The organism is Winogradskyella sediminis (assembly GCF_003387355.1).
Lineage (GTDB): Bacteria > Bacteroidota > Bacteroidia > Flavobacteriales > Flavobacteriaceae > Winogradskyella > Winogradskyella sediminis.
Genome location: NZ_QUNH01000001.1, coordinates 1353782 through 1469124, shown reverse-complemented (window position 1 = coordinate 1469124; position 115343 = coordinate 1353782). Strand labels below are relative to the sequence as shown.

Here is a 115343-nt window from a genome sequence, read left to right as displayed (position 1 = left end):
TAGAGAACTTAGAGCAGAAGGAAAAGACATTATTGGGTTAAGTTTGGGCGAACCAGATTTTAATACACCAGATTTTATTAAAGAGGCCGCAATCGAAGCCATCAATCAAAACTACAATAGCTATACTCCTGTAGATGGTTATGTAGAGCTGAAAGAGGCTATTATAAAAAAGTTTAAACGCGATAATAATCTCAATTACACCTTACCTCAAATAGTTGTTTCTACCGGAGCAAAACAATCATTAGCTAATATAGCTGCTGTAATGCTTAATCCTGGAGATGAAGTTATATTACCTTGTCCATATTGGGTAAGTTACAGCGATATTGTAAAATTGAGCGATGGAGTACCTATAGAAGTAGAAACCTCTATAGAAAATGATTTTAAAATGACAGCCGAGCAATTAGAAGCTGCCATTACTCCAAAGACCAAAATGATTTGGTATAGCTCCCCTTGTAACCCAAGTGGCTCTGTATACAGTAAAGCCGAATTAAGAGCATTGGCCGATGTACTAAAAAAGCATCCTAATATTTATGTGGTTTCTGATGAAATATATGAACATATTAATTTTAAAGGAGGTCATTTTAGTATGGCTGAGTTTGAAGATATGAAAGATAGAACCGTCACCGTAAACGGAGTTTCAAAAGCCTTTGCTATGACAGGGTGGAGAATCGGTTATATCGGAGCCCCAGACTGGATCGCTAGAGCTTGTAATAAAATGCAAGGCCAAATGACTAGTGGAGCCAACTGTATTGCACAACGTGCTGTTATAACCGCTTTAGAAGCTGATCCTTCTCGTATTAAATATATGGTAGATGAGTTTAAAGAAAGACGTAAGCTTATCTTAAACTTATTGAGTGAAATCGAAGGTTTTAAAACCAATGAGCCTGAAGGAGCATTTTATGTATTTCCTAATGTGTCATCTTACTTCGGAAAAACAATTAAAGGAAAAACCATAAACAATGCTACAGATTTCTCCTTGTTTCTACTTGAGGAAGCCTTAGTTGCAACAGTTACAGGTGAAGCCTTTGGAAATAAAGATTGTATCCGAATTTCTTATGCAGCATCACAAAATGAAATTATTGAAGCAATAAAGCGCATTAAAACGGCTTTAAGTTAAAACCTTAAAACTTATTTCTAATTTATAAAAAAGTTGCAACAGTATTCGTCGCAACTTTTTTTTATTCTTTATAATATTTATATTTAAACACATGCCACAAGAGCAACACCAGCAAAAACTGAAACTTTTAATAACATTGAAGTCGCGTGGGTTGTTTGACACATTTTTGGCGATTTAGCACGTTGCTTAATTCCAAATATAGATTTCTTTCCAGCCTTTCTAAAATTGCGCTTTACCATCCGTTTGTAACCCGAGTTTAAAAGTCCTTTGTATGTAAAGTGCGACTTTTTAGCTGTTATTGTTTTGTGTTCCTTTTCTTCATTTATACTCGCTTTCATAATTAACAGTCGTTTGGATTGTGAATAATTTCATTTTTGATAAAATACAAAATATTTACCGAATCCGCAATAAATCAACTAAATATTAGCATTTTAACACAAAAACAACACCGTAACTGACATTAATCAATAAAAATCGAATTTTTAATTGTTTAAATATAAATTCATCTTTACCATATTATTAAAAGAAGCAACACGCCTATAAATAGTACCAATGCTCCAGCAACTTTACACCATAGTCTCTGATTCTCCTTTTTTAATTTTTGTTTAATCAATTGTAAATCCTTTGATGTAGCATTCGGAAAATTAACTACCTTTTTCTTTCCCTTATTATAACCACCAAGTGTCTTTCTAAATCTCCTAGATTTATCAATCATAATAGCCTTATTACTTTTTAAGGTACTCCTCATAGACTCTCCTAGTGGCATATTAATTATATTTAATAGGTAAATAATTCAACAATACCATCTGTGGAATACAAGATTGCACTAAATAGTAGTATTATTAAAATAATACTCAACGCTACCACTTTTAGCATTCTAATTTGTCTTTCTTCTTTTAACCTTTTTCTTAGTGCCTTCAATTGACTTGTTGTCGCTTTAGGAAAAGTGTATTCCGTTTTACGTTTTTTTGTATAACCACCCAACACGTGTTTAAATCTATCGCGTTGCGTCAGTTGACCTCTATTAAAATTGATTACATTCATTGAGTTAGAAGGCATAATTCATAGTGTTTTAAGTTAAAAAATAAGGATATAAAAATCCACATCAGCACCTATAATAATAGGAGATATAGTACATTAAAGACACTTTTACAGCATCAGTTGATAAAATCAATGGGGAGTGTTCGCTTAATTAAAACAAAGCGATAAGGGTAAGCGCAAATACGGATAACTTTAAAATAACACCGATATGATTTACCGTATTAAATTGAATTGTTCTTGAGCGTTGTCTAATCCCAAACACCGATTCTGAAGCTAACGTTTTATAGTTTTGTTTCACTATCGATTTATAGTTTGAATTTAACAATCCTTGAGTTGTAAAATGAGATACCTCAATGGGTTCTGGTACAATTTCTAATGCTGAGTGTAATGATAATTCCATGATGGATGATTTAATTGGTTATACCGATAAGACGCACAACCATTACAAATGTTACAACCTGTTTTTCAGACCCTAACAAAAACAAAGTTCCAAAAATCTAAAAATTATCAGTGAGAATATAGGCTAGCTATATTTTATAATATTTAAAAAAAAGTTGAAAATTTATCTATTCCTCCAGAAAAAAGGTGTCAATAATATCAGAACCGTAAACAATTCCAATCGTCCAATAAGCATTAAAAAAGAAGCCCACCATTTTCCTAAAGGCGGTAATGCAGCATAATTATTTACAGGTCCAAAATCACCCAAAGCTGGACCGACGTTTCCTAAACTAGAAGCAGATAAACCGATGGCAGAGGTAAAGTCTAATTCGAACATAGAAAAAACCAACGCTCCAACTATAAACGAAAGCATATACAAAATAAAGAACCCTAAAACATTAAAAACAATATCTTTAGAAACCGACTTACCGTTATAACGCACAGGAACAATAGCATTTGGATGTAAGGCGCGTTTAAATTCTAAAAAACTATTTTTAATTAAAATTAATTGACGCATCACTTTAACACCACCAGAGGTACTTCCTGCCGAACCACCTAAAAACATCATTCCAAAAAAGAAAACAGTTAAAAAAGGAGTCCACATGGTGTAATCGGCACTTACAAACCCTGTAGTTGTCACTACCGTTAACACTTGAAACAAGGCATGTCTTAAGGCGCTCTCGGCTTCTCCTAAAACCATTGGGTGCAGAATTGAAGACTGAGAAACATCTGCTCTAAAATAGATTAAAACTGCTGCTATGAGCGTAAAAATGATTACAAATTTAAAGTAAAGCGTAAATTCTTCATCTTTTAAAATTTTGGAAACCTTACCTTTAAATAAGTAGTAACTCAATACAAAATTAGTCCCAGCCAAAAACATAAAGAATATAATAATATATTGAATTAATGGATTATCATTCCAATACGCCACACTAGCATTTTTTGTTGAAAATCCACCTGTAGACAATGTACTTAAAGCATGATTAATGGCATCAAAGAAAGACATGCCTGCTAATTGTAACAGTAACGTTTCTGCTACGGTATAGCCGACGTAAATAAGCCATAAGCGTTTTGCCGTATCTGTTATTCTAGGGTGTAACTTATCTGCACTTGGCCCAGGTGCTTCTGCAGTAAATAACTGCATTCCTCCAACTCCCAGTAATGGCAAAATTGCAATTGCTAAAACGATAATTCCCATACCGCCAATCCAATGCGTCATACTTCTCCAAAACAGCACACCTTCTGGAACAATTTCAATATCGTTTAATATACTGGCACCTGTTGTGGTATACCCAGAAATCGTTTCAAAAAAAGCATCCGTAAATGAAGGAATAGCTCCAGTCGTCATGTAAGGCAATGTTCCTGTGAGTGACATAACAATCCAACCAAAAGCGACAACAATATAACCTTCGCGCTTATTCATTTCCTTGCGATGGTCTTTGGTTCTATACATGGCAAAAACCCCAATTAATAAGGTTACCAACCCTGCTAAAGACAACTCAAAAGTAACACCATCTTTATAAATGAGACTTATAATCGTTGCGATGAGCATAAAGCCACCATTAAATAGCAACAGTAAGCCAAAGAAGTGAAAAATAATTTTATAATTGAGTTTTATACGAGACATAACGATATTAAGAGAAAAAACGTTCTACTTCAGAAATAGAGCGCGGCAAACAACATACCACCACACGATCTCCAGGTTGAATCTTAAAACTACCTAACGGTATAGAGCCCTTTCCATCTCTAATAACACCTCCAATAATAGCCGATTTTGGAAATTTCACATCTTTAATAACCTTATTCGTTATTTTAGATTTAGGTTTCACTACAAACTCTAGCAATTCAGCATTCATATTGGTTAACTTGGTCATTGCAACCACTTCTCCCTTTCTAATATATCTAAAAATGTTATTAGCAGCTAGTAGTTTTTTATTTATTAAAGTATCAATTCCAATCGATTGGGATAGTTGATAATAATCCATATTTTCCACCAAGGCAATAGTTTTCTTAACACCTTTAGATTTTGCTAAGAGACAAGACATAATATTGGTTTCCGAATTCCCAGTCACTGCAATAAACGCATCCATATCTGAAATATTCTCTTCGTCTAAAATATCAACATTTCTACCGTCTCCACAAATGACTAAAGCGTTAGGAACATCTTCGGCTAATTCTTCGGCTTTACCCCTTCTGCTTTCTACAAGCTTAACATTAAACTTACTGGAGCACAAATCTTTGGCGGTTTTAAATCCGATTTGACTTCCGCCAAGAATCATTACATTTTTTATCGCAACTTTAACTTTTCCTGAAAGCTTAAATAATTCTTCATCACCACTTTTAGAAGTAATAAAAACTACTTTGTCACCTTCCTTAAAAATGGTATCACCACGAGGTATTATGGTGTATTGTGTTCCTAAACGTTGTATGGCAATAGGAATAAAATTTAATTCGGGATAAATTTCCGCTGCCTCCTTCACCGTTTTATCTACAAATGTTGCGGTACGAGACAAGCGCAAACCTAGCATGGTAAGCGCACCATCTTCAAATACGTATGTATCGTTAAAACCATATTGGTTTAGTAGAAGTTCTATTTCTGACGCAGCCAGTGATTCTGGAGAAATTAATTCATCAATTCCAAATTTAGAAAACCCAACGGTTTCTTTATTATCTATAAACTCAGTATTTGAGATACGTGCAATAGTACGCTTGGCTCCCAACTGCTTTGCTAATACACAAGCCGTAATATTAGTAGTCTCCGAAGATGTCACAGCAATAAATAACGCTGCAGTTTCAATACGCGCATCTCTAAGAATAGAAATTGAAGTCGCATCTCCTTTAATGGTTCTAATATCTAGGTGTTCTCCAGCATAAGCCAAACTGTCTTTCTTGGTATCAATTAATGTAATTTCTTGAGATTCGTAAGATAAAAGTTTCGCCAAATGAAATCCTACTTCACCTGCACCTGCGATAATAATTTTCATTGTATGTCTTTGAAATAAACGTACAAATATACTTATAAGTTATAAGTTATAAAGAGCCTGTAGTATTTAAAGTTAATTACATCGACAAAACACATGCATTAGTAGTCTTCACACAAAATGAAATATGCCTTCTAACCGTTAACTTTATAAATTGATTGCTTTTAAGGGAAATATTTATTTTAACTTTAAATAGTTCCCACTTTAAGTACTTGTAACTTATCCATATATTTGCCAAAAATTTTTATGGCCGAAAAAGTAAACCCATATAAGGACAGTGACCAATCTAAGAAAGATCAGGTTACTAAAATGTTCGATACGATTTCTAAAGAGTATGACGGTTTAAATCGCGTAATTTCCTTTGGAATAGACGTAAAGTGGAGAGATAAGGTTGTGAAACTTGTTTCAAAAAACAATCCCAAAAACATTTTAGACATTGCCACCGGAACTGGTGATTTAGCAATTAATTTAGCACGCACTAATGCCAAAGAAATTATTGGATTAGATATTAGTGATGGCATGCTAGAGGTTGGGCGCCAAAAAATAAAAGCCAAACAATTAGACGCTGTTATCTCTATGGTTATTGGCGACTCTGAAGATTTACCTTTTGAGGATAATACGTTTGATGCTATCACAGTAGCCTTTGGTGTTCGAAATTTTGAACATTTAGAAAAAGGACTTGCAGAAATCTTAAGAGTACTTAAGCCAAATGGTATTTTTGTTATTTTAGAAACTTCGGTGCCTACAAACCCTATTTATAAAGCCGGATACAATGTACATTGCAAACTGATTATGCCTACAATAGGAAAGCTGTTTTCTAAGGATAAAGTAGCTTATCGTTATTTAAGCGAATCGGCATCTGTTTTTCCATATGGTGAAGCCTTAAACAATATTTTAAGAAAAATTGGGTTTATTAATGTCAAAGACTTGCCACAAACCATGGGAGTCGCAACAATTTATACAGCATCTAAAGCATAATATGAAACATCTTTTTTTTCTTTTCGTATTTTTAGTAACCTTTCAACAATCTTCTGCACAGCTTTTTACAAAAGAAAAAGTGACGAACCCTGTGGATAATATTGATCAAAAGTTTTTAACTTGGGGTTATTTCTTAGGCTTCAATCAGTATGATTTTAATTTTGATTACAACGAAAATTTAGAAGATATCCTTGTCGATAACACCTTTGGTTTTCATTTAGGTCTTATTGGCGACATGCGAATTAATAATTTTATAAACTTAAGATTAGAACCAGGCGTATTCTTTACCACCAGAAATATAGTTTATGACGAAAGCTATTTTCAAGGCACTGATTTCAATGATTCTGATTTGCTAAGAGAGGTGAAATCGACGTATGTTCATATTCCTCTTTTAGTAAAATTTTCTACCAAACGCATTAATAATTTTAAACCTTTTATTGTTGGTGGTGTGTCTACAGCTATAAACTTATCTAGTAATGAAGATAATCCAGATGATAATAGTTCAGGAGAATTTAGAATGATCAAAAACACATATTTCTACGAGATAGGTTTTGGTATAGACTTCTATTTACTTCACTTTAAGTTCACCCCTTCTATACGCGGTGTTTTTTCAATGAATAATGAAATCGTGAAAGATGTTGATCCTAATAGTCCATGGACTGGCAACATTTCAAAAATGCAAACTAGAGGTGTATTTATTAATTTTACATTTCAATAGTTCTCCTTTTAAACTCGCTTAATAATATTGCTGTAGCGTTTGCGACGTTTAAACTTTCCGTCTCTTTGATAGTTCCAAATTGAGGAATTGTGACTTTTCTATTTACTTTAGCTTCAATGCGTTCTGAAATTCCATTAGCTTCATTTCCGAGAATGATAATACCTTGTCTTGGTAGCGTTGTGGTATAGATATTTTCACCCTCTAAAAAAGTTCCGAATATATCAGTATTATGAGCTTCCACATAACTTTCTAGATCTACATATTGCACATTAACACGCGTTAAAGACCCCATTGTAGCTTGTACAACCTTAGTGTTAAAACAATCTACAGTATTGTAACTACATACTAAATCTTTAATACCATACCAATCACAGAGTCTTATTATGGTTCCTAGATTCCCAGGATCTCTTACATCATCTAATGCGACAATTAACCCAGTATTTTGAGAAGGTTTTACTGTCGGAATTTCAAAAATGGCCAATGCAGTGTTCGGATTTTTGAGTGCTGATATTTTCTTTAAGTCTAATTCTGAAATCTCCGAAATAAGACCTTGAGGAGCATCGAATATAAGTTTCGTGGTGTAGAGATGTTTTAAAACATACTCTGATTTTAAGAATTCTGTTATACCTTTTATGCCTTCAACTATAAACAAGCCTTGTTGTTGGCGCGCTTTCTTTTGCCCTAAACTTTTAATTAACTTTATTTGATTCTTTGATATCATTTAGCTCATTTTAATCGTTACCTATATATTGCAACATCTTATTTTAGTCAGCAAATCTTTCAGCTCTAATACTTAAAAACAGAATAAAAAAGATACTTATATGTACAAAAGCATCAATTTAGGTTTAAAAATAAAAGGTAATTTGAGTTCTTTAAAATGTATTTACATTTGTTGTATGGAACGCTTTATAATACAAAGTAAACGTTTTTTGATTTAATGTTGTTCCGAAATTAAAGTAACGATGCTATTTCTAACGAAGAAATGGTATTATTTTTGTTTTTTATAAAAAGTAAAAAAATAATTTACCAAATTCAACTTTGCGACACACCTCTTTAACATTGTTTACTAAACACAAATCTTGGCATCGCTATACATTGCTTGCACTCAGCTTTATGATGTTATGGTCTTGTAATGTGGTAAAACGCGTTAAAGATGGAGATCATCTTATTATTAGAAATACCATTCTTGAAGACAGTGTTCAAGTTACTAACGAGCGTATTAATAATATCATTTCTCAAAAGGTAAATTCTGGAATGAGAAAATATTTTAGCACCCCTTTAAAACTTCATATTTATAATTTAGCCAGACCAAATATAGATTCTATTTTAAATGCTAATATTTTAAGTGATTCTACTAAGGTTAAACGAAGAATCGCACTTCTGTCTAAAAAACAATTTGACAAACAAATAGAAATGCGACGCAATTTTAACGCTTGGTTAAAACGCACTGGTGAAGCTCCTGTTATCTATGATGAAGACCAAACCATTAAAACCGCAAAAAACTTAAGAAAATACTACTATAGTAAAGGCTGGTTTAACAACCAAGTTACTTACGATGTAGAAAAGGATAGTAATAAATATGCTAAAGTTACTTACAAGGTTACCAAAAACAAACCCTACATTTTAGATTCCTTAAGACCTGTTATTAGTAGTAGTGCCATAGATTCTGTTTATCCTAAATTTATAAAATCGACCTTACTTAAAAAAGGAGAACAATTTGATGAACAGAACTATGAAAATGAGCGCGAACGTATCAATACCTATTTACGGAATACTGGTTTTTATCATTTTGGACAAGATTATATCCGTTTTGAAATGGATACCATAGGCACTAATCATAAGGTGCATACCGATTTAATTATAGCCAATAGAACTATTAGAGGTGATGATTCTACAACCACAACTCCCTTTAAAATCTATAAGATAAAGGAAGTTAATATTTATACAGACGATAATTTTAACAATCGGTTTAAAGCCATCTCAGACACCACCACTTACAAGGGCATCAATCTTTACAGTAAAGAAAAGCTAAAATTTAGACCAAAAGCACTCACTGATGCTGTTTTTATAAATGAAGGAGACCATTATAGCGATCTCGCAAGAAGCAGAACATCGCGTTACCTCAATGATTTACAAATGTTTCGCTATCCCAACATCGATTTTATTGAAAATGAAGCAGACACCTCATTAATTGCTAATATTTTCTTAGAACCTAAAAAGAAATATAGCCTTAGTTTTGATCCTGAAATTAATACTAGTAATATCCAAACTATAGGATTTTCATTTAGTACAGGTTTAAAAATTAGAAACGTGTTTAGAGGTGCTGAAACTTTAGAAATATCTGGAATTGCTGCGATAGGAGCATCTAAAACCCGAAATGACTTAGAGGATTCCTTTTTTGATATTAATGAATTTGGTGGAAATGTACGTTTAACCATTCCTAGATTATTTAGTCCTTTTAATACAGATAAGATTATACCTAAGTACATGTCGCCAAGCACAGTACTTAACCTTTCTGCGACAAGCCAACAAAACATTGGGTTAGATAAACAAGCCATTTCAGGTGTGTACAGCTACAATTGGTACCCTTCTAAAACAGTGACCAATACTTTAGAACTACTTAATATTAACTTTGTAAAAAATCTAAATACCAGTAATTATTTTGGGGTCTATACCAATTCATTTTCAAGTCTTAATACTATAGCTCAAGACATTAATTATATTGGAGATGATGAAAGTTTATTCGATTCTAGTTTATCCAATTCTTATGCACCTGCAGATATTTTTATAAACAATGTTTTAGAAGGTAACACAAGTTTAACGTCTAATGATGATGATTATGTTACAGTTAATAATATTGAAGAGCGAAAAGAGCGATTAACGGAAAACAACCTCATTGTGTCGTCTAGTTTTGATTACATAAAAGACAAGAGAAAAAATATTTTTGACAACGACTTCTCCGTCTTTAAAATGAGGCTTGAATTAGCAGGAAATCTCCTCTCTAGTATATCTAGCGTTGCAGGTGCTACAAAAAATGATGCAGGTAATTATGAAGTTTTTGGAGTGGCATTTTCACAATATATTAAAACAGAAATCGATTATGTAAAGTATGTTGATTTAGGAAGGCAAAATGTACTAGCGTTTCGCAGTTATGCAGGTATTGCCATTCCGTTTGGCAACTCTAATAGTATTCCTTTTGCAGAAAGTTTCTTTGCAGGTGGACCAAATGATAACAGAGCTTGGACGGCTTATAATTTAGGACCAGGAAGCTCTCAATCTACCAACGAGTTTAATGAAGCTAACTTTAAAATTCACCTTAGTGCAGAACAGCGTTTTAGCTTATTTGGAGCATTTCAAGGAGCTATTTTTGTCGATGCTGGTAATATCTGGAATGTATTAGACAACGTCACTGATGAGGGAGCCACGTTTACCGATTTTAATTCATTAAAAGATATAGCTGTAGGATCTGGTTTTGGTATCCGTTACGACTTCGACTTTTTTGTACTTCGGTTTGATATAGGATTTAAAACCTACGATCCTTCATTAGACGAAAATAAACGATGGTTTAAAGAATATAACTTTAAAAATGCGGTTTATAACATTGGAATTAACTATCCGTTTTAATTTTCAATATTTATGCTAACGTATTCCATAATTTAGCATTTACCGCTTCTAAAAAACTACAACGTTTTCGATATATTATAACGAATTAGGCATTATAAATACTGAAATTTTACGTATTTTTGATAACTAAATTTTCAATCCAAAAAATTATGAGTCATAATATTAAACCTGGCGTTGCCACAGGAAAAGAAGTTCAGAATATTTTTAATCATGCTAAAGAAAATGGCTATGCTTTACCAGCTGTAAATGTCATTGGTTCTAACACAATCAATGCTGTTTTAGAAACTGCAAAAGCATTAAATGCACCAGTAATTATTCAATTCTCTAATGGTGGAGCGCAATTTAATGCCGGTAAAAGCTTAAGCAATGAAGATCAGAAAGCAGCTATTGCAGGTGCTATTGCAGGTGCTAAACATGTTCATCTTATGGCAGAAGCTTACGGTGTTCCTGTAATTTTACATACAGACCACTGTGCAAAGAAATTATTGCCTTGGATTGATGGTTTATTAGATGCTAGTGAACAGCATTTTAAAGACACCGGAAAACCACTTTATAGTTCTCACATGATTGATTTATCTGAAGAACCAATTGAAGAAAACATAGAAATCTGTAAAACATATCTAGAGCGTATGAGCAAAATGGGTATGACTTTAGAGATTGAATTAGGTATTACAGGTGGTGAAGAAGATGGTGTAGATAATACTGATGTAGACGATTCTAAATTATACACTCAACCTGAAGAAGTTGCTTATGCATACGAAGAGTTAAGCAAAGTAAGTGATCAATTTACTATTGCTGCTGCTTTTGGAAACGTTCATGGTGTTTATAAGCCAGGTAATGTTAAGTTAACTCCAAAAATCTTAAAAAACTCTCAAGAGCATATTACGTCTAAATACGGAGTTGAGCACAATCATATCGATTTTGTATTCCATGGTGGATCTGGTTCTACAGTAGAAGAAATTAGAGAAGCAATTGGTTACGGAGTTATTAAAATGAATATTGATACCGATATGCAATATGCATTTTTAAGTGGTGTAAGAGATTATATTCAGGATAAAAAAGACTTTTTACAAACTCAAATAGGAAATCCTGATGGAGACGATGTACCAAACAAAAAGTACTACGATCCTCGCGTTTGGTTACGTAAAGGTGAAGATGCTTTTGTTGAAAGACTTAAAAAAGCGTTCGAAGATTTAAATAATGTAGATACTTTATAAGGATATTTTATTAAATATTTATTGACCCATTAGAACTTGTAATCAGAGTTTTAATGGGTTTTTATTTGCATAACAAAACTCGAAATTTGAGATACTTTTCTCTATTTTTGAGTTATATTTAATAAAATAGTAAGTTTGTACGCTTTATAATAGTAAAACATAACTAACTAAAAAACGATTAGAGATCACATCAATAATCACAAAACTTTCCTGAAGATCACCTTACATAGTGCTTAAGCTAAATACAGCAAAAGTATCTTAGTAAAACCATCTCAGGACTAAAATCGTAACCTCATATGGCTTGGTTTAAAAGAAAAGACAAAGGTATTCATACCTCAACCGAAGAAAAAAAAGACACACCTAAAGGACTTTGGTACAAATCTCCAACGGGTAAGATAATAGATACCAAAGAACTCGAGCAAAATTTTTATGTAAGTCCTGAAGATGGCTATCACGTAAGAATTGGTAGTAATGAATATTTTCAAATTTTATTTGACGATAATAAGTTTAAGGAATTAGATCCGAGCTTAACCTCTAAAGATCCATTAAAATTTGAAGACACTAAAAAATATCCAGACCGTTTAAAAGCGGCTCAGGCTAAAACAAAACTTAACGATGCCGTGCGTACTGCTGTTGGGAAATCTAAAGGTCAAGATTTAGTTATTGCCTGTATGGATTTTAGTTTTATTGGAGGATCTATGGGAAGTGTGGTAGGAGAAAAAATAGCAAGAGCTGCTGATTATGCCATAAAAAAGAAAACCCCTTTAATGATTATTAGTAAATCTGGAGGTGCACGTATGATGGAAGCCGCTTTATCTCTAATGCAATTAGCCAAAACCTCTGTAAAGTTAGCACAGATGGCAGATGCTGGTATTCCTTATATTTCTTTGTGTACAGATCCTACTACAGGAGGTACAACAGCTTCTTTTGCAATGCTTGGAGATATTAATATCGCAGAACCAGGAGCACTTATTGGTTTTGCAGGTCCTAGAATTGTAAGAGACACTACAGGAAAAGAGCTACCAGAAGGCTTTCAAACTTCAGAATTTTTATTAGAGCATGGTTTCTTAGATTTTATTACACATCGAAAAGATCTTAAGAATCGTGTTAACTTGTACATCGATTTAATTAAAAATCAACCTGTACGCGCATAAATCAATAAATAAAAAAGAGGTATATAAACCTCTTTTTTTTTTGCTTTATTTTTATAACTGACACTCTCATTAGGCCGTTTGTAGACCGCTTAAAAAGTAAACGGAAAAACACGTCCCAACGTTAACTTTACTTTCTACCTCAATTCTTCCGCCAATACTTTCAATATGGTTTTTGGTGATATATAAACCAACTCCTCGAGAATCTGGATGATTGTGAAACGTCCCATTTAACGTAAACAACTTATCATTATTGGATTTTAAATCTATTCCCAATCCGTTATCTTTGATTTTAAGTACTACAAATTCGTCTTTTAAACTACTAGAGAGTTCAATAGTTGCTAATCTGTCGTTGGATTTATATTTAATTGAATTAGTTAGAAAGTTAAGAATAATACTATCTATATAGGCTTCTATACCCATAATATAGCATTCTCTATCTACCTTATTTATTATTTTACAGTTTTCCTTCTTTGCTATAGCACTTACATTATAGATTGAATTTTCAATATAATTATGTAAGGGTAATCTGTTTAAAATATTGAATTTTTTAGGTTTATTTAATCGCATTAGGTTAAGATGATTTATAGTGTCATCAAGATTTCCTAAAGCGTCCTTTAACATCTTATAATTCTCGTTAGATTTTAAAGTCCCTTCTAATTCTTCTTCGAGAAATTCAGTTATAGAACACAAATTTCCGACGTGTGTTCGTATATCGTGGGTTGCAATATGTGCAAAATCTTTTAGTTTCTTATTTTGATCTTTAATAACATTCATTAAAACCTCTAAATGCCATTCTGCTGATTTCTGATCAGAAATATCGGTTAATTGCGCTATAAAATAAATAGGCTCATCATTTTCGTCCCTTACTAAAGATACGGATAGTAGTGTCCATACCACATAACCTTCTTTATGAAAATACCGTTTTTCTATCTGATAATTATCAATCTCACCATCTATTAATTGCTGCATATGTGTAAGATCAGACTCAAGATCATCACGATGGGTAATATCTCTAAAATTTAGCTTATACAGTTCGGCTTCTTCATATCCTAATAAATTGATGATGCTTTGGTTGACCTTTATCCAAACACCATCAAGACTTACTATAGAGATTCCTCCGTTAGCATTCTCAAAAATATTTTGAAAAACTTTGTTTTTTAATCGATTGAGATTTTTAGGCATGGGCTAACATTAAGAATTGGAAAACAAAATTAAATTATACCCTTAATTGGTTTAACTCAATAGATTATTTAGTTATCATAATTACTAAAAAGATAAGCATAAATATTTGAAAATACTAGCTAATACAGCATTTAGGCTTTCTTAAAAAAGACAGAGAACTCCGTCCCTACACCCACTTCACTTTTCACCTCTACTTTTCCTCCTAAAGATTCAATTTGATTTTTAGTGATAAAAAGACCAATACCCACAGCATCTTCATTATAATGAAAGGTATTATACATTTGAAATAATTGGTCCCCAAACCGTTCTAGGTCAATGCCGAGACCATTGTCTTTTATATGGAGTACTACAAAGTCATCTACAACTTCAGACGACAGTTCTATGATTGGCTTTCTGTTTTCCGATTTATATTTAATAGCATTGGTAAGAAAATTTAGAATAATACTATCTAAATAAGCAGGAATTCCCTTTATTAAAATATCTTCACTAATAAGATTGTAAATCACAGCCTCGGCATTCTGTGCAAGTGCAATAATATTATAGGTCGCTTTCTCGGTATAATCATACAGGTTTAGGATTTCCATTTTAGAATCTTCGATTTCTCTAATTTTAGCCACTTCTGTGAGGTGAGATACCGTTTCTTGAAGATTGTATATAGCTCTCTTTAATAATTGATAGTTTTCATTTTCTCTTAAGTTAGAAAAATCCTCCTCCAAAAAACCCGTTAGAGATTCTAAGTTTCCTGAATGTGACCTTAAGTTATGAGTTACAATATTAGCAAACGAAGTGAGCCTTTCATTTTGTTCTCTTGCCACATTGAGCATTGTTTTAAGCTTATCTTGGTTTTTTTGCCGATTTGTAATATCGGTAAATTGCCAAATCATGTGAGGTCTTCCAGCTTTAAAATAAACCAAAGACACCGAAATTAGTAGCCACAGAATGGATCCATCCTTATGAAAATAGCGTTGTTTTACACGATATTTACTAATATTTCCATTAATAAGATTATCAAATTTTTCTTCGTGAACACCAAGATCTTGGGCATAGACAATATTGTGTATATCCATATTAAAGAGTTCCCATCTGGTATAACCAAAAATATCGCAGACACTCTGGTTCACTTTTAACCAATTCCCATCTAAATTTACAATTGCAATACCATTATAAGTATTGTTAAATGTGCGTTCTAAAACGTCGTAAGCGTTAGAGAAATTCCGTAAATGATTTGAAACTTTCATACATATCGTTTAATAAGGATTAATCTATTGAACGCTATTTTATTACTAGGGAAAATCGTAATTAGGGCATAAATCTATTCTTTAGGATATCAAAAAGTTACGAAAAAAATTTCAAATCACAAAAAAGTAGTATATTTGCCGCTCGAAAGAGAGGCTTTCGTGTACATAAAAATCATTTACAATAATATTAGCATGTATTTAGATCAAAAAGCTAAAGAGGAAATCTTTAAAAAACATGGTGGTGATGCAAAAAACACTGGTTCTGCAGAAGGACAGATTGCATTATTTACGGCAAGAATTAATCACTTAACAGAACACTTAAAACAAAATCGTAAAGATTTTAACACAGAGCGTTCGTTAGTAAAATTAGTAGGTAAGCGTCGTGCTTTACTAGACTACTTAACTAAGAAAGATGTCTTAAGATATCGTGCGATAGTTAAAGAATTAGGATTAAGAAAATAATCTCAATATAAAGGCCACGCATTTAGCGTGGCTTTTTGTTTTTATATAACTCAAACGGAAGAGTAAAACAATCGTAAAAAAAATAGCAGAAAAATCCTAAAGTGATTTTAGGATTCGCGGTTTTTCATTGGTCACAAACAACAACTACACAACAACACAACGACCATTGTTTAATTAGAATTAAAAAATTTATGATTCCAAAAGTTTTTAGAGAGGTCATAGACCTTGGTGACGGTAGAGAAATTTCTATCGAAACCGGAAAATTGGCAAAGCAGGCACATGGTTCTGTTGTTGTTCAGTCTGGAAAATGTATGTTATTATGTACAGTTGTTTCCAATTACAAACAAGCAGATGTTGACTTTTTACCTTTAACGGTAGATTACAGAGAAAAATTTGCTGCTGCAGGGCGTTACCCTGGAGGTTTCTTTAAAAGAGAAGCGAGACCAAGTGACGGAGAAGTTTTAACGATGCGTTTAGTAGACCGTGTTTTACGTCCGTTATTCCCAAAAGATTATCATTCTGAAACTCAGGTGATGATTCAATTAATGTCTCATGATGATGACGTTATGCCAGATGCTATGGCAGGTTTAGCAGCTTCAGCAGCTATTCAATTATCAGATTTCCCATTTGAATGTCCAATTTCTGAAGCCAGAGTTGGTCGTGTTAATGGTGAATTTGTAATCAACCCAACAAGAGCTCAATTAGCAGAGTCTGATATCGATATGATGATTGGAGCTTCTGCAGATTCTGTTATGATGGTTGAAGGTGAAATGGATGAGATTTCTGAAGAAGAAATGACTGAAGCCATTAAGTTTGCACACGAAGCGATTAAAGTACAATGTGAAGCTCAAGTAAAATTAGCTGAAGCTTTTGGTAAAAAAGAAGTACGTGAGTATGAGCCAGAACGCGAAGACGCTGATCTAGCAAAGAAAATTCACGATATGGCTTACGATAAAGTATATGCTGTAGCAAGAGCTGCATCTGCAAAACACGAACGTAGCGCTGCTTTCAATGAAATTAAAGAAGAAATAAAAGCGTCTTTTACAGAAGAAGAACAAGAAGATTTTGGCGGCTTAATTTCTAAATATTATAGCAAAGCAGAAAAAGCTGCTGTTAGAGATTTAACTTTAAATGAAGGGTTACGTTTAGATGGACGTAAAACGGATGAAATTAGACCAATTTGGTGTGAGGTAGATTACTTACCATCTACACATGGATCGTCTATTTTTACCCGTGGAGAAACTCAAGCTTTAGCCACAGTAACTTTAGGTACAAGTAGAGAAGCTAACCAAATAGACATGCCGTCTTACGAAGGTGAAGAGCGTTTTTATTTACATTATAACTTCCCACCTTTTTCTACAGGTGAAGCAAGACCTATCCGTGGAACATCTCGTAGAGAGGTTGGTCATGGTAACTTAGCACAACGTGCTTTAAAAGGTATGGTTCCTGAAGATTGTCCTTATACAGTACGTGTGGTGTCTGAGATTTTAGAATCTAACGGTTCTTCTTCTATGGCAACCGTATGTGCAGGTACAATGGCTATGATGGATGCTGGTGTACAACTAAAGAAGCCTGTTTCTGGTATTGCCATGGGATTAATTTCTGATGCAGATTCTGGAAAATACGCTGTATTATCTGATATTTTAGGTGATGAAGATCACTTAGGAGATATGGATTTTAAAGTTACTGGTACCGCAGATGGTATTACGGCTTGTCAAATGGATATCAAAGTTAAAGGATTAAGTTACGAGATTCTTGTAAATGCATTAAAACAAGCACGCGAAGGTCGTTTACATATTTTAGGTAAAATTACCGAAACTATTGAAACACCAAATACAGATGTTAAAGATCATGCACCTACAATGGTATCTAGACGTATTCCAAACGAATTTATTGGAGCGTTAATTGGTCCTGGTGGAAAAGTGATTCAAGAAATGCAAAAAGAAACTGAAACCACTATCGTTATCAACGAAGACCCTGTTACAGAAGAAGGTATTGTTGAAATTTTAGGTGTTGGTAGCAAAGGGATTGATGCTGTTATGGCAAAAATTGATGCCCTTTTGTTTAAACCAACCGTGGGTAGTGTTTACGAAGTTAAGGTGATTAAAATGTTAGATTTTGGTGCTGTAGTAGAATATACAGAAGCACCAGGAAACGAAGTATTATTACACGTCTCTGAGTTAGCTTGGGAACGTACCGAAAATGTATCTGATGTGGTAAACATGGGTGACGTTTTTGATGTAAAATATTTTGGTATCGATTCTAGAACTCGTAAAGAAAAAGTATCTCGTAAAGCATTGTTACCAAAACCAGAAGGTTATGTAGCAAGACCACCAAGAGATGATAAACGTTCTGGTGGACGTGATAATAACAGAGGAAGAGATAATCGCGGACGTGATAACAGACGTGATGATCGTAAGCCTAGAGAAGATAAAAAGTAAGATTAACGTCTTCTTATTATATTAGTAAAAGCCTATCAAATTTCGATAGGCTTTTTTTTATGATTATATTTTACCAACTTCACTATAATAAAAAAGACTCTAGGGTGTTCTTTAAAATATCGTAGTCAAGACTTTCAAATAAACTCACACTTTCTTCACAAAACAGCATAGTCTGTTTAACACTTACTAGTAAAAAAATCTCATATTTTCATTTTAAGATGAGCTAGACCTGTACTGCCTAAATATAGAAATATTCTTACAACCTAATTTTTCAAACAAAACAACACTTCGTAACACACTAAATATCAACATACCACAACAAAACTTTAATCTTTTAAAATCTCTTAAAAGGCCATCAGAATCTGTTAAAAAAAAATTAAATAAAATCTAAAACCTAAAAGCCATCGTACATCTACTTTAATCAATCACATCATAAACAAAATTTATGGCTTCGAAAACAACACCCTCAAATAGTAATCTTTCAGACTCAAAAAATATAACTCATAAACTATCAAATCAGTTTAATTTACTGCTCAATAGTAAATCTAAAGCCGAAAATCCATATAATAAAATTGTCCTATTCAGTACGTTTTTACTATTGGTTTTAGGGGTTTATTTTTTATCGGTTTTTTATGGTGACTTTGAACAGCTAAATGCAGATAAAATGAGTACTTCCATTGGATATAGTTTTATTGCTATAGCCACTACCCTCTTAGGTTTTAAAGTACTGTTCTTTTTATATAAAGCCTATAATTATTTTAAATACAAACCCATTGCTTCAGTATCAGATAATGAGCTACCTACTTGTACCGTCATTGTACCAGCATACAATGAAGGAAAGCAAGTTTGGGAAACATTAAAGAGTTTAGCCAATAGTAATTATCCAAAGGATAAACTTCAAATTATATCTATTGACGATGGTAGTAAAGACGATACATGGACATGGATGCAAGATGCAAAAAAGAGTCTAGGAGATCGTTTAGAGATTTACCAACAACCAGAAAACCAAGGAAAACGACATGCACTTTATCGTGGATTTAATTTAGGGACTGGAGAGATTTATGTCACAGTAGATAGTGACTCTATTGTTACAGAAGACACCCTCAGAAATTTAGTAAGTCCATTTGTTAAAGATGAAAATTGTGGTGCCGTAGCCGGTAATATTAGAGTGTTAAATAACAAAAAGGAGATGCTTCCTAAAATGCTAGACGTAAGTTTTGTATTGAGTTTTGAGTTTGTCCGTTCTGCAGAAAGTAATTTAAATTCAGTATTGTGTACTCCTGGTGCGCTAGCAGCATACCGTAGTACAGCTGTCCACGAATGTTTACCCGAATGGATAAATCAAACATTTATGGGAAAACCATCTGATATTGGTGAAGATAGAGCCATGACCAATATGATTTTAAAACAAGGAAAGCATGTTTTATTTCAAAAAAATGCTGTTGCGTATACAAATGTCCCTGAACAATATATGGGCTTATATAAAATGTTTATACGATGGGGACGCAGTAACGTACGAGAGAATTTAGAAATGGCAAAGTATGTTTTTTCAAATTTTAGAGCTAAAGGCAAAACGGGAACGCGTATTCTATTTATTAGTCAATTCGTTAAAATATTAATGAGCTATCCATTATTACTATCTATGCTATTCTTTGTTTTAGTACACCCCTTATTATTCTTAGGATCTACATTAGTAACTATTTTAGTAGTTTCAACATTCTCAGTCATCTTTTTTACGAGTCAGTATAAAACCACTCAAGGTTTTTGGGCATATTCGTATAGCATTCTGTTTACATTTGCGTTGTTCTGGATTACACCTTATGCCATTGCAACAGCGAGCAGAAGAGGTTGGTTAACACGAGACATTGTTGAAGTGCCATAAAAATCACTACATACAAAAATTTAAAAAGCCTATAATACTCTTAATGTTTATAGGCTTTTTCTATGAAATTCCACAATTTGTCACCGACAGTTTGTCATAATTTTGAAACTTCATTTTTTTTCAAATTATGATATCATAAGTATTTCTACAACAAACTTTTCAATATCACAACTAATTACATAAAAGTCTTAGGATTTCAAAAATCTTTAAATCATAATTTCAATTTGGCACTATCGCATAGTAGTTGTGGTTATAAAGGCAACTGACAGTTAACATATTAACTAAATTAAATTATGAAAGTATTAGTGATTGGAGCCGGAAACATGGGCTTAACCTATGCTGAGGGTATGGCAGAATCGCCTCTTCTCAGTAAACATAAATTAAAAATTTATGATACGGATCCAAAAAAAATTGAAAGCCTTAGTAAAGATTCTAGATTTATTGTTTACAAGAATTTAGACGAGTGTTTACCCAACGCAGATATTGTATTTATTGCTGTAAAGCCCTATCACAGTGATAGCTTATTCGAGAACATGAGTGCAATGCTCAACGATCATCAAATTTTTGTATCCCTTATGGCTGGTGTAACTATAGACACCATTCAAGACAAATTAAACATTAAAAAGGTGGTACGAACAATGCCAAATTTACCTGCGCAAGTTGGTAAAGGCGTAACATCTTATACAGCATCGGAATCTGTTTCTAGAGTAGAACTTATTATGGTTCGCAATTTATTGGATACCACGGGAACGTCCATTTATGTAAAAACAGAAAAGTTTATTGATGCTTCCACAGGTATTTCAGGAAGTGGACCAGCTTACGTCTTCTATTTTATGCAATCCATGTTAGAAGCAGCTTTAAAAATGGGGTTTTCAAGTTACGACTCAAAAGTATTAGTTAGTAGCACGTTTGAAGGCGCTATTGAACTCTTCAACCAAAATAATATATCACCAAAATCTTGGATTGATAAAGTAGCATCAAAAGGAGGTACCACCCAAGCCGCCATTGATTCTATGGAAGATAATAATGTAAAACAGTTGATACAAGATGCCGCATACGCTGCTTTTGATCGTGCTGTAGAATTGGGAAAAGACAAATAAAATTATGAATAAAGAAGTCAAACGTGTGGTCGTAAAAGTAGGTACCAACGTATTAACAAATAAAGATAATAGAATTTTAGGACCCGTATTGCGTGAACTTGTAAGACAAATCTCTGTGCTATACGAAAAGAACATTATGGTTATACTTGTATCTTCAGGTTCTGCAATGGCAGGCATGGAAATATTAGGAGAAACCACTATAAAAGATAAGTCTATTAGACGGCAGGTTTACTCCTCTGTTGGACAACCACGAATGATGAGACATTACTACAGTCTTTTTCACGATTACGGCATGCGATGTGCACAAGTCTTAGCGACGAAACGAGATTTTGACACCGGGAAACACCGTGAAAATATGATTAATTGCTATGAAGGTTTACTCTCAGAAGGAGTTATTCCTATTGCCAATGAAGATGATGCCGTTTCACTAACCATGTCCATGTTTTCAGATAATGATGAATTGGCTAGTTTGGTTGCAGAACTTATAGATGCCGACAGGTTAATTATATTATCAGATACCGACGGATTGTATAATGGCCATCCGGACGATGATGATTCAAAACTATTAAACACTGTAGTTACCAATCAGAATGTTGAAAAATACGTTCAAGATTCCAATAAAAAAGAAGGAGAAGGCCGTGGAGGCATGGCGTCGAAACTAAAAATAGCAAAGGGTACAGCGAATAAAAATATCCCAACATATATCGCTAATGGTAAAAAAGAAAATGTCATCGTAGACATTATTAATAATAAAGAAATAGGTACAAAATTTATTAGTGCCTAAACAATTTCAAGTTAAAATAAGACCTATGAAACTTTTAAATACAGAAATAAAAAATAACGTCTTAAAATCAATGCTTCAGATTTTAGACCGAGAACGACATACAATTATAGAAGCAAATAAAAAAGACCTCGATGCCTTTCAGAAAGAGGATCAAGCTTTATACGATCGTCTTATAGTCAATGATAAAAAGGTAGATGAAATGTTAGCTGCTGTAGAAGCGGTAATGCTTCAGGACGATCCCGTAGGCAAAGAAATCTCTAATACGACCTTAAAAAACAAACTCAATATAGTAAATACAACCGCTCCTTTTGGCACCATTCTTATCATTTACGAATCGCGACCAGATGTTACCATCGAAGCCGCTGTTTTAGCATTTAAAGCAAATAATAAGATTTTATTAAAAGGTGGAAAAGAAGCACTTCACAGTAACCTTGTATTAGAACAGTGTTGGCACGAAGCCTTAGAAGCCAATGGATTATCTAAAGACTGGATTAAATTACTTCATTTAAAACGTGAAGAAACTCAAGAATTTCTTAAAAATCCAACAGAACCATTAGATCTGATAGTGCCTAGAGGAGGTGAGCGTTTAATTAACTTTGTAAAAACACATGCTACTTGTGCCGTGTTGGTCAGCGGACGTGGCAATAACTTTTTGTATGTCTCTGAACATGCAGATTGGAGCAAAGCTGTAAACGTAATTATCAATGCAAAAACAGATAAAATATCTGGATGTAATGCCTTAGACAAGGTCCTTATAAATAAAAATTTACCACAGTACGCCACTAAAATAAAAATGCTTAAACAAAAACTAGAACAACATCATGTTGAAATTCTAGTCGACCATAAAATCTCTGATATTTTACCAGAGCATAACACCATTGCTGATCACCATATATGGTATGAAGAGTTTTTAGCACTAAAATTACTTATAGGAGAAGTGTCATCGTTAGAGGATGCCATTGCAACTATAAATAAATACTCTGGTAAACATTCGGCATCCATTATTACGGAAGAAAAAGCAGAAGCTATGACCTTTATGCACAATGTAGATAGTGCTGCGGTTTATCATAATGCATCGACCCGATTTACGGATGGTGGCCAAATGGGAGTAGGTGCTGAATTAGCCATCAGTACAGACAAACTTCATCATCGCGGACCTTTAGGATTAAACCAATTAGTAACCAACAAATATTACGTTTATGGTGATGGCCAAGTGCGTGTTTAAAACCATGTATAAGGTCTTCACTGTACTAACTCATAAATTTAACATCTGAAAATTAGGATTTTACACAAAAAAACCTTATAATAAAGGTTATGATTACACAAGACAAAATTAAATACGCCGAAGAATTAAGTAACTCCATATCTTACCTTGAAAATTTAGGGTACTCAAATATTAAAGCCGATTTAAAAGGTTATGAGACCCCAAAATCCTATCATAAAAAAGGAAGTGACGTTGACGTTACACCAGATATTGTGGCAGAAAAAGAAGGACGTAAACATATTTTTGATCTCAGTCTCAAGTCTGAAAAACCCAGATTATTAAAATCTAAATGGCTGTTTCTAAAAACTTTGAGCCAGTTAAAATCATATCGTTTTCGATTAATAACCATGAGAGGTCACTATAAATTTACCAACGAAACGGTAGATGCTATCAACCTTGAAACCGTTAAACTACTAAAGATTTAAAAAAAAATCATTAGTATTGTGTAACATTTTATAACACTGTTGCGTATAATAAAAGCAACATGTTGTTGTTAAATTGCACAAATCTTAAATAGAAATGAGACAGCTTAAAATTACCAAGCAGGTTACTAACAGGGAAACTGCATCCTTAGATAAATACTTACAAGAAATTGGTAAGGTCGATCTTATTACAGCAGACGAAGAGGTAGAATTAGCTCAACGCATTAAAGCTGGAGATCAAATTGCTTTAGAAAAATTGACTAAAGCTAACTTACGATTTGTGGTTTCTGTGGCTAAACAATATCAAAATCAAGGTTTAACTTTACCAGATTTAATTAATGAAGGTAACTTAGGTTTAATTAAAGCGGCACAACGTTTTGATGAAACACGTGGTTTTAAATTCATTTCTTATGCTGTTTGGTGGATTCGTCAATCGATTCTTCAAGCTTTAGCAGAACAATCTCGAATTGTACGTTTGCCATTAAATAAAATTGGTTCTATTAACAAGATTAATAAGACCTTTGCCTTTTTAGAACAAAGCCATGAGCGTCCACCATCTGCTGAAGAAATTGCCAAGGAATTAGACATGACTATTAACGATGTTAAAGAGTCTATGAAAAACTCTGGTCGTCACGTCAGTATGGATGCTCCTTTAGTTGAAGGTGAAGATTCAAATTTATACGATGTTTTACGTAGTGGTGAATCACCAAATCCAGACAGAGATTTATTACACGAATCTTTAAGAACGGAGATTGAACGTGCATTAGAGACTTTAACACCTCGTGAAGCTGATGTCATCCGTTTGTATTTTGGTTTGGCTAGTCAGCACCCAATGACCCTAGAAGAAATTGGTGAAACTTTCGATTTAACACGTGAACGTGTAAGACAAATAAAAGAAAAAGCGATTAGACGTTTAAAACATACGTCTCGAAGTAAAATATTAAAGACATATTTAGGTTAGTTATTAGTATATTTAACGACTAACCTAATAATGGTAACAACAGTTACAAACATAACTGTTCGTTTTTTGATTGATGAAAGAACCCACGGCTGATTACCGTGGGTTCACTTTTTTAAAGCGGTCTTAGATGCTATAATAGTAGACCTGTTTCGACAGTTCTATATTGTACCATCTATTAAAATGTGCACGTTTCTTCCCTATTTCTTTTACTATTAAAATCAAGACTTAATTATGACATTTTAAGTACATTTGCAGCAACTTAAAAACACAACACAAAATGGCTTCTAAATTAATTGCTCCATCAATGCTTGCTGCAGATTTTGGCAACCTTCAACGCGATACTGAAATGGTAAATAATAGCGATGCAGATTGGTTTCATATCGATGTTATGGACGGACATTTTGTTCCTAATATTTCTTATGGAATGCCAGTAATTGCTGCCATAAAAAAACACGCTACAAAACCATTGGATGTTCATTTAATGATAGAACAGCCCGAACGCTATATCGAGGAATTCGCTAAAGTTGGAGCTGATATCATCACGGTACATTATGAATCTACCGTGCATTTACACCGTACATTACGCCAAATTAAGGATGCAGGTTGCAAAGCTGGTGTTGTCCTTAATATTACCACTCCGTTAAATGTTTTAGAAGATATTCTTCCGGAATGTTATATGATATTATTAATGTCTATAAATCCTGGCTTTGGAGGTCAAAAATTTGAAGACATCACTTACAAACGTGTAAAAAGCCTTCGAAAAATGATTGACGAGCAAGGTTTAGATACGCGTATCGAAATTGATGGAGGTGTCACTGACAAAAACATCGAACAACTCGTAGCAGCAGGAGCTGACACTTTTGTTGCAGGCAGCCATGTTTTTAAAAGTGATAACCCAACGGCAACTATTAAAACCTTGAAAGCGTTGGCTAATTCCTAAATTAAAATTATTTTATTGGTACAGCTAATTCGTCCTATTGGTAATGTCTGTAGCCTTTTTTAATAAGGCTTAAGCAGCTTACACATAAACCTCCTCTTTCACTTAATTGTGGTTGTTTTAATTTATTACTCTATTTACTCGTAGTTGTCTATTTATCATAAATATGGTGCATAGATTAACTACGGAGTATGTAGGGAGTATGTACGGAGTTAGTACGGAGTAGCTAAAGGCTTTATAAACAAAGTATTTTCTTACATGTTTTTAGCTTAAAACATAACGCGCCGACTTATTTTAAGCCCATCACATCATCACTTTAAAATTGCTTCAACATATAATTGATTAAATCCGTAGTGGTTACTATGCCTACTAAATGATCCTCATCAACGACCGGAATGGCATGAAATTCTTTTTCGGATAAGATTTTAGCAACCTCTTTAATACTGGTATTAGAAGAAACAGTAGTGACATTATTGGCCATAACTTGCTCAATAGTAAACATATTGTAAACTAAGGTTTCGATTTCCGTTTCCGATTCGTCAATAGCATCGGCAAAGCTAATACGTAATAAATCCGTATAACTAAGAATCCCCATAATGCGATCGGCTTCTACGACAGGTATATGTCTAATTTTATGTTTTTTAAATAGGTGTTCTGCCGTTTCAAGTTCATCGGTTTTATTAAGCGTAATAATGTTAGTAGACATTATTGAAGCTACTGGCTCTCTAGTATTCATGACCTCTTAGTTTTATAATTCACTATTAAAAGTAGTTTATAAAACACGGATAAAACATGACAAATATCACGTCTCCAGAAATAGCAGAGGCATTATAAGTTACTTTTTGATCCCATAGCCATAGTTATAGCCATAGTTATAACCGTATCCATAAGATTTACTCGCCCCAACACTATTAATAACGTAAGCAACATTTTTTAATTTGCCTGTTTCAGCAAGATCTTTAGAGTAATTTAAAAGATTCTTTTCTGTATAATTCGCCCTAGCTAAATATACTGTAGCATCAGCAAGTTGTGATATTAACATGGTATCCGTAACCAAAATTGTTGGTGCTGTATCTACAATAATATAGTCGTACTCTTCTTTAGCCTCTTCTATCAGCTTTGTAAAACGGCCATTAGTAAGAAGCTGTGCAGGATTTGGAGGAATATCACCAGATAATAAAATACTGTGGTTGGGGTGCTTTTCGAAGCCTTTGATTAAAGATTCTTTCCAATCATAGCTGTCATCATGAAGATAGTTTGATAAGCCTGGTTTGTGCTTATCCTCGTGAATATGATTATGAATTTGAGGATTTCTTAAATCGGCACCAATTAATAAGACTTTTTTGTTAATACTAGATAAGGCTAAAGATAAATTAAGACTTACAAACGTTTTCCCTTCTCCTTTAATGGTAGAGGTACAATAAACCACCTTTGCTTTTCCATCATTCTTAGCAGGCAATATAAAATCTACATTAGAGCTTAAAATTCTAAAAGATTCAGCTAAAGCAGTTCTTGCATTAGGGTCATCAAAGACATTCTCTTCTTTTTGCTTTACATCAGGAATCTCACCAATAAGCGGTGTTTTTGAATTTATTTTAGTAATATCCTCTTTACTGTGAAGCTTAGAATCTAACATAAAAATAAGATACAAAATCCCAAACGGTAATAACAACCCTACTAAAATAGCTCCAGCAAACACGATATTACGCTTTGGCGAAATAGGTTCAAAACCTGACAAAGCATATTCAACGACCTTAATTGAAGGTTCTGTAATCGCTAAATTAATAGCTGCTTCTTCTCGTTTTTGTAGCAATAAAAGGTATAAGCTCTCTTTAATATGTTGTTGACGATTAATAGCACGAAGAAGTTTTTCTTTTTCAGGTATTTGAGACACTTCACCAACAAATCCTCGATTTCTAGCATTTAGTTGTTCCCTTGATGTCTCTAATTGACTAACATAAGCTTTTAAAGATCTATTAATATTAGATTTTAATTCCTCTACTTGAGATACAGCCTGCTTTACCAACGGGTTATTTACACCACCACTATTTAAAAACTTATCTCTATTGATTACAGCATTATTATATTCAGCAATTAGCACATTAATCCCCGAATTATCTACACCAATATTAGAGGGTAATAAATCGGATTCAGAATCTGCGTTAAGTGAATTTTCTAACAACTTGGTAAGTTCTAGTTGGCTCTCGATCTGAAATACTTCTTGTTCCGACTTTGTACGTTGTTCTAACCCTAGTTGGGCATCTACTGTAATATCAACTAAATTATTCCGCTGTTTAAAATCTTTTCTGTCAACTTCTATAGAGTCTAATTCCTCTGCTAAAAATACAAAGCGTTCATCTATAAAATTCAAAGTTCGTTTAGAAATAAGCTGTCGATCAGATATACCATCTTTATCAAATACATCCATTAACGTATTTAGTATCTTCTCTGAAAGGACTCTATTTTCCCCTTTAATACTCAATTTCAGTAAATCACTTTGCTCTCCTATAGACTCAACACTAATTTTAGATTTTAAGCCTAGGGCTACATTTTTTATCGGGTTAAAGTTTACTATATAAGTTTTACCTATTAATTCTGTTTGTAAAGCTGAAGTGTCCATATTAACCATAAAAGGTAAACTGTCCACAGCGTTTTCCGTTCTATAATCTGGAAATTCAAATACTTTTTCAGAAATTAAATCGGTGATATAGAGTCCTTCATTTGTAATACTTAACTTAAACGATTGTTTCTTTACTATACTATCTGGCTCAATCAGTTGTTCAAACGCAAAAGGAAAGGCTTCTAATTTTGAAGTTTGAATGGTACCTTCCTCATAAAAACTTGTTGTTAAATTCAGTTCTCTCACAACGCGATTCATTATCAAATAGGAACTTAATATCTCTATCTCGTTCTCCAAATTGATATTTGATCGTTTAAATATAAAAGCAGACGTAGGTAATTCTAAACCATCAGATTCATCTAAAATTTTAACCTTAGAATACGTTTCATATACAGGTGCCGTGTAACGTAAATACAAAAAAGCACTAAGCGTAGTTAAAACAAGAGTTAAAACAAACCATGGCCAATATCTTAAATATCGACTAACTTCTTGTTTTAAATCAATACTCCCCTCGTCCTCAAACGCATACCTATTATTAAATGAATTATCCATAATGTTATCGCGTCAATAAAATGGTTATACTAAGGGCTAAAGACGCAATGGTTAGAACCGTGCCAACATTTGCAATAAATCCTGATTCTTTAACTTTAGGGTCATTAGGATTAACGATTATATTGTCATTAGGCTTTATATAATAGTATTCACTATTCATGAAGTCTGTAGATGTTATATCTATATGCGAAATTTTACGCACACCATTAACGTCCCGAGTTATAATAATGTCATTTCTTTTCCCATTAATAGTTAAATCCCCAGCATAACCTAAAGCCTGTAATAAGGTAATATTCTGTTCCGTAAAAGTATATGTTCCTGGTCTATTCACTTCTCCTAATACTGTAATTTTAGCGTTTAATAAGCGCACATTAATTGATGGATTTTTTAAATGTCCTCCTTCAATTAATAAATCTTCTATTTTAGCACCAACCTCTTGAATCGTTAAAGTTGAAACTGAGATCTCTCCCAAAACCGGAAAATTAATAGTTCCCTCATTAGAAACCAAATAGCCTTCTAATCGTATTAATTCAATAGAATTTATTGAAGCTCCAGAAACGACTCTATTATAAGGAATTACGGCTTCTGGAATTAAACTTTCCACTGTAATTTTTAAAATATCGTTAGGCTGAATAGTAACTTCCTGATAGTCAATAGGCGTATTACTGTTATAATCTGCATCTTGCAAATACAAGATGTCCTTTTTTGAAGCACATGATGCTACAACAATTAGCAACAGTATTACTAAAATTTTAATTCGCATATAATTTTTATTAATGGACGGCAAATATAAAGTATTTATAGTTATCTCAAGTTCATACTTTTATTAACCTTATCTAATGAATACTCTAAACAAACCTCAACTCTTTTTTCTTATTTTCCGAAATCTTCTTTTTATTATAAACGGTGCATAAAACATTATTGTTCCATAAACTAGTAATAAAGCAATTTGCATGTTTAAATCTAAATGCAACATATTGAATGCTATAATAATTATAAATAAGTTTATAATTACAATAGTCAATGTTGTTTGCAGATGAGAAAAACCATATAAAATAAATCGATGATGTACATGATTTCGATCGGCTTCAAATGGACTCTTTTTAAGAATAAAAATTCTAATAAAGAATATCCTAAAAGTGTCCATTAATGGGTAAAACAACATTGCTAAAATTAAAGCAGGTGACGAACCAAAATAAAGAGAAGTTGTGTCATTTTGAGTTTGAGAAATAAAACTTATAGCAAAAAATGCTATAAGAAAACCAACAATCATAGACCCTGTATCGCCCATAAATATTTTTTTATTATTTGAGAAATTATATCTCAAGAATGCCGTTAATGCCCCAATTAAAGCCACGGATATCGTTGCTAAACTTAAATCACCTGAATTATAAAATAACACACTAAACACTGCACTGATTAATAGGGCGACGCTGCCGGCTAACCCATCCACTCCATCAATTAAATTATAAGCGTTTATGATTAAAATATAGACAAACAAGGTAAAGAAAATAGAAACCCAATACGGTAGTACATCTACGTCTAAGATTCTAGAAAAGCCAATAATTCTAGTATCAGTAAATAAAATTAATAATGCAGCCGCCAATACTTGGCCTGTAAATTTTTTCCGTGCTGACAAGACCGTTAAATCATCTTTTAAACCTAGAAAAAACAATATCGTTAAGCCTCCCATTACCAGCAATAACACCTTAGTATTAAGCATTGCCCCAACAATAGTCATTACTACAACTACACTAAAAAATATCCCAATTCCTCCTAAAGTAGGTGTCCTATTAGAGTGCATACTCCGACCGTCAGGCTCATCCATTAAATGTTTAGTCTTAGAGACATACAAAATAGTAGGAAAAGTTTTATAAGCAATAACAAAAGCCAAAATAAAAGCAGATACCAACCAAACAAAAGGTCTATTTTCTGGATTAAAATTTTCAAGTAAGATTTTGATCATAGTAAAATTGATATCTGTATTTAAGACATCTCAGATTTGCTGGCAAGGTACAAATTATTGCGCTAGTAACTTTCCTGATAACTATTTTAAAATAAATGTGTGTTAAATTTAATATAAAAATAACTATTTATTAATAACTGAAGTTATCGTAGAAATAATTCTGGTTGCTGTATTGCCATCCCATAAAGGAATATCATTTCCTTGTTTCCAATCATCAGCGAACAAAGTCTCTAAATATGGTTTTAGATTTTTAGGGTTAGTCCCTATCAATTCGTTTGTACCTAAGCTAATCGTTTCTGGTCGTTCGGTATTATCTCTCAACGTTAAGCATGGTACGCGCATAATTGATGCTTCTTCTGTAATCCCACCCGAATCTGTTATTACGGCTTTAGCCTTTTCTACTAGATAATTAAACTCTAAATAACTTAACGGCTGTACGGTGTGTAATCTTAAATGACTAATATTTAAGCGTTCTAAAATTTTTGCTGTTCTTGGATGTACCGGAAAAATTAAGGGAAGATCTTGCGTATTCGCAATGATTTCGTCAATCATATCTTTTAGCTGTGACTCCTCATCTACATTTGCTGGTCTGTGCAGTGTCATTACGATGTAATTCCTTTCTTCCAATCCTAATGCGTTCCAAACTTTAGGTTGTGTAAAATTAGGACGTTGCTTTAACAATGTATCAATCATAGTGTTTCCTACGAAAAATATTTGCTCGTCTTTTACTCCACTTTGTTTCAAATTTGTATTTGCTGTTTCTGAAGTTGTAAAAAAGTAGTTCGTAATACTATCGGTTACCAAACGGTTAATTTCTTCGGGCATAGACCAATCATCGGAACGTATACCTCCTTCAACATGAGCTACTTTGGTATGTAATTTTTGCGCCACTAGTGCACATGCCATTGTAGAGGTGACATCACCAACAACAAGTACCAAATCCGATGGATTTGCCATTAGTTCTTTTTCAAAGCTAATCATAATTGCTGCCGTCTGCTCTGCTTGAGTACCTCCGCTACATTCTAGGTTTACATGTGGTTCAGGAATTTCTAGTTGTTCAAAAAAACTACCCGACATATTTTTATCATAATGTTGACCTGTATGAACTAAGCGATAATCAATGTCGACATTTTCTTGTTTGGCTTTTTGAATGGCATGAATAATAGGTGCAATCTTCATGAAATTTGGTCTTGCACCAGCAATTATTGTGATTTTATACATATTGAAATTAAATTGACTGTTTTATATTGATACTATTACATTAAAACTTCATTAAAGCTCTTGCAATGAGATATTGTTACTTTTTAATAATATTTATAACATTAAAAAGGATATTATAATCCAAATTAATACCGATTTAAGTGCAAATTAACAAAAAATCGAACTAAGTGTATTTGTCGTTTTATTCTTGATGGCTGGCTTAACAATCTATAGGTCCATTCCATGTTGTTTTTTACCCACCACTCTGGTGCCCGTTTTACATTTCCTGTATAGACATCATAACTTCCACCTAAGCCCTGATAAACGGCTTGATGTTCTTTTTGAATACGTTCCATTAATAACTCTTGCTTTGGCGAGCCCATGGCTACAAAAACGACATCTGGATTGTGCTTTTTAATATCGTCAATTAAAGCCAATTCTTCAACTTCTGTCTTAATATAACCATTTCTATAGTTACAGATATTGATGCCATTAAATTCTGATTTTAATTTAGAAACCGTCTCTTCAATGACCTCTTGTTTTCCACCCACTAAATAGAACGATTTTGTCTTATAATAATTAGCAACAACATCTAACCATAGTTCACACCCAGGAATCTTAACGACTTTATCTATTCCTTTTTTCTGTAAAGCCCAAACTGCACCAATACCATCTGGATATCCCATATTTCTATTGATTAGTGCTCTACTTTCATCTGTAGCATGCAAAATTTTCTCTGCATTAACAGCCACCATAATTTTATGGTTATCAAAGGCATATTGCATTAATTCTTTTCTGGATGTTGGAGCAAAAGTCATGACTCCGTTTAAGGACTTAGCCTCCATATTATTTAGATTTTGTTTCTAGTAAGTAATGCGCCATAGCGTTAAACATAAAGGCATTAGACCACCGCATATAGGATATTTTAGAACTCATGCCTTGTCTATATTGATAATAAAAGTAGCCTTTTTTATGTTGCATATTATCTATAGTCCAATGTAACACTTTAGAAAGTAAAGCTTTATTAGGTCGAAACGCTTTCATCTTAGATAAGGTTACAATGACTTGTGCTGGACAATGAATATCTATTGGAAATGTTTTATCGTGGTAATATTTTGGCATCCCATTAGCTTCAAAGAAATTGTCTAGATAGTACTTTAATCCTTTATCTAAATACGTTTGAAAGCTTAGATCTCCAGTATTTTGTTGATAGGTTTCAATAGCATCTAAATTGAAGCCGGTATGAAAACTATCGATCCAAGATTGTACGGGCAATAAACCATAAATCCAGGAACCATCTTCACTTTGCAAATCACAAGCTGCCATAACCGCTTGTTTTGCTAAATCAGCATGCGTTTGGTTTTTGGTATATTTATAAGAATAGCTTAATATTTTAGCTCCTAATAACGATGCGTTAATCACGGTATTATTACCATCTAGCACACTATATGAAAAAATGATTCCGCTGCCATGTTTTGTTCTCGATAAATCCTTTACTACAAAATCGGCAGCCGTTACCGTTTCTTTTAAAACTTGTTCATTTTTAGTGATTTCGTAACTTTCTAGTAAAGCTTCCACACAAAAACAAGTGGCTACAACCGTTGGTGTATATTTTTTAAACAAAAACAAACGTCTCGCTTGCCAATCGAAATTATATCCCCAAGCTGACCCCGAATAGCCTTTAGACCTTAAGCCTAATAGTAATTCTGAAAGTTCATTAATACGCTGTAAAATCTGGTCTTTAGTTCCAAAGTCTTCATTTCCGCTTTCAGCTAACTTATATAAGCGGCAATACCCTAAAAGAAATAAAGCCAAACCTTTTGTATTATGCTCTTTAGGCACCAAAAGTAGCTTTCTAAAATTAATAGGACTCCGCTTAAATCCTTGAATCCAAGCTAATCGTGCTAAGTCCCAATGTTTTAATGGTAGGGCCTGAAAAACCTTAGAGTTCATCCCATCATAAGGATCCCAACCTTTGAAATCTTCGGCTTCACAATAAGTTTTTAGTTTATAAAATGACTTACAGATATCCATATTCCTTCATTTTACGTCCAATAGAAATTTTAAAAATTAATTTTTCAATAGTGTTCAAGTTATTTTTCCAACGGTTTAATTTTGGTTTTTCAGAAAAACTCGAGTCCATAATTTTCATGTTTTCTGTTGAAAAACTATCTGGTTTCTCATCAATAAACTTTGCTATGCTTTTTATTACTTGCTCCTCCTCTATAATAATACTTTCAAATTTGAACAATTTAATTCTCTCCCCCAATTTACTTTTTTTCATTTTTTTAAATAGAGTCATACTTTTTTTCCATTCTAGAATTGTGTAAAATAAAACAGCTGGTTTTAAAAGCATCCCTTTTATTGGGAAGTTATTACCTATATTTTTCTGCTCATCTCTCTTCTTTCTGTAATCAGAGTAAAATATAGCTCTAGGATCTCGAGTTAAGTAAATTATCCTACTATTCTTATTTGCATGTAGTAATTCAGCGGTGTAACTATAGTGTATTGGAAACTTAGCACCATATTGCTTTTTGTTCTTGCTTAAAGCTGCCAATTTTAATATACTATTTAATACTGTATAGGGTTTTAAGTATTCTAAATTAGCTAAATTACTTTTCAATAATTCTCTATCTACTAATTTAATAGTGTTAGTATAAGTTGCTCTCTCTTTAAAAAGATAAAGACTTTCGACTAAAGCTTCAAGATTATTTTCTTGTAATTTCAATTCCACTTCAGAAAATAAATCCTTTTTATGGGGATGCTTAAACATTAATTCGGGTAAGATGCATATATCAGGGTGAGAGTTGAGTAATTGCATATAAAATTTTGAACCTGTCCGGCTCACGCCAATTATAAAAATAGGATTATTTTTCATCTTGTAATATATTTTCAATGTTTAGTACTACTTTTGATGCCATAAAATATTCATTAGCATACTCATAGTTATAGCGTCCTATTTTTTTTGTTTTTTCTTTGTCTTGAAATAACTCTAAAATTCTCTCAGCATAATCCTCAGGATTAAGACTATTAATCAGATACCCCATTTTATCCTCTTCAAAAAAATCAACCAACCCTCCAACAGGTCTTGAAATAATAGGCAACCCAAATGCCATTGCCTCAAGAACAGAGGTGGGCATACCCTCTCCATGAGAAGGAAGGATATATACTGATGCTTTTGAAAATGTCTCAACTAATTCTTTTCCTGAAATATTACCTAGAAATTTCACCCCTTGAACTTTGTTATCTGTTACAAACTTTTTTGCTAAAGCCAATTTAGAACCGTTACCTGCAACAGTTAAAGTTGCGCTTGGAAACTTTGACTTAGCTTCTAAAAAAGCATCTAAAGTCGTAAATATTCCTTTATAAGTTTCAACCCGAGTAAGAAAAAGAATATTAGGATCCCATGACTTAGTATTAAAATCAAATCCACTTAGCAATTCATCATTTACTTTAGTTGTGGTTTGATAGATTGGTTTTGTAATTCCCCAGTTTATTAAATCATTTTTAAATGCTTTAGCTAAAACAATTAATTTATCTGCCTTATTAAATATTTCAGTAAATTTAGATGAGTTTTTGTTTAATTCATTAACCATATTTTTTGACCAACCATGAAAAAAAACTACTGTTTTAATTTTAAAAAATATAGCAATTTTTAAAAATAACGCATCCCTTTTAATTGCCGTTTTACCTAATGAAGGATTTAATAATATTACATCATATTTACCAAAAGCACATAAAAATATAAATTTCACATAATCGAAAATCAGCCATATTGGCCCTGGTAAACCTTTACGACCTCCTATAAAATTGTATCTCACATGATGCGACCAGTAGGGTTTTAATCCCTTGTAATGATTCGCAACTCCACCTAAGATTGATGTATCAGGAGTATTTATTAGAATTTTCATTTAATAACGTTGTTTTTTCAATTTGAAATTTTTGTATAAAAACATAAAGAATTCTAACCACTTACTTTTATAAAAACTCCACTCCCCATTGTATTGTATTTTTTTTCCTCTAGATGCATTTTTAAATATATAGACACTATCTGTAGCATGATTACTTGGAGGAATCCTACCAAAATCAAATTCTTGAAAACTTTCGTCTTTTAATTGTTCAAATATTTTTTGCATTATAAAATAGGTTGCCCCATTTCCTCGTGCCTCTAATGAATTTGCTGCATAAACATCTGACGCATAAGGCTTATTGTCATGTATTATTCTTGCCGCAACAGGTTGGTCTTGCTTATCATATACCACAAACAATCTCATATCAGTACTATTCAAAAGCCTTGCTAAGCTATCTTCTTCTAATTGATAACTCAAGTTTTTTAAATCTGCCATTTCCCTGAACATCAGAATTATAGTTTTAATAATTTCATCTGTTATCGTCATAACTTCCTCAAACCTTAACTCTGATACCACCGATTTTTTTACATTTCTTTTCCAATTTCTGTTAAAGTTGAAATCATCTTGAATTTGAAAATTAATTGTTAAAGGACATGTAAACCCACCAATAGGCCTAACAAAACCTGCTCTTCTTAACCCTATTTCAAATTCTATATCATACTCATTATCGCTATTTAACTCAATACCTTGATAATCTGTTTTACTCAAATTTTCATAAAAATTTATAACCTTTTTCTCATCTACATTTTGTGATATTGCTTCACCACTAATTAGGAGAAGTTTTTTATTTGTGAATGGTATTTTTTGTGACCTTCCCCATAGGGCAATATTCACATTAGTATCATTATCAACATAAAAGCAAATATCGTTGTTTTTATGCAATGTATACTTGTACCATCCTTTTGATTGGGTAAAAGGAATTTTCTTTATTTTTTTCTGAATCTCAAAAAAAACGTCTGCATCTTTAATTTCTATCATTATATTTTTTGTTGAAATATTTTAATCCATTTCCCAATTTTTATAAACTTTATTCTAGAGTCGAAATAAAATCCACTTTTAAGTTGCACTTTAAGCGCTGGTTTATTTTCTTTTAACACCAAAACTAACACCTCTGATTTCTGCTGGTCTAATATTTTTTTCAATCTAAAGATATTCATCATAGAATGATAACCTCTCCCCCTGTGCTGTGGACTACAAAATGAATCTTCTAACAGTGCTTCATCAGGGTTTAAGTCTTCTTTCCTTTCAAAAATAGTTGGGTAGTTCATATCTTTCCATGAAATCCATGTTAAATACTGTATTTCTTTATTTTTAATAATAGCATAGCATGAATAATCCCCACTGTGAAATCTATTTTTATAAATTTCTAGTTTTTCAGAACTCACAAATTTAATCTTCGAAATGTCTTTCTCAGTGAGCTCTCTAACATCTGAGTAATTGTACTTATTAAACTTATGCGTTATATCTAGTTCATTTAATTTGTACTTTAATAAAAAAAAAGTTTCTATTATAATCCCAAATTTACGAAGTACTGCTTTAAAAAGTCTAGGTACTGCTGACCATCCATATTGATCAATAAAGCCTTTTATCTTCATTTTTTTCTATTTAAATACAGTTTTAAAAGCAATACACCTATGCTATCCGATGCATTTACCCCTATTCGTTTCAATTGTAGAGGTGCATTTTCTTTTGAATTAAAACCAGGTTGTGTTGTAAAGCCATACTGAATTGCACTCTTATTTAAAACATTCAAAGAATCGGCATTATATAGCCCATTAGGGTATGCGAAATAGTTACATATTTTTTTCAATTTACTTTCCAAAGTTTTTATAGAAGTCTGAATTTCACCTTCTTGCTTTGTGTAATCTAAAAAAGATAATATAGAATGTTGGTGGGTGTGCGGTGCTATTTTGAACCCTTCCTTATCTATTTCTTCTACCTCTTTCCAATTCATCATTAAACGTTGTTCTGGAATTGCTATTAAATTCTCATTTTGTTTTATCCAAGTCGCAATAGAATGTCCTTGATTCATTTTTTTTAGACAGGTTTCTACTTCATTTTCACTTTTATATTTTTTTTCCACTAAGAACCTTAGCTTATCGTGAGTTAACCAATCATTTGTCCCAATAATATTAGTTACAATAAAGAATATTACTTTTGCATTGTGTTGTTTTAGAATAGGAAATGCAATATCATAATTATCTTTATAACCATCATCAAATGTTATTAATATATGTATTCCGCTTGTTGTTTTGTCTCCAAAAAACTCATTTGGGTAGCTAAACTGAAAATGCTTGTTTAAAAACCTAATTTGTTTATTAAAATTAGAACCATAGCCCGATTTTAAAGTTTTACCACGTTTTAACCTATAATTATTGTATTCTGAAAAATTGTGATAATTTAAAACAATCAAATACGGTTGATCCCTCAATTTGTATTTTAAGAAATAGACCCCTCCTAATCTCAAAAAAAGAAACCCCACCGTCTCTTTTAATATTAAAGAAATTAACCGCCTCATTTTCATTGTTTTATAAACTTTCTCGTTTTAAGTAAATCTATTAAGATCATATGATGGACAGGACTATTTAATAAGGCCATTATAATTATAACAATTAGATTAATTTTTATACTCACGGTAAAATCTGATGAATAAAATAGATGTATATATAAAAATATTATTAAAATTGCTCGACGTACTATTGTCGTCACGTCTGTTTTTATAGATTTATTAACATAGATAACTCTGCCTAATATAACTATGGTTAGCAGACTAAGGAAAACGCCTCCAGAAATAAGGTCTCTTGTAAAGCCCACAATACCGTATACAAACCCTAGACTTTTTAACGTAGCTTCCTCTTTTGTAGCTCCAAATCCATAACCTATAAAAAATAATAGTGGATCTGACAATGTGTTTTCTAAAATACGTAAAGTTGTATTTGAACGGCCTGTAGTATTACCGTATTGATCTGTAGCATTTTCATAACCATCTGCATACGTAATGGATCTAGAGATAACCTCTGAAGCAGATTCATTACCAGACAAGGTGTAGTTAAGCCCTTTAGAATTCATAATACCAAAAATCATCAAAGGAAAAATAAGCGATCCTGCCAATGCTAAACCTGAAATTTTCCTATTAAAATAGCCTGTTTTCTTTAATTTTGGTAGTGCCATTATTAGGGTTACTGTTAAAATAATGGGGATTATAAAATAAATTCCTCTTTTACCACTAGAATACCCTACTAAAAAACCACTAAACAAGAATAGACTCAACATGATAAGTGCCTTAGTCGATAGTTTAGGAGAAAAGAGATAATAAATTAGTACCAGGGTTGAAATTAACAATGGAAATACTGTAGCTGTAGTACCTCCTAAACTAGACATTAAACCGACATAACCTTCAATTCTTTCTCCTAAAATAAAAATATTAAAAAAAGCTCCTCCCCCTTGTATAAGAACCATTAAACCTAGAAAACGTAATATTTTCATCCAAGTTTTAGGAGGTATAATTACTGAAAACAATTGATTATATATTACATAAGTATAAAGAAGAAATCTCATATAAAACAATGCCCTAATTATAGAACTGTTATTCAATACACTTACAGAAAAGAAAATTAAACATAAAAACAGGAACACCTTAGATCCTGGAACATTACGATTAAACTTAAATTGAAATATAATAAAAATTACTATTGCACCATCAATTGTATATTGAATTAATGACGAAAAAAAGAAAACTCTCTCCCACAACCCTTGAGTAAAAACCAAGAATATCATTAAAAATAATAGTTTTAATTTAATGGAATTCATAGTGTTTCACAAAAGTCAAATAAATTATTTGCCTGTTTATCCCAAGTGTAATTAGCACTTACAAAGTCAATAGCATTTTGAGGTTTATGTTCTTTTAACAAGTTCTGATCTATAATTTGAGCTATGTTTTTACTTATTTCCTCTATCTGATTATCTCGCGTCGCATCATATAAAAAAATAAGATCTGAATCTTTTTCAAACACGTCGGTAAAGGCCTCTATATTGGGGGCTAATGCTTTTTTTCCCATGGCTAAATACTCCATCAATTTTATTGGGCTAGACACACGCCAGGCCATAAAATTAGGAAAAGGGAGTACAGGCAAATCACAATCCATTATATATTGGGGTATGTCTTCTAACGGTACTGGCTTCAATAATTTACACCAATCTTCAAGATTATTACTATTTATATAGGATTCAATTTCTCTATCTACACAAATACCAACTAAAGTGAGCTCAATAGCATAGCCCTTTTTTACCAGATCTTCACATGCTTTTATTAAGGATAAATTTCCTCTAGATACTGATATACCTCCATGATAAAACACCTTAAAAACCGAATTTATCTCTGATTTCGTATATTCTTTAGCGTTAAACAAATTAATATCTGCACCAGAACTCCAATTCACGGTTGGCAATTTAGACTGATACTTTTGCATTACATAACGCTCCATAAATGGTGTAATAAAACTTAGACCATCAAAATATTTAACTGCTACTTTAAATTTACTATGAAATAGAGCCATATCCTTATCAAAGGTTTCTGGGTTAGTAGGAGTGGTACGAATATCAACGATAAACTTGTTATTTTTATTAAACAGTTTATTCAATAAAACAGAAGGTAAAACATTTTTAATTAAATCTTGGTTAACCATAATAACATTATCATTATAGTTTAACACAAGTAAAAGCGATTTATATAAAATTAAGAGTCTAAACTCAATAGCTTTAATATATTTATTCTTAAAAACACCAAGGTATTGTATATTCTTCTTTAACCCAAAATATTTTTTTGTTTTAGCGAACGTACAATAGTACTGTACATTCACCTGCCTTCGATTTCCTGCTTTTAATATTTCGATTTCAGTAGAGTAGTTAGTAACTCTATCTAACTGTTTTGATTCAAACCAATGTAGATCCATTTTCCTCTATTTTTAATAGGTTCGCAATTATATTTAAATTGTTCTCTAGATTATGTTCTTCAAGAACATACTCCATAGCTCTACTTTGCATTGTTCTCAAAACGTCTTTATTCTTTTTCAAAAATGTTATTTTTTGAATCATTTGATCGATTGTTGGACATAAAAACCCAACCTCATAAGTCGTTAAAATATCATCCGGGTTGGAGTTCATACTCATTACAATATTCTTTCTTAACCAGGCTTGTATAAACGTATTTGAAAATCCCTCATAATCACTTGTATTAATTAAGATATCTGCACCCAACAACACCTTATTAACTTCTGTATTGGATAGTTCACCTAAATACTCGAACATAGCGTTATTTTCCTCTTCTTGCTTTATTATATTATTATATTTTGGCATCATCCGCCCTATCATTTCAAATTTAACCTCCTTAAATTCTCTAAAATGTTTTACTAAATTTACAAATAGATCTGGTCTTTTTAAGCTCTTCATATTCGCAATCCAAACAATTTTTAAAACTGTTTCACTTTTAACGACTATACTCTGATTATCATAAGGAGCCGCTTGTTTTAAAAATAAACCTTTGCGATTATGTTTTTGTTGTAATTCAGCTTCTTGCCATATATTTTGCACAATAATAACTGTGGCTAGTTTAAACGCTCTTTTTACATATCTATTTTCAATAATATCTAAGGGCTTAATTAGACTTATTGACCTCTCTAATACTTTTAAATCATTATCAGATGCTATAGCCCAAATATGAGGAATGTTATTCTTTAACGCATACTCAGATGCAAATCCACTCCATGAGGAGAAAAACCTTGTATAAATACCATCTGGCTGAACCTCATTCAAGATATAATTAATCTTATTTCGATATAAAAACCAACGATTTCCAAAACGTTTAGATAATTTAATTCTTGATAGTGGGTGTAAAATTAGATTTTCATGCATAACAGTACCTATTGCAGTACCCTTATCTTCATACACATAATGAACTTGTACGTTTTTTTTTAATAGAAAATCGACCAAATACTTGATTTGTATCTCAGCTCCTCCCATAGCTTGTTTCCAAAATGCCGGATGTAGTATGACAATTTTCTTATTCAATACCTGCTGCTTTTAAAAAATCATCAAACCCGTTAAACACAGCTTTATTATTTTTTTTGAAATGCTCATAAGCATCTCCCAATTGTTTTTTTATCCGTATTTCTGGACAATCTTCATCTCCATTAATAAAAAGTGGAAATTCCTCCCAAAACTCCTCAATTCTTGGTTTTCTGTTAAATCTTTCTTGAATACTTCTTGCATAATCAAGAGCCTGCTCAACCGACTCTTCTTTTCTTTTCTTATAATAATCTTCAATTGAACAAACAACTTTAGCTGGGGCACCTACAGCAACTGAATTATCAGGAATACTTTTAGACACAATAGATCCAAATCCAATAATACAATTATCACCAATACTAGCTCCTTTTAGGACTGTACAATTACGACCAAAATAAACATTATTTCCGATTTTAATTCTTCCTGAAGCAGGTATAAATTCTTTGTATTTATTTTTTAAAACATAGAAAGCTCCATCATGCGTAACAATCGTTAAATTTTTATTTAAACGCACATTATTACCTATTTCTATTAACGACGGTCTTGTTATATCTATCGATAATGATTTAACATCGTTTGTAACAAATAAATCATCCCCTATTTTAACTCCTTTAGAACGAAGAAACTTTATATATCTTTTAGGTGAGCTACGCGCCCAACGCAGCTTAAAGTTATCTATCTTAGACTTTAATTTACTTGCTCTACTCATTTTCTTATTATTTTATTGAGAAACATAAAAAACGTTTTGTTTCGTGTTAGCATATTTAACACTATAAGGCTAGCAAAATAAATTGGCGTAAAAACAACCAAGCTTTTCCATGCTAGGGTTATATTAAAATAATTGGTTAAATAAACTGCAATAATACAAGAAGTAAATGGTGCTACAATTTGCTTTAACGCAATACGTGCCTGTTCTTTTGGCATAAAATCAATATGCTTACCACAAACTAACACATCTATTATAACAGAAATATATCTAGCACATATTAAGCCATATAAAATAATCGCAATTGAGAATTTATACGTTAACATTAAAGACAAAAGAATTAACCCGTTTCTTAAAAATGTAAGATTCCGATAAAGTTGTGAATTATTTTCTATTTTAATAATATTAGAATTTAAAGACGATAATGGAATAAAAAGAAAAGAAATAACTAATAGCATTAAGATCGGTCCTGTTGGAGCCCATTTTTGACCAAATAGTAACACTATTAAATCGTTAGAAGCACCAACTATAAATAAGCTAACTGTAAATTGTACAAATAGGAAGTAATTCAATACATTTTCATACATCTTCTTCCTGATACTCCTATCCCTTTCTTTCGCCAATATAGGATAAGATGTCGTTAAGGCAACAGCATTTATAGACTGAAAACTAACATTGTTAATTTTACTACCTTGATTAAAAAAACCTAAAATTGCTGTTGGCTGAAACTTACCAATAAATACAGAATATATATTTTGACCTATTTGATTTGTAAAATACGATAATAACATATTATTACTAAAACCACGCATAGTTTTATAACGGCTCCAACTAAAATAAAAATAAGGTTTCCACTTATTTAAAATTATTATTAATACTAAGTTAACCACTGCAATGGATAACGTCTGACTAACAATTGCCCAATACCCAAAGCTATTTAATGCCATTACATATGCTACTATAACAGAAACAAGGCTACTAATTAACTGAATAATGGCTAGTCTACTAAATTTTAAGTTTTTTCTTATCTTGGTAAACTCAGTTAAACTCAAAGCTTTAATAATAATACTCAACCCCAAAATACGCGTAATATCAACTAATTCTGTTCTTTGGTAAAAGTCAGAAATTAGTGGCGCTGTAAAGTAGAGTATTAAGTATAAGAATATTGAAAATGAGATATTATGTACAAATATTGTAGCATAATCTTTTTTATCTGCATCTTGCTTTCTTATAAGGCAATCCGCAAATCCAGCTTCCGTAAAATTCCATGATATCCCAATGAAAATAGCTAACATTGCAACCAACCCATAGTCATCAGGAGACAACTTTCTAGCTATCAATATATTACCCACAAACCCGATAATCTGAACACCAAATCTATTGACAGCGCTCCAGATATAATGTTTTGCGTTTGACATTATCTTTGTCCTATTATTTTACCAGGCACGCCACCTACAATAGAAAATGCAGGGACATCTTTATTAACCACAGCACCTGCAGCTATAACCGCACCCTCTCCAATCGTTACGCCATCTAAAACAGTTACATTTGCAGCAATCCAAACATCATCTTCAATTATAATCCCTTTAAGTTCGGATCCTTGCGATTTTATTGACCTAGATGCATCTTTAAAAAGGTGATTTGAACCAACGATTACTACATTAGGTGCAATTGAACAATTTATGCCTATTTTAACTTTAGCCAAAATACAGCAGTTTCTATTTATCGTCGTATTTTCACCAATTATTACATACTCGTTTGAACGAATTAGCACATTTTCGTGTATAAAAACATTGTCGTCTATTTTAATTTTGCGCCCTCGGATACTAGAGTAATCTTGGATATATACATTATTCCCAAACTCAACCTCACCAGAAAGTTTTATTTTTCTACCAAATTTTACTTTATTAACCTTACCAAAAAGTAAAAATGACCGTATTTTACTTTTAAATTTTGTTAATTCATAAAATACTTTATTCTCAATTCTTATATTATTCATGAGTAAATTAAACGTTTTTAATAATTTAGTGAGGGCAAAATCTCATACAGAAATCTATAGATATAAATTAATAGTTAACAAAGATATTTTAATTTCAGAAAGCTCCAATGGATTTGAGTATTATTAATGGATTAAAATTTAACGGTTTGCATACTTCCACACTCCTACTCTAAGCCTAACAAACCAAAAACCAGGCATTCAACAATTCCGCTCTATTATACAACATCCGTTCTTTGGTATTCCAATCTATTACCTCAAAACCAGCATGCTCACAAATGGCTTGCCCAGCTGCGGTATCCCATTCCATGGTTGGCGCAAATCTCGGATAACAATCCGCTTGTCCTTCGGCGACCATACATAGCTTTAATGAACTTCCTTTAGAAATCAGGTTTACATCACCATGTTTTTCTCGCATTTGATCAATATAATCATCTGTTTCTGGAGATCGATGTGAGCGACTTGCTACAATAGTGAATGTTTTATCTGCTCTTTCTAAGGGTAATTTACTGCCCTGTTGTACTAGAGTTTCTACATTATAATCTTCCAATTTTACTTTGACTTTAAAAGCTCCCATTTCTGAAGTTGAAAAATATAGATCGTTTAAAACCGGGACATAAATAACACCAATAACTGTTTTTTGATTCTCGACCAGTGCAATGTTTACGGTAAACTCACCATTACGTTTAATAAATTCTTTAGTGCCATCGATAGGATCTACAATCCAAAGTTGCCTCCAGTCCTTTCGTTCTTCATAAGGAATTGACTTCCCTTCTTCAGATAAGACAGGAATATTTGTTGCTTTCAAGTGCGACATAATAACGTTGTGTGATGCGATATCTGCTTTGGTTAAAGGCGAATCGTCACCTTTCAGTTCTACTTGAAAATCATCGGAATGATAGATGTCTAGAATTGCTTTTCCTGCTTCTAAGGCTGCTCCGATTGCTATTTTTAAATTATTGTTCATATATTAAAACGTAAGTATAAGATTCTCTTGATTGAAAAACACCCCTAAAGTCCCCTCAAGGGGACAATACTCCACTACAAAATGTAGTTGTTAAATAATCATCCCAGCACCAATGGTTTCATTGGTTTGTTCATCTATAATAATAATACTTCCGGTTTGACGATTTTTCTTATAGGCATCATAAAATATAGGCTTAGCGGTTCTAATAGACACCCTTGCTATATCATTCATTTCAACCTTATCAATACCTTCTATTCTATGCAAGGTATTAATATCTATTTTGTATTTTAATTCCTTAACCATACCAATAGATTCATTAGTTGTGTGTTTAATGACCACTTTGGTACGAGCCTGAATTGGTTTTGTGCTCATCCATGTCACTAACACCTCTAAATCTTGACTGATTTCTGGCACATTATTCTCGCGCACAATCATATCTCCTCGGCTATTATCTATTTCATCTTCCAAGGTCATCGTTACCGACATTGGTGCAAAAGCTTCTTGAATTTGCTCTCCGTTAAGTTCAATCGTTTTAATTGTAGAGACGAATCCCGAAGGCAAGGATTTTACTTTATCGCCAGGCTTAAACACTCCGCCATCAATACGACCAGCGAAACCTCTATAATCTTGGTTTTCTAATGTATGAGGACGAATTACCGATTGAATTGGGAAACGGCAATCGACCAAATTATGATCGCTTGAAATATGCACGGTTTCCAAGTGGTACATCAGCGTACTCCCTTGATACCAGTCCATGTGCTCTGAACGATTCACCACATTATCGCCATTTAAAGCCGAAATAGGAATAAACTGAATATCTTTAATGCCCAACTTAGACGAAAACGTCTTAAAACCGGAAACGATGTTATTATACACCTCTTCACTATAATCCACCAAATCCATTTTATTCACACATACTATGGCATGCGGGATACGTAACAACGACGCAATAAAAGCATGACGATGGGTTTGCTCTAGCATCCCTTTTCTAGCATCTATTAGTATAATGGCCAAATTAGCTGTTGATGCACCCGTCACCATATTACGCGTGTACTGTATATGACCAGGAGTATCTGCGATTATAAATTTACGTTTTGGAGTGGCGAAATAACGATACGCTACATCGATGGTAATGCCTTGTTCGCGTTCAGATTTTAAACCGTCTGTAAGTAAAGACAAATCCACATAATCAAATCCTTTTGATTTGCTTGACTCTTCCACAGCATCTAATTGATCTTGAAAAATTGATTTACTATCATACAATAAGCGTCCTATTAGTGTACTTTTTCCGTCATCTACACTTCCGGCTGTTGTGAATCTTAGTAATTCTATGTCTTGGTATTTCATAATGTTTTTTGTTGCATTTTAGTAGGTCTTATACTCATAAGACTACTCATAACTTCATATTGTTTTTTTATTTTCTAATTTTCATTTTTTGCTTGATCAAAAAACGAAACAAAAAAATCATAACTGAAAATTATTTTCCTAAAAATTTCTTTTACTACGGCACAAAAATGGTCTGCCGTTTTCTTAAAATCACTTAAATTTATATTTATAATATGTTTTCATTAATGTAATCTATTTCCTGATATTTTTGTTTACCCCCTTCGCTTCAAATCATTTTTTACGTAAAATAATTGTTAGGTTGTTTTGGCATTTGGTAAAGTTTGCAACTCATTTTAAAACAACATAAACAAACCGTTCCTATTGTTCAGCCGTTAAATTCTTATAAAAATTCAACCTTAGAATAGCACTCAAAAAAGTCTATATTCTAGGTTCTAACCTCTATTTTCTTATGTTTTAAAAGTACCCTTGTTTTTTACGATCTTCCATGGCTGTTTCTGCACGTTTATCATCTGCACGTCCTCCACGTTCTGTCGTTCTCGTTGTTGCAATTTCTTCAATAATCTTATCTAAATTATCTGCTTCAGATTCTACGGCTCCCGTAATTGGCATATCTCCACAAGTACGATAACGTATGGTCATATTCACCACCTCTTCATTTTCCTTTAATTTAATAAATTCTGAATTTGCTAAAATCACACCATCTCTAACCACACAATCGCGCTGATGTGAAAAATACAATGATGGTAACTCAATATTTTCTAATTTAATATATTCCCAAACGTCCATTTCTGTCCAGTTAGAAATTGGGAATACTCTAAAATGCTCACCATAATTTTTACGACCGTTGAATAGGTTCCATAATTCTGGTCTTTGATTTTTAGGATCCCATTGTCCAAATTCATCTCGGTGCGAGAAGAAACGCTCTTTAGCACGTGCTTTTTCTTCGTCACGTCTTGCGCCACCCATAGCAGCGTCTACTTTATATTCTTCTAAAGTATCTAATAACGAAACAATTTGAAGTGAATTACGCGAGGCATCAGCACCAGTTTCTTCTTTAGCACGTCCTTTATCAATCGCTTCTTGTACAGAGCCTACAATAAGTTTTACACCAAGTTTTTCAACCAAGGCATCTCTAAAAGCAATCGTCTCCGGAAAATTGTGTCCTGTATCAATATGAATTAAAGGAAATGGTATTTTTGCAGGAAAGAACGCTTTTTTTGCTAAGTGCGTCAACAAAATGGAATCTTTTCCGCCTGAAAATAACAATACTGGATTTTCGAATTGTGCAGCAATCTCTCTTATTACAAAAATAGCTTCCGATTCTAATTCTTTTAAATGATTAATTACGTAATTACTCATGTTTTTTATTTTAATTTTTGAATAATAAAGTCTAATATAAGCTGAACAGATTGCTCAACAGATTGATGATCTGTAACAATTTCGATATCTGGATTTATAGGTGCTTCATATGGTGCAGAAATACCTGTCATATTCTTAATTTCTCCTGCTCTTGCTTTTTTATACAAGCCTTTTACATCTCTACGTTCGCATTCTTCTAAGGACGTGTTCACATAAATTTCAATCACATTATCGTCACCTACTATTGTTTTAATAGCATCTCTGTCTTTTATATATGGAGACACAAAAGCCGCTAAGGTCACAATACCTGCATTCACCATTAAGTGTCCAACTTCGGCAATTCTCCTAATATTCTCAGTGCGATCCTCTGGAGCAAAACTAAGGTCTTTATTGATACCTTGCCTCATATTATCTCCGTCTAAGCTAAACGTTGAAATCCCCTTTTTATGAAGTTCCACTTCTACTAAATTTGCTAAGGTAGACTTCCCAGAGCCAGACAAACCTGTAAACCACAATAAAAAAGCGCGATGCTTATGCAGCTTCTCGCGATCCTCTTTTGTTACCTTATAAGTATGCTTCACCGTATTTAGACTCATAATTTACTTTGTTTTTCTAACTTTTCTAATTGTTTTCTTTTATTCCTTTTATCTAAACCAAAATCAATACGATACCAAAGTTTCTCGTGACCAAAATACAATAACATTTTTGTTAAAACCTCAGCACTTCCAATTTTTAATCCTGTTAAAGGATTACCAGTCACTATCCAACCCAAAACAATGGTATCTATTGTACCAACAGCACGCCATGAAAACGTTTTGAGTACATGACGTTTGTTGGATGAGGCTATTTTTGATTTAAACCAAACGCGTTCGTGCAAATAATACAACACCATTTTGGTTACTAACTCCATAAACGCTATCTGAGACCCCAGCTTCATATCACCAGATATCAACCATGACAACAGGAAGGTATCTAAGGTTCCAATGATGCGCCAAGTTATGGTTTTGGCGATATGTCGTTTGCTAATTTTCATTTGTATGCATTGTAATTTATTTTACAACAGTTTCTTAACACAGTACTCTACTCATTTAATAGAGTATTTGAGTGTTATTTTGCAAATCTAAAATAAAATCTAAGACTATCTTAATGTAAATGAGAAATAAACCATAGACATATTGCTATTAGAACATCATCTCAACATTTTACTCTCGTATTAGTCTATTAACTTATCTAGTTCATTGATATTTTTTAAAATAATCACTACCTCAGCATTTAAAATACATTTTGAAAAGTACAAGCTTAATACAAACTACTTATCAGCCACTCTTCCTAACAGCACACAATCCACTACATTACAGATACTTAAACCACTATATTCATCATAAGCACGTCAATTTTAGTAAAATAAACACAGAACCAAAAGCGACATTACATAAGTTACTGATTAACAAGCATCAAATAAATAAGCCCTCAATTCCTTAATGTAAGGTTAATCGTTTCGTAATACTTAAGTTGTATTGTTCAAAAAATCTTTTATTATATTTGCCAACCCTCAGATTTACAGCACTTATGGCTTGTTTTGGCTTTTTAACTTTTAATAACATATTATATTGTTGTACCGTTATAATTTGTAAGTGTTTTCCTAAAAAAAAGCATTTATAACCTACATTTAGATTTAAAAAATTAGAAACAAATTAACACATGAAACACATTTACGTATTTTTAATTGCTCTTTTTATTGGGAGTTTTGGGTTTGGACAGACTACAATTGCTCAGCAAGATTTTGAAACCTCACCTTCAGCTCCCGTTTTAAACTTTACGAATTCGGGAGGGTCCAATTCTACTGGTTCAGGATCTCACCCTATTGGAGACAATAATTTTGTCTCTGGCGCTAGAGGTTGGGAAGTTAACAATGGTACATCTACTGTAACATTCTCTTCATTGGATGTCTCTGTATACACTAACATCGAATTAAATTTTAGATTGGCCTCTTTTTCTGGATCTAGTGGCAATGGAGCCGATAATTCTGATGAAGTTTTAGTTGAAATAAGTTTAGATGGAGGGTCAACGTTTTCAAAAGAATTGGAAGTTGAAGGTAACTCTAATGCTAGATGGTCTTTTGACACAGGAACAGGAATTGCTTCAACAGCATATGATGGAGATGATAATCAATCAATTTTTGTACCTTCATCAGGCAACAACACGACTAATGGATACACTTATGTAAGTATTACCGATATTACAAGTTCTAGTGAGTTAGTTGTTAAGATTACAATGAATAATAATTCTAGTAATGAATATTGGATTATTGATGATCTAGAAATTTCTGGAATAGCCACATCTGGACCAGCCAACCCTGACACTTTTACAGCAACAGCTATTTCTACATCACAAATTGATATAGCTTATGCTGATAATGCCGAAGAAAATGATATCATTATTGTATTTGATACAGATAACTCCTTTACAACTCCAAGCGGTGCTCCTGCTACCGTAGGTAATACTTTTGCTGGCGGAACCGTAATATATGATAGTAATGGTTCTGGAACTTTTAACCATACAGGTTTAACTGAAGGCACAACCTATTTTTATAAAGCTTATTCTTATGATGGCTTTGAATACTCTTTTGGGTTAAGTACAGACGCAACTACACCAATAGCCTGTCCAAGTATCACAGGGTTAACAATAGATAGTTTTACTGATGTTGAAGCTGTAATTAGTTGGACTAATGGAACTTCAGAAGAAGCATGGGAAATTATTGTACAACCAGATGGAACAGGAATATCTCAGTCAACTTCTGGTTCACCTACAATCCATAATCCTCATACTGAACTGGGGCTATCTCAGAATACACAATACGAAGTATATGTAAGAGCTAATTGTACAGCAAATAGCAATGGCTATAGTAATTGGGTTGGCCCTGTTACTTTTACAACTGAAATCACACCTCCACCAGGTAGCACATGTAATGACCCAATAGATTTAGGCACATTACCTTATACAAGCTTAGGCCAAACTACAATTGGATTTGGTGATGATTATTTTGGATCACCAGGAGCTTCTGGTTGTGGATCTACTAGTTCATATTTAAATGGAAATGATATCGTATATGCTTACACATCCGATGAAGACGGTACTATTAATATTAATTTGTCAAACATTACTGATAATTACACCGGTGTTTTTATTTATGATTCTTGTGCTGATATAGGCTCAATTTGCCAAGCTGGAAATGTCACTGGATCTAGTTATGCAGATTTAAATATTGAATTATTTCCTGTTACAAATGGACAAACTTACTACATAGTTGTTTCAACTTGGGCTAGTCCACAAACAACAACTTATGATCTTTCTATTACTAAAGGGACTTCAAATCTATCGGATATAATAGAAGCTAATTACGATGAGCCAGATAATATAGATTATACATTATATAATACACCTAGTATTCTTAATGTAAGCAATGCCATAAAAATTGGAGAATTTACAATTCAAGATGCTGGAGACGAACTTAGCGATTCTGATGCTGTAGGAACCATATTAACAGATATTTCGTTTACAGTTGCTGGTTTCGAGAATATTGCAGCTTTAGCCCTTTTTGATGGATCCACAAACCTGTCTGAAGAAACAACGGTTACAGCAACAACAACATTTACTGGCTTAACTATACAGGCAAACGACGATTTATCTAAAACTTTTGCCGTTTACGCAACGTTTAAAAGTTCGGTTACAGATAACGAACAAATACAATTAACCATTAGCAATGCAATTGCAGACCCAACGGGTTCTACTTTTGCCACTGCAGATGCTGGAGGAGCATTAACTTCAATATCAGGAGATGACAACCGTATAGAAGTTACTGCAACAGATTTAATCTTTAACCAAGATGTCTCTGAGACTATTGTAAATACAATAATGTCTCCATCACCAACAGTTTTGGCTGTTGACGCACAAGCTAACATAGACTTAGATTTTACAGGAAGTATTACATTAACATCATCTATAGCTGCTATCTTTGATGCTTCCGCAACCACGTCTGTTAATGCTATAGCTGGAGAAGTCACCTTTGATAATCTTATTTTCGATACCATTGGCACTAATTATAATCTAACCGCTAATTTTGGATCTTTAAATAATGATACTAGTAGTTCATTTGATGTAATAGCCGTTCCTGTTGGACCTGTTTCTATATGGTCAGAACCATTTACAGATAATTCTCAATACAATGTTACTATGGGCGCTGAAGGTTATGATGGAAATTCTGATTATTTTCAGATAACAGATGGGTCTGATATTGGTAAAACATATACTGGTGGAAATGACAACTTTTTTGCGGGTCAAGATATCGATGATTCTGGTTGGACAGGAAGTTCATCTCCTAGCCAATTAACATGGACAGACATTGATATTGAGAATTATACATCCTTAAATTTTAGTGGTTATTTTGCTTCAGTCGGAGGAGGGATAGACGCTAATGACTATATACACATAGAATACAGATTAGACGGTGGAACTTGGACAGATTTATTAGCATTTGAAAATGACGGGAATACATATAACACTAATTTCTATGAAGACACTACTTTCAATGGAACTGGAGATGGCACTCAATTATCGAGTACATTTACAGAATTCGTTAAATCTATTCCGACAACAGGCCTTTTATTAGATTTAAGAATTACAATAGCGATAAATTCTGGTAGTGAAGATATTGCTTTAGAAGATTTCTCTCTAGAAGGTGAATTAGTTTCAACTTCAACCACTTACACCTACACTGGAACTTGGTCTCCAAGCAACCCTGACGGCACAGCGACTGCTAATGATGCTATTGTTATTACATCTGGTAACGCTAGCATTTCATCTGACACGGCTATTAACTCCGTAACGGTTAATCCAGGCGCTGCTTTAACAGTTGATGCTTCAACCACCTTAACCGTAACGGATGCTGTTACTTTAGAGTCTAGCTCAACGAGTTATTCCAGTTTAATCTTAGATGGTGCTATCTCTGGTACGATCCAATATGAGCGCCATGTTAACGGTAATGCTGGATTAGGGGACACTAACGCAATCGGGGATAATGATTTGGTTACACCACCTCTTTCTGGTCAAACTTTTGGTGCCTTTGCTGCTGCCAATAGTAACTTATTGTCTAATCCAGTAGATGCTACAGAGAAAGCATTCGCTATCTTTGACAAAACCACTGGTGATTATGAGAATTATAATACAACAGCTAACGCTTCTACACAATTAACAGCAGGTACAGGTTATAGAGCTGCCACATCTAACACCGCAACACTTGTCTTTACAGGTAGTGCTCATACGGGAGATATCTCTATGAATATTAACCATTCTGGACCAAGTTATCAAGAATGGAATTTAATCGGTAACCCTTACCCTTCTTATTTAGATGCGGAAGCCTTTTTAAACTATGAAGTGGATACCGGTGTAAAAAATATAGATTTATTAGGAGACACCTCTGGTATCTACGGCTATGATGGAAATTCAGAAAATGGCTGGGATATTATAAACCTTGCTAATGCCTCTGGAAGACTTATAACTCCAGGTCAAGGTTTCTTGGTCGGTGCGGATGCCGCAAATGTAGCTTCATACGATTTAGAATTTACAACGTCTATGAGAACCATAGGTAATAGTGATGATTTTATTGCTGGTCGTGATGCGAACACCTTAACGTATTTAAAACTTAACGCCAGCACTGCTACAGAAATCTATACCACGCAATTTTACTTTAATGCTGCAGCGACTCAAGGTCTTGATGCTGGATATGATGCTACCATTTGGGGAGGCACAGCTCCTAATTTTGCTTTATTCTCTCATTTAATTGAGGACAATAATGGTTTACCTATGGCATTACAAGCTTTGGATGTCACTGATCTTTCAAATGTGACTATTCCTCTCGGTGTCAATGCCAACCAAGGCGAACAGTTAACGTTTAGCATTAACGCTTCTACATTACCAAGTACTGTAAATGTATATTTAGAAGATAATGTAGCCAACACCTCTACTTTATTGAATACAACTGACTATATACTCACACCGAACACGGCACTGAATGGCACTGGTAGATTCTACTTACGTGTATCCAACAGTACATTATCTACTATAGATAACACGCTAGAGCATTTAAGTATTTACACGAATAAAACGGACAAATCAATAGTGGTTGCGGGTCAATTATTAGAACCAACAACGGCAACTATTTATGATGTTCAAGGCCGTTTAGTCTTGTCGACATTATTACAAAGCACTGAGCGCTCTCAAGCCATAGATGTTAGTGCATTAAACACTGGTATTTATGTCATAAAGCTACATAATGCCTCTCAAAACAAAACGCAAAAAGTGATTATAAGATAAGCCTTTTTATAATTTACTTACCGTTTTTAAAAAACGCGCTAAAATTTATTTAGCGTGTTTTTTTGTTACCAACATATCAAATCATAATAAATTTAACGTTAAAACAACAATTTATTAACACGAAAACGTTTTCGTGAATTAAGTTGTTAAATAAGTCACTTATATTAGATACTGTTTACAATAAACTAATACTCTACAACGACTTTATTATGAATCACAAGGCTTTTTGTACCCAACTTATTTGCACTATACTTATAGCATTTCTTTCAGGTTTTGCTTATGGACAATCGCATCATACTATAACTTTCACTGGTAATGCTAACGATTTTAATGATGCTGAAAAAATATATGGTGGCAATGATGTTGATTATTATGTCACTTATGATGACACTTACATGTATTTTGGCGCCTTTAGGGTGAATGGATCATTTTTTGGGAGCTACGACCATTTTACCATTTATTTAGATACCGATCCTAAATCGGATTTAACTACAGGAAACGGAAGTACAATAGGTTTAAACTGGGATAGTCAAACCCCAACCATGCCCTTTAATGCAGATCATAGAATTGCTATTAGACATAACGCCTTAGGCGAATCTTTTCATCATAAATTTACTGGAGCTACTTGGGATGACCAAACCAGTGGATCTACCTCGAATTTTAATCAATACACTACAAGTACAGCTCTTGAGATACGCATTCCCTTAGCCAATATAGACGCACCTAAAGGGCTTTATTTTTCTATGTACATGTCGTATAATGGTGGCTTTTTTGCAACTAATGATATTAACTATCCAATTTCAGTCTCAGGAAGTACGTTTTCTGGATATTTCGGTGGCATAGGATTAACCGTATCGGGCTGTAACCCTGTTACTCATCAGAACCAACCTATAGAAGATGTGCTAGTAAATGCTAATCCAGTTGCCAATACCGCATATGCATATATTGACATTGATGACGGTAACTATAGCGTTACTGGAGATATTTCCTTGGCTTCTGGTGGCACTGGCTATATCGCTGCAGGAAGCTCCTTGACCATCGATGGAGATTTCAACAATGCAGGTCATTTTGAACTTCAATCCTCTTCTATTTCGTATGCTAGTTTTATTCCTACAACCATCTCAGGAACCATACATTACAAAAGACATGTCAACGGAAACAGCATCTTAGGTGATGTCAATGCTATTGGCAATAATGATTTAGTATCGGCTCCTGTAATTGGTCAGTATTTTGGTGACTTTGCTGATGCGAATACCAATTTATTATCAAACCCATCTGATGCCACAGAAAAGGCCTTTGCGCCCTTCGATAAAAATACTGGAGATTACGAAAATTACAATACGGTAACCAATGCACTTACAACAATAGAAGCTGGTGTTGGTTATAGAGCCGCAACTAATGATACGAACACTTTAACCTTTAGCGGCACAGTGCAAACGGAAACTGTCCCTATAGACATTATAAATTCTGGACCTGCATATGCAGCTTGGAATCTTATTGGGAATCCATATGCTTCCTATTTAAAAGTACATGATTTTTTACAATATGAAGTGGCTTCGGGTGTAAGAAATATTGATTTATTTGAACCTACTACAGCGGCGATTTATGGTTATGATGGTGATGCAACAGGTACTGGTTCAAGTGGGTATACCGTCTTAAACTTAGCCAATACTAATGCTAGCACGACTATTGCGCCTGGACAAGGCTTCTTAGTTAGCGCTAAAACTTCAACAGTAGCGATCCATGATATTTTATTTACACCAGACATGAGAACTAGTGGGATGGCTGACGATTTTATAGCTGGACGTGAAGGTAATCCACTTACCAACCTAGAATTAGAACTTTCTACGAATTCAAAAACATTTGCTACTAATTTTTACTTTAATGAAAACGCCATGCTTGGGTTAGATCCTGGTTACGATGCAGCATTTTATGGATCGATACCTGATTTTGCATTGTACTCGCACTTGGTTCAGGAGAGTGAAGGCATGCCCTTTTTATTACAAACACTTGGTCTCACGGACTACGAAAACACAACGATACCTTTAGGTATACATGCTAGCCAAGGAGAACTATTAACTATTCGTATTTCCGAAAACAACTTACCATCTACCGTGAGCGTGTATTTGGATGATACCGTAGCCAATACATCTACATTAATTACCAATAGCAACTTTATATTTACACCAGTCACTAACTTAAGCGGAACGGGTCGATTTTATTTACGATTTGAGAACACAACCTTATCAACGGTCGATACGACTAAAAACCCTATAAATATTTATCACAATCCCGGTAAAAAAACTATTGTAGTTACGGGTGTATTAAAAGCGCCTACTAATGCGGTAATTTACGATATCAATGGCCGAAAAGTGAGTTCAATCGTTTTAGAAAGCAACAGTGAATCACAATCCATAGACGTTTCAAAATTCAGCTCAGGCCTCTATATGATACAACTTATTGACGCTGTACAAATTAAGACTAAAAAATTAGTGATACATTAAAATTATATAGTATATTAAAAGGAAAAATGCCAAACCGTTATTCGGTAATGTAAATTTCAAAATTTTTCATATATGATATCCTCTTTAAAAATTCCTTATCACACTCATTAAAAGAAAATAATTTAAAGGTAATTAAACCATAAATTCATTTATAACGTATATATTAAAGAAAAGCATCATACGATATAAATGTATCTAGATGAGAAACCTATGTCATTTAACAGATAACTATATTGTTTCGTAGAATAAATCAGGATTAAATTAAACCTTTTCGTATTATTACTTTTTTAAATAAATAAATTTATTATTTTTGAACTCAAAATTTAGGGCAAAAGCCATGAAGAAAGATAACAACTTAGATAAAATCACTCGTAAAGAAGCCATTTCTAAAATGGGTAAATATGCTGCATTAACAGCAGTAGGCACATTTGTGATTTTAAATCCACTTAAATCTCAAGCGCAATCGGTACCGCCTTCAGCAGGTGGCGATCCATTCTCTTAAGATTAACTCTTAATATTTATTTTGAACTCTAATTTAGCACCAACATTTAAAAAAATGTTTGGTGATTATTGGGTCTTGTGGTATGCTATATCTAATAGTTACAGCGTTGTAAGTTTAGAATTCGAAGGCCTATTGGATATTTATTTGTCCTCTAACAACTATAATACGTTTTCTTCTGCCTTGCCTATAGAACTTAGTGCAGCTGAAAAAAAGGACATTTCTGAATCGTTACTTAATTACTTAGAAAGCTGCAACCAGCCTTACGTTTTACCAGATCAGGATACTATTGCGTTAGACACTGCTTCTAGGCAAATTTCAAAGCTATATGCATTTGAAGATAAAACTATTCAAATACACTACAGCTCTGAATCCTTATTAAAAACCATTCATCCAGCCATTGCTAATTATTGTAAACCCTTAAGCGACATCAATGATGTTACATTTGATATTCATTTGTACAATGACCAGTTATGTCTATTTAAAAATGAAACATTAATCACTGCTGTACCCAAAGGCGATTACCATTTGGTTCAAGGTAAATTTATTATGCACCTTCTTTGTGAATTACACGATATAGAAGAGCAAGACTGGATTGGTACACTTCATGGTTCAACAATTACAGATGGTGAATCTTCTATACTCTTTATTGGAAAGTCTGGAAAGGGAAAAAGCACATTATGTGCTTTGTTGGCTGCTCATGGTTTTCATTTATTAGCCGATGATGTTTCGCCTCTACACTCTAAAAATCAACATCTCTATTACAACCCTTCCTCTATTTCACTAAAAGAAGGGGCATTTAATTTGTTAAAACCTTTAGTGCCTAATTTTGATGAATTGCCAATTGCAGAATTTAATAAGATTAAAGGTCAGTTAAAGTATTTGCCTAGTACTAAGCCCGAAAAAGACCACTATCCATGTCAGGCCATCGTGTTGGTTAACTATACACCAGATTCCGAAACTATTTTGGAGGACATTTCGGTTCAATTTATTTTAGAGACCTTGATTGAAGATTCTTGGTTATCCCCAAATCCTAAACACGCTGAACAATTTATAAATTGGCTGCACACATTACCTCTATTACAGTTAACTTACAGTACTACACCCGACGTACTTAGAGAAATTTCAACATTATTTAGACAATTACCTTATAACACATAATAGGGTGCCATGATTAAAAGTCTATGAATAATTCAACTAGTACATTTCAACATATTGCACATATATTAAGTTTTAAAACGACTCATAAACAATTAGAGTTAATGCTTAAAGCTCCCTCTTTTAATTGGGAGGCCATAGTTAAAGAAGCTAGTCAACACTATATTATACCAACAATATATTGCCGATTAAAAGCAAAACATCTCTTACATTTACTACCTGAGGATTTAATAAGTTACCTAGAATATATAACAGATGAAAACAGAAAAAGAAATACTGTTATCCTTGCACAGACAGAAGAATTATCTCAACTTTTTCAATTACACAACATTGAACATGTATTTTTAAAAGGTGCAGCACTTTTAGCTTCTGGGACCTATACGGATATCTCAGAACGTATGATTGGTGATATAGATATATTGGTTAAGCCAATACATTTAAAGCGCGCTTATAAATTATTACTACAAAATGAATATAAATCTAGAGCTATGACTTTAGGGGCAGATTTTTTTGAACACAAACATTTACCTAGATTAGAAACTACAGTCACAGATACCCGTATTGCTGCTGTTGAAATTCATAGAAAATTATTCGTTTCATATAAAAATCACGAATTAGAACCAGAATCGATTTTTAATGAGCAGAGATATCAAGAATCTATATACTTACCTTCGCTGAAGCACCTTTTAATGCACAATATTCTTAATCATCAAATAAATGATCATGGCGCCCTTTACAATAATATAAATTTCAGATCTGCATATGACACCATTTTATTACTTCAAAATTATCCTCAGCCAAATAAATTATATCAGTATAATATAATTAAACGCTATTTTAATTATATAGGTTTATTTTTTGAAGAAGTTGGAATGTTAATGGATGTTAAATCAAATATTTACACCCATTTTTATTTATTTAAATTAAGACACCGTAAATTTCAGAAAAACTGGAATAAACTATTGCGGATTGGATACTATATTCCGATTCTGTCCAACAGGTTCTGGTTGTTTTTATCCAATAAATCCTATAGAAAAGCAATAATGACTGACAAAAAACGGGTATTTACTCATTTAATATCCATTTTAAGTAAAAAATAAATATATTTTAATTATAATTATGATAACTTTATATCTATTATTTGTTTTATAATTGATAAAGTTTACCTTTGAACAAAATAATTTTAGAATGAAAAAATTAATTTTAATAACACTATTAGTTTCATTTAGCATGTCTTCTTTTGCACAACGTAACAGTAGAGCAAATAATGATTGGTACGTAAGTCTAGGCGTAAATGCCATTAATAGTCTAGGAACTCAATCACCTTTTAACAGTCCAAGTGATTGGGCTTTCCATTCTCCAATTTCTGCAGCAATAGAATACAATTGGAGTGATCAATTTGCGATAGAACAATCTATAACTTTTAATGGATTTACAGAAGATCACGTTATTGATGGAGTTAATTTAGAGGAAGATTATTCTTATTTATCTCTCGATACTAATATGAAATTTTATTTTGATCAATATATATTTCCAAATTTTAATTGGATAGAGCTTCATGCTAATGCAGGTGTTGGTTTTTTTCATGTGGATGAAACTAACATTTCAGCTAATATTGGTGGAGGTGCTTTGTTTTGGTTAAATGGGAATAGAACTTTTGGTTTAAGAGTTCAAACTACAGGTAAATTTGCCTTTAACCATCCTGAAAGCGGTTTTGACAACAATCACTTTCAACATCACTTACAAGTTGTGTTTAAGTTGTAACAAACGAATATTTTTATATAAAAAAGGCCCGATAGAAATAATATTCTATCGGGCCTTTTTTTATTGAAGTGGACTATTAGATTAACTGTCTTTTAATATTTTTTCAAAATATTTGATAGTATGTCCTAATCCTTCTCTTAACTGTACTTTAGGTTCCCAACCATTTAATTCCTTCTTCGCCAAACTAATATTAGGTTGACGCTGTAATGGATCATCTTGAGGTAAAGGCAAATAAGTTATTTTAGAGTTAGAATTAGTTAAATCTATTACCTCTTTAGCTAATTCTAGCATGGTAAACTCTACTGGATTCCCAATATTTACGGGACCAACAAAACCATCTCTACTATTCATCATTCTATGCATGCCCTCAACTAAATCATCAACATACTGGAAACTTCTAGTTTGAGTACCATCACCAAAAATAGTAATATCATCACCTTTTAAAGCTTGAACGATAAAATTTGAAACCACTCTACCATCTTGAGGGTTCATATTAGGCCCATATGTATTAAAAATACGAATGATCTTAACATCTACAGCATTTTGATTATGATAATCCATAAATAAAGTTTCAGCACATCGTTTTCCTTCATCATAACATGAACGTAAGCCTATTGGATTTACGTTGCCCCAATAACTTTCAGGCTGTGGATGTACAGATGGATCACCATACACTTCGCTAGTTGAAGCTTGCAATATCTTTGCTCCAACGCGTTTTGCCAATCCTAACATGTTTATGGCTCCCATAACAGAAGTTTTAATTGTTTTTATTGGATTATATTGGTAATGAATAGGGGATGCAGGACAAGCCAAATTGTATATCTCATCTACTTCTACCATGTAAGGATTAGTGATATCATGCCTCACCAATTCAAAATAATGGTGATCCATTAAATGTTCTATATTCTGTTTAGATCCTGTAAAGTAATTATCTAAACAAATAATTTCATTACCTTCATTTAATAGACGTTCACAAAGATGTGAGCCAACAAAGCCAGCGCCACCAGTTACCAGTATTCTTTTCATAAATCAGTTATTTTTAATATTCAAAAATAAGATATATTTTTATTTATCTGAATTTAAGCTAAACTTAAAATTAAGCATTTGTTTTAATAGCTTAAAAAGTACAGGAAATTGAGACTTAAATTCAGAAGGAGTTTCAATAAAATTTTCAAGTAAAACAGCAAAAAACTCATACTGATTGGTATACGCATAAGCTCTAAAATATTTCGATGCAATTAAATCTTGCCTTACTGATTCGTTGTGTTGTAAATACTCCGTTAAATTTTTAAACCCACGATTAAAAATTAAACTACTTATGTCGCTTTTGCGAGAGGCATTCAAATGTATGGCATGTCCGAATTCGTGAATGCCTAAGTTTAAATTATCATCGCCAATTTCATAACCATGCAAGAAGTCCTCCCACGAAAAAACTATTGTCTTTAAACGCGGATTTATTTCCCCTTTATGATAGGCTTTATTAATTTGAGAATAATACACCTTTGGATATAATACCACGATTTCAATGATATCTAAATGGTAATTTTTAAATCCGAAACACAGCATTGTAGCCGTGGCTGCAACCTTAACCTTCATTTGATCTGTAACCACCAATTCTTGTCTACCAACAAATGTATTCTTATCGATAAACGCGGCTACTCTGTGTTCAAACTGGCGTTTATCTTTAGGTGATAATGTTCTGTAGGTGGCATTCTCGCTTTTTAATATCGCTCTTTGGTTTGAAGTTAAACGGTTAAGTCGGAAAAAACGATTTGTAAATAGTGGCTTGTTAAACACGGTGGCATAATACACCTGAAAAATCTTTAGTATTCGATATAATATGAACAAGATAATCCCAAAAACAAGTAGCGGAATCACACTATTTCGTACCATCTCCCATTCATACTCTTGCATTGTTTGTAACACCATTAATACGACCAATTAACAGTTACCGATTGATGAATTTTGCAAAGCATCAGCGCTATGATAGTTAACGAATAAATCATTCCTAAATATAAAGCAACATTATTATTTTCAAACTTTATAATTAGAAATATTTTAATAATTATAAAACTCAACGTGTATATATGCCTGTAAAACAAAAAAAGTAAGTATGCCATTAACACATACTTACTTTTTTAATTCGTTATCTTTCGATGACATTATCTACTATGGGAAGATTCCGCGTTGCACATAAGCTTTTTCTATACGCTCAATTGCGATACAAAACGCTGCTGTTCTCATATCTATACCTTCACTCTTAGAGTACTCATAAACTCTATTAAACGATCCATTGAGTTTTTTAGTAAGCTTCTGTAAAACTTCTTCAAGATGCCAAATCTCACCGCTTCGGTTCTGTAACCATTCAAAGTAACTTCCAATAACTCCTCCTGAGTTACAAAGTATGTCTGGTATGATAATAACTCCTCTGTCTAATAATATTTTTTCACCTTCAACATTTGTTGGACCATTAGCTCCTTCAGCAATTAATTTTGCTTTAATTTTTGAAGCATTTTCTTTAGTTATTTGATTTCCTAAAGCTGCTGGAATACAAATATCACAGTCAATTGAAAAGAATTCACCTTGATCAACAGGCTTAGAGTTTGGATAATTTAAAATAGTACCATTGTTAGCACTATTATATTCAAAAAGGGATTGAACATCCATACCGTCTTGATTTTGAATACCACCTTGCGCATCTTGAACACCAACTAGTTTTGCTCCATCTTTTTCTAAGAAATGAGAAGCCCAATACCCAACATTTCCAAATCCTTGAACAATAAACTTCTTACCGTTTAAATCCATATCATTTTTATCGGCCCAAAATTTAATGGTTAAATACACACCAAATCCGGTTGCTCTATCTCTACCTTCTAATCCTCCACTTCCGTCAGGTTTTCCCGTTACCACATGCTGATTTGCGGAACGCTGTGCAGGTGGTCTTGTACTCATATAAGTATCAGCTATCCAAGCCATGGTTTGACTGTTGGTATTTACATCTGGAGCAGGAATATCGTGCTCAGGCCCAATATTGTCTGCCAATGCGTAGGTAAAACGTCTTGTAATACGTTCAATTTCAGATTCTGAATAAAGTGAAGGATCTATTTTAATACCACCTTTTGCTCCACCATATGGCAATCCTGCTAAAGAGGTTTTCCATGTCATCCACATAGCCAAAGCTCTTGCAGCATCTAAATCTACAGTAGCGTGGTAACGTAAACCACCTTTATATGGTCCTAATGCTCCATTATGCTGAACGCGATAACCCGTAAACACCTCAACTTCGCCATTATCCATTTTTACAGGGAAATTGACTAAAATTTCATTATTAGTAATACTTAATATTTTTCTAATATTAGGATGAAGATTAATGTGATCTGCAGCACTACTAAATTGCTCCATCACGTTATCCATCATGCCTTTTAAAGGCACTTTTTTATTTTTTATCTTTGAAATACTTTTTGAATTTCCCATTTACAACCTCTTATTTTTGGAATTACATATTTTTACGCAGCAAAAATAACATTTTTCGCAATATAAAGCGCTGATATTATTAAATATCTAATCGGTAATTGAACAATAAGAGACTTCTGAGTAAAATCAGTATCCTTTATCTCATTTACATCTCAACTCTATGGCCAAATTGCAGTTATTAGATTAAAAAAATCGTCTAATAATTATAAGCTTTAGGACCACAACCCTATTTTTTAAAACCAGTGGCCATCATAAAATGCCTAGATTAAATATATAAAGATTCTGTAATACTATTAGCCTTCACTTACAATAGCGTTATTTGATGCCGAACGTAAAATGATATACCCAATAATTGCAGAGATAAAAGAGCCTATTAAAATGCCTATTTTAGCAGAATCTATATATTCTGGTGTAGATGCAAATGCTAAACTGGCTATAAAAATCGCCATAGTAAATCCGATACCTGCAATAAAAGACACCCCTAGAATGTGCTTAAAGCTAATATCTGATGGTACTTCAATCAGTTTAATCTTTTTAGCTAAAAATACGACGAGGCTAATACCGAGGCCTTTTCCTAATACCAAACTGATTACAATATTAATTACTAATGCTAATTCAAGATTCTCTGAACCCGCAATTAAAACTCCGGCATTGGCTAAGGCAAAAATTGGAATAATAAAATAAGCCACCCATCCATGCAAATTATGTTCTAAATGCTGTAATGGAGATTGAAATTTTGATGCCCAATCCTCTAAATCATCCATATGCTGTATTTGTTCTCTAGAAAGAATTGGTTTTTTAAGAACACTAGCGTTTTTAATATCGTTGTAAACATTTTCCAATTGTTCTAAAAATGTTGACGTCACAATTTTTTGCCTTATCGGTACCGAAAATGCCAATAATATACCTGCTACAGTAGGATGAATTCCAGACTTTAGGAATAAGAACCAAATGACTACTCCAAAGAAAAACATAAGAAACTTAGAATACACTCCTCTATAAGACAAAATATATAACACGGCTAACATAACTATAGCAATAACCAATAAGGTCATATTGATATTACCACTATAAAACAGCGCAATAACTAATACAGCACCAATATCATCTACAATAGCAAATGCCGTTAAAAACACCTTAAGACTTAAAGGAACACGATTTCCTAAAGCATTTAATATCGCTAAAGAAAAGGCTATATCGGTTGCCATTGGTATGCCCCAACCTTTAGCTGTATCAGGATTTTGATTAAGTACAAAAAAGAAAATTACAGGCACTAGCATACCACCTAATGCTCCCACCAAAGGAAACGCAATTTTTTTAGGGGAATTGAGCTCACCGATTAAAAGCTCTCGTTTAATTTCTAATCCAATAAGAAAAAAGAATACGGCCATTAAGCCATCGTTAATCCATAAAATTAGTGGTTTTTTAAACTCAAAGGTTTCCGTTACAATCCCTATATCATATTGCCATATTTCTCTATAAATATCACCATATGGTGAATTTGCCCATACTAAAGCTATTAGTGTAGCTAGCAGTAGTAAAATACCACTAAAACTTTCAATTTTTACGAATTTTTGGAATGGTGTGAGAAATACTTCTTTTATCATATAAGTAATTTAGTTGCAAAAACGATTAACTCCAAATATAAGGTTTCAGGTTAAATTAGCTTTGAGATGACTTTCAATTTAATGAATATTTAACGTAAAAAGCACATAGCAGACTCATACCTAAACGTGTTGTGCTTCAACGTTACAGCCTTTTTTACAACAATGGTGATAATAACCTTACTAACTTTTCCCAAAGCTGAATTGCTTTTGGTCTGTTTAGCCAAGCTTCTGCATCAATTTTGTGTGAAGCTTTTAAATCGTGCTCAAACGCCTCTGTCAATTGTGAGGCGATGGCTTTGCTATAAACGAATGCGTTAACTTCAAAATTAAGATCAAAACTGCGGTAGTCCATATTTGCAGATCCAACTATCGCTAAATTATCATCTATGACCATTGTTTTTGCATGTACAAAGCCTTTTTTATACTGATAAATTTTTGCTCCACACTGAAGCAATTCGGTGTAATAAGCATTAGCCGCTGCATTTACCATTTTAGAATCTGAAATACCTGGAATTATAAGCTTTACATCCAACCCACTTTGCATCGCAATAAGCAATGCATCCATTAAACTCTCACCTGGAATAAAATAAGGACTGGTGATATAAATACGTTTTTTCGCTGTACTTATAGCTTCTAATAATGAATAGAAAATAACGGGCTGTTTACTATCTGGACCCGAAGCTGCGAATTGTACAATTTCATTCTTAATTGTACTTGTATTGGTATAATCAGGAAAGTAATCGACAGCATATTCTAAAGGTATTTTACTACAAAAATTCCAATCGCAGAGAAATAAATATTGTAAATAAGCTGTCGCCTGTCCTTTAATTAAGAGATGTGTATCTCTCCAATACAAATTGTTGGGCTGACAATCATTTCGGTATTTATCGCTTATATTAATTCCACCAATAAAGCAAGTTTCACCATCAATAATTACAATTTTTCTGTGATTTCTATAATTTAGTCGGTTGGCAAAAGCATACCATTTAATTTCGTAAAAGGGCACCGTTTGTATGCCAGCATCACTAAGTGTCTTTAAAAATGATTTACTTAAACTATGACTTCCAAAATCATCGTACATGAAACGGACTTCTACACCTTCTTTGGCTTTTTTAATTAATAGCTCAGCAACAGCGTTTCCAGTGTTATCGCTCTCATAAATGTAATATTCGATATGTATATGATGTTTAGCATCGTCAATAGCCTGTAGTAGTTGAGGAAACTTCTCTTCTCCATTAATCAGTAATTTCACTTCGTTGTTTGCCGTAAGTGGACTACTACTAGAATGGCGAATAAATTCCATTAACTTTTTTTGGTGCTCACTTATTAATCCTGATTGGTGAATCATCTTAGAATACGAGTACATTTTAGCCCTAATACGCTCTCGTACAGGTTCGTCTAGATTTAATTTTTTACTATATAATTTTCGTTTCCGATAATTGATTCCGAATGTAAAATAGAACACCATACCAATAATCGGTACAAAAACAATAAATAATATATACGACAACGCTTTTATACTACTGCGTGTATCATGCAATACTCTTAAAACCACAAACACTACTAAAAGCACATAAGCTAATTCCCCTAATAAAACCCAGTTCATCTGATCTAACATTTATGTTTTGTTAAGTTAATATTTTTTTACCAAGCAGCAGAACTCCAAACTGTTTTCTTATCGTTTTTATTTACAAATATCAACGTCTTTTATGGAGTCTTACACAGTACTTCACAAAATAAAAACAAGTCCCATTTTTATGATATTTATAAAAAATAAGATGTCGGTTAGCGATTTCAAATAATATGAAGTAAAAAAAGATAAACTCCATAATTATAATTTATTATTCGATTAGGTAAGCTTATCTTTGCCAATTCATTTTAAAGTTATCACTATGAAAGTTCGTGAGTATTTTATTATAATTTCTACTATAGTCGTCCTAGCTATTGTAGGCATAGCATTTTTATGGCCACCGATTGTATGGTTATTCTTACTTGTAGGTCCATTAGTCTTAATGGGTATTTTCGATATTTTACAAAAGTCGCACACTATAAGACGGAACTTTCCTTTATTAGGTCGTTTTAGATACGTTTTAGAGTCGATTAGGCCAGAAATTATGCAGTATTTTGTGGAGACGGATACGGAAGGTAGACCTCTTAATCGCATTTTACGATCATTAATTTACAGAAGAGCAAAAGGATTAAATGATACGGAACCTTTTGGGACACAAATGGACATTTATCATTCGGGTTACGAGTGGTTAGAGCATTCTATGTATGCAAAAACGAATCCTAAAAGTATTGGTGAAGTGCCACGTTTAATCATAGGAGGAAAAGATTGTAAACAGCCTTATTCTTCTAGTTTGTTGAATATTTCAGCAATGAGTTTTGGCTCGCTAAGTAATAACGCCATCCTCGCTTTAAATAAAGGTGCTAAAATGGGGAATTTTGCACACAATACAGGTGAAGGAGCTATTAGTGATTACCATTTAAAACACGGTGGAGATCTTATATGGCAAATCGGAACAGGCTACTTTGGTTGCCGACACGACGATGGTACATTTAACGAAGTAACGTTTAGAGAAAGTGCTATACGCCCAGAAGTAAAGATGATTGAGATTAAATTATCCCAAGGTGCAAAACCAGGCCATGGAGGTATTTTACCAGCTTCAAAAAACACCGAAGAAATTGCAAAAATAAGACATATAAAACCTGGAATTGCCGTGCACTCGCCACCATCGCACTCTGCTTTTTCAGACCCGATTCAATTTATGTATTTTATTAAAAAACTCAGAGATTTATCTGATGGAAAACCTGTTGGGTTTAAGCTGTGTTTAGGTAGAAAACAAGAATTCATGGATTTTTGTGAAGCAATGATTTACACCGGAATTCTTCCAGATTTTATTACCGTAGATGGTGGTGAAGGAGGAACTGGTGCGGCTCCAGTAGAATTTTCTAACTCTATGGGTATGCCTTTACGAGAAGGTTTAATTTTTGTACATGACACCCTAGTTGGTTTCAATTTAAGAAAGGATATTAAAGTCATTGTGGCCGGAAAAATTATAACTGGTTTTCATATGGCCAGAGCTTTAGCCTTGGGTGCTGACGGATGTAATAGTGCACGTGCTATGATGCTTTCTATTGGATGTATACAAGCATTACAGTGTAATACCAATACTTGTCCTGTTGGTGTCGCTACTCAAAACCCGTCTCTAGTAAAAGGGTTGGTTGTAGAAGACAAAGCACCACGAGCACAACGCTACCAAGAAGCCACAATTCATAGTTTCTTAGAGCTTGTTGCCGCAGCAGGACTAAACAGTCCAGCAGAATTAACTCGGGATCATATTAGCAAGCGCGTTGGACTTTACGATGTTAAAACCTATCATGATATTTATCCTCCTATTGAACAAGGTTCTTTACTGAACATTGATACCATACCAGAGGAATACAAAAAGTTTTTCCACTTAACACGTATTATGAAATAATATAAAAAAGAAATTACCTTTTTTTAAAGCTGCTCATTTTATTATATTTAAAATGAGCAGCTTTTCTTTTACGCAATGAGATTTAAATTTCTTACTTAAAAAATCAGCTTGCTTTTTCAAGTTGTATCTTTGTCCTAAATCATAAAATCACAATTTCTATTTTAGCGCTCATTTCAAAACACATTAAAGAATTATTAGAATTCTTTAAAAGCACTAGCTTTTCTAAAGCCGTTTTAATTGGTGTAGCCGTAACTATACCTATTGTTTTAGGTATCGTAACGCAACAATTTGAAATTGGCCTGGCACTTTGTTTTGGCGCATTTTGGTGCTCTCCAAGTGATGTCAGCGGACGCTTAAAGCACAAACAAATTGGCATTCTGTTTTCTGCCGTTTTAGTTGTAGTCATAAGCTTTATTGGTGGATATCTTAATATTTCAAATTTCCTGCTTTTTCCTATTTTAGGAATTTTAACGTTCTGTATTGCTTTTATTTCCATCTATGGATTTAGAGCCTCGCTAATAAGTTTTTCTGGTTTATTGGCTTTGGTCTTAAGTTTTGCGCACACTTCAGAAAACTTAGAAGTCTACCAATACGCCTTATGTATTGGTATTGGCGGCATTTGGTATTTAACACTTTCAACTTTGTGGTACCACATAAATCCCAAAGCGCAAACCGAAGAAGCTTTAAATGAAACCTTTCTATTAACGGCTGATTTTTTAGATACTAGACGCCAACTTATTGGTGAGCAACCGAACAGAGCGGACTTGCAGAATCAACTTATGACTTTGCAAAGTGACTTGACAGAGCATCACGAAACCTTACGTGAAATTTTAATCTTATCCCGAAAAAGCTCAGGAAAATCTAATTACCAAAGCAGACGCTTGTTGGTCTTTATACAGTTGATAGAAATGCTTGAAACTGCTGTTGCCAATCCTGTGAATTATGACAAAATGGATTTGCTTTTTGAGAAACATCCTGAATTTAAAACAGATTTTCAGAATTTAATTTTTGAATTTTCTCACCAGCTGAGGGCTATTGCTAACACCATTAATAAGTCTAAACGGTTTCCTTCAAATAACGTTCTTTCCCAAGCCATTAAAACACTAGAAAATGACATTTTAAAATTTAAAGATGAAAATTATATAGAAGATTACGAGCACTATTTAATGCTTCAAAATCTATTAGATTATCAAATAAAACAATTTGAAAAATTAAAGAAAATTAAATGGCTACTAGGCAACCCTAAATTATCATCGGACGATTTTATTAAAAATGATAAGTTAAGGCGTTTTATCGATGAGCAAGATTATAACCCAAAACTCATACTCAGAAATTTCAGTTTTAGATCCACTATTTTCAAACATTCTTTACGTTTGGCTGTTGTGGTAATGCTAGGTTATGGTATTGGAATATTTTTCGATTTTCAAAATCCATATTGGATAATACTTACCATAATTGTGATTATGAGACCTAGTTACGGTCTTACCAAAACCCGCTCTAAAGATCGCATTATAGGAACCCTCATTGGTGCTGTTTTAGCGAGTGGTTTAGTTTTTTTAATTAACAATCCTTATATGTATGGTGCATTTGGTGTTTTATCTCTGGTGATTGCATTTTCAATGGTTCAGAAAAATTATAAAGCATCAGCAACCTTTATTACCCTCAGTGTTATCTTTATTTATGCGATTTTACAACCCGATATTTTAAAAGTCATTCAGTTTAGAGTTATAGATACTATTATTGGTGCTGCGCTTTCTTATACTGCCATGCGTTGGCTTTGGCCTGCTTGGTCGTTTATGGAAATTGGCGATCATATTAAAGATAGTTTAAAAGCGAATACAGCATTTTTTAAATCTATAAGTACGTATTATCAGAAAAAAGGAAACATTCCGACGAGCCTCAAAGTAAATAGAAAAGAAGCATTTCTACAAACTTCTAATTTAAGTTCTGCCTTTCAACGTATGGCTCAAGAACCCGAATCGAAACAGAATAACATCGATGATATTTATGAACTGGTAGTTATTAACCACAGCTTTTTATCGTCGTTAGCATCGCTTAGTACATATATTCAAAATCATGTAACCACAGAGGCTTCAGAAGATTTTGTAATCATTTCCGATAAAATAAATACAAATCTCGATACCGTCTGTTCTCAATTAAAAGTTATAAATTTTGAAAACCAAAAGACAAAGACTTCAACCTCTAAACCAGACGCATTCAAATTTCCTGTAAATAGTCTTACCTCTGATGCCATTTCACAAACCGACAGCGAACATACCCATAAAGAGGCACATTTAATTTGGGAACAACTTTATTGGCTCTATACGTTGAGCGAAAAGATGCTAAAATTAACTAGTAGGTATACCGTTGATTAAGTTCTTCCATTAGCATTAAATTCACAAAAAAACGTCTTTTAAAGCAGTTTTTAAAAGACATTTTTTTTTTAGTAAAAGACTACTATTTAAGCAAATACAGCCTGAGACTTATTGTTTGTTGACTTTGGCGTAACTCTAGATCTTAAAATCTGATTTACAAGACCTTCCCATTGTTGAGCAATGGTTATTTCATTATTTAAAGCCAGATCATTGTCATTGCTGTAAAGCACAAAGGTTGTTACAGCTTTATGATTTTTATACTCAAAAGTTAATTGTACCTTATCGATAACATCGTAATGCTTTTTTTTATCTTTAATAAGTTTGCTTTCTTTTACAAATTTGCAAGCACTTATAGATTTTAAATCTACGACTTGCGCATAAGCCACATCTTCTGTTTCTTTATAAAAGAACACATTTTCTTCGATAGTGTCTAGACCTATTGCAAAGTTGCTTTGTACTTCCGTTTTACCCAATTGTCGATTGTGTAATGTGGCTTCTGATTGCAGTGCGTTGTGTAATTTCTGTTTTCTTTTTCTGCGACCGACTATAAATAGTACGAATGGTAATATTACGATGGTAATGATAATAGCATCGATAATAACTAATCCTGTTTCCATGATATTAGATTTTTTTTTGGTAATAATTAAAAGTGTAAATAAATGATACGGCAATGGCTGCCTTAGCAAACATCACTTATAATGATATTTGCTGCCATTTCTTGAAATAAATGATGCTAACAAAAAATGGTGTTACACGTTGCTACCAAAAAGCATGAAAAGGAAAAAGGATAACCTTTAAGTGTGTATGCAGTATCTCCTTGCGCATTGCTCTTTCATACTGAGCACGCTGTACTACTAACAGGTGTTGACTGCGAAACGTAAGCGCAGCGTTGTTAAAAGCAATTTCTTCTAACGGTAAGGGTTCTATATCAACATTAGAGACAACACTAAATTGCTCTCTTTGAACATCAAAAAACTGATGATGTGATGGAGAGCGTCCAGAGACCTCATCTGAAGATTCAAGGGAAGTCTGTTCAATAATACTATTAAAATCAGGTATGTTTTCAGCATGTGCAGACATTGCAAAGCCGATAACAATAACATATATTTTAAAAAGTGTTTTAAACATTCTTATTTTCAAATTGACTACAAATTAAGCGTATAAATTAAAAACGACATACTAAATGAGTGTTAAATTAATTTATTTCAATACATGTAATTATCATTTTGTTTTACAGTAAGAGTTCGTCTTATTGATATTTAAACAACTGTTTCTTTCGTGATATATGCGAACACAAAATGAATTGTATTTTATGGATTTTGATAAAGCAACAAGTTTTAAGTTTACTAAAGAAGATACGACTCTTACTTGTATTTTTTCTTGAATAGGATTTGCTACATGCATCTCACAACTCAGTAGTGAAAAGCGTTTCCATAAAAAACGCTCAAGCAAGCTTGTGACATTCTCTTGCTCTTAGCAAAACGGAACTTTAAAGGATTGCTTCACATCCCGTAAAGATCCGCTTTGAAAATAGTTTCAACAAAAAAACGCTCAAGCAAGCTTGGCGTTTTTTCTTATGAAACTATTTATTCGTGACCGCGAAGGGATTCGAACCCCCAACCCTCAGAGCCGAAATCTGATATTCTATCCAGTTGAACTACGCAGCCATAAATTCTTGAATACTCAAGAATTTGTATGTAATTGATTTAAGACAATTTAGCTTTCACAATGTTCGAAATGGTTTTTCCATCTGCTTGTCCGGCTAATTTTCCACTGACAATACCCATAACTTTCCCCATATCTTTCATACCTTCTGCACCAACTGCTGCAATGGTTTTCATTACTTCAACCGTAATTTCTTCTTCGGAAAGTTGTGCTGGTAAAAATTGACTTATTATTTTAGCCTGAGCGAGTTCTGGCTCAGCCAAATCTTCACGATTTTGTTCTAAAAATATGGCAGCACTATCTTTACGTTGCTTAACCATTTTTGACAAGATTTTTATTTCTTGGTCTTCAGAAATATCTTCCTTAGAGCCTGTAGCGGTTTGTGCTAACAATATTTCTGATTTTACAGCACGCAAAGCGGCCAAAGCGACTTGATTCTTTTCTTTCATTGCTGCTTTCATCGCAGTCATTATATCTACTTGTAAACTCATAAATTTTGTTCCTTTTAATATGTCTGCGAAGATAATAAAAAGTTCTTCTTTGGTTACAGTAGAAACACAGATACCTTCAAGTTTTTTTTACAAACAAAAAGCCCAAAAAGTTGGAGAAACTTTTTGGGCCTGACTTAATTGGTGTTACACCATATGCCAAATTTGCTATTAATCTACATTATCGTGTAAAAATGAATTATTACTTCTTAATTGTATATCGTCGTTCTCATCAGTTCCGACAGACATTCTAGAAGCTTTTGTTTCTGAAGAATGTTGAGCATCTTCTAAATTAACACCTTGCCTTTTGTAAGCAGGTACTTTTTCGATTTCATTTATTTTGGCATCATTAAACTTATAATTGAAATCTTTCATTTTTCGTCTACGCTCATCTGCACGAGCTATAAGCATTTCTGAGATTGGACTATTCATTGGGTCTATCTCCTCATCAGTTGCCGTAGTATTATCATCCAAAGGAATTGTTTTCTTTTCAAAAACAATATCTTCTTTTACCTCTACCTCTTCTTTTTTCGTATTGATTGAAGAATTAAACGTTTCAAAATCATCTAAAGCATAACGCTTTTCTCCTTTTTCATTTACTTCAGTTACGGCTATAATTTCAACAGGTTCGTTAACATCAATACCTTTTACCTCTTCATCTAAACTAAAGAACATTTTTTCTTCTTCAGCTTTAGGCTCTTCAACTTCCTTTTCTGCTTTATTAGTTATAGGCAAATCAAAAGAAAATGTAATTTGTTCTTCTTTTGGCTCTTCGATAACTTCCGCTTTATTTTCTATTGGAGTGATTACAAAATCCTCAGATTCAGCTTCTATCTGCGGTTTTGTATCTAAAACCTCATCATATACGACATTCATGTTTTTTAAAAAGTCTGTCGTTGCAATTAAATCGGTTTCAGAATTATGCTTTGCTTTTGGAGCATCTTTAACCTCGTCATCTTCTTCAAGCAACGTATGACGAACAATTGGCGCTTCCTTTTCCTTTTCTTTTTCTAAAACGATATCTGGTGTAATAATCGCTGGTTCTTTCTCTTGAGTACTAGTCTCATTAGCATCACCAAGTGCGTGAATTACTTTTTTAGTCTCTGTATTGGAAATTTCATTTTGTTGATCTAAATCAAATCCTGTAGCAATAATAGTTACCGAAATAGATTCTTGCAAGGCTTCATCTTCACCAACACCCATAATAATATTGGCTCCAAATCCAGCTTCAGTCTGAATGTGATCGTTAATTTCACCGATTTCGTCTATAGTAATTTCCTGAGAACCAGAAACGATTAGCAACAATACGTTTTTAGCTCCTGTAATTTTATTATCGTTAAGCAATGGTGAATCTAATGCGCTCATAATCGCCTCTTGTGCTCTGGTTTGTCCAGAAGCTGTGGCAGATCCCATAATCGCTGTACCACTATTGCTTAATACTGTTTTAGCATCACGTAAATCAATATTCTGAGTATAGTGATGTGTGATGACTTCCGCAATACCTCTAGAAGCTGTAGATAAGACTTCATCTGCTTTTGAGAAACCGGCTTTAAATCCGAGGTTACCATATACTTCACGAAGTTTATTATTGTTAATTACCACTAACGAGTCTACATGAGAACGCAATTTTTCAATACCACGTTGGGCTTGTGCATTACGCATTTTACCTTCAAACTGAAACGGCATGGTAACGATACCAACGGTAAGAATCTCGAGCTCCTTAGCCATTTTAGCAATTACTGGCGCGGCACCTGTACCTGTTCCACCACCCATTCCGGCTGTAATAAATACCATTTTTGTATTGGTATCTAACATGCGGCGAATGTCTTCTAAACTTTCTATTGCAGCTTCTTCTCCTATATCTGGATTGGCACCTGCTCCTAATCCTTCAGTTAGGTTAACTCCTAATTGAATTTTGTTAGGAACACCACTATTTTGAAGTGCTTGCGAATCTGTATTACAGATTACAAAATCGACTCCTTTAATGCCTTGCTGAAACATGTGATTGATGGCATTACTACCTCCTCCTCCAACACCAATTACCTTGATGACGTTTGATTGATGCTTTGGCAAATCAAATGAAATATTTCCAAATTCGTTGCTATTACTCATATATTATGGATTAACTATTATTCTATGTCTTGTAAATTTGGGACCACGTTACTGACCTCCTTTACCCGTTCTATTTATTCTATTATATATAAATTTTACTTTAATGCAAAATTTTATCTATTATGATTCTTGCGTAGGAAAACTTACCTATTAAAACCTGCAAAGATCATACATCTATTCCGCTTTATCTAAAAAATCTTTAACCCGTTCGGTTAATTTATCTAAAAACGAACGACGCTCCTTTATAGGCTCTGGTGCTATAGGTTCTGCTTCAGGCTCTTCTGGTAATTCTGCTTCATTTTCAATTTCAACGTCTTGCTCAACAACTTCTACTTTTTTTCGTTCTTGTCGTTTTAAGCCATCCATTACCAACCCAACAGCTGTGGCATATAGCGGACTTGCAATATCGTCATCGCTATCTCCTGCTAAATGCTCATTTGGATATCCAATTCTGGTATCCATTCCGGTAATATATTCTACTAACTGCTTTAAATGTTTTAATTGAGATCCACCTCCCGTTAAAACAATACCACCAATTAGTTTTTTCTTTTGCTCTTCGTGACCGTAATTTTTTATTTCAACATACACTTGCTCTATAATTTCCACAACTCTTGCATGTATAATTTTAGATAAGTTCTTTAATGTTATTTCTTTAGGCTCTCTACCTCTTAGACCAGGAATAGAGACTATTTCGTTATCCTTATTTTCTCCAGGCCAAGCAGATCCGAACTTTACCTTAAGCAATTCTGCTTGTTTCTCAATAATTGAACAACCTTCTTTTATGTCTTCGGTAATTACACCACCTCCAAAAGGAATCACAGCTGTATGACGAATAATACCATCTTTAAAAACTGCTAAATCGGTTGTTCCGCCTCCGATATCAATCAATGCTACACCTGCCTCTTTCTCTTCTCTACTTAAAACTGCATTTGCAGAAGCCAATGGTTCTAGTGTAATTCCTTCTAAATTTAGACCAGCACTTTTAATACAACGTCCTACATTTCTTATGGAAGACACTTGCCCTACAACAACGTGAAAATTAGCCTCTAAGCGTCCTCCATACATTCCTATCGGTTCAGTAATTTCTGCCTGACCATCAATTTTAAACTCTTGTGGTAAGACATGAATAATTTCTTCACCAGGGAGCATTACCAATTTATGAACCTGATTGATTAAACGATCAATATCTTCTTCATCAATAACCATATCCGAATTTGGACGCGTTATATAATCGCTATGCTGTAAACTACGGATATGCTGACCAGCAATACCCACGGTTACATCTTCAATTTTTTCGCCTGAAGCCGCTTCAGCTTCTTGAACCGCTTGTTGAATAGACTGAATCGTCTGTGTAATATTATTAACCACACCACGATGTACTCCCATACTTTTGGCTTTTCCTAAGCCTAAAATCTCAACTTTATCATACTCGTTTTTGCGACCAATCATGGCCACAATTTTTGTGGTACCTATATCTAGACCTACCGAAATGTTTTGTTTGTCCATAGTTTACTTTTTGGTGCAAATAACTTGTTTATCAAATTTTAGATTAACTACACTATAGCGATCTAAAATATCATCCTTTAAAGCCTTTTGATAAAACGCTTTAAAATTGTTTAACTTTTTTTCGAGTTGCTTTAAGGTTCCTAAATGAACCGTAAAATCACGTTTTCTGATTTTGAAATCAATCGTCTTGTTATCGTTCTGACGGATTTCAATAATATGTTTCTTTAAAAACTCATCTTCATCTACAAATTTCGCAAATTGAAAGACAGTAGCAAGGTTATTTTTCTCAATATTTCCGGTAACAAGTGGCACTCTTGCCGCATAATTATGAGACAAAGGCATAAACCCTCCTTCATCATCGATATAATATGACTCATTAGTGTTCACTCTCGCAATAGGTTTTTTCTGTTCAATTTCAGCCGAAAGCCCACCGTCTACTGACATAAACACTTCCGCCTTCTTTATCATAGGATTAGATTTAAGGGCAGATTCTAATTTGTTCAAATCTATAATTTCTTTAGATTGCTCCGAAACTGGTTGTTGATTTACTATTAACAATTTACTAACATTCGATTCCGTGATAAATAATTTGTTTTCGCCCAAAAACGTGATATTTGGCGCACTTACTTTTCTCGTTTTGTTTCGTTGATTAGAAAATGCAAACAAAAAGCCCACTAAAATTACTAAACCTATGACTTTTATATAGTTGAAATTAATTTTAGACATACAACGCCTCTTTTATATGTTTAACTTCAGCTCCAATATCTCCTGCTCCAATAGTTAATACAATTTGAGCATTCGATTTTTTTATTTCATCAACTAAATGTGATTTTTGAATTAATTTTTTATTCGGATTTTTCACCTTATTTAATAGCCATTCTGATGTCACACCTTCTATCGGCCTTTCTCTTGCTGGATAAATATCTAAGAGTAAGATCTCATCAAAATTTGAAAGGCTTTCTGCAAATTCATCTGCAAAATCCTGAGTCCGACTAAAGAGGTGTGGCTGAAAAATTGCCAATACTTTTTTATCTGGATACATTTCCCTAACTGCCTGATGCACTGCGTTAATCTCCTCAGGATGATGCGCATAATCATCGATAAAAACAAAGTCATCCGTTTTTATCTGATAAGTAAACCGTCGCTTTACACCTTTATAAGACGCTAAAGCCTCGGCTAAATCTTTGTGAGAACAACCATAATATAACGCCATAGCTAGTGCTATAATTGCGTTAGAAAGATTATGTCGTCCTGGTAAACTAAATCTAAAACCACGATAAAGTCCGTTAGGTGTTTTTACATCAAATACATAACAACCGTTTTCTATTGTAATATTTTGAGCACTATAATCCGAATCGTCTTCTATTCCGTATGTAATCCCATCTAAAGGCAAACCATTTTTAACAAATAATTTTCCATTAGGCTTTATACATTTTGAAAAATCCTTGAAGGTCTTTACCAGTTCTTCTGCATTTCCATAGATATCTAAATGATCTGCATCCATGGACGTTACACCAGCCAAATCTGGGGATAATGTTAAAAAAGAGCGATCAAATTCATCTGCCTCCACCACAGTAACTTCTGTACCATTAATGATTAAATTAGAATTGTAATTCTCACTAATTCCTCCTAAAAAAGCTGTAACTGGCACATTACACATATTTAACAAATGTCCTAAAATACTTGTAGTCGTGGTCTTACCATGTGTACCTGCCACGGCAAAGCAAACTGTTTGTCTCGTAATTTCACCTAAAACAACAGAACGTTTTAAAACATTAAATCCATGAGTTTTAAAGTAATTGAATTCCGAATGCCCCTTAGGAATCGCAGGTGTATAAACTACAAGTGTATTTTCTGGATTTAAAAATACACTAGAAACACTCTTAACATCATCTTCAAAATGAATTTCAACTCCTAAGTCTTTGAGTGACTTAGTGATATCGGTTGGCGTTTTGTCATAACCAGCCACCTGCTTACCATTAGCCACGAAGTAACGTGCGATTGCACTCATACCAATGCCACCAATACCAATAAAATAGACGTTATCAGCCCATCCTAAACCCTTTCCTTTTGAAAGGACTTTCTCACTCTTGCTAATATGTTCGCTGTTAGTATTCATTACTCTTTAAACCCTAATTCTATCTCAATCTTTTTTAAATAGATAACGATGAACTTTTTAATAATTTTTCAACTTCATCCACGATAGCGTTTGTTGCATTTACCAACGCTAAAGCTTCTATATTTTTACTTAATTCGTTTTGTTTATCTGCGTTAGACATTAACTCTAAAAATGCCTTTTGAAACTCCGTATCTAAATCTTTTTCTCTAATTAAAATGGCTGCATTTTTATCTGCTACCGATTGTGCATTTTTAGTCTGATGATCTTCTGCTACATTCGGCGAAGGCACAAAAATTACAGGTTTAGCAACAATACATAGTTCCGAAACCGAAATAGCACCAGCTCTAGAAATAATAACGTCTGCTGCTGCATATGCTAAATCCATATGATTTAAAAAGGCGTGCACTTGTACACACGGCATGTCGTTATAGTGTTTATACTGGTTATAATACAATTTTCCACATTGCCATATCACTTGAATACTTTGCGTTTCAAAAAATGACATATTTGCTTCTATCAATTCATTAATGCGTCGCGCTCCTAGACTACCTCCTAAAATTAAAAGTGTTTGTTTATTATGCTTTAGTTTAAAGGCGTCCTTACCTTCTATCTGTTTATGTTTTACCTGCAATAAATCTTTTCTAATGGGATTTCCTGTTAATCGTAATTTCTCTTTAGGAAAAAATTTCTCTAAACCGTCATAAGCCACACATATAGTGTTTACTTTTTTACCGAGTAATTTATTGGTGATTCCCGGAAATGAATTCTGTTCTTGTATTAAACTTGGCACTCCCTTTGAAGAAGCGACTTGCAATAATGGACCACTTGCAAAACCACCAGTTCCAATAACAGCATCTGGCTTAAATGTGTTTACAATTTTTCTTGAACGCAATAAACTACTCATCAATTTAAGCGGAAATGCTAAATTTCTTAAGGTTAATTTCCTCTGAATTCCTGAAATCCACAACCCTTTTATTTTATAACCCGCTTGTGGTACTTTATCCATCTCCATACGATCTGAAGCGCCTACAAAAAGGAACTCAGCATCTGGGTAACGCGATTTTAATTCGTCCGCAATCGCTACCGCAGGATAAATATGTCCTCCTGTACCACCACCTGATAATATGAATTTATATGGCTTCAAATTTTAATTTCTTTTTTTTATTTTATCGTTTTCCTATAAAAATGTTTAATTATTAAAAACACTCCCTAAAGTCCCCTCAAGGAAACAATCACTTACTTCAAAATCAGTTTTAACTGACATCTTCTTTCTATCCTTTTTATCTTTGCTTTTCTCTCTTATTCTCTGTGTCTAAATCGCTTCACTTAAAATAGACAAAGGATTATCTTCCGCATCTTCTTTTTCTTTTAATTCTTCGCGTTTAGCACTCACACTTAATATAATACCTATAGCCAAACAAGTCATCCAAATGGAAGTACCACCGCTACTAATAAGCGGTAAGGTTTGCCCAGTCACCGGAAATAACTCTACAGCAACAGCCATATTAATTAATGCCTGAAACACAATAGGTAATCCAACGCCTAAAACCAATAATTTTCCGAATATAGTATCTGATTTATGACTTACAATTACAATTCTAAATAACAACCACATATACAGTACCAGCAAAAATATACCACCATATAAGCCGTATTCTTCAATTATTATAGCAAAAATAAAATCTGATGAAGACTGTGGCAGAAAATTCTTTTGCACACTTTTTCCTGGTCCTAATGGCGAAATTCCTGTAGCAATAGCAATTTTTGCTTTTTCTATCTGGTAATCCGCCTCCGTATCTTCACCGTTTGAAAAATTTTCTATTCGACTCATCCAAGTATCCACTCGGTTTGGCATAGCCTCAGGAAATGCTTTTGCTACCAGAATAAAGATGGTTAATCCTAATAACCCAGAAAAGATCATTACAGCCAAATATTTTATAGGATAACCACCTATAAAAGCCAACATCATAATCATAGTAAAAATAATAGCCGTCGTTGAGAAATTGGCAGGAAGGATTAATATTAAAATAAGAAATACTGGTGCCCATAATGGCAATATTGTTTCTTTAAATCGAACCTCTTTATCCTTAATTTTAGACAAATAACGAGCCACGTAAACCATTAAAACTACCGATGCCAATGTAGACGTTTGAAAAGACATCCCGACAATAGGAATTTGAATCCAACGACTAGCGTTTGCACCATCTATAGTAGTACCTTGAAGCATGGTTACCAACAACAACACAAACACAATAGGAATCATCACCATAGACAAGCCTCTAAAATACTTATAAGGCAACTTATGAACCCCAAACATAATAGCGAAGCCCAAAAACAAATGCATAAAGTGTTTTATAAAAAACGAAAATGTACTAGAATTACCACCGTGGTAAGCTAAGTTACTCGCAGCACTATACACCGGCAAAAAAGAAAATATAGCCAACAGTGTGACTATAGCCCAAATAGCCTTATCTCCTTTAATTTGTTTAAATATATTTTGCATTTTCCGTTTTGTCATTCCTGCAAAGGCAGGCATCTAGTTGTTTACCTTATTGTCGATTACTGCTTTCACAGAGATAATAACACTTTATAAATTTCTTACTGCATTTTTAAATTGCCTTCCTCTATCCTCATAGTTCTCAAACAAATCGAAACTAGCACAAGCAGGTGACAACAATACATTATCTCCAGCGCTTGCCAATTTATAAGCAATCTTTACAGCTTCGCTCATATATTGTGTTTCCACAATAACATCTACCATATTTCCAAATGACTCAATAAGTTTTGCATTATCTGTACCTAAACAGATAATTGCTTTTACTTTTTCGTTTACAAAAGGAAACAATTCCCTGTATTCATTACCTTTATCGACACCACCAACAATCCAAACAGTTGGAGCATCCATGCTCTCTAAAGCAAAATAGGTGGCATTTACATTCGTTGCTTTAGAATCGTTGATATATTGCACCTTGTTAATTTTTAACACATGCTCTAAACGGTGTTCTACACCATTGAAATTTTCCAAACTTTCGCGTATGGTTTGCTTTCTTATTTTTAATAAATGCGCAACAGTAGAAGCTGCCATTGCGTTTTTCACGTTGTGTTTTCCTTCTAAAGCTAAATTATTTGTTGGCATAATGATTTTATTATTATCTATTGTTATTACTATATTATTTTTATCTAAATACGCGCCTTCATCCACAACCTTTGTTAATGAAAACGGTAATTTTTTGGATTGAATTTGATGTCTTTTTAAATACTCCAAAATAACTTCATCGTCGGCATCATAAATGAAATAATCATCTTCTGTTTGATTCTCTACCACTCTAAATTTTGAAGCAATATAGTTTTCAAATTTATAATCGTATCGATCTAAATGGTCTGGTGTAATATTGGTTAGAATCGCTATTTTAGGTTTAAAATCTATGATATCATCTAATTGAAAACTGCTAATTTCCAAAACATAGTTATCGTGATTTTTTTCTAAAATTTGTTTCGCAAAACTATCACCAATATTCCCTGCTAAACCCACATCTAAATCTTGATGCAACAAATGATGTGTTAATGTTGCCGTAGTAGTTTTGCCATTACTCCCTGTAATAGCTATTAATGTTGACTCCGTAAATTTAGAAGCAAATTCAATTTCTGAAACTACTTTTATTCCGGCTTCACGAATGCGCTTTACCAAAGCTACTTTATCTGGAATACCAGGACTTTTCATGACGATGTCTGCATTCAGAATTTTTATCTCTGTATGCTGCTCATCTTCAAATTCAATCTCATTATTTAAAAGAACGTTTTTATACTTGTCTTTAATTTTTCCTTTATCTGATACAAAAACCTCATATCCTTTTGCTTTCCCTAAAAGCGCTGTACCTACACCACTTTCTCCTCCACCAAGAATTATAAGTCTTTTCATTTTATTAATCGTTTTTGTCATTTCTGCACAGGCAGAAATCTACTTTATTACTACTCTTATTGTGGATTCCTGCTTTCGCAGGAATGACAAGCAATTATCTTATCTTTAATGTCACTATCGTTATAATAGCAAGTAGAATTCCTACAATCCAAAAACGTGTAACTATCTTACTCTCGTGATAACCCGATTTCTGATAGTGATGATGCAAGGGCGACATTTTAAAAATGCGTCGTCCTTCCCCAAACTTCTTTCTAGTATATTTGAAATAACTCACTTGCATAACCACCGATAAATTCTCTGCTAAGAATATGCCACATAGAATTGGAATTAACCATTCCTTACGTACTGCAATGGCAATTACAGCAATGATTCCACCAATAGTTAAACTTCCAGTATCTCCCATAAACACTTGAGCTGGATACGTATTGTACCACAAAAAACCAACCAATGCACCTACAAACGCAGCAATATAAATTGTGATTTCTTCAGCTCTTGGGATGTACATAATATCTAAGTAACCCGAAAAAACGATGTTACTAGACACCCAAGCAAAAATCCCTAAAGTCAAAACAATTATAGCTGAGGTACCTGCAGCCAGTCCATCAATTCCATCCGTTAAATTCGCACCATTAGAAACCGCTGTAATTATAAAAATGCTCACGATGATAAATACAATCCATGTGTACTTTTCTAAACTTGGACTAATCCATGTGATTAAATCTGAATAGTCAAATTCATTATCTTTTAAGAATGGAATGGTTGTTTTAGTTGACTTCTCTTCAGCTTTAAAAAGCTTTGTGGCTTGTACATCTGGATTTTCTGCACGAATTTCATTCTGTTGTGCTATTGGCAGCTTCTCTTTTAGCGTTACATCTTGATGAAAAAATAAGGTTGCACCAACAATGATCCCTAAACCAACCTGACCTAATACTTTAAACTTTCCTTTTAAGCCCTCTTTATCGTTTTTGAATTTTTTGATATAATCATCGATAAACCCAATAGTTCCCATCCAAAGCGTGGTTACAATTAAGAGGATGATGTAAATATTTTCAAGTTTTGCTAATAACAACACTGGAATTAAAGTAGCTAGAATAATAATTATTCCACCCATAGTAGGTGTACCTGCTTTTTCAACTTGTCCTTCTAAACCTAAATCTCTAATAGTTTCGCCTACTTGCTGTTTTTGCAAAAATCGAATAATACGCTTACCGAAAATTGTAGAAATCAACAGCGACAATATTATTGCCACGGCAGCCCTAAAGGTTATAAACCCAAAAAGTGAAGCTCCCGGAAATTGAAACTCTTGCTCTAAATATTCGAATAAGTAATACAGCATTCTTGTTGGTTATTTATTTCTGTAATTGTTTTAAATACTCTTGAACGATTTTATAATCATCAAAATCAAAGCGTTCACCTTTAATCTCTTGATATGTTTCGTGACCTTTACCTGCAATAAGGATAATGTCATTTGCACCTGCCATTTGACAAGCCGTTTTAATTGCCTGCTTCCTATCGGTAATAGACAATGTTTTTTTAAAGTTTTGAGGCTCCACACCTTTTTCCATATCTTCAATGATAGCGGATGGCTCTTCATTACGTGGGTTATCACTTGTTAAAATCACTTTTGTACTTAATGCAGAAGCAATATGTGCCATTTTAGGTCGTTTCGTTTTATCCCTATTACCACCACAGCCTACAACCGTTATTAATTCTTCATTTTTTGTTCTGATATCGTTTATCGTTTCTAGAACATTTTTTAAGGCATCTGGCGTATGTGCATAATCTACAATGGCTGTAATTTTTCCTTCAGAAATAAAATACTGAAAGCGTCCGGCTACATTTTCAAGCTCACTTATTAACCTCAGCACCTCAACTTTATCTAAACCTAATAACTCAGCTGCTCCGAAGATAGCAAGCACATTATAGGCATTAAAGCTCCCTATCAACCTAGACCACAATTCATTGTCATTTAGCTTTAACAGTAAACCACTGAATTCATTTTCTAAAATCTGCGCTCTATAATCTGCATAATTTTTTAAAGCATATGTATACTTTTTAGCTGCAGTATTCTGAAACATTACTAGGCCATTTTTATCATCTATATTCGTTAATGCAAAAGCATCCTTAGGTAATTGATCAAAAAAGCGTTTCTTAACATCTCTGTACTCTGCAAACGTATCGTGATAATCTAAATGATCGTGTGATAGGTTAGTAAAAATACCTCCTTCAAACCTCAAACCTTCAGTTCTACTTTGATGAATACCATGTGAACTCACTTCCATAAAGCAAAATTCAACCCCTTCATCATTCATTAACTGCAAATACTTATTGATCGTTAAAGAATCTGGCGTGGTATGCGTTGCTTTATACGTGGTATTATCTACCATTATTTTTACGGTTGACAACAACCCTACTTTATAGCCCGCTTTTTTAAATAACTGATATAGCAAACTCGACACGGTCGTCTTTCCGTTGGTACCTGTTACACCAACTAATTTTAGATTTTCGGATGGATGACCATAAAAATTAGCTGCCATAAACGCCAATGCTTGATTAGAATTTACAACTTCGATATAAGTAATACCATCTTCTAAATGCTCAGGAAGTTGCTCGCAAACAATAGCCGTAGCTCCATCGCTAATCGCCTTTTCGATATAGTTATGACCATCCGTGATAGTACCCGAAATAGCAATGAACACATCATTTACCTGAATTTGACGCGAATCAAATTCAATTTTATTCACGGTAATACTCGTGCTGCCCACAACCGCATTAATAGTAACCTTATACAATATGTCTTTAAGTACCATCATGACGCTTCCAAAACAATAGTTTGATTCGTTTGTAATTTTTGATGTCTTTTTACAGACTGTTTTCTCACTGTTCCATTTCCATTTAATTTCACTCTTACATCCACTTGTAAATTTTCTAATAAAGCTATCGCATCCATAGCAGGCATACCTACTACACTCGGCATTAATTCTTTATATTTTTGAGCAACGTCGTAATAACTTTCAAAATCCGCCTCAACCAAATTATCTTCAAAATTTAGAACCTCTACCTCATCTATTATTGGTGTATCTGTATAAATTTTTTGAGCTACCCTTTTAAAAACAGGACCAGCAACATCAGAGCCATATATACCCACTTTAGTACTAGGCTTATGAATTACCACAATACAAGAATATTTAGGATTATCCGCAGGAAAATAACCTGCAAACGATGAAATATATTTTCTATCCTTATACCATTCTTGTGTATTAGCATAATCGGTACGTGCTGTACCTGTTTTACCAGCCATGGAAAACGTTTTAGAATACATACGCTTTCCTGTGCCACGAATTACAACGTTCTTTAAAATATCTCTAATTTCATTCAAGGTTTTATCAGAGCATATTTTCTCAACAAGCACTTCTTTCTTAAACACCTCTATATCTTTATCAAAAGACTTTACTGACTTCAAAAAACGCGGCTTAATCAGCTCTCCATCATTTGCAATAGCGTTATAAAAGGCTAAGGTTTGCAATGGAGTCATTTCAAGATTATAACCATAGGCCATGGATGGCAAAGCATTTCTACTCCAGTTTACAGCTCCTGGTCTTGGGATATCTGGCACTCCTTCACCAATAATTGCAACACCCAACGTTTTATCTAGCCTCCAAGAACTTAATCTATTTAAAAATTTTTCTGGTTGTTTTGAGTAATGCTCGTCTATAATAGTCGCCATACCAATATTAGAAGACACCTCTAAAGCACGAGCCGCAGAAATCTCTCCATAACCATTTCCAGAATCTGTAATAACACGACCATATAAAGACTTTCGCCCTTTCTTAGTATCGACCACAGTAGATGTATCAATCACCTTATCCTCTAAAGCTGCCATTAACGCCATAACTTTAAAGGTAGAACCAGGCTCATGACTCTCTCCAACGGCATAATTTAAGCGCTCATAATACTTGCCGTTTTTATTTCTACCAAGGTTTGAAATCGCCTTAATCTCCCCAGTTTTAACATCCATAACCACCACACAACCATGGTCTGCTTCGTATATTTCTAGTTGCTTTAACAATGAATGATGCGCGATATCTTGAATATTAACATCTATCGTTGTATAAACATCATACCCATCTTGTGGCTCAATTTGATCGAAATCAGCAATAGGTTTCCATTGCCCATTACCTATTTTTTGCTTTAAACGTTTACCATCTTTCCCTTGTAGATACTTTACACCAAAAGCCCCATCTATCCCTGGTCTTGTAAAATTACCATTAGCATCTTTTCTTTCATATCCTATAGTACGCTCTGCAATACCTCCCATTGGGTGCTCTCGCCTTGTTGTTTGCTCAACAATTAAACCTCCCTTTATCGCTCCTAGATTTAAGAGAGGAAAATTGCGCATACGGATATAATCAGAATAGCTAATATTACGTGCCAAAAGGAAATATCTGTTTTTGTTTTTGCGCGCTCTACGTATAATATTCTTGTAATAAGATGCTGGCTTCCCTTTATACGCATGAAGAGAATCCGCTAAAGCTCCTAAATACTTTTCGAAGGTGGCATCTTTAGCCTGAATGGCATCAATTCTTATATCGTACTTAGGAATAGACGTCGCTAACAAACTACCATCAGCCGAATACACATTACCACGATTGGCAGGAATAGGAAAATCTCTCGTAGTACTCTTCTCTGCCAATGCCCTATACTTTTCACCTTGAACAAACTGAATACTCACCAGCTTAAACACCACTGCTAAGGCAAATACAAACATGCAGCCTGCTACGAAGTACAATCTGTTTAATATGTTTTTCTCTGTTATTGCCAAAGCTTCTAAGTCTTATCTTTTTTGTTTTGTCTCGATAATCGAGATATAATTCTTTTTAATTTTAATACAACGCTATCCATCCACTTACTTTTTGGACTTGGACGATTTTACAATAATTTTTGTAGGTGGATTTAGCGAAATCCCAATCCCTTTATCTTTTACCTCAGCCTCTACAAATGATTCTTTTTTAAGCTGCATCAACTTCCCTCTTTTATCTACAAACGCTGAACGCAATTCTTTAACTTCATTGGTTAAATTAGCAATCTCATACACCTTTTGATCCGCGCTATGTGAACTCGCTATCATTATGATTGCTAGAAATGAAATAAAAATGATGATACGCCAATTTTTAAACGAATCATCACTGATCAGAAACTTACCCCTTAATATGCCGTATATGTTTTTTTTCATATTTTTTTAGCAATCCTCAGTTTCGCGCTTCTCGCTCTATTGTTAATTTTAATTTCTTCTTTACTCGGAACAATTAATTTGCCCACTTTTTTTAACGGCACTTCGAAATTGCCAAACACATCTCGTTCAGGCTCCCCTTCAAACAATCCATTTCTAATAAAGCGTTTTACCAAGCGATCTTCTAAGGAATGGTACGAGATAAAACTTAGACGCCCATCCTTCTTTAAAATCTCTGGAGTTTGAAGCAACAACTCTTTTAACACCTCAATCTCCTGATTGACTTCGATACGAATCGCCTGATATATTTGAGCTAAAACCTTATTCTCCTTTTGATGATTTAAAAATGGCTTCAACACCATTTTTAATTGCTCACTTGTCTTAATTTCCGATTGTTTTCTAGCAGCCACTATAACTCTAGCCATAGCTGGCGCTTGTCGCAATTCGCCATATTGGAATAACACCGCTCTTAGCTGCTCTTCATCATAGTTATTTACGACTTCAAAAGCAGAGAGACTACTATCTTGATTCATTCGCATATCTAAATCAGCTTCAAAGCGTGTTGAAAATCCACGTTCCGCGACATCGAATTGATGTGATGACACTCCAAAATCCGCTAAGACACCATCGACTTCTTCGACTCCGTAAAATCTTAAAAACCGTTTTATAAACCTGAAATTTTCATTAATTAACACAAACCGATCATCATCAATTGCATTAACTAACGCATCTTTATCCTGATCAAAAGCGTACAATTTTCCGTTTGGTCCTAGCTGAGACAAAATCTCCCTACTATGTCCTCCGCCACCAAAAGTAACATCGACATATACACCATCTGGCTTTACAGCCAAACCATCAACGGTTTCTTTTAATAATACTGCATTATGATAATCCATTGTCTTCATCGTCTTGTCCCATTACTTCTTCGGCCAAATCCGCAAAATCTGAAGCCGCATCATCAATAGCTTGTTCGTATTTTTCTTTATCCCAAATTTCAAGAATATTCACAGCAGAAGCCAAAACCACTTCTTTGGTAATACCAGAAAACCCAATTAAATCCTTAGGAATTAATAAGCGACCTGCATTATCCACTTCTACAATCTTAACACCAGCTGTAAAACGCCTGATAAAATCATTATTCTTTTTTTTAAAGCGGTTAAGCTTATTTATTTTATCCATCATTTTTGTCCATTCAGACATAGGATAGAGCTCCAAACACGGCTGAAACACGGCACGCTTTAAAACAAAACCATCTTGCAAAGCCGATGATAACTGCTTTTTAAGCACAGCAGGTATCATTAACCTTCCTTTGGCATCAGCTTTACATTCGTATGTTCCTATAAATGAATTCAAAAGGTTTCGTTTACCACTTTAACGATTAAGAATCAAAGATATTGAAAAAATCACCACTTTTTACCACATTCTACCACATTTGTTAATAAGTTTTAGTTTAAAATCGGTTCATTTTAATTCCGCACCAATAAATTCGACTTTTAAGAAACCATTTCCATAGTGGGAATTGTTAACAACAGCTTACCTTTGTAGCTTGAATAAAAAAAATCGATATTTTTTCCATATTATTTATATTCTAAAGGATTTGGTTATATTTGTTTCTAACACATAAGCACGGACTTGCACATGGCACACCTTTTAAAGAAAGAAAAGGATTTTAGATATATTGAAGTAGGCGAAGGCACACCAATTATTGTGTTGCATGGCTTAATGGGTGGACTTAGTAATTTTGACGGTGTCACTAAACATTTTAGTTCTATTGGCTACAAAGTTATTATACCAGAACTCCCTATTTACACCATGTCTTTGCTCAAAACCAACGTAAAGAGTTTCGCTAATTACTTAAAGGATTTTATTGAATTTAAAGGTTTAGACGAGGTCATTTTATTAGGAAATTCTCTTGGTGGACATATTGGATTATACCACACAAAATTATACCCAAAAAAAATTAAAGCGCTTATCATTACAGGAAGTTCTGGGCTTTACGAAAGCGCCATGGGAGGTGGTTATACCAAACGTAGCGATTACGAAGTCATGAAAAAGAAAGCCCAAGAAGTCTTTTATGATCCTGCGGTAGCCACAAAGGAAATTGTTGATGAAGTATACGAAACCGTAAACGACCGCAACAAACTTATAAAAACGTTAGCTATTGCCAAAAGTGCTATTAGACACAATATGGCTAAAGATTTACCCAATATGACTACACCAACTTGTATTATTTGGGGAAAAAACGACACAGTGACTCCACCAGACGTTGCTGAAGAATTTCACGAGCTGTTACCCGATTCTGAGTTATATTGGATTGATAAATGTGGACATGCAGCTATGATGGAGCACCCAGAAGAGTTCAATATAATTTTATCGAAATGGCTTGAAAAGCGTGGATTTTAGTATAAAAATCTAAAGACTAAAAAGTTGTAAGTACGAAGTAAAATACATTTAAAAAAGTAGCTAAGTCTATATTCTAAAAAGTAAAATTGGCTTCTACCCATTAGGAAAATCACCCTTTTACTTCGCATAAATATAAGTTTAATTAAATAAGATTCCTGTTATCACGGGAACGGAAGATGAAAATAAAATCAGCTGAATTTGTAGTGAGTAATTCTGATGTGGCAAAATGCCCTAAGAATGCGATACCAGAATACGCCTTTATAGGAAGAAGTAACGTAGGGAAGTCGTCATTAATCAATATGCTTACCGATCGTAAAAGTTTAGCTAAAACCTCTGGACGACCAGGAAAAACCCAGTTAATTAATCATTTCTTAATTAATAAAAATTGGTATTTAGTAGATTTACCTGGTTATGGTTATGCGCGCGTTTCAAAATCGTCTAAGCAAAAATTCCAGAAATTTATAACCAATTATTTTGAACAACGACAACAATTAGTTTCGGCATTTGTGCTTATAGATATTAGACACAAACCACAGCCTGTGGACTTAGAATTTATGCAGTATTTAGGAGAAGGTGAAATTCCGTTTGGCATCATATTCACAAAAGCGGACAAATTAAAACCTCAGGCTATTGAGCGCCACGTAGATGAGTATTGCCAAGAACTACTTAAATTCTGGGAAGAACTACCTCCTCATTTTGTAACGTCATCGTCAAAAAGTATTGGAAAAGACGATGTACTTAACTTTATTGGAGCAACCAATGAAGAGATTGAGCAGCTAAGATCTAAACTATAATTATTTAAAACATTACGCCTTCACATCCAAAGCATCCCTCAACGCATTACCAACCAACATAAAAGCCATAACCAAAAGCATAATACAAAGCCCTGGAATTAAGGCTAAATACGGTTTACCCAAAATAATATAATTATAATGATCTTTAATCATCGCTCCCCAACTTGCCATTGGTGGTTGCGCGCCAATTCCTAAAAAACTCAGTCCGCTTTCTATTAAAATTGCAGCTGCAAAGTTAGCCGCAGAAATAACGATTAATGGTCCAAAAATATTGGGTAATATGTGCTTTGTGATGATTCTATAATCATTATAACCTAAAGCTCTTGCTGCGGTTACGTATTGCATTTCCTTCGCACTAATTATTTGCCCTCGCACCACTCTTGCTACTTCTACCCACATGGTTAAACCTACTGCTATAAACACTTGCCAAAAACCTTTTCCGAGTGCCAATGTAATCGCAATAACTAATAATAAGGTTGGAATAGACCAAGTAACATTTATCACCCACATAATGAAGGCATCAATTTTCCCACCATAGTAACCTGCTATACTTCCCATTAAAAGACCAACAATTAATGAGATAAACACGGCAACAAATCCAATGAAGAATGAAATCCTTGAACCAATTAAAATACGACTTAAATAATCTCTACCATATTTATCTGTACCAAAAACAAAACTTCGATTATCTATATAAGCTTCGTAATTTGAATTTGGAAAGCGAGATATCTCTATTTGCTTTTCTTGACCTTTCAAGCCATCTGATGCATATTCAACATATGCAAGTGTATTATCGTTAACCGTATAAGATTGAATAGGAACCTCCGTATTTGTATTGGTTTCTCCAAAAAATAACGTCGAAAACAGACCTTCTTCCGACTCAATATCAGAAGGTATCGTTAGCATTCGAACTTCAAAACCAGGTGATTTTGAATGAATAGACAAATGCATTTGATTAGCATTTTTTGAAGCATCTGGTGCAAAAACATAGGCAAACACAGAAATGAGTCCAATACAGACAATAATTACGAAACTAAAAACGCCCCAAAAGTTCTTTTTAAACTTTTGAAGCGCTAGTATTGTTAATGAATTATTTTTATGACTCATTTATAACTTTAATTCTTCACAGAATTAGCAACTTTATTTTTAATGGCGTACGTCATCTTTAAGTCGTGAAGCACATTTATAGCTTCTTCAACGTATACATCTTTTGCTAAGGCCTTGTGCCAGCGGTTTCGTTTTTCCTTTAACACAGAGTCTTTATCCATTAATTTCATCTCATATGGTAAAGATGTAAAGGTTAAGTCTGTTTGATATTCCGATAGTTTAGCAAAACGTTTCGCTTCTTCTTCGTTAATCTCCATTTCCTTCTTGTAAGCATCATAGTTTAATGAATACGATTCACGGTCTCTTATTTTCTTTACCCATTGTGCATTAGCATCGATAAGCTTTAACTGTTCATTAGCCGCCATTCTTGCTTTGCTCTTACTAATTGTGGTATCATAATCAAAATAGTTACCCCAAACTTCGTAATCGGCAGCATCAATTTTATCCCATGCTAATGGATTATCCTGATCTTTTTCACCAATATTAATATAGCTATAACGGTCCGGAACAACAACATCACTCTTTACACCTTCTAACTGTGTTGAGCCACCATTTATTCTATAAAACTTTTGGGTGGTAAATTTTAAAGCTCCCATATCACCTTTGGTGTTGTTCTTAACCATTCGGTTAAGATCCATCACAGTTTGCACAGTACCTTTTCCGTAGGTTTGTTTACTTCCTATTACAATACCACGCTTATAATCTTGCATTGCCGCTGCTAAAATTTCGGATGCCGAAGCAGATAACTCATTAACTAAAATTACTAATGGTCCATCCCATACTATAGATTTATCCTTGTCACTTAAGACTTCTTTTGCTTCACCCGTAGTTTTCACTTGTACAACAGGACCATCTTCTATAAATAAACCTGCAATATCTACAACGGTTTGTAACGATCCACCTCCGTTATTTCTTAAGTCCATCACCAAACCTTCAACCCCTTCTTCTTTTAATCTTAAGATTTCTCGTTTAATATCTGAGGCCGCATTGCGCTCGTTATAATCTTCAAAACTGATATAAAACTTAGGTAAATTAATAATACCGAATGTTTTTCCTTCTTTTTCTACGATAGAAGATTTAGCATAGGTTTCTTCTAACTCTACCACATCTCTCGTTATAGAAATATCTTTTACTGTGCCATCCACTTTTTTCAAAGTTAAGGTCACTACTGTACCTTTTGGACCTTTAATAAATTTGATTGCATCATCTAAACGCATACCAACGACATTAACAGCCTCTTCTTCATCTTCTTGCTTTACCTTAAGAATTTGATCACCTACTTCTAATTCATCTGCTCTCCAAGCTGGTCCACCACTAATGATTTCGTTAACCATAATACCATCAACCTTCTTTTGTAAACGTGCTCCGATACCTTCAAATTTCCCAGAAATATCTCTATCAAAACGCTCCTTATCTTCCGGTGCAAAATAGAATGTATGAGGATCGAAACCTTCTACAATCGCATTAATATATACAGAGAACCAATCGTTACGTCTTCTATCTTCAATATAATCGTAGAGAACATCAATGGATTCTTTAGTCGCCAATCTTGCTTCAGCTTCAATTTCTTTTAAAGACTTCTTCTTTTTTATGGCTTTATCTGCACTATCCGCTTCTGCATCTTGTTGTGATAGAATTTCGTCGTAATTAGCAATGGTAGAAAACTTAAGTTGTTGTCTCCAACGCTCCTTCATTTCGCGCTTGTTGGTAGCGTAAGTAAGGTTCTCGTAATCTGCTACATATTCTTCTTTTTTAGAAAAATCAAATGGTTTTTCTAAAATCTCAATATACATCGTCTTAGCCTCAGCAATACGTTGTAACAAACGTTGGTGTGTAAGGTTAAAAAACGACACATCGTAAGCTTTAATTTGATCGTCTATTTTAAGCTTGTAGGCTTCAAACTCCTCGATATCTGAGGCATAAAAAAATCGTTTAAACTGATCAACATTATTCAAATATTTCTCGAAGACATCTTCTGAAAAATCATCATTAATATCTTTTGGTTCAAAGTGGCCTTGATCCAAAAGGTATGTAATTAATTGTATGAGTAATTTATCCTTATCTGGATCTTCAAATTTCTTACTTGTAAAACTACATGAGGCAAATGCTATCAGCAAAGCAAGTAGCAAAAATTTATATTTCCCTTTCATTCTCTTTTTTTGTTTATTATTTTTTAATTCGGTAGATGTGTTCGTTAATCATTATCGTGATGATAACATTATCTGCAAACTCATTTCTATTTTTTAAGGATGATAAATTAAGTAGGTTCTCAATTTTTCACTAAAATAGAAGAAAAAATCGTGCCATAAAAAATAGAGACCTTATTTTTTTGTTAAAGCGTCGTTTACTGATAAATCGAAACCTTTTTTAGTATTTTTACAACTCATTAAACTTTTTCACCAAATGTCTAAACGCCCTTTAATTCTAGTTACCAATGATGATGGCATCACCGCTCCTGGATTAAGAACATTAATTGCTGTAATGCATAAAATTGGAGATGTTGTGGTAGTGGCTCCAGATAGTCCACAGAGTGCCATGGGACACGCCATTACCATCAACTCAACGCTGCATATGGAAAAAGTAACTATTGACGGCAACCAACCAGAATATAGTTGCTCTGGTACACCTGCGGACTGCGTTAAGCTAGCCGTGAATGAAATATTAGACAGACGACCAGATATTTGTGTTTCTGGCATTAATCACGGGTCCAACTCCTCCATAAATGTTATTTATTCGGGTACGATGAGTGCGGCCTTAGAGGCTGGTATTGAAAGCATTCCTGCTATTGGATTTTCGTTATTAGACTACAATTGGAATGCTGATTTTGAACACTGCAAATCGTTTGTAGAAACCATTACTAGACAAGTGTTAAAAAACGGATTACCTGAAGGTGTAGTTTTAAATGTTAACATTCCTAATTTGGAAAAAGATGAGATCAAAGGCATTAAAGTTTGCCGACAAGCACGTGCCAATTGGAAGGAAGAATTTGATAAACGCACCAACCCAATGGGTCGGGAATACTATTGGCTCAGTGGTAAATTTGTAAATATGGACAAAGGTGAAGATACTGATGAGTGGGCTTTAGAACACGGTTATGTTTCAGTTGTACCCGTTCACTTTGACCTTACAGCACACCATACCATACAAAAACTTAATACATGGGAATTAAATAATGAATAGCGACTATTAACTAAGAAAGCGTTGTATGAAAAAAGAAATTTTAATAGGATTTATCGTTGGTATTATAGCCAGCATTTTCGGATTTATTTTTGCAATTCAGATTTTTGGTCAATCGGATGATTGGGGAGATGTTATTGAAAAATCTATTTCAGGAGGTTTTTTCACCAAATTAATTAGCCTTGGTGCACTTTTAAATATTGGTACATTCTTTCTATTCTTGAAAAAAAATAAAGACTATAGAGCCAAAGGTGTACTGATTTCTATCGTAATATTATTCATTGCAACACTGATTATTAAATTTTTAAATTAAAAATGAAATACTATATCATTGCTGGTGAAGCCTCAGGCGATTTGCACGGTTCTAATCTTATGAAAGCCTTGTATAAACAAGATGACCACGCCGAAATTAGATTTTGGGGTGGAGACCTTATGCAAGCCGTTGGCGGAGAATTAGTGATGCATTACAAGGAACGCCAATTTATGGGGTTTGCTGAAGTTATACTAAATCTGAGAAAAGTTTTAGGTCAGATAAAATTTTGCAAATCTGATATCGAAAAGTTTCAACCAGATGTTATAATTTTTATTGATAATTCTGGTTTTAATTTAAGGATAGCTAAATGGGCAAAAGCACTACAATTTAAAACGCATTACTATATTTCTCCACAAGTTTGGGCTTCTAGAGCTGGTAGAGTTGAAAAAATAAAGCATGATATCGATGCGATGTATTGTATTCTCCCTTTTGAGAAATCTTTTTATAAGAAATATGATTATGAAGTAAACTTTGTGGGGCATCCATTAATAGACGCTATTGCAGATAGACCACAAATTGATGATAACGCGTTCAGACTAGAATTTCAACTCAGCGATCAACCTATAATTGCATTACTACCTGGCAGTCGTAAACAAGAAATCACTAAAATGCTCGGTGTTATGCTCAGTTTAGTAGATAACTTTACTGACTATCAATTTGTTATTGCCGGAGCACCTAGTCAGGATTTTGAATTTTATAAAAGTTTTATAAACAAAGATAACGTTAAGTTTATTTCTAACAGAACTTATGATTTATTAAGTATTTCTACGGCTGCTTTAGTGACTTCTGGCACAGCCACTTTAGAAACAGCATTATTTAAAGTTCCACAAGTGGTTTGCTATAAAGCTAATGCGATTTCTTACCAGATAGCAAAACGCATTATCACTTTAAAATATATTTCTTTAGTGAATTTAATAATGGATCGTGAAGTGGTTACCGAACTCATTCAAGGAGATTTAAATAAAATGCGTCTTAAAAAAGAATTAATAGCTATTTTAGAGACCGACAAACGTGAAAAGCTCTTTTTAGATTATTATGAATTGGAGAAAATTCTAGGAGGCCGTGGTGCCAGCGAGAATACTGCAAAATTAATTTATAATGCTATTAAACCGTCTAATTAACAGCGACCTAATAAAAACTAACGATTAAAAAATGAAACGCTTATTCCCAATCTTACTATTAACCCTATGTATTGCTAGCTGTAAATCAAAAAAAACAACGACAAGTAAAAGTAAACAGACACATACTGTAAAAGTTAAAACGACAGCTAAACCTACTGCGGAAGCGAAAAGTATTGTAAAATATGCTAAAACCTTTAGTGGTACACGCTACAAATACGGAGGCACGACCAAAAGCGGTATGGATTGTTCTGGATTAATATATACGAGTTATAAAAAACATAATATTAATTTACCTAGAACTACATCGGGACTTAAAAGCACAGGATATTGGATAGATCTTAAAGAAGTGAATGTAGGTGATTTAGTGTTCTTTGCGACGAATAAAAACAGTAGAAACGTAAATCATGTAGGTATTGTGACAAATGTTAGAACTGGCAATGTTGAGTTTATCCATGCCTCGAGCAGTAAGGGAGTAATGATATCATCTATTGCTGAAAAGTATTGGTACTTTTCTTTTGTACAAGCGCGCCGCGTATTATAATTTCATTTTTCCTATCTTAGTAACTCATTGTCATGAAGTTACTAAATTTTACTTTAATAAAACTGACCATTTGTTTGGTTGTAGGCATTCTTTTAGCTCATTATTTAGAGCTAAATTTCTACGTAATATTATTTGTCACCATTGGTTTAATTACCTTACTCGGCTTGTACTATTGGTCTATTAAATCTAAAATAAACAGACAACCCTTCTTTGGTATCTTGGCATGTATATGCATGGTCGGAATTGGTGTTATAGCTTACAACATTCAAAATGAAAAGTTACGACCCAACCACCATACAAACATAAGTTCTGATGAAAAAGAAAACACATTTATTATTCAGATTAGGAAACGTCTAAAACCTGACAGTTATAACAATAAATACATTGGTAAAATTAAAGCGATTAATGGTAAAGATGCTGCGGGTCGTTTATTGATTAATATTAAACGTGATAGTTTATCTCAACATTTTAAAATTGATGATGTCTTATTTATTTCTTCGACTTTAAAAACAGTTCAAAAACCTCTAAATCCCTATCAATTTAACTACAATAAATATTTAGAATTAAATAATGTTTACCATCAAGTTTACTTAAACTCTGAGAACGTGTTTCAACTTTCAGATTCTAAATCTACTATTTACGGTTATGCAGATGCTTTGCGTACAAAGATTAATACAAAACTGATTGAAGCCGGATTTAAAGACGACGCTCTTAGTATAATGAATGCCTTATTGCTTGGCCAACGACAAACAATAGATAAGACCATTTACAGTAATTATGTAAATTCTGGTACTATACACATCTTAGCAGTTTCTGGTCTTCATGTTGGGATCATACTATGGATTTTAAATTTCTTTTTTAGACCACTTCTCTACCTAAAGCATGGTCATGTAATAAGACCAATAATTTTAGTTTCTTTATTGTGGATTTTTGCAATTATTGCAGGATTATCGCCTTCTGTTACCAGAGCCGTCACCATGTTTAGCGTGGTAAGTATAGCCATGCACCTTAAACGCCGAACTAATATTTATAATACTTTGGTGACCTCTGCCTTTATAATTTTATTACTACAACCAACATTATTATTTGCTGTCGGTTTTCAAATGAGTTATTTAGCTGTTTTAAGCATTGTAAGTATTCAACCTATTATTTATAGTGTTTGGCGACCTAAATATTGGATTATCAATAAACCGTGGGAAATTTTCACCGTTACTTTAGCTGCACAAGCTGGTATTGCACCAATTAGTTTGTATTATTTTCATCAATTTCCTGGTTTATTTTTTATTTCTAACCTTGTAGTGATACCCTTTTTAGGTCTTATATTAGGCATCGGAATAACAATTATAGCATTAGCATTACTAAATATACTACCAGATTTTATGGTTGATATTTATAGTTTTATCATCGATAGTTTAAACCAATTTATAGCGTGGGTTGCTCAGTTTGAAAATTTCTTATTTAGAGATATCCCGTTTACCTTAATTCAGGTATTGATAACTTATCTGATAATTATAACTGCGATTCAGGTTTATAAATTTCGAAGTTTTAAATGGACAGCACTATGTTTACTAGCGATTATTGGTCTTCAGGGAGTTTTCTTTTATAATAAGCTTCAGACACAACATGATGCTTTTGTAATATTTAACAGAAGTCGCCATACCTTAATTGGTCTAAAAGAACATCGTAAGTTAACAGTATATCATAATTTAGAGGATACAAAATTTAATTCAGATTATGCTATCAAGAATTATAAAGTAGGCGAATTTATTGACGATATAGAAACAGATTCACTACAAACTGCTTATCAATATAACGACAAGATTATTTTAGCCATAGATAGTTTAGCAGTCTATAAAAATATATCGTTTCAGCCTCATTTTATCTTGTTGCGTAATTCACCAAAACTCAACCTCAATAGAGTAATTGACAGCTTAAAGCCAAAACGTATTATCGCAGATGCGAGTAATTATAAAACCTATTTAAAACGTTGGAAGGAAACGTGTGCACATAAAAAAATCCCCTTTCATCAAACTAATGAAAAGGGAGCTTTTATTTTAAAATAAATTGAATTATTACTCCTTAAACGTTGGATTAAACGATTTGTAATATTCATTAAACTGTTCTTGTGAAGTCATTTCTTTATGCTTATCACTCTGAAAAAGTTTTAAATATAATTCCAATTGTTGGGGTTTTAAATATCCTGATATTGGCGAAATAAATCCTCCTTCTTCATCAAAAAACACCATAGTTGGATAGGCTTGAACTCTTAAGAATCTTGAAAATTCGTGCGCACTGTTACGTCTATTAGACTTAGCAGGATCGTAATTTGGATTCTTAAATATTTGATCCTTATACGTCACCTCGTCATTACCTTCGGCATTAAATTTTACCGCATAATAGTGTTCATTAACAAAAGCGGCAACATCTGCATTCTGAAACGTATTTTTATCTAACATTTTACATGGACCACACCAGTTGGTATATACATCCATAAATATTTTTTTAGGTTCTTTTTTTTGAAGCTCTAAAGCCTCTTCTAAGGTTACCCAATTAATCTCTTGTGCCATTGCTGTCCATGATAAAGCAAAAACAGCTATTAATCCTAAAATTATTTTTTTCATCATATTTGTTTTGTTGCAAATAGTGAGTCGAACTTACAAAAAATGCTCCTAAACAGGAGCATTTTATATGTTTTTAACGGTTTTTGTTAACGAACACCATGCATTAATTTTTTCAACACAGGATTTAAAACGAATATTATTAGTCCTGCAATAACTGGTACAATGGTAAATATTAAGAAGAATGTAGACAAACTATATTCTTTAGTAATATTTTCAATTTGGCCACCAACAACAGCGGCTAGTTTATTACCAATTGCAATGGCTAAATACCACATACCAAACATTAAGGCAATCATTCGTCCTGGCACCAATTTACTGACATAAGACAAGCCTACAGGCGATAAGCAGAGCTCTCCTAGCGTATGGAATAAGTAGGCCAAAATAAGCCAAACCATACTCACTTTAACACCTTCCACAAGACCAAAAGCTCCAAAAGCCAACAAACCAAAACCTAGACCCATGGTACATAGTCCTAAAGCGTATTTGGTAGCTGCGCTCGGATTGTATTTACTTTCCCACCACTTAGAAAAGAATGAGGCAAATACAATAATAAAAAATGAATTTAAAATACTAAACCAAGATACCGTAATCTCCACTTCCTTATCCCTTACTTTGGTAATAGTTGCAGCTACAACTCCGTTATCTCTATTTAGCTCTACTCCTTTTTGTTTTGTCATTTCTAGACGCACATCATCTAAGAAGCCAAACTCGGATCCATCATTATTTTTAGGGGTAATATTTAGTTTATCACCAATAGTAAATGTTAATGGTTCTGCTATTTTTGTCGTTCGGGTTACTACTTTATGGTTTGGATCAGATTTGGTATTCTCTGAAACCGGAATGTAAATAAATTTCATTTTACCTTCTTCATCCACCTTCTGTTTTCCATTTTCGTCTAAATCTGGCTTTTCAATTGCAGCGTATTCCACGTCATAAGCTACAGTGTTATAATCTCTATTTAACATCCAACCTACAATTCCCCACATTAATAAGAAACAAACCACCAATACAATATTAGAACCTGGTATTTTCTTAAATGTTTTCTTCCATAGGATAAATAACACATAAGAAATAATAATTAAAGGAATAACTGTAAGTAAGGTATTAACAATATTAAAGATTGTTGCAGCACTACCACTTAACATCCTGTCCACATTATCTCGGGCAAAAATCACTAAAGACGATGCTCCTTGCTCAAAGGACATCCAGAAAAATACTGTAAAAAATGCAAAAATGATAAAGGCAATCATACGATCTCTAACGACTCTTGTATAACGCATTATTCTTCCAATTACAAGTACTAAGAATAAAGCTAGAGCAAATAGAACGGCTGTGTATTGTCCTTCAAAATCGCCTACTTGTAAAAATGCAAACATATCGACACCTGCAATTTTAGACATTGGATCGTTAATAGCATAACCAAGACCAATGATCGATGAAATAACGATTAGCACTTTATCTAAAGTTGTAAAAGGATTAGGACGTTCTTCTTGAGTCTCTTCTGTAACTTCAACACTTTCTTCGTTAATATTTTGTGGCAATTCTACTTCGTGCTGTTCCGATGGCTTTGCACCTATTTTCCCAAATAATGGTCCTGCCAACCAAAACTGAATTGTCCCAAGAAGCATAAAAATCCCGGCTAATCCAAATCCATAAGCCCATCCTACTTTTTCAGCCAAATACCCACAAAGCATCATACCGAAAAAGGCACCAGCATTTACACCCATATAATAGATGGTATAAGCTCCATCTTTCTTTTCTGGATTCTTTTTGTACATATCCGAAATAATAGACGTCATTGTAGGCTTAAAAAAACCTGTACCAACAACTAATAAAAACAATCCAAAATATAATGAGAATTCCGTTTCTAAAGCCATTGATGCATGCCCTGCCGTCATAATTAAAGATCCAATAATTACTGCTGCTCTATAGCCTGTATATTTATCTGCTAACCAACCACCAATTATTGGTGTAATATATAGTAACATCGCATACGTTCCGAAAAGTGCACCTGCATTTTCTACTGACCATTCCCAACCTGGATTATAACCAATAGCCGCCATGGTAAGGAAATTTACAAGTAGTACTCGCATACCATAGAATGAGAAACGTTCCCACATTTCGGTAAAAAACAAGACAAAAAGTCCCGCTGGATGACCAAGAACTTTGTCTTTAAATAGATTTTCAATGTCTGTATTCATAAAAATTAATTTAGTTAGAATGAATTCTTAAGCTTGAATTCTTTGTTAGGGTTATATATTAATCGTTAAGTTCTGGGTTTGCTAACTCAAAGTTTTCAGTTTCTAATATTTCGTGTTCGTTATCCTCTGCACCATGTGTTAATTTCTTTAATTTCTTTAAGAATAACAGTAGCAGTAACCCAAATGCGACCGTAAATATAGTTAACCACATAAAAGTGGCATATTCTTGTTCGCTCTGCTCTTCTTCTAATACAAACGAAACTCCATAATCTTTACCATCTCCCTTGTTTTCTGAGATTTGAGCTTTATCTTTGTCCTTTTCAAACACCAATTTTGCATGATAAGGATTAGAAGCTGTAACATTATTTTCTGTTAAATCTTCTAATAATTGACTAGTATTAGAATCTTCGCCCTGAGATAAAGTAAATAACGCATTTAAATCCTTACCAGTTTCATACTCTTTAAATACCACTTGTCCATTTTCAGGATAAACTGTAGATTTTATACTGAAGTTTTTATCTTCATTAATAGGATAGTCATAAATTTTAACCACCTTCTTTTCCTGGTTTTTCACCTTCATTGTGTCTTTTGAGATAAATGGTAAAATAGCTTGCTTGCTCACCACCATTTCACCAGTAAAAGACTCTAATTGAGAAGACTCGCCAATTGTTCCTGCCAATTTATTTCCAAAACCTGTAGCGGCAAAATAAACTCCCATCATAATGGATGCATATTTTAATGGCGCTAATTTTGTTATAAACGATAATGATACTGGCGACGTACATAGTTCACCAATAGTATGAAATAAGTATGCTAAGAAAATCCACACCATTGCTGCTTTTCCAAACGTCTCTGCACTTGCTTCTTGAGAAGCAAACATCATAAACACGTAACCCAGTCCCATAATTATGGTACCAACCGCCATTTTAAATAACGAAGACGACTCTTTACCTTTTTTCTTCCACCAAATCCAGAATCCACCAATAAGTGTTCCGAATATTATGATATAACCTGCATTTAACGATTGAAATACTGCAGCAGGAATTTCCTCTAACCAGCTTAATCCAATAGTTCTATCGACTTTTGCATCCGTATATAAATTCATGAGTCCACCAGCTTGTTCAAAAGCACCCCAAAACACAACAACAATTAAAAATGAAATTAGTAAAACTACTACTCTATCTTTTTCAATTTTGCTTAACGGTCGTTTTGATGCTAAGCGTTCTGCTTCCGTCGCTTGGCTACCTCCTGTAAATTCACCAACACCTTTTAAGAATTTTTGTCCCCAAATAAATACAGCCTGACCCACTAGCATACCAATACCGGCCAATCCAAATCCATAATGCCATCCATAATAATAAGCCACTAATCCAACAGTAATACTAGCCAAAAAGGCACCAATATTAATACCAATATAAAAAATAGTAAACCCACTATCGCGTCTAATATCACCTTCCTTATACAAACCTCCTACCATTGTAGAAATGTTTGGTTTAAGACCTCCAACACCCAATATAATTAAAAGAAGACCTGTAAAGAACGCCCAACTTTGAGGAATTGCTAAAACCCCATGACCTATACAAAGTAATAATCCACCGAGCATTACTGTTTTTTTCTGCCCTAAAAATTTATCTGCAATCCATCCACCAGGTATTGACGCTACATAAACAAACATTGTATACCAACCGTACAACCAAATTGCATCTTTATTAGACCACCCTAAACCAGGATCGATTGCCGTTGCAGAGGTCGCCATATACAACACCAGTATTCCTCGCATTCCGTAGTAGGAAAAACGTTCCCACATTTCGGTAAAAAACAAAATAAATAGACCTACGGGATGCCCAAAAAGTTCTTTCTGATGGGCTAGTTTAGCTGTTGTTGACATAATCTTAATTAGTTAGTATTAGTTAGTTTTGTCGTACCTAAGTACGTATTCAATCTATAATTTTTAGAGTTTATCACCCAAGGTACGATGAATAAAGTTAGTCATCTTTTTATACAAGTGAAGCCTTGTATTACCTCCATAGATACCATGATTTTTATCTGGATAAATCATCCACTCAAATTGTTTATCTGCCTGAATTAGTGCTTCTACCATACGCATAGTATTTTGCACATGTACATTATCATCACCCGTACCATGAATTAACAAATAATCTCCTTTAAGCTTATCGACATGGTTTATTGGTGAGTTTTCGTCATATCCACTAGGATTTTCCTGAGGTGTAGTCATATAACGCTCTGTATAAATTGTATCATAAAATCTCCAACTCGTTACAGGTGCTACAGCAATGGCCATTTTAAATACGTCGTTACCTTTAAGCAAAGCATTACTACTCATAAAACCACCATAGCTCCATCCCCAAATTCCGATTCGAGATTCGTCTATATAATCTAATTGACCTAATTGTTTAGCGGCTTCAATCTGGTCTTCAACCTCATATTTTCCTAATTCTTTTTGAGTCACTTTCTTAAAATCGGCACCTTTAAACCCGGTACCTCGTCCATCGATACAAACAATGATAAAGCCTTGTTGTGCTAACATTTGATACCAATAATCATTAGTCCCATTCCAACGGTTAGCGACTTGCTGAGAACCAGGGCCAGAATATTGATACATCAATAATGGATACGTTTTGTTAGGATCAAAATCGGCAGGCTTAATTGTCCACATATTTAAATCATTCCCATTTACTGCAATAGTACTAAATTCCTTCTTAGACATTACATAAGCTTCAAGTTGTTGCTCCAAACGATCGTTGTCTTTAATAGACTTAATCAGTTTACCAGTCTTTGTTTGATGCAATGTATATTCCTGTGGAGTTGTTGCACTTGAAAACGTGTTAATAAAATAAGTGAAGTCGGCACTAAAGGACGCATTATTTGTTCCGTCTTTCTGTGTCAGTCGTTTTTTATTTTTACCATTTAATTTGATGGCATACACATCTCTATTTATAGATCCATTTTCTGTAGACTGATAGTAAATGGTATTTGTTTTATCATTAAATCCGTAATAATTTGTAACCTCCCAATTCCCTTTGGTTACTTGATTAATAAGTTTACCGTCTTTTGAATAGTGATAAATATGATTGTAGCCATCTTTTTCGCTCGTCCAAATAAAACTATTGTCTTCTAAAAATGTTAGATTAAAAGTTACATCTATATATGCCTTATCTTTCTCAGCCAATACATTAGTCATGCTCTTTTCTTTCGTATCAAATAGCATAAGATCTAACTCATTTTGATGACGATTCATAAATTGAACGCTTAAAATATTAGCATCATTTGTCCATTGTAATCTAGGAATATAGAAATCACCTGGTTTATCTTCGCTCAATTCTATGGTGCTTTTGTCATCTACATTGTACAATTGCAAAGATACTTTAGAGTTAGCTTCTCCAGCTTTTGGATATTTAAAAACATGTTGTGTTTGATATAAGTCTGAACCATACTCATCCATTGAAAATTCTGGCACTTCAGACTCATCAAACTTAATATAGGCAATTTGGTTGCTATCAGCATTCCAATCAAAAGCTCTTACAAAACTAAATTCTTCTTCGTAAACCCAATCTGTAATTCCGTTTATAATTTTATTTTTCTCACCATCTGTTGTGATCTGCTCTACGTTTCCAGATTTTAAATCTTTAACATATAAATTATTCTCAAATCCATATGCCACTTTAGTACCATCAGGAGATAAAGTTGGTTCTTGTACCAACTGATCCGATACTTTTGTAACGTCTTTAGTCGCCACGTCATAAATGTAATATTCACCCAATGTAGAACGTCTAAAAACGGGCTGCGAGTTTGTCGTTAAAATTATTTTAGACTCATCTTCATTGAAGGAATAATCAAAAAAACCTCGAATCTCAGCAATATCAGCAGAAGAAACTAAGGTTTTTACTTTTTCTAATGTTTTATAATCGTAAATATCTATTGTAGAAGTTCTGCTCTGTCTATCGAAATTTAAAACTGAATATTGTTTCCCATTTTTCATTGAATGCAAGGCCTGCATTCCTTCTGTTCTAAACTTTCCACTCCAGATGTCTTGAAGCGTAATTTGTTTTTCTTGACAAAAAACTAAAGAGGTCATTAAAAAGCAAAAAACAGGTAAAATCTGTCTTAATTTCATAAATTTTATATTTTAATAAAGCAAGCCCAAGTTTACTAAAAATTATGCAAAAAATAGCTAATATTAACAGTAAATCGGCATTTACAGTCGATTAGGCACACATTTTATGCCAATCCTAGTATCTTTGTTTTTTTTAAAATAAAAATCAACATGCCAAACACCATTTCTGGATTTTCTAAGCTGTCTAAATCTGAAAAAATTGAGTGGCTTTTAAACACCTATTTTACAGACAAAGACAAAGCAAGATCCCTTGTACAAGGCTATTGGAACTCTGACGATAAACTTCAAAAATTACACGATGAGTTTATAGAAAATACTATTACCAACTACTATTTACCTTTAGGAGTTGCACCCAATTTTTTAATTAACGAGACCACTTATACCATTCCGATGGCTATTGAGGAAAGCTCGGTAATTGCTGCAGCGAGTAAAGCGGCTAAATTTTGGCTAGATCGTGGAGGTTTTAAAGCCAAAGTGTTATCTACTGAAAAAATTGGGCAGGTTCATTTTATTTACAACGGAGCGTATGATAAGCTAAAAGCATTTTTTGAGTTTGTAAAGCCAAAACTTATTAAAGAGACCGCATCTATTACCAAGAACATGGAACGTCGTGGAGGTGGTGTTTTAGATATTGAGTTACGCAATAAGTCTGAAGATTTACCTCATTATTTTCAACTTCACGCCACGTTTGAAACCTTGGATGCGATGGGAGCTAATTTTATTAACTCTTGTTTAGAACAATTTGCAACAACGTTTAAAACTGAAGCCTTACAGTTTGAGCACTTTAATTCTGAAGAGCAAAACATAACTATTGTGATGAGTATTCTTTCTAATTATGTGCCTCAATGTTTAGTGCGTGCTGAAGTTTCATGTAAAATAGAGGATTTAAAAAGTAAAGACATTCCGAACCCAGAAACTTTTGCTCAAAAATTTGAACAAGCTGTTCGTATTGCAGAAGTTGAACCCTACAGAGCAGTGACCCATAATAAAGGAATTATGAACGGTATTGATGCTGTGGTATTAGCAACTGGAAATGACTTTAGAGCGGTTGAAGCCGGAGTACATGCCTATGCAGCAAAAGATGGTAGATATACAAGCTTAACACATTGTTCTATTGAAGACGGACTATTTAAGTTTTGGATTGAAATTCCGTTGGCTTTAGGAACGGTTGGTGGTCTAACGCGATTACATCCATTAGTAAAGTTTTCTATGGATTTACTACAACAACCAACCGCAAAAAATCTCATGCAGATTGTTGCCGTTGCAGGATTAGCTCAAAATTTTGCTGCTGTAAAATCTTTAACAACTACAGGAATCCAAGAAGGTCATATGAAAATGCACTTAATGAATATCTTAAATCAGTTTGAAGCCACCGAAACCGAAAAAACGACTTTAGTAACACATTTTAAAACTAATGTCGTTACCCATAGTGCAGTTGTAGAAGCTTTAACAAAACTGCGTGGATTAGATTAAATATTCATTTTGAAAGAAACAACTCAATCATATCGAAGTAACGGAAAACTATTACTTACTGCAGAGTATGCTGTTTTAGACGGAGCAAAAGCTTTAGCCATACCTACATCTTATGGTCAAAGTTTGGTTATTAAAACTTATGATTCGGATGCTATTCAATGGAAGAGCTATAACGAACTTAACGCGGTATGGTTTGAGTGTATTATTTCTTTGGACGCCATTAAATCTTATCGACCTAATCGATTAGTAAAACACTCTGTAGAAGAACGTTTAATACAAGTATTACATGCTGCTCAAGAGCTAAATTCAGAATTTTTAATAGACAACCAAGGTTACCTTATTACAACCCATCAAGATTTTAATAGGCTTTGGGGATTGGGCACCTCTTCTACCTTAATTAATAACATAGCGCTTTGGGCCAATGTGAATCCGTATGCACTTTTGGCGCGCACCTTTGGCGGTAGTGGTTATGATATTGCTTGTGCGCAACACTCTACTGCTATTACATTTCAACTACAGTCTAAAGCCAAAAATCCTATAGTAAACGCTGTAGATTTTAAACCTGAATTTAGAAATCATCTATATTTTGTATATCTCAATCAAAAACAAAATAGTAGAGATGGTATATCTGCTTACAAAGCCTTAAATAAAATTGATACCAGCGGCATTACTAAAATTAATGAAATTACAGATCAAATGATTGTATGTAATTCTTTGTCAGAATTTGAAATATTACTTAATGCCCATGAGCATATTATAGCACACTTTATAGATCAAAAGCCTGTTAAGGATCGGTTATTCTCTGATTTTAATGGTGCAGTAAAAAGCTTAGGTGCGTGGGGAGGAGATTTTGTTTTGGTAACGTCTAAAACCGATCCTACAGCTTACTTTAAGAACAAAGGTCTTCATACAGTGCTTCCCTATAAAGATTTAGTTTTGTAAATAGAAAAAGGCTTCACATTTCTGTAAAGCCTTTTTTATTGTTCTAATGATGCTAAGGTTTTAGTAAACCGTTTTAGCTCTATTATCTTCTATTTCTGCAGCATTTTCTAAAGCAGAATACACTTTAGACTGTACTGTATTTCTACGTTCAGCACTCAATCTATTTGCAATAGCTCCGTAGTTTTCTAACTTGGTTGGTTCGTTAACCTTAGTCACTTCAACAACGTACACTCCTTTTTCACCATCAATTGGCTTAGAAGTTTCTCCTTCTGCTAACCCAAATGCAGCACCAACTACTTTAGGCTCAACACCCGCACCAGATAATGTAGTGTTTTTTATAGTAAGCGCAGCTGCTGTTTTAGGATTCTGTCCTTGATTCTTAGCGATATCAGCAACAGTAGTTGCTGTAATTTTTTCACGGATTAATTCTGCTTTCTTCTCTTTTCTAATTTCTGGTAAAGCTGTTATTGAAGCATCTTCAGTACTCATTAATCCTGCTTCTCTTACCTCTACTACTTTAGCAACAATAAAACCAAAATTAGATATTGCAAAGTTTTTGTAGTCACCAGCTTCTGTGTCTTCATCAAAAGCCCAACGTACAACTTCTCTTTGACTTCCAAGTCCTGGAATATTTTCATCTAAAGCTTTAAATGTAATTGGCTTAACGGTTAAATCACGTTCTTTAGCCAACGTATTAAAGTCTCCATCTTTTGCAGCAATTTCAAATTTAGACATCACATTAAACACGTCTTGAAGTGTTTGATCTGAAGGCTCAATTTTACTCGCAATTGTTGCTACTTTAATAGCTTTATTAAAACTCTTTTGCTCTAATATTTCAATAATATGATATCCAAAAGATGTTTGTACCACATCGATATCTCCTTCTTTATTATCAAAAGCATACGCTTTAAATTCTGGTGCCATTCCGGCTAAATAATCAAATTCAATTTCACCATCTTTTTCGTTACTAACTTTATCTGATGATAATTCTAATAAATCTAAAAACTTAGTACCAGCTTTAATTTCCGCATAAATACTATCTGCTGTTGCTTTCGCTTGCGCAGGGGTTTTAGTTACCGAAGCATCAGCTCTTTGTCCACCAACAAAAGGTACTAATATATGACGTACTTTTACAGAATCTGGCAATTGCTTAGTGTCTACAACTTTAGACAATTTATAGTATTCACCATCTTTATAAGGTCCGTAATAACCACCAACTGGTAAATTCATTAACGTATCTTTAGCAACGGCAGGTAACTGACCAGCTCTTAAATAAGCATCGTTATATTTAATATCTGAATTTGAATTTACGAACTCTTCAAGATCAGTAGCAGAATCGAAACCAGGAATAGTTTCTGTATTCTTACTGTTTTCGTTATATTCAGTTCTATCCGCTTTTAACGCTAATAAATCGGCTTTAATTTTATCTTCATCAGCTTTTGAAGCCTCTTCTTTAAATTCTACATAAACCACTTCTCTTGTAGCCTCTGTTTTATAAGTATCCTCGTGCTTTTTCATATAAGCAGTGATTTCACTTTTAGACACCTCAACTAAACTATCTGCGATAGTAGTGTAAGGTACTTGTACATATTTTATGTCTACTGTTTTAGCATCTCCGTAATAGTCTTCCTCTGCTTCAGACACTGTTGTACCAAGACCTGCTTTTATCAAATTATAATAAGTTTGCTGAATTGCATTTGTTGCAATCGTCTGCTCATTGTTTGTCCAACTTTCATAATTTACTAAGAAGTTCCCTAAAGGCGCAGTGTCACCATTTAAATCTTTTAAATTAGCTATAAATGCATTTAAACGATTGACATCAAAGTTTCCATTTGCATCCTGAAATTCTGGATAAGAAGAAAAGCTAGTCTTCAATAAATCCCTCATTTCATCTTTTTCTACAGACAATCCTAATTCTTCAAACTCAGATTGTAAAACAATTTTACGCACTTCTTGGTTGTAAATTGCATTCATAGATTGTGTAGACGTTTGTCTTCCACCTGCTCTATCTTGGTAGTTCTTTACTTTTTGTTGAAACTCTGTACGGTTAATATCCGTACCATTGATAGTCGCAACAACATCTTGTGATTCTCCTGTTAGAGCATCAGAATTTTTGAATAAATCTCCAATTACGAATGAAAATAACGCTAATGCAATAACTAATATTAATACTAGTGAGCGTTGTCTAATTTTATTTAAAACAGCCATAGTTTTTTTGTAATGTCTTTAATTTGGTGTAAATAAGTCTGCGAAAATAGCATATTCTAATAAATAATAAAAGGAGAAGTGTAGTTTTTATAAAGGTTATAAATATAAATTAAAATTTATGTGGCATACACTCAAATTAGCTGACTAAAACAAACCGTAATGAACTTACAGTTTGCACTTTTTAAGCTGTAATAAAAATTGTTAATCAACTTCTAAAACCTTTAAAAGCACCTCGTCAATTTTAGTTGAGGACACTTCTGTTATTGTGAATTTAAAATTTTCGATTTGTACATCATCATGTTCTTGAGGGATACCTTCAGTGGCATGCACAATTAGCCCACCTAAGGTTTCATAATTTTCACATTCAGGAAGTTTTAATTTATAAGTTTCATTAATGTAATCGACCTCTAATCGGGCAGAAAATTTATAGGTTCTATCATCAATCTGCTCTTCTATCATAGCGACAACATCATGTTCATCTTCAATTTCCCCAAATAATTCTTCAACAATATCTTCAACAGTCATTATACCAGATGTACCTCCATACTCATCAATAACTACAGCCATACTTCGGCGTTTTTTAGTTAGAATACTCAGTACATCTTTAATAAGAATGGTTTCTGGTACAAAGGCCACACGTATAATGATAGACTTTATGGATTGTGGTTTTTTAAACAATTCAAATGCGTGAACATAGCCTAAAATATCATCGATACTATCTTTGTATACGATAATTTTTGTTCGGCCTGTTTCAATAAAAAGTTGCCTTAAATTTTCGATGGAATCTGAAATTTCAACTGCTGTAATTTCGGTACGTGGCACCATTACTTCGCGAGCTTTTACCTCCGAAAACTCTAAAGCATTCTGAAATATCTGAATCTCACTATCTACATCTTCATGATTTTCAACAGACTCCATTTGTTCCGTAATGTAGTTACCGAGTTCTACTTTTGTCATTGCTAAAACAACATCTTCTCCTTTTGCTCTAAATATATGTTTTAAGACTGCATCTGAAATCCATATGATAAAGTCGGAAACCCAAGAAAATAGCACGTAAAAAATGTAAGTCGGAAATGCCAAAACCTTTAATAAAGTATTCGCGTAAATCTGAAAAAACACTTTAGGTAAAAACTCTGCCGTGATCAATATCACTAAAGTTGAAATGACAGTCTGTGTTAATAATTGTAAGTCGACAAAAAGATAGGTTAAAGCAGCACTATCGGAAGGCAAAAGGCTTTGAAACCAACGTATAAGAAGGTCTCCCATTTTAAACCCATAGATAACCAATGCTATATTGTTTCCAATAAGCATGGTTGCTATATATTTTGAAGGTTTAGCCGTTAGTTTACCTAAAATTTTCCCTAAAAAATCTCCTTGTTTTTTCTCTAATTCTATATGAATTTTATTGGAAGACACATAAGCGATTTCCATACCAGAAAAAAAAGCGGACAATAAAAGTGTACTAATAATTATGACTACATCAAAAGTCATAGGTTACTTATTATTACGATCTTCAAACTTTTTACTGAAACGTTTTCTAAAGAAAAACATAAAAGTTGCCAGTGCAGCAAATACTAACGACATATAAGCCCCATTTCTGTTGTCGGACCATTTAGTGATAGCATCTGAAATAAAAAGCACTGCAAAAATAATATAAGCGTAATGAAAAATCTTCTGTATTTTCATGTGTTAATTGATTGTTTTTAATTTGTCACAGACAATGCATTAGTCACATTGTGATATAACACCACTATTATTTAAAATGCTTAAATGCTGTGTTAAATACTAAAATTATTAAGACAAAGATACTTAATTATCGAGTTCTATTTCGCCTCCCATTTCTAACAACTGAAAGTTTTTAAATTCTTTATCAGAATCAAAACCGACTCCATGAGAAGGGCTTCCTAAACGTTTAAACAACCATGGCTCATTAGTAAACAACCATTCTAACTTTTGGTTATAGTACAATTGCTCCGTAAATAGGGTGTCTTTTTGGTGTGTTGCAATTTTCACATCGCCTCTTAAATCAATAATATCGGTATCAGAATAAACGATAGCATAATTAGAGGTTATTGTCGTTTTGTTGTTATTGTCGTCGTACAGTTTAAGTTCTATACCATTAGGAAACTCATTAAATGCAAATTGTCTGTTAGAATAATCTAACATTTTTGGACTTAATAGGTTAGCAACTAACCGAACTGTATCCTCCTTAAACACTGTGTATTTTAGATCTATATGTTCGGCTTCACCAATAGGTTGATTTTGTAGTACACCAACTTTTTGAACCTCACTAAAGTCATTGCTACACGAAAAAAACAAAGTCACAACGATTGCTGTGACTAAGTTTTTGATGATATGTGAATTATTTATTTTCAATTAATTCTTTGGTACCGTTACTGAACGTCCTATCCAACATCCAATTTGAATAACTTCACCTGCACAAGTACAGTTAAAAATCTCTGTTTTAGAAGGAGCACTAGCTCTATAACTAGCTGCCGTTTGAGCTGCTGCTTTTCTTAAACGACCATCTACTCTACCCGCTTTTTCTGCTTCTAAAGCCGCCAACCAAAATACAGCTCTTTTGTTAAAGTTAGTATCTCCACAGTTATTTGCACTTTTTGCGTACATCGCAGCAATAGATAAATGTGGTGAACCATCTGAAGGATTTAATTTTAAAGCCTCGTTGTAATATTTTCTAGCTTTGCTATAACTTCCTTTAGCTTTAAGTTCTTGTGCTAATTTTTTATACAGCTTTGCCTTTTTTAAAGGATCTGTTTCTAACTGAACTGTCTGATCAAAATACTTTTGTTCATTAGTTAATAAATATAAATAAAATGCTGTATCTGCACTAGGTTCGATACTATTTTTTTGCTGTACTAATTGGATAAATAAAGGATCATCTTTACAACCTTTGGCGTACATTCTATTCATGGCACGTTGTAACCACTCACCATTGTTTTTATTCTCTTCAAAATCTTTTTGATATAAAGGAATTAAGACTTCACAAGTTGCTCTTTCACCAACTTTTTGATCCATACTAGACTTTACTTTATCAAAGGCCTCTAGACTGCTTTCGTGATACTTTTTGTATTTTAATTCTGTCTTATTTAAAGTAGCACCACCTTCTTCTTTCTCTACTAACTTATTAAGTTTCTCGGTATGACTTTTTTCTATAGCCTCAATCAATTCGATAACATCATCATACTTATCAAACATTTGTTGAGCAGTTTTCTTTTCTGCATCATATAAATCTACAATTAAAGAAAAGTAAGTATATAGACCTTTTGCACTCGTAAAGTTTTTAGAATCTTTCTTGGCAGCATCGTCAAACATATTATACAATTGCTCATCAGAGAACCCTAAATCTTCTCTATACTTATATGCTAAGTTAGCTTTATCGGCTAA

General features: G+C 33.5%; 96 protein-coding genes and 1 tRNA gene (2 of these 97 running past the window's edge). 32 read left to right on the top strand and 65 right to left on the bottom strand.

Annotated features, from left to right (window positions below; translation table 11 throughout):
• Positions 1-1117, top strand: the 3' portion of a protein-coding gene (locus C8N41_RS06170; RefSeq protein ID WP_115838590.1) for a pyridoxal phosphate-dependent aminotransferase. Its footprint begins 68 nt before the window's first position; only the last 1117 of its 1185 coding nucleotides appear in the window; its start codon lies off the left edge, out of view; the stop codon is at positions 1115-1117.
• A gap of 83 nt (positions 1118-1200) precedes the next feature.
• On the opposite strand, the gene C8N41_RS06165 is transcribed toward C8N41_RS06170, so the two are convergent.
• From C8N41_RS06165 to trkA, 6 genes are all read right to left on the bottom strand, one after another.
• Complete coding sequence (locus C8N41_RS06165) at positions 1201-1455, bottom strand: hypothetical protein (protein ID WP_115838589.1); 255 nt, start codon at positions 1453-1455, stop codon at positions 1201-1203.
• Between the two features lie 170 nt (positions 1456-1625).
• Positions 1626-1883: a hypothetical protein gene (locus C8N41_RS06160; protein WP_115838588.1), complete on the bottom strand. Its 258-nt coding sequence runs from the start codon at positions 1881-1883 to the stop codon at positions 1626-1628.
• An 11-nt stretch (positions 1884-1894) separates the two neighbouring features.
• A complete protein-coding gene (locus C8N41_RS06155) occupies positions 1895-2176 on the bottom strand; it encodes a hypothetical protein (RefSeq protein ID WP_115838587.1) in 282 nt (93 codons plus the stop codon).
• Between the two features lie 133 nt (positions 2177-2309).
• Positions 2310-2558 (bottom strand): hypothetical protein, encoded by a 249-nt coding sequence (locus tag C8N41_RS06150; RefSeq protein WP_092444738.1) that lies wholly within the window; start codon positions 2556-2558, stop codon positions 2310-2312.
• 162 nt (positions 2559-2720) lie between these two features.
• On the bottom strand, positions 2721-4223 hold the full coding sequence (locus C8N41_RS06145) for a TrkH family potassium uptake protein (protein WP_115838586.1): 1503 nt from the start codon (positions 4221-4223) through the stop codon (positions 2721-2723).
• A gap of 7 nt (positions 4224-4230) precedes the next feature.
• The gene (gene trkA, locus C8N41_RS06140; protein WP_092444741.1) at positions 4231-5580 is read right to left on the bottom strand and encodes a Trk system potassium transporter TrkA; all 1350 of its coding nucleotides are present in this window, start codon (positions 5578-5580) and stop codon (positions 4231-4233) included.
• 243 nt (positions 5581-5823) lie between these two features.
• Here trkA and ubiE point away from each other — a divergent pair, with 243 nt between their 5' ends.
• On the top strand, positions 5824-6555 hold the full coding sequence (gene ubiE / locus C8N41_RS06135) for a bifunctional demethylmenaquinone methyltransferase/2-methoxy-6-polyprenyl-1,4-benzoquinol methylase UbiE (RefSeq protein ID WP_115838585.1): 732 nt from the start codon (positions 5824-5826) through the stop codon (positions 6553-6555).
• A gap of 1 nt (position 6556) precedes the next feature.
• Positions 6557-7273, top strand: a complete 717-nt coding sequence (porT, locus tag C8N41_RS06130) for a type IX secretion/gliding motility protein PorT/SprT (RefSeq protein ID WP_092444745.1) — start codon at positions 6557-6559, stop codon at positions 7271-7273.
• Here porT and C8N41_RS06125 read toward each other — a convergent pair.
• The gene (locus C8N41_RS06125) at positions 7260-7994 is read right to left on the bottom strand and encodes a TrmH family RNA methyltransferase (protein WP_092444747.1); all 735 of its coding nucleotides are present in this window, start codon (positions 7992-7994) and stop codon (positions 7260-7262) included. The genes porT and C8N41_RS06125 overlap by 14 nt on opposite strands.
• A 338-nt stretch (positions 7995-8332) precedes the next feature.
• Between C8N41_RS06125 and tamL the strand changes: the two genes are divergently transcribed.
• From tamL to accD, 3 genes are all read left to right on the top strand, one after another.
• Positions 8333-10897: a translocation and assembly module lipoprotein TamL gene (gene tamL / locus C8N41_RS06120; RefSeq protein WP_317124567.1), complete on the top strand. Its 2565-nt coding sequence runs from the start codon at positions 8333-8335 to the stop codon at positions 10895-10897.
• Between the two features lie 149 nt (positions 10898-11046).
• Positions 11047-12114 (top strand): class II fructose-bisphosphate aldolase, encoded by a 1068-nt coding sequence (gene fbaA, locus C8N41_RS06115; protein WP_092444749.1) that lies wholly within the window; start codon positions 11047-11049, stop codon positions 12112-12114.
• Between the two features lie 296 nt (positions 12115-12410).
• A complete protein-coding gene (gene accD / locus C8N41_RS06110) occupies positions 12411-13268 on the top strand; it encodes an acetyl-CoA carboxylase, carboxyltransferase subunit beta (protein WP_115838584.1) in 858 nt (285 codons plus the stop codon).
• Between the two features lie 69 nt (positions 13269-13337).
• Here the strand turns inward: accD and C8N41_RS06105 are convergent, their stop codons facing one another.
• Positions 13338-14450: a sensor histidine kinase gene (locus C8N41_RS06105; RefSeq protein ID WP_115838583.1), complete on the bottom strand. Its 1113-nt coding sequence runs from the start codon at positions 14448-14450 to the stop codon at positions 13338-13340.
• A 131-nt stretch (positions 14451-14581) separates the two neighbouring features.
• A complete protein-coding gene (locus C8N41_RS06100; RefSeq protein ID WP_115838582.1) occupies positions 14582-15688 on the bottom strand; it encodes a sensor histidine kinase in 1107 nt (368 codons plus the stop codon).
• Positions 15689-15880: 192 nt separating this feature from the next.
• Between C8N41_RS06100 and rpsO the strand changes: the two genes are divergently transcribed.
• From rpsO to rpe, 9 genes are all read left to right on the top strand, one after another.
• Entirely contained in the window at positions 15881-16150 is a 270-nt protein-coding gene (gene rpsO, locus C8N41_RS06095) for a 30S ribosomal protein S15 (RefSeq protein WP_092444757.1), read from the top strand.
• A 191-nt stretch (positions 16151-16341) separates the two neighbouring features.
• Positions 16342-18591 (top strand): polyribonucleotide nucleotidyltransferase, encoded by a 2250-nt coding sequence (locus tag C8N41_RS06090; RefSeq protein WP_115838581.1) that lies wholly within the window; start codon positions 16342-16344, stop codon positions 18589-18591.
• 445 nt (positions 18592-19036) lie between these two features.
• The gene (locus C8N41_RS06085; RefSeq protein ID WP_115838580.1) at positions 19037-20473 is read left to right on the top strand and encodes a glycosyltransferase; all 1437 of its coding nucleotides are present in this window, start codon (positions 19037-19039) and stop codon (positions 20471-20473) included.
• 293 nt (positions 20474-20766) lie between these two features.
• Positions 20767-21573 carry a pyrroline-5-carboxylate reductase gene (gene proC / locus C8N41_RS06080; RefSeq protein WP_092444761.1) on the top strand — a complete coding sequence of 269 codons (807 nt, stop codon included), beginning with the start codon at positions 20767-20769 and terminating at the stop codon, positions 21571-21573.
• Between the two features lie 4 nt (positions 21574-21577).
• On the top strand, positions 21578-22357 hold the full coding sequence (gene proB / locus C8N41_RS06075; protein WP_115838579.1) for a glutamate 5-kinase: 780 nt from the start codon (positions 21578-21580) through the stop codon (positions 22355-22357).
• Positions 22358-22373: 16 nt separating this feature from the next.
• The gene (locus tag C8N41_RS06070) at positions 22374-23582 is read left to right on the top strand and encodes a glutamate-5-semialdehyde dehydrogenase (RefSeq protein WP_317124570.1); all 1209 of its coding nucleotides are present in this window, start codon (positions 22374-22376) and stop codon (positions 23580-23582) included.
• A gap of 89 nt (positions 23583-23671) precedes the next feature.
• The gene (locus tag C8N41_RS06065) at positions 23672-24046 is read left to right on the top strand and encodes a hypothetical protein (protein WP_092444767.1); all 375 of its coding nucleotides are present in this window, start codon (positions 23672-23674) and stop codon (positions 24044-24046) included.
• A 94-nt stretch (positions 24047-24140) separates the two neighbouring features.
• Entirely contained in the window at positions 24141-25004 is an 864-nt protein-coding gene (locus C8N41_RS06060) for a sigma-70 family RNA polymerase sigma factor (RefSeq protein ID WP_092444769.1), read from the top strand.
• Between the two features lie 277 nt (positions 25005-25281).
• Positions 25282-25944: a ribulose-phosphate 3-epimerase gene (gene rpe / locus C8N41_RS06055; RefSeq protein ID WP_115838577.1), complete on the top strand. Its 663-nt coding sequence runs from the start codon at positions 25282-25284 to the stop codon at positions 25942-25944.
• 313 nt (positions 25945-26257) lie between these two features.
• On the opposite strand, the gene C8N41_RS06050 is transcribed toward rpe, so the two are convergent.
• The 23 genes from C8N41_RS06050 to C8N41_RS05940 form a co-directional block, all read right to left on the bottom strand.
• Entirely contained in the window at positions 26258-26677 is a 420-nt protein-coding gene (locus tag C8N41_RS06050; protein WP_115838576.1) for a CBS domain-containing protein, read from the bottom strand.
• Positions 26678-26776: 99 nt separating this feature from the next.
• On the bottom strand, positions 26777-29113 hold the full coding sequence (locus C8N41_RS06045; RefSeq protein ID WP_115838575.1) for a GumC family protein: 2337 nt from the start codon (positions 29111-29113) through the stop codon (positions 26777-26779).
• Positions 29114-29117: 4 nt separating this feature from the next.
• Entirely contained in the window at positions 29118-29876 is a 759-nt protein-coding gene (locus C8N41_RS06040) for a polysaccharide biosynthesis/export family protein (RefSeq protein WP_115838574.1), read from the bottom strand.
• Between the two features lie 96 nt (positions 29877-29972).
• Positions 29973-31079 (bottom strand): MraY family glycosyltransferase, encoded by a 1107-nt coding sequence (locus C8N41_RS06035; protein WP_115838573.1) that lies wholly within the window; start codon positions 31077-31079, stop codon positions 29973-29975.
• 123 nt (positions 31080-31202) lie between these two features.
• Positions 31203-32300: a non-hydrolyzing UDP-N-acetylglucosamine 2-epimerase gene (gene wecB, locus C8N41_RS06030; protein ID WP_115838572.1), complete on the bottom strand. Its 1098-nt coding sequence runs from the start codon at positions 32298-32300 to the stop codon at positions 31203-31205.
• 125 nt (positions 32301-32425) lie between these two features.
• On the bottom strand, positions 32426-33124 hold the full coding sequence (locus tag C8N41_RS06025) for a WecB/TagA/CpsF family glycosyltransferase (RefSeq protein WP_115838571.1): 699 nt from the start codon (positions 33122-33124) through the stop codon (positions 32426-32428).
• Between the two features lies 1 nt (position 33125).
• Positions 33126-34313 carry a delta-aminolevulinic acid dehydratase gene (locus C8N41_RS06020; protein WP_115838570.1) on the bottom strand — a complete coding sequence of 396 codons (1188 nt, stop codon included), beginning with the start codon at positions 34311-34313 and terminating at the stop codon, positions 33126-33128.
• The gene (locus C8N41_RS06015) at positions 34300-35157 is read right to left on the bottom strand and encodes a sulfotransferase family protein (protein ID WP_147298936.1); all 858 of its coding nucleotides are present in this window, start codon (positions 35155-35157) and stop codon (positions 34300-34302) included. Before C8N41_RS06015 ends, C8N41_RS06020 begins: the two co-directional genes overlap by 14 nt.
• A complete protein-coding gene (locus tag C8N41_RS06010; protein WP_115838568.1) occupies positions 35147-36190 on the bottom strand; it encodes a glycosyltransferase family 4 protein in 1044 nt (347 codons plus the stop codon). The genes C8N41_RS06015 and C8N41_RS06010 overlap by 11 nt, the downstream gene beginning before the upstream one ends.
• A complete protein-coding gene (locus C8N41_RS06005) occupies positions 36191-37168 on the bottom strand; it encodes a GNAT family N-acetyltransferase (protein WP_115838567.1) in 978 nt (325 codons plus the stop codon).
• Positions 37168-37785, bottom strand: coding sequence for a hypothetical protein (locus C8N41_RS06000; RefSeq protein WP_115838566.1), 618 nt, complete (start codon positions 37783-37785; stop codon positions 37168-37170). The genes C8N41_RS06005 and C8N41_RS06000 overlap by 1 nt, the downstream gene beginning before the upstream one ends.
• Positions 37782-38603, bottom strand: a complete 822-nt coding sequence (locus C8N41_RS05995) for a polysaccharide deacetylase family protein (RefSeq protein ID WP_170137094.1) — start codon at positions 38601-38603, stop codon at positions 37782-37784. The genes C8N41_RS06000 and C8N41_RS05995 overlap by 4 nt, the downstream gene beginning before the upstream one ends.
• A 107-nt stretch (positions 38604-38710) precedes the next feature.
• Positions 38711-39676 carry a hypothetical protein gene (locus C8N41_RS05990; RefSeq protein WP_147298935.1) on the bottom strand — a complete coding sequence of 322 codons (966 nt, stop codon included), beginning with the start codon at positions 39674-39676 and terminating at the stop codon, positions 38711-38713.
• A gap of 320 nt (positions 39677-39996) precedes the next feature.
• The gene (locus C8N41_RS05985; protein WP_115838563.1) at positions 39997-41142 is read right to left on the bottom strand and encodes a glycosyltransferase; all 1146 of its coding nucleotides are present in this window, start codon (positions 41140-41142) and stop codon (positions 39997-39999) included.
• On the bottom strand, positions 41123-42256 hold the full coding sequence (locus C8N41_RS05980; RefSeq protein ID WP_115838562.1) for a glycosyltransferase family 4 protein: 1134 nt from the start codon (positions 42254-42256) through the stop codon (positions 41123-41125). Before C8N41_RS05980 ends, C8N41_RS05985 begins: the two co-directional genes overlap by 20 nt.
• Positions 42249-42962, bottom strand: a complete 714-nt coding sequence (locus C8N41_RS17210) for an acyltransferase (protein WP_115838561.1) — start codon at positions 42960-42962, stop codon at positions 42249-42251. The genes C8N41_RS05980 and C8N41_RS17210 overlap by 8 nt, the downstream gene beginning before the upstream one ends.
• Positions 42959-44377 (bottom strand): lipopolysaccharide biosynthesis protein, encoded by a 1419-nt coding sequence (locus C8N41_RS05970; protein WP_115838560.1) that lies wholly within the window; start codon positions 44375-44377, stop codon positions 42959-42961. The genes C8N41_RS17210 and C8N41_RS05970 overlap by 4 nt, the downstream gene beginning before the upstream one ends.
• The gene (locus C8N41_RS17125; RefSeq protein WP_115838559.1) at positions 44377-44958 is read right to left on the bottom strand and encodes an acyltransferase; all 582 of its coding nucleotides are present in this window, start codon (positions 44956-44958) and stop codon (positions 44377-44379) included. Before C8N41_RS17125 ends, C8N41_RS05970 begins: the two co-directional genes overlap by 1 nt.
• Before the next feature lie 175 nt (positions 44959-45133).
• Complete coding sequence (gene cysQ, locus C8N41_RS05960) at positions 45134-45922, bottom strand: 3'(2'),5'-bisphosphate nucleotidase CysQ (protein WP_115838558.1); 789 nt, start codon at positions 45920-45922, stop codon at positions 45134-45136.
• A gap of 90 nt (positions 45923-46012) precedes the next feature.
• On the bottom strand, positions 46013-47269 hold the full coding sequence (locus C8N41_RS05955; protein ID WP_115838557.1) for a sulfate adenylyltransferase subunit 1: 1257 nt from the start codon (positions 47267-47269) through the stop codon (positions 46013-46015).
• 453 nt (positions 47270-47722) lie between these two features.
• A complete protein-coding gene (gene cysD, locus C8N41_RS05950) occupies positions 47723-48628 on the bottom strand; it encodes a sulfate adenylyltransferase subunit CysD (protein ID WP_115838556.1) in 906 nt (301 codons plus the stop codon).
• Positions 48629-48633: 5 nt separating this feature from the next.
• On the bottom strand, positions 48634-49224 hold the full coding sequence (gene cysC / locus C8N41_RS05945) for an adenylyl-sulfate kinase (RefSeq protein WP_115838555.1): 591 nt from the start codon (positions 49222-49224) through the stop codon (positions 48634-48636).
• Complete coding sequence (locus C8N41_RS05940) at positions 49221-49661, bottom strand: DUF2061 domain-containing protein (protein ID WP_115838554.1); 441 nt, start codon at positions 49659-49661, stop codon at positions 49221-49223. The genes cysC and C8N41_RS05940 overlap by 4 nt, the downstream gene beginning before the upstream one ends.
• A gap of 668 nt (positions 49662-50329) precedes the next feature.
• Here C8N41_RS05940 and C8N41_RS05935 point away from each other — a divergent pair.
• From C8N41_RS05935 to C8N41_RS05915, 6 genes are all read left to right on the top strand, one after another.
• Positions 50330-55000, top strand: a complete 4671-nt coding sequence (locus tag C8N41_RS05935) for a T9SS type A sorting domain-containing protein (RefSeq protein WP_115838553.1) — start codon at positions 50330-50332, stop codon at positions 54998-55000.
• Between the two features lie 209 nt (positions 55001-55209).
• Positions 55210-57504: a T9SS type A sorting domain-containing protein gene (locus C8N41_RS05930; protein WP_115838552.1), complete on the top strand. Its 2295-nt coding sequence runs from the start codon at positions 55210-55212 to the stop codon at positions 57502-57504.
• Positions 57505-57841: 337 nt separating this feature from the next.
• Positions 57842-58006, top strand: coding sequence for a hypothetical protein (locus C8N41_RS16910; protein ID WP_170137093.1), 165 nt, complete (start codon positions 57842-57844; stop codon positions 58004-58006).
• A gap of 21 nt (positions 58007-58027) precedes the next feature.
• Entirely contained in the window at positions 58028-59164 is a 1137-nt protein-coding gene (locus C8N41_RS05925; RefSeq protein ID WP_147298934.1) for a hypothetical protein, read from the top strand.
• A 23-nt stretch (positions 59165-59187) separates the two neighbouring features.
• A complete protein-coding gene (locus C8N41_RS05920; protein ID WP_115838550.1) occupies positions 59188-60261 on the top strand; it encodes a nucleotidyltransferase family protein in 1074 nt (357 codons plus the stop codon).
• An 88-nt stretch (positions 60262-60349) separates the two neighbouring features.
• Positions 60350-60925 carry an outer membrane beta-barrel protein gene (locus tag C8N41_RS05915; protein ID WP_115838549.1) on the top strand — a complete coding sequence of 192 codons (576 nt, stop codon included), beginning with the start codon at positions 60350-60352 and terminating at the stop codon, positions 60923-60925.
• An 81-nt stretch (positions 60926-61006) separates the two neighbouring features.
• Here the strand turns inward: C8N41_RS05915 and C8N41_RS05910 are convergent, their stop codons facing one another.
• The 5 genes from C8N41_RS05910 to cls all read right to left on the bottom strand — a co-directional run bounded on the left by C8N41_RS05910 (position 61007) and on the right by cls (position 67612).
• Positions 61007-61951 carry a UDP-glucuronic acid decarboxylase family protein gene (locus C8N41_RS05910; protein ID WP_115838548.1) on the bottom strand — a complete coding sequence of 315 codons (945 nt, stop codon included), beginning with the start codon at positions 61949-61951 and terminating at the stop codon, positions 61007-61009.
• A 39-nt stretch (positions 61952-61990) separates the two neighbouring features.
• Positions 61991-62839 carry a zinc-dependent peptidase gene (locus tag C8N41_RS05905; RefSeq protein ID WP_249033245.1) on the bottom strand — a complete coding sequence of 283 codons (849 nt, stop codon included), beginning with the start codon at positions 62837-62839 and terminating at the stop codon, positions 61991-61993.
• A 255-nt stretch (positions 62840-63094) separates the two neighbouring features.
• Positions 63095-64399 carry a Glu/Leu/Phe/Val family dehydrogenase gene (locus tag C8N41_RS05900; protein WP_115838547.1) on the bottom strand — a complete coding sequence of 435 codons (1305 nt, stop codon included), beginning with the start codon at positions 64397-64399 and terminating at the stop codon, positions 63095-63097.
• A 293-nt stretch (positions 64400-64692) separates the two neighbouring features.
• The gene (gene nhaA / locus C8N41_RS05895; RefSeq protein ID WP_115838546.1) at positions 64693-66006 is read right to left on the bottom strand and encodes a Na+/H+ antiporter NhaA; all 1314 of its coding nucleotides are present in this window, start codon (positions 66004-66006) and stop codon (positions 64693-64695) included.
• Between the two features lie 154 nt (positions 66007-66160).
• Positions 66161-67612 (bottom strand): cardiolipin synthase, encoded by a 1452-nt coding sequence (gene cls / locus C8N41_RS05890; protein WP_115838807.1) that lies wholly within the window; start codon positions 67610-67612, stop codon positions 66161-66163.
• 286 nt (positions 67613-67898) lie between these two features.
• On the opposite strand from cls, the gene C8N41_RS05885 reads away from it, so the two are divergent.
• Positions 67899-69488 (top strand): FMN-binding glutamate synthase family protein, encoded by a 1590-nt coding sequence (locus C8N41_RS05885; protein WP_115838545.1) that lies wholly within the window; start codon positions 67899-67901, stop codon positions 69486-69488.
• A 125-nt stretch (positions 69489-69613) separates the two neighbouring features.
• On the top strand, positions 69614-71863 hold the full coding sequence (locus tag C8N41_RS05880) for an FUSC family protein (RefSeq protein WP_317124569.1): 2250 nt from the start codon (positions 69614-69616) through the stop codon (positions 71861-71863).
• Between the two features lie 86 nt (positions 71864-71949).
• On the opposite strand, the gene C8N41_RS05875 is transcribed toward C8N41_RS05880, so the two are convergent.
• The 17 genes from C8N41_RS05875 to mraZ form a co-directional block, all read right to left on the bottom strand.
• Positions 71950-72480, bottom strand: a complete 531-nt coding sequence (locus C8N41_RS05875) for a hypothetical protein (RefSeq protein ID WP_115838543.1) — start codon at positions 72478-72480, stop codon at positions 71950-71952.
• 142 nt (positions 72481-72622) lie between these two features.
• Complete coding sequence (locus tag C8N41_RS05870) at positions 72623-73003, bottom strand: hypothetical protein (protein WP_147298933.1); 381 nt, start codon at positions 73001-73003, stop codon at positions 72623-72625.
• A 453-nt stretch (positions 73004-73456) separates the two neighbouring features.
• Positions 73457-73530 (bottom strand) — tRNA-Arg (locus tag C8N41_RS05865).
• Positions 73531-73569: 39 nt separating this feature from the next.
• The gene (locus C8N41_RS05860) at positions 73570-74019 is read right to left on the bottom strand and encodes a GatB/YqeY domain-containing protein (RefSeq protein WP_115838541.1); all 450 of its coding nucleotides are present in this window, start codon (positions 74017-74019) and stop codon (positions 73570-73572) included.
• A 168-nt stretch (positions 74020-74187) separates the two neighbouring features.
• A complete protein-coding gene (gene ftsZ / locus C8N41_RS05855) occupies positions 74188-76128 on the bottom strand; it encodes a cell division protein FtsZ (protein WP_115838540.1) in 1941 nt (646 codons plus the stop codon).
• A gap of 174 nt (positions 76129-76302) precedes the next feature.
• Positions 76303-77634: a cell division protein FtsA gene (gene ftsA, locus C8N41_RS05850; protein WP_092444847.1), complete on the bottom strand. Its 1332-nt coding sequence runs from the start codon at positions 77632-77634 to the stop codon at positions 76303-76305.
• Between the two features lie 3 nt (positions 77635-77637).
• Positions 77638-78360 carry a cell division protein FtsQ/DivIB gene (locus C8N41_RS05845; RefSeq protein WP_115838539.1) on the bottom strand — a complete coding sequence of 241 codons (723 nt, stop codon included), beginning with the start codon at positions 78358-78360 and terminating at the stop codon, positions 77638-77640.
• Positions 78353-79753, bottom strand: coding sequence for a UDP-N-acetylmuramate--L-alanine ligase (murC, locus tag C8N41_RS05840; protein WP_115838538.1), 1401 nt, complete (start codon positions 79751-79753; stop codon positions 78353-78355). Before murC ends, C8N41_RS05845 begins: the two co-directional genes overlap by 8 nt.
• Positions 79754-79787: 34 nt before the next feature.
• Positions 79788-80897: an undecaprenyldiphospho-muramoylpentapeptide beta-N-acetylglucosaminyltransferase gene (gene murG / locus C8N41_RS05835; RefSeq protein WP_115838537.1), complete on the bottom strand. Its 1110-nt coding sequence runs from the start codon at positions 80895-80897 to the stop codon at positions 79788-79790.
• 168 nt (positions 80898-81065) lie between these two features.
• The gene (locus C8N41_RS05830; RefSeq protein ID WP_115838536.1) at positions 81066-82256 is read right to left on the bottom strand and encodes an FtsW/RodA/SpoVE family cell cycle protein; all 1191 of its coding nucleotides are present in this window, start codon (positions 82254-82256) and stop codon (positions 81066-81068) included.
• Positions 82257-82340: 84 nt separating this feature from the next.
• The gene (gene murD, locus C8N41_RS05825; protein ID WP_115838806.1) at positions 82341-83672 is read right to left on the bottom strand and encodes a UDP-N-acetylmuramoyl-L-alanine--D-glutamate ligase; all 1332 of its coding nucleotides are present in this window, start codon (positions 83670-83672) and stop codon (positions 82341-82343) included.
• A 94-nt stretch (positions 83673-83766) separates the two neighbouring features.
• A complete protein-coding gene (gene mraY / locus C8N41_RS05820) occupies positions 83767-85008 on the bottom strand; it encodes a phospho-N-acetylmuramoyl-pentapeptide-transferase (protein ID WP_115838535.1) in 1242 nt (413 codons plus the stop codon).
• 13 nt (positions 85009-85021) lie between these two features.
• Positions 85022-86485: a UDP-N-acetylmuramoyl-L-alanyl-D-glutamate--2,6-diaminopimelate ligase gene (locus C8N41_RS05815; protein WP_115838534.1), complete on the bottom strand. Its 1464-nt coding sequence runs from the start codon at positions 86483-86485 to the stop codon at positions 85022-85024.
• Positions 86482-88440 carry a penicillin-binding protein gene (locus C8N41_RS05810; RefSeq protein WP_092444861.1) on the bottom strand — a complete coding sequence of 653 codons (1959 nt, stop codon included), beginning with the start codon at positions 88438-88440 and terminating at the stop codon, positions 86482-86484. Before C8N41_RS05810 ends, C8N41_RS05815 begins: the two co-directional genes overlap by 4 nt.
• 138 nt (positions 88441-88578) lie before the next feature.
• On the bottom strand, positions 88579-88905 hold the full coding sequence (locus C8N41_RS05805; RefSeq protein WP_092444863.1) for an FtsL-like putative cell division protein: 327 nt from the start codon (positions 88903-88905) through the stop codon (positions 88579-88581).
• Positions 88902-89798, bottom strand: coding sequence for a 16S rRNA (cytosine(1402)-N(4))-methyltransferase RsmH (gene rsmH / locus C8N41_RS05800; protein ID WP_115838805.1), 897 nt, complete (start codon positions 89796-89798; stop codon positions 88902-88904). The genes C8N41_RS05805 and rsmH overlap by 4 nt, the downstream gene beginning before the upstream one ends.
• Positions 89785-90255, bottom strand: a complete 471-nt coding sequence (mraZ, locus tag C8N41_RS05795; protein WP_092444865.1) for a division/cell wall cluster transcriptional repressor MraZ — start codon at positions 90253-90255, stop codon at positions 89785-89787. The genes rsmH and mraZ overlap by 14 nt, the downstream gene beginning before the upstream one ends.
• Positions 90256-90540: 285 nt before the next feature.
• On the opposite strand from mraZ, the gene C8N41_RS05790 reads away from it, so the two are divergent.
• A complete protein-coding gene (locus C8N41_RS05790; protein ID WP_115838533.1) occupies positions 90541-91305 on the top strand; it encodes an alpha/beta fold hydrolase in 765 nt (254 codons plus the stop codon).
• Positions 91306-91481: 176 nt separating this feature from the next.
• Positions 91482-92099: a ribosome biogenesis GTP-binding protein YihA/YsxC gene (yihA, locus tag C8N41_RS05785; RefSeq protein WP_092444869.1), complete on the top strand. Its 618-nt coding sequence runs from the start codon at positions 91482-91484 to the stop codon at positions 92097-92099.
• 12 nt (positions 92100-92111) lie between these two features.
• Here the strand turns inward: yihA and C8N41_RS05780 are convergent, their stop codons facing one another.
• Both C8N41_RS05780 and C8N41_RS05775 read right to left on the bottom strand, forming a co-directional pair.
• On the bottom strand, positions 92112-93206 hold the full coding sequence (locus C8N41_RS05780; protein WP_115838532.1) for an ABC transporter permease: 1095 nt from the start codon (positions 93204-93206) through the stop codon (positions 92112-92114).
• Positions 93207-93214: 8 nt separating this feature from the next.
• Positions 93215-95356, bottom strand: coding sequence for a carboxy terminal-processing peptidase (locus C8N41_RS05775; RefSeq protein ID WP_115838531.1), 2142 nt, complete (start codon positions 95354-95356; stop codon positions 93215-93217).
• A 253-nt stretch (positions 95357-95609) separates the two neighbouring features.
• Here C8N41_RS05775 and surE point away from each other — a divergent pair, with 253 nt between their 5' ends.
• From surE to C8N41_RS05750, 5 genes are read left to right on the top strand one after another with little or no spacing between them, the layout of a single operon-like run.
• Positions 95610-96386: a 5'/3'-nucleotidase SurE gene (gene surE, locus C8N41_RS05770; protein WP_115838530.1), complete on the top strand. Its 777-nt coding sequence runs from the start codon at positions 95610-95612 to the stop codon at positions 96384-96386.
• A gap of 25 nt (positions 96387-96411) precedes the next feature.
• Entirely contained in the window at positions 96412-96696 is a 285-nt protein-coding gene (locus tag C8N41_RS05765; RefSeq protein WP_092444877.1) for a hypothetical protein, read from the top strand.
• Between the two features lie 2 nt (positions 96697-96698).
• The gene (gene lpxB / locus C8N41_RS05760; RefSeq protein WP_115838529.1) at positions 96699-97817 is read left to right on the top strand and encodes a lipid-A-disaccharide synthase; all 1119 of its coding nucleotides are present in this window, start codon (positions 96699-96701) and stop codon (positions 97815-97817) included.
• 31 nt (positions 97818-97848) lie between these two features.
• On the top strand, positions 97849-98358 hold the full coding sequence (locus tag C8N41_RS05755; RefSeq protein WP_115838528.1) for a C40 family peptidase: 510 nt from the start codon (positions 97849-97851) through the stop codon (positions 98356-98358).
• A 32-nt stretch (positions 98359-98390) separates the two neighbouring features.
• Entirely contained in the window at positions 98391-100421 is a 2031-nt protein-coding gene (locus C8N41_RS05750; RefSeq protein WP_115838527.1) for a ComEC/Rec2 family competence protein, read from the top strand.
• Between the two features lie 9 nt (positions 100422-100430).
• Here the strand turns inward: C8N41_RS05750 and C8N41_RS05745 are convergent, their stop codons facing one another.
• The 4 genes from C8N41_RS05745 to C8N41_RS05730 form a co-directional block, all read right to left on the bottom strand.
• Positions 100431-100982 (bottom strand): thioredoxin family protein, encoded by a 552-nt coding sequence (locus tag C8N41_RS05745; protein WP_092444885.1) that lies wholly within the window; start codon positions 100980-100982, stop codon positions 100431-100433.
• An 83-nt stretch (positions 100983-101065) separates the two neighbouring features.
• The gene (locus C8N41_RS05740) at positions 101066-103180 is read right to left on the bottom strand and encodes a peptide MFS transporter (protein WP_115838526.1); all 2115 of its coding nucleotides are present in this window, start codon (positions 103178-103180) and stop codon (positions 101066-101068) included.
• 58 nt (positions 103181-103238) lie between these two features.
• On the bottom strand, positions 103239-105068 hold the full coding sequence (locus C8N41_RS05735) for a peptide MFS transporter (protein ID WP_115838525.1): 1830 nt from the start codon (positions 105066-105068) through the stop codon (positions 103239-103241).
• Positions 105069-105131: 63 nt separating this feature from the next.
• Complete coding sequence (locus C8N41_RS05730) at positions 105132-107315, bottom strand: S9 family peptidase (protein WP_115838524.1); 2184 nt, start codon at positions 107313-107315, stop codon at positions 105132-105134.
• 150 nt (positions 107316-107465) lie between these two features.
• Between C8N41_RS05730 and C8N41_RS05725 the strand changes: the two genes are divergently transcribed.
• Positions 107466-108788, top strand: coding sequence for a hydroxymethylglutaryl-CoA reductase, degradative (locus C8N41_RS05725; RefSeq protein ID WP_115838523.1), 1323 nt, complete (start codon positions 107466-107468; stop codon positions 108786-108788).
• A 9-nt stretch (positions 108789-108797) separates the two neighbouring features.
• Positions 108798-109730: a GYDIA family GHMP kinase gene (locus C8N41_RS05720; RefSeq protein ID WP_115838522.1), complete on the top strand. Its 933-nt coding sequence runs from the start codon at positions 108798-108800 to the stop codon at positions 109728-109730.
• A 60-nt stretch (positions 109731-109790) separates the two neighbouring features.
• Here C8N41_RS05720 and C8N41_RS05715 read toward each other — a convergent pair whose 3' ends face one another.
• The 5 genes from C8N41_RS05715 to C8N41_RS05695 all read right to left on the bottom strand — a co-directional run.
• Complete coding sequence (locus C8N41_RS05715) at positions 109791-111938, bottom strand: peptidylprolyl isomerase (protein ID WP_115838521.1); 2148 nt, start codon at positions 111936-111938, stop codon at positions 109791-109793.
• A 201-nt stretch (positions 111939-112139) separates the two neighbouring features.
• Complete coding sequence (locus C8N41_RS05710; protein ID WP_115838520.1) at positions 112140-113429, bottom strand: hemolysin family protein; 1290 nt, start codon at positions 113427-113429, stop codon at positions 112140-112142.
• 3 nt (positions 113430-113432) lie between these two features.
• Positions 113433-113624, bottom strand: coding sequence for a hypothetical protein (locus tag C8N41_RS05705; RefSeq protein ID WP_092444901.1), 192 nt, complete (start codon positions 113622-113624; stop codon positions 113433-113435).
• A gap of 123 nt (positions 113625-113747) precedes the next feature.
• On the bottom strand, positions 113748-114314 hold the full coding sequence (gene lptC / locus C8N41_RS05700; protein ID WP_092444903.1) for an LPS export ABC transporter periplasmic protein LptC: 567 nt from the start codon (positions 114312-114314) through the stop codon (positions 113748-113750).
• Positions 114315-115343: the 3' portion of a hypothetical protein gene (locus tag C8N41_RS05695; protein ID WP_092444905.1), read on the bottom strand. 333 nt of this gene lie beyond the right edge of the window; only the last 1029 of its 1362 coding nucleotides appear in the window; the start codon falls outside the window, past its right edge — the gene reads right to left on this strand; its stop codon occupies positions 114315-114317. It abuts the gene before it with no gap.

Bases quoted from the DNA above. Each gene is read 5' to 3' on its own strand.
- C8N41_RS05955 (WP_115838557.1), bottom strand. From the start codon at position 47,269: ATGAAATACCAAGACATAGAATTACTAAGATTCACAACAGCCGGAAGT.
- C8N41_RS06165 (WP_115838589.1), bottom strand. From the start codon at position 1,455: ATGAAAGCGAGTATAAATGAAGAAAAGGAACACAAAACAATAACAGCT.
- accD (WP_115838584.1), top strand. From the start codon at position 12,411: ATGGCTTGGTTTAAAAGAAAAGACAAAGGTATTCATACCTCAACCGAA.
- C8N41_RS17125 (WP_115838559.1), bottom strand. From the start codon at position 44,958: ATGAATAATATAAGAATTGAGAATAAAGTATTTTATGAATTAACAAAA.
- C8N41_RS05745 (WP_092444885.1), bottom strand. From the start codon at position 100,982: ATGATGAAAAAAATAATTTTAGGATTAATAGCTGTTTTTGCTTTATCA.
- C8N41_RS06020 (WP_115838570.1), bottom strand. From the start codon at position 34,313: ATGGATATCTGTAAGTCATTTTATAAACTAAAAACTTATTGTGAAGCC.
- C8N41_RS05740 (WP_115838526.1), bottom strand. From the start codon at position 103,180: ATGAATACAGACATTGAAAATCTATTTAAAGACAAAGTTCTTGGTCAT.
- C8N41_RS05905 (WP_249033245.1), bottom strand. From the start codon at position 62,839: ATGCAAGAGTATGAATGGGAGATGGTACGAAATAGTGTGATTCCGCTA.
- C8N41_RS05935 (WP_115838553.1), top strand. From the start codon at position 50,330: ATGAAACACATTTACGTATTTTTAATTGCTCTTTTTATTGGGAGTTTT.
- C8N41_RS06160 (WP_115838588.1), bottom strand. From the start codon at position 1,883: ATGCCACTAGGAGAGTCTATGAGGAGTACCTTAAAAAGTAATAAGGCT.
- C8N41_RS06015 (WP_147298936.1), bottom strand. From the start codon at position 35,157: ATGAAAAATAATCCTATTTTTATAATTGGCGTGAGCCGGACAGGTTCA.
- C8N41_RS17210 (WP_115838561.1), bottom strand. From the start codon at position 42,962: ATGAGTAGAGCAAGTAAATTAAAGTCTAAGATAGATAACTTTAAGCTG.
- C8N41_RS05830 (WP_115838536.1), bottom strand. From the start codon at position 82,256: ATGCAAAATATATTTAAACAAATTAAAGGAGATAAGGCTATTTGGGCT.
- ftsA (WP_092444847.1), bottom strand. From the start codon at position 77,634: ATGGACAAACAAAACATTTCGGTAGGTCTAGATATAGGTACCACAAAA.
- C8N41_RS05755 (WP_115838528.1), top strand. From the start codon at position 97,849: ATGAAACGCTTATTCCCAATCTTACTATTAACCCTATGTATTGCTAGC.
- C8N41_RS06085 (WP_115838580.1), top strand. From the start codon at position 19,037: ATGGCTTCGAAAACAACACCCTCAAATAGTAATCTTTCAGACTCAAAA.
- C8N41_RS06025 (WP_115838571.1), bottom strand. From the start codon at position 33,124: ATGGAGGCTAAGTCCTTAAACGGAGTCATGACTTTTGCTCCAACATCC.
- proB (WP_115838579.1), top strand. From the start codon at position 21,578: ATGAATAAAGAAGTCAAACGTGTGGTCGTAAAAGTAGGTACCAACGTA.
- rsmH (WP_115838805.1), bottom strand. From the start codon at position 89,798: ATGGATTATCATAATGCAGTATTATTAAAAGAAACCGTTGATGGTTTG.
- wecB (WP_115838572.1), bottom strand. From the start codon at position 32,300: ATGTATAAAATCACAATAATTGCTGGTGCAAGACCAAATTTCATGAAG.
- cls (WP_115838807.1), bottom strand. From the start codon at position 67,612: ATGAACTGGGTTTTATTAGGGGAATTAGCTTATGTGCTTTTAGTAGTG.
- C8N41_RS05710 (WP_115838520.1), bottom strand. From the start codon at position 113,429: ATGACTTTTGATGTAGTCATAATTATTAGTACACTTTTATTGTCCGCT.
- C8N41_RS05775 (WP_115838531.1), bottom strand. From the start codon at position 95,356: ATGAAAGGGAAATATAAATTTTTGCTACTTGCTTTGCTGATAGCATTT.
- cysC (WP_115838555.1), bottom strand. From the start codon at position 49,224: ATGAGTCTAAATACGGTGAAGCATACTTATAAGGTAACAAAAGAGGAT.
- yihA (WP_092444869.1), top strand. From the start codon at position 91,482: ATGAAAATAAAATCAGCTGAATTTGTAGTGAGTAATTCTGATGTGGCA.
- nhaA (WP_115838546.1), bottom strand. From the start codon at position 66,006: ATGATAAAAGAAGTATTTCTCACACCATTCCAAAAATTCGTAAAAATT.
- cysD (WP_115838556.1), bottom strand. From the start codon at position 48,628: ATGAGTAATTACGTAATTAATCATTTAAAAGAATTAGAATCGGAAGCT.
- C8N41_RS06090 (WP_115838581.1), top strand. From the start codon at position 16,342: ATGATTCCAAAAGTTTTTAGAGAGGTCATAGACCTTGGTGACGGTAGA.
- C8N41_RS05920 (WP_115838550.1), top strand. From the start codon at position 59,188: ATGAATAATTCAACTAGTACATTTCAACATATTGCACATATATTAAGT.
- C8N41_RS06010 (WP_115838568.1), bottom strand. From the start codon at position 36,190: ATGAAAATTCTAATAAATACTCCTGATACATCAATCTTAGGTGGAGTT.
- C8N41_RS05970 (WP_115838560.1), bottom strand. From the start codon at position 44,377: ATGTCAAACGCAAAACATTATATCTGGAGCGCTGTCAATAGATTTGGT.
- C8N41_RS06150 (WP_092444738.1), bottom strand. From the start codon at position 2,558: ATGGAATTATCATTACACTCAGCATTAGAAATTGTACCAGAACCCATT.
- C8N41_RS05810 (WP_092444861.1), bottom strand. From the start codon at position 88,440: ATGTTTGTATTTGCCTTAGCAGTGGTGTTTAAGCTGGTGAGTATTCAG.
- cysQ (WP_115838558.1), bottom strand. From the start codon at position 45,922: ATGAACAATAATTTAAAAATAGCAATCGGAGCAGCCTTAGAAGCAGGA.
- rpsO (WP_092444757.1), top strand. From the start codon at position 15,881: ATGTATTTAGATCAAAAAGCTAAAGAGGAAATCTTTAAAAAACATGGT.
- C8N41_RS06000 (WP_115838566.1), bottom strand. From the start codon at position 37,785: ATGAAGATAAAAGGCTTTATTGATCAATATGGATGGTCAGCAGTACCT.
- trkA (WP_092444741.1), bottom strand. From the start codon at position 5,580: ATGAAAATTATTATCGCAGGTGCAGGTGAAGTAGGATTTCATTTGGCG.
- C8N41_RS05735 (WP_115838525.1), bottom strand. From the start codon at position 105,068: ATGTCAACAACAGCTAAACTAGCCCATCAGAAAGAACTTTTTGGGCAT.
- ubiE (WP_115838585.1), top strand. From the start codon at position 5,824: ATGGCCGAAAAAGTAAACCCATATAAGGACAGTGACCAATCTAAGAAA.
- C8N41_RS06060 (WP_092444769.1), top strand. From the start codon at position 24,141: ATGAGACAGCTTAAAATTACCAAGCAGGTTACTAACAGGGAAACTGCA.
- C8N41_RS05780 (WP_115838532.1), bottom strand. From the start codon at position 93,206: ATGAGTCATAAAAATAATTCATTAACAATACTAGCGCTTCAAAAGTTT.
- C8N41_RS05940 (WP_115838554.1), bottom strand. From the start codon at position 49,661: ATGAAAATTAGCAAACGACATATCGCCAAAACCATAACTTGGCGCATC.
- C8N41_RS05990 (WP_147298935.1), bottom strand. From the start codon at position 39,676: ATGAAAATATTACGTTTTCTAGGTTTAATGGTTCTTATACAAGGGGGA.
- C8N41_RS05730 (WP_115838524.1), bottom strand. From the start codon at position 107,315: ATGAAATTAAGACAGATTTTACCTGTTTTTTGCTTTTTAATGACCTCT.
- C8N41_RS05930 (WP_115838552.1), top strand. From the start codon at position 55,210: ATGAATCACAAGGCTTTTTGTACCCAACTTATTTGCACTATACTTATA.
- C8N41_RS06155 (WP_115838587.1), bottom strand. From the start codon at position 2,176: ATGCCTTCTAACTCAATGAATGTAATCAATTTTAATAGAGGTCAACTG.
- C8N41_RS06125 (WP_092444747.1), bottom strand. From the start codon at position 7,994: ATGATATCAAAGAATCAAATAAAGTTAATTAAAAGTTTAGGGCAAAAG.
- fbaA (WP_092444749.1), top strand. From the start codon at position 11,047: ATGAGTCATAATATTAAACCTGGCGTTGCCACAGGAAAAGAAGTTCAG.
- C8N41_RS05790 (WP_115838533.1), top strand. From the start codon at position 90,541: ATGGCACACCTTTTAAAGAAAGAAAAGGATTTTAGATATATTGAAGTA.
- C8N41_RS06005 (WP_115838567.1), bottom strand. From the start codon at position 37,168: ATGATAGAAATTAAAGATGCAGACGTTTTTTTTGAGATTCAGAAAAAA.
- proC (WP_092444761.1), top strand. From the start codon at position 20,767: ATGAAAGTATTAGTGATTGGAGCCGGAAACATGGGCTTAACCTATGCT.
- C8N41_RS05845 (WP_115838539.1), bottom strand. From the start codon at position 78,360: ATGTCTAAAATTAATTTCAACTATATAAAAGTCATAGGTTTAGTAATT.
- porT (WP_092444745.1), top strand. From the start codon at position 6,557: ATGAAACATCTTTTTTTTCTTTTCGTATTTTTAGTAACCTTTCAACAA.
- lpxB (WP_115838529.1), top strand. From the start codon at position 96,699: ATGAAATACTATATCATTGCTGGTGAAGCCTCAGGCGATTTGCACGGT.
- C8N41_RS05815 (WP_115838534.1), bottom strand. From the start codon at position 86,485: ATGATGGTACTTAAAGACATATTGTATAAGGTTACTATTAATGCGGTT.
- murD (WP_115838806.1), bottom strand. From the start codon at position 83,672: ATGAAAAGACTTATAATTCTTGGTGGAGGAGAAAGTGGTGTAGGTACA.
- C8N41_RS05915 (WP_115838549.1), top strand. From the start codon at position 60,350: ATGAAAAAATTAATTTTAATAACACTATTAGTTTCATTTAGCATGTCT.
- C8N41_RS05860 (WP_115838541.1), bottom strand. From the start codon at position 74,019: ATGAGTTTACAAGTAGATATAATGACTGCGATGAAAGCAGCAATGAAA.
- C8N41_RS06145 (WP_115838586.1), bottom strand. From the start codon at position 4,223: ATGTCTCGTATAAAACTCAATTATAAAATTATTTTTCACTTCTTTGGC.
- C8N41_RS06105 (WP_115838583.1), bottom strand. From the start codon at position 14,450: ATGCCTAAAAATCTCAATCGATTAAAAAACAAAGTTTTTCAAAATATT.
- C8N41_RS05715 (WP_115838521.1), bottom strand. From the start codon at position 111,938: ATGGCTGTTTTAAATAAAATTAGACAACGCTCACTAGTATTAATATTA.
- C8N41_RS06035 (WP_115838573.1), bottom strand. From the start codon at position 31,079: ATGATCAAAATCTTACTTGAAAATTTTAATCCAGAAAATAGACCTTTT.
- C8N41_RS06065 (WP_092444767.1), top strand. From the start codon at position 23,672: ATGATTACACAAGACAAAATTAAATACGCCGAAGAATTAAGTAACTCC.
- C8N41_RS06050 (WP_115838576.1), bottom strand. From the start codon at position 26,677: ATGAATACTAGAGAGCCAGTAGCTTCAATAATGTCTACTAACATTATT.
- C8N41_RS05805 (WP_092444863.1), bottom strand. From the start codon at position 88,905: ATGAAAAAAAACATATACGGCATATTAAGGGGTAAGTTTCTGATCAGT.
- C8N41_RS16910 (WP_170137093.1), top strand. From the start codon at position 57,842: ATGAAGAAAGATAACAACTTAGATAAAATCACTCGTAAAGAAGCCATT.
- C8N41_RS05765 (WP_092444877.1), top strand. From the start codon at position 96,412: ATGAAAAAAGAAATTTTAATAGGATTTATCGTTGGTATTATAGCCAGC.
- rpe (WP_115838577.1), top strand. From the start codon at position 25,282: ATGGCTTCTAAATTAATTGCTCCATCAATGCTTGCTGCAGATTTTGGC.
- C8N41_RS05900 (WP_115838547.1), bottom strand. From the start codon at position 64,399: ATGGGAAATTCAAAAAGTATTTCAAAGATAAAAAATAAAAAAGTGCCT.
- C8N41_RS06045 (WP_115838575.1), bottom strand. From the start codon at position 29,113: ATGGATAATTCATTTAATAATAGGTATGCGTTTGAGGACGAGGGGAGT.
- C8N41_RS05750 (WP_115838527.1), top strand. From the start codon at position 98,391: ATGAAGTTACTAAATTTTACTTTAATAAAACTGACCATTTGTTTGGTT.
- C8N41_RS05910 (WP_115838548.1), bottom strand. From the start codon at position 61,951: ATGAAAAGAATACTGGTAACTGGTGGCGCTGGCTTTGTTGGCTCACAT.
- C8N41_RS05875 (WP_115838543.1), bottom strand. From the start codon at position 72,480: ATGGAAACAGGATTAGTTATTATCGATGCTATTATCATTACCATCGTA.
- C8N41_RS06100 (WP_115838582.1), bottom strand. From the start codon at position 15,688: ATGAAAGTTTCAAATCATTTACGGAATTTCTCTAACGCTTACGACGTT.
- C8N41_RS05985 (WP_115838563.1), bottom strand. From the start codon at position 41,142: ATGGATCTACATTGGTTTGAATCAAAACAGTTAGATAGAGTTACTAAC.
- surE (WP_115838530.1), top strand. From the start codon at position 95,610: ATGTCTAAACGCCCTTTAATTCTAGTTACCAATGATGATGGCATCACC.
- C8N41_RS05885 (WP_115838545.1), top strand. From the start codon at position 67,899: ATGAAAGTTCGTGAGTATTTTATTATAATTTCTACTATAGTCGTCCTA.
- mraY (WP_115838535.1), bottom strand. From the start codon at position 85,008: ATGCTGTATTACTTATTCGAATATTTAGAGCAAGAGTTTCAATTTCCG.
- ftsZ (WP_115838540.1), bottom strand. From the start codon at position 76,128: ATGAGTAATAGCAACGAATTTGGAAATATTTCATTTGATTTGCCAAAG.
- C8N41_RS05705 (WP_092444901.1), bottom strand. From the start codon at position 113,624: ATGAAAATACAGAAGATTTTTCATTACGCTTATATTATTTTTGCAGTG.
- C8N41_RS06040 (WP_115838574.1), bottom strand. From the start codon at position 29,876: ATGCGAATTAAAATTTTAGTAATACTGTTGCTAATTGTTGTAGCATCA.
- C8N41_RS05725 (WP_115838523.1), top strand. From the start codon at position 107,466: ATGCCAAACACCATTTCTGGATTTTCTAAGCTGTCTAAATCTGAAAAA.
- murC (WP_115838538.1), bottom strand. From the start codon at position 79,753: ATGAATACTAACAGCGAACATATTAGCAAGAGTGAGAAAGTCCTTTCA.